The organism is Serratia sp. CY43202 (assembly GCF_052168755.1).
In the GTDB taxonomy this organism is placed as follows: Bacteria; Pseudomonadota; Gammaproteobacteria; order Enterobacterales; family Enterobacteriaceae; genus Serratia; species Serratia bockelmannii.
In genome coordinates this window covers 1-115,343 of record NZ_JBJNMB010000004.1, presented here as the reverse complement: position 1 = coordinate 115,343, position 115,343 = coordinate 1, and the positions used below count along the sequence as shown (strand labels likewise).

The 115,343-nt window shown below is 52.5% G+C and carries 105 protein-coding genes, 2 pseudogenes and 1 other annotated feature (1 of these 108 running past the window's edge); of the genes and pseudogenes, 34 read left to right on the top strand and 73 right to left on the bottom strand.

Annotated elements, in window-relative coordinates; translation table 11 throughout:
- Positions 1-680: the 3' portion of an arginine ABC transporter substrate-binding protein gene (gene artJ, locus ACJ8J5_RS09755; RefSeq protein WP_015377297.1), read on the top strand. Its footprint begins 55 nt before the window's first position; 680 of the gene's 735 nt are visible here — the last part of the coding sequence; its start codon lies off the left edge, out of view; it ends in the stop codon at positions 678-680.
- A gap of 32 nt (positions 681-712) precedes the next feature.
- Here the strand turns inward: artJ and rlmC are convergent, their stop codons facing one another.
- The 9 genes from rlmC to ACJ8J5_RS09710 form a co-directional block, all read right to left on the bottom strand.
- Entirely contained in the window at positions 713-1,843 is a 1,131-nt protein-coding gene (gene rlmC, locus ACJ8J5_RS09750; RefSeq protein WP_197811397.1) for a 23S rRNA (uracil(747)-C(5))-methyltransferase RlmC, read from the bottom strand.
- A gap of 69 nt (positions 1,844-1,912) precedes the next feature.
- The gene (locus ACJ8J5_RS09745; protein ID WP_042706209.1) at positions 1,913-2,392 is read right to left on the bottom strand and encodes a YbjO family protein; all 480 of its coding nucleotides are present in this window, start codon (positions 2,390-2,392) and stop codon (positions 1,913-1,915) included.
- A gap of 104 nt (positions 2,393-2,496) precedes the next feature.
- Positions 2,497-3,342 (bottom strand): putrescine ABC transporter permease PotI, encoded by an 846-nt coding sequence (gene potI / locus ACJ8J5_RS09740; protein ID WP_025302238.1) that lies wholly within the window; start codon positions 3,340-3,342, stop codon positions 2,497-2,499.
- Positions 3,339-4,301, bottom strand: a complete 963-nt coding sequence (gene potH, locus ACJ8J5_RS09735; protein ID WP_038629107.1) for a putrescine ABC transporter permease PotH — start codon at positions 4,299-4,301, stop codon at positions 3,339-3,341. The genes potI and potH overlap by 4 nt, the downstream gene beginning before the upstream one ends.
- Before the next feature lie 24 nt (positions 4,302-4,325).
- Positions 4,326-5,459: a putrescine ABC transporter ATP-binding subunit PotG gene (potG, locus tag ACJ8J5_RS09730; protein ID WP_043137773.1), complete on the bottom strand. Its 1,134-nt coding sequence runs from the start codon at positions 5,457-5,459 to the stop codon at positions 4,326-4,328.
- A 122-nt stretch (positions 5,460-5,581) separates the two neighbouring features.
- Positions 5,582-6,691 carry a spermidine/putrescine ABC transporter substrate-binding protein PotF gene (gene potF / locus ACJ8J5_RS09725; RefSeq protein ID WP_043137777.1) on the bottom strand — a complete coding sequence of 370 codons (1,110 nt, stop codon included), beginning with the start codon at positions 6,689-6,691 and terminating at the stop codon, positions 5,582-5,584.
- A gap of 406 nt (positions 6,692-7,097) precedes the next feature.
- Positions 7,098-7,577: a YbjN domain-containing protein gene (locus ACJ8J5_RS09720; RefSeq protein WP_004938666.1), complete on the bottom strand. Its 480-nt coding sequence runs from the start codon at positions 7,575-7,577 to the stop codon at positions 7,098-7,100.
- Positions 7,578-7,713: 136 nt separating this feature from the next.
- Positions 7,714-8,616, bottom strand: a complete 903-nt coding sequence (gene rimK / locus ACJ8J5_RS09715; RefSeq protein ID WP_334273931.1) for a 30S ribosomal protein S6--L-glutamate ligase — start codon at positions 8,614-8,616, stop codon at positions 7,714-7,716.
- A gap of 54 nt (positions 8,617-8,670) precedes the next feature.
- On the bottom strand, positions 8,671-8,985 hold the full coding sequence (locus ACJ8J5_RS09710; protein WP_025302233.1) for a YbjC family protein: 315 nt from the start codon (positions 8,983-8,985) through the stop codon (positions 8,671-8,673).
- Between the two features lie 230 nt (positions 8,986-9,215).
- Here ACJ8J5_RS09710 and ACJ8J5_RS09705 point away from each other — a divergent pair, with 230 nt between their 5' ends.
- Positions 9,216-9,479 (top strand): GrxA family glutaredoxin, encoded by a 264-nt coding sequence (locus tag ACJ8J5_RS09705; RefSeq protein ID WP_004938676.1) that lies wholly within the window; start codon positions 9,216-9,218, stop codon positions 9,477-9,479.
- A 39-nt stretch (positions 9,480-9,518) separates the two neighbouring features.
- Here the strand turns inward: ACJ8J5_RS09705 and ACJ8J5_RS09700 are convergent, their stop codons facing one another.
- Positions 9,519-9,908: an inner membrane protein YbjM gene (locus tag ACJ8J5_RS09700; RefSeq protein WP_025302232.1), complete on the bottom strand. Its 390-nt coding sequence runs from the start codon at positions 9,906-9,908 to the stop codon at positions 9,519-9,521.
- A 294-nt stretch (positions 9,909-10,202) separates the two neighbouring features.
- On the opposite strand from ACJ8J5_RS09700, the gene ACJ8J5_RS09695 reads away from it, so the two are divergent.
- From ACJ8J5_RS09695 to sigJ, 3 genes are all read left to right on the top strand, one after another.
- A complete protein-coding gene (locus ACJ8J5_RS09695; RefSeq protein ID WP_043137785.1) occupies positions 10,203-11,891 on the top strand; it encodes an aspartate:alanine antiporter in 1,689 nt (562 codons plus the stop codon).
- A 300-nt stretch (positions 11,892-12,191) separates the two neighbouring features.
- On the top strand, positions 12,192-12,632 hold the full coding sequence (locus tag ACJ8J5_RS09690) for a carboxymuconolactone decarboxylase family protein (protein WP_060432778.1): 441 nt from the start codon (positions 12,192-12,194) through the stop codon (positions 12,630-12,632).
- A gap of 1 nt (position 12,633) precedes the next feature.
- Entirely contained in the window at positions 12,634-13,530 is an 897-nt protein-coding gene (sigJ, locus tag ACJ8J5_RS09685) for an RNA polymerase sigma factor SigJ (protein WP_060447498.1), read from the top strand.
- Between the two features lie 49 nt (positions 13,531-13,579).
- Here sigJ and ACJ8J5_RS09680 read toward each other — a convergent pair whose 3' ends face one another.
- From ACJ8J5_RS09680 to eco, 6 genes are all read right to left on the bottom strand, one after another.
- A complete protein-coding gene (locus ACJ8J5_RS09680; protein ID WP_060447500.1) occupies positions 13,580-14,353 on the bottom strand; it encodes an ankyrin repeat domain-containing protein in 774 nt (257 codons plus the stop codon).
- A 56-nt stretch (positions 14,354-14,409) separates the two neighbouring features.
- Positions 14,410-15,153: an ankyrin repeat domain-containing protein gene (locus tag ACJ8J5_RS09675; protein ID WP_414104580.1), complete on the bottom strand. Its 744-nt coding sequence runs from the start codon at positions 15,151-15,153 to the stop codon at positions 14,410-14,412.
- Positions 15,154-15,205: 52 nt separating this feature from the next.
- Positions 15,206-15,949 (bottom strand): ankyrin repeat domain-containing protein, encoded by a 744-nt coding sequence (locus ACJ8J5_RS09670; RefSeq protein ID WP_414104579.1) that lies wholly within the window; start codon positions 15,947-15,949, stop codon positions 15,206-15,208.
- An 89-nt stretch (positions 15,950-16,038) separates the two neighbouring features.
- Positions 16,039-16,812, bottom strand: coding sequence for an ankyrin repeat domain-containing protein (locus tag ACJ8J5_RS09665; RefSeq protein ID WP_173889566.1), 774 nt, complete (start codon positions 16,810-16,812; stop codon positions 16,039-16,041).
- The gene (locus tag ACJ8J5_RS09660; protein WP_197835873.1) at positions 16,809-18,290 is read right to left on the bottom strand and encodes a phospholipase; all 1,482 of its coding nucleotides are present in this window, start codon (positions 18,288-18,290) and stop codon (positions 16,809-16,811) included. The genes ACJ8J5_RS09665 and ACJ8J5_RS09660 overlap by 4 nt, the downstream gene beginning before the upstream one ends.
- Positions 18,291-18,693: 403 nt before the next feature.
- Positions 18,694-19,206, bottom strand: coding sequence for a serine protease inhibitor ecotin (eco, locus tag ACJ8J5_RS09655; RefSeq protein ID WP_414104578.1), 513 nt, complete (start codon positions 19,204-19,206; stop codon positions 18,694-18,696).
- 292 nt (positions 19,207-19,498) lie between these two features.
- Between eco and ACJ8J5_RS09650 the strand changes: the two genes are divergently transcribed.
- Both ACJ8J5_RS09650 and ybjG read left to right on the top strand, forming a co-directional pair.
- Positions 19,499-20,233 (top strand): phosphatase PAP2 family protein, encoded by a 735-nt coding sequence (locus ACJ8J5_RS09650; protein ID WP_406903468.1) that lies wholly within the window; start codon positions 19,499-19,501, stop codon positions 20,231-20,233.
- Positions 20,234-20,238: 5 nt separating this feature from the next.
- On the top strand, positions 20,239-20,844 hold the full coding sequence (ybjG, locus tag ACJ8J5_RS09645; RefSeq protein ID WP_406903467.1) for an undecaprenyl-diphosphate phosphatase: 606 nt from the start codon (positions 20,239-20,241) through the stop codon (positions 20,842-20,844).
- A gap of 37 nt (positions 20,845-20,881) precedes the next feature.
- Here the strand turns inward: ybjG and ACJ8J5_RS09640 are convergent, their stop codons facing one another.
- Positions 20,882-21,718, bottom strand: a complete 837-nt coding sequence (locus ACJ8J5_RS09640) for a hypothetical protein (protein ID WP_414104577.1) — start codon at positions 21,716-21,718, stop codon at positions 20,882-20,884.
- A gap of 213 nt (positions 21,719-21,931) precedes the next feature.
- Here ACJ8J5_RS09640 and deoC point away from each other — a divergent pair, with 213 nt between their 5' ends.
- The 4 genes from deoC (at position 21,932) to ACJ8J5_RS09620 (ending at position 27,268) form a co-directional block, all read left to right on the top strand.
- Positions 21,932-22,612 carry a deoxyribose-phosphate aldolase gene (gene deoC / locus ACJ8J5_RS09635; protein ID WP_414104576.1) on the top strand — a complete coding sequence of 227 codons (681 nt, stop codon included), beginning with the start codon at positions 21,932-21,934 and terminating at the stop codon, positions 22,610-22,612.
- A gap of 152 nt (positions 22,613-22,764) precedes the next feature.
- Positions 22,765-23,529 carry a DNA-binding transcriptional repressor DeoR gene (gene deoR / locus ACJ8J5_RS09630; RefSeq protein WP_414104575.1) on the top strand — a complete coding sequence of 255 codons (765 nt, stop codon included), beginning with the start codon at positions 22,765-22,767 and terminating at the stop codon, positions 23,527-23,529.
- Positions 23,530-24,508: 979 nt separating this feature from the next.
- Positions 24,509-25,807, top strand: a complete 1,299-nt coding sequence (locus ACJ8J5_RS09625; RefSeq protein ID WP_004938697.1) for an HAAAP family serine/threonine permease — start codon at positions 24,509-24,511, stop codon at positions 25,805-25,807.
- Positions 25,808-25,900: 93 nt separating this feature from the next.
- Entirely contained in the window at positions 25,901-27,268 is a 1,368-nt protein-coding gene (locus tag ACJ8J5_RS09620) for an L-serine ammonia-lyase (protein ID WP_025302221.1), read from the top strand.
- Between the two features lie 54 nt (positions 27,269-27,322).
- On the opposite strand, the gene ACJ8J5_RS09615 is transcribed toward ACJ8J5_RS09620, so the two are convergent.
- The 9 genes and pseudogenes from ACJ8J5_RS09615 to ACJ8J5_RS09575 all read right to left on the bottom strand — a co-directional run bounded on the left by ACJ8J5_RS09615 (position 27,323) and on the right by ACJ8J5_RS09575 (position 35,683).
- Entirely contained in the window at positions 27,323-27,988 is a 666-nt protein-coding gene (locus tag ACJ8J5_RS09615) for a response regulator transcription factor (protein WP_414104574.1), read from the bottom strand.
- Positions 27,985-29,373 carry an FKBP-type peptidyl-prolyl cis-trans isomerase N-terminal domain-containing protein gene (locus ACJ8J5_RS09610; RefSeq protein WP_414104573.1) on the bottom strand — a complete coding sequence of 463 codons (1,389 nt, stop codon included), beginning with the start codon at positions 29,371-29,373 and terminating at the stop codon, positions 27,985-27,987. The genes ACJ8J5_RS09615 and ACJ8J5_RS09610 overlap by 4 nt, the downstream gene beginning before the upstream one ends.
- Positions 29,370-29,792 (bottom strand): hypothetical protein, encoded by a 423-nt coding sequence (locus ACJ8J5_RS09605; protein WP_197781468.1) that lies wholly within the window; start codon positions 29,790-29,792, stop codon positions 29,370-29,372. The genes ACJ8J5_RS09610 and ACJ8J5_RS09605 overlap by 4 nt, the downstream gene beginning before the upstream one ends.
- Positions 29,793-29,816: 24 nt before the next feature.
- Entirely contained in the window at positions 29,817-30,371 is a 555-nt protein-coding gene (locus ACJ8J5_RS09600; protein ID WP_049205924.1) for a fimbrial protein, read from the bottom strand.
- Between the two features lie 50 nt (positions 30,372-30,421).
- Positions 30,422-31,060 (bottom strand): fimbrial protein, encoded by a 639-nt coding sequence (locus ACJ8J5_RS09595; RefSeq protein WP_414104645.1) that lies wholly within the window; start codon positions 31,058-31,060, stop codon positions 30,422-30,424.
- A gap of 71 nt (positions 31,061-31,131) precedes the next feature.
- Positions 31,132-31,883, bottom strand: a pseudogene (locus tag ACJ8J5_RS09590) (fimbria/pilus periplasmic chaperone).
- 81 nt (positions 31,884-31,964) lie between these two features.
- The gene (locus ACJ8J5_RS09585; protein WP_075201352.1) at positions 31,965-34,499 is read right to left on the bottom strand and encodes an outer membrane usher protein; all 2,535 of its coding nucleotides are present in this window, start codon (positions 34,497-34,499) and stop codon (positions 31,965-31,967) included.
- A 47-nt stretch (positions 34,500-34,546) separates the two neighbouring features.
- Positions 34,547-35,083: a fimbrial protein gene (locus tag ACJ8J5_RS09580; protein WP_197836378.1), complete on the bottom strand. Its 537-nt coding sequence runs from the start codon at positions 35,081-35,083 to the stop codon at positions 34,547-34,549.
- A gap of 78 nt (positions 35,084-35,161) precedes the next feature.
- The gene (locus ACJ8J5_RS09575) at positions 35,162-35,683 is read right to left on the bottom strand and encodes a fimbrial protein (protein WP_025302212.1); all 522 of its coding nucleotides are present in this window, start codon (positions 35,681-35,683) and stop codon (positions 35,162-35,164) included.
- 664 nt (positions 35,684-36,347) lie between these two features.
- On the opposite strand from ACJ8J5_RS09575, the gene ACJ8J5_RS09570 reads away from it, so the two are divergent.
- The 3 genes from ACJ8J5_RS09570 to ACJ8J5_RS09560 all read left to right on the top strand — a co-directional run bounded on the left by ACJ8J5_RS09570 (position 36,348) and on the right by ACJ8J5_RS09560 (position 38,242).
- On the top strand, positions 36,348-36,680 hold the full coding sequence (locus ACJ8J5_RS09570) for a hypothetical protein (protein ID WP_025302211.1): 333 nt from the start codon (positions 36,348-36,350) through the stop codon (positions 36,678-36,680).
- Between the two features lie 232 nt (positions 36,681-36,912).
- Positions 36,913-37,731 carry a fimbrial protein gene (locus tag ACJ8J5_RS09565; protein WP_038630232.1) on the top strand — a complete coding sequence of 273 codons (819 nt, stop codon included), beginning with the start codon at positions 36,913-36,915 and terminating at the stop codon, positions 37,729-37,731.
- 19 nt (positions 37,732-37,750) lie between these two features.
- On the top strand, positions 37,751-38,242 hold the full coding sequence (locus ACJ8J5_RS09560; protein WP_225735588.1) for a fimbrial protein: 492 nt from the start codon (positions 37,751-37,753) through the stop codon (positions 38,240-38,242).
- Between the two features lie 97 nt (positions 38,243-38,339).
- Here ACJ8J5_RS09560 and ACJ8J5_RS09555 read toward each other — a convergent pair whose 3' ends face one another.
- Positions 38,340-39,545: a serine hydrolase gene (locus ACJ8J5_RS09555; protein WP_033633487.1), complete on the bottom strand. Its 1,206-nt coding sequence runs from the start codon at positions 39,543-39,545 to the stop codon at positions 38,340-38,342.
- A 466-nt stretch (positions 39,546-40,011) separates the two neighbouring features.
- Here ACJ8J5_RS09555 and ACJ8J5_RS09550 point away from each other — a divergent pair, with 466 nt between their 5' ends.
- Complete coding sequence (locus ACJ8J5_RS09550; RefSeq protein WP_197811210.1) at positions 40,012-41,379, top strand: pyridoxal-phosphate dependent enzyme; 1,368 nt, start codon at positions 40,012-40,014, stop codon at positions 41,377-41,379.
- A gap of 12 nt (positions 41,380-41,391) precedes the next feature.
- Positions 41,392-42,537 carry a trans-sulfuration enzyme family protein gene (locus ACJ8J5_RS09545; protein WP_414104572.1) on the top strand — a complete coding sequence of 382 codons (1,146 nt, stop codon included), beginning with the start codon at positions 41,392-41,394 and terminating at the stop codon, positions 42,535-42,537.
- Between the two features lie 58 nt (positions 42,538-42,595).
- Here the strand turns inward: ACJ8J5_RS09545 and ACJ8J5_RS09540 are convergent, their stop codons facing one another.
- Positions 42,596-43,618: an isopenicillin N synthase family dioxygenase gene (locus tag ACJ8J5_RS09540; protein ID WP_414104644.1), complete on the bottom strand. Its 1,023-nt coding sequence runs from the start codon at positions 43,616-43,618 to the stop codon at positions 42,596-42,598.
- Complete coding sequence (locus ACJ8J5_RS09535; protein WP_072008235.1) at positions 43,563-43,799, bottom strand: hypothetical protein; 237 nt, start codon at positions 43,797-43,799, stop codon at positions 43,563-43,565. Before ACJ8J5_RS09535 ends, ACJ8J5_RS09540 begins: the two co-directional genes overlap by 56 nt.
- Before the next feature lie 107 nt (positions 43,800-43,906).
- Here ACJ8J5_RS09535 and ACJ8J5_RS09530 point away from each other — a divergent pair, with 107 nt between their 5' ends.
- Together ACJ8J5_RS09530 and ACJ8J5_RS09525 are read left to right on the top strand one after the other, a co-directional pair.
- On the top strand, positions 43,907-44,563 hold the full coding sequence (locus ACJ8J5_RS09530) for an HAD family hydrolase (protein WP_025302204.1): 657 nt from the start codon (positions 43,907-43,909) through the stop codon (positions 44,561-44,563).
- A gap of 89 nt (positions 44,564-44,652) precedes the next feature.
- Positions 44,653-45,273 carry a glutathione S-transferase family protein gene (locus tag ACJ8J5_RS09525; protein ID WP_197781465.1) on the top strand — a complete coding sequence of 207 codons (621 nt, stop codon included), beginning with the start codon at positions 44,653-44,655 and terminating at the stop codon, positions 45,271-45,273.
- 13 nt (positions 45,274-45,286) lie between these two features.
- Here the strand turns inward: ACJ8J5_RS09525 and ACJ8J5_RS09520 are convergent, their stop codons facing one another.
- Positions 45,287-46,387, bottom strand: coding sequence for a PQQ-dependent sugar dehydrogenase (locus ACJ8J5_RS09520; protein ID WP_342093627.1), 1,101 nt, complete (start codon positions 46,385-46,387; stop codon positions 45,287-45,289).
- A gap of 130 nt (positions 46,388-46,517) precedes the next feature.
- Between ACJ8J5_RS09520 and ACJ8J5_RS09515 the strand changes: the two genes are divergently transcribed.
- Positions 46,518-46,937, top strand: a complete 420-nt coding sequence (locus ACJ8J5_RS09515) for a GNAT family N-acetyltransferase (protein ID WP_414104571.1) — start codon at positions 46,518-46,520, stop codon at positions 46,935-46,937.
- 11 nt (positions 46,938-46,948) lie between these two features.
- Positions 46,949-47,932: a magnesium and cobalt transport protein CorA gene (locus ACJ8J5_RS09510; RefSeq protein WP_043137840.1), complete on the top strand. Its 984-nt coding sequence runs from the start codon at positions 46,949-46,951 to the stop codon at positions 47,930-47,932.
- A gap of 74 nt (positions 47,933-48,006) precedes the next feature.
- Here ACJ8J5_RS09510 and ACJ8J5_RS09505 read toward each other — a convergent pair whose 3' ends face one another.
- From ACJ8J5_RS09505 to speB, 5 genes are all read right to left on the bottom strand, one after another.
- On the bottom strand, positions 48,007-48,819 hold the full coding sequence (locus ACJ8J5_RS09505; RefSeq protein ID WP_414104570.1) for a nitrilase-related carbon-nitrogen hydrolase: 813 nt from the start codon (positions 48,817-48,819) through the stop codon (positions 48,007-48,009).
- Complete coding sequence (locus ACJ8J5_RS09500; protein WP_414104569.1) at positions 48,816-49,328, bottom strand: cytosine permease; 513 nt, start codon at positions 49,326-49,328, stop codon at positions 48,816-48,818. The genes ACJ8J5_RS09505 and ACJ8J5_RS09500 overlap by 4 nt, the downstream gene beginning before the upstream one ends.
- The gene (locus ACJ8J5_RS09495; RefSeq protein WP_414104568.1) at positions 49,303-50,250 is read right to left on the bottom strand and encodes a purine-cytosine permease family protein; all 948 of its coding nucleotides are present in this window, start codon (positions 50,248-50,250) and stop codon (positions 49,303-49,305) included. The genes ACJ8J5_RS09500 and ACJ8J5_RS09495 overlap by 26 nt, the downstream gene beginning before the upstream one ends.
- A 16-nt stretch (positions 50,251-50,266) precedes the next feature.
- Positions 50,267-51,652: a sodium:solute symporter gene (locus tag ACJ8J5_RS09490; RefSeq protein ID WP_049205893.1), complete on the bottom strand. Its 1,386-nt coding sequence runs from the start codon at positions 51,650-51,652 to the stop codon at positions 50,267-50,269.
- Between the two features lie 77 nt (positions 51,653-51,729).
- Complete coding sequence (gene speB, locus ACJ8J5_RS09485; protein ID WP_043137848.1) at positions 51,730-52,662, bottom strand: agmatinase; 933 nt, start codon at positions 52,660-52,662, stop codon at positions 51,730-51,732.
- A 249-nt stretch (positions 52,663-52,911) separates the two neighbouring features.
- Between speB and ACJ8J5_RS09480 the strand changes: the two genes are divergently transcribed.
- A complete protein-coding gene (locus tag ACJ8J5_RS09480; protein WP_025302195.1) occupies positions 52,912-53,817 on the top strand; it encodes a LysR family transcriptional regulator in 906 nt (301 codons plus the stop codon).
- Here ACJ8J5_RS09480 and ACJ8J5_RS09475 read toward each other — a convergent pair.
- A complete protein-coding gene (locus ACJ8J5_RS09475) occupies positions 53,808-54,998 on the bottom strand; it encodes an MFS transporter (RefSeq protein ID WP_197770198.1) in 1,191 nt (396 codons plus the stop codon). The genes ACJ8J5_RS09480 and ACJ8J5_RS09475 overlap by 10 nt on opposite strands.
- Positions 54,999-55,135: 137 nt before the next feature.
- Between ACJ8J5_RS09475 and ACJ8J5_RS09470 the strand changes: the two genes are divergently transcribed.
- The gene (locus ACJ8J5_RS09470) at positions 55,136-56,020 is read left to right on the top strand and encodes a LysR family transcriptional regulator (protein ID WP_060432756.1); all 885 of its coding nucleotides are present in this window, start codon (positions 55,136-55,138) and stop codon (positions 56,018-56,020) included.
- 15 nt (positions 56,021-56,035) lie between these two features.
- Here ACJ8J5_RS09470 and ACJ8J5_RS09465 read toward each other — a convergent pair whose 3' ends face one another.
- Positions 56,036-56,860: an SDR family oxidoreductase gene (locus ACJ8J5_RS09465; protein WP_414104567.1), complete on the bottom strand. Its 825-nt coding sequence runs from the start codon at positions 56,858-56,860 to the stop codon at positions 56,036-56,038.
- 229 nt (positions 56,861-57,089) lie between these two features.
- On the opposite strand from ACJ8J5_RS09465, the gene hisL reads away from it, so the two are divergent.
- The 9 genes from hisL to hisIE all read left to right on the top strand — a co-directional run bounded on the left by hisL (position 57,090) and on the right by hisIE (position 64,376).
- The gene (gene hisL / locus ACJ8J5_RS09460; RefSeq protein ID WP_100396937.1) at positions 57,090-57,137 is read left to right on the top strand and encodes a his operon leader peptide; all 48 of its coding nucleotides are present in this window, start codon (positions 57,090-57,092) and stop codon (positions 57,135-57,137) included.
- Positions 57,113-57,239 (top strand) — a sequence feature (His leader region). It overlaps the preceding gene by 25 nt.
- A gap of 71 nt (positions 57,240-57,310) precedes the next feature.
- The gene (hisG, locus tag ACJ8J5_RS09455) at positions 57,311-58,210 is read left to right on the top strand and encodes an ATP phosphoribosyltransferase (RefSeq protein ID WP_015377256.1); all 900 of its coding nucleotides are present in this window, start codon (positions 57,311-57,313) and stop codon (positions 58,208-58,210) included.
- 4 nt (positions 58,211-58,214) lie between these two features.
- Positions 58,215-59,522 carry a histidinol dehydrogenase gene (gene hisD, locus ACJ8J5_RS09450; RefSeq protein ID WP_414104566.1) on the top strand — a complete coding sequence of 436 codons (1,308 nt, stop codon included), beginning with the start codon at positions 58,215-58,217 and terminating at the stop codon, positions 59,520-59,522.
- The gene (hisC, locus tag ACJ8J5_RS09445) at positions 59,519-60,607 is read left to right on the top strand and encodes a histidinol-phosphate transaminase (protein ID WP_060432755.1); all 1,089 of its coding nucleotides are present in this window, start codon (positions 59,519-59,521) and stop codon (positions 60,605-60,607) included. The genes hisD and hisC overlap by 4 nt, the downstream gene beginning before the upstream one ends.
- Positions 60,604-61,671 carry a bifunctional histidinol-phosphatase/imidazoleglycerol-phosphate dehydratase HisB gene (hisB, locus tag ACJ8J5_RS09440; RefSeq protein WP_060432754.1) on the top strand — a complete coding sequence of 356 codons (1,068 nt, stop codon included), beginning with the start codon at positions 60,604-60,606 and terminating at the stop codon, positions 61,669-61,671. The genes hisC and hisB overlap by 4 nt, the downstream gene beginning before the upstream one ends.
- Positions 61,671-62,261 (top strand): imidazole glycerol phosphate synthase subunit HisH, encoded by a 591-nt coding sequence (gene hisH, locus ACJ8J5_RS09435; RefSeq protein WP_060432753.1) that lies wholly within the window; start codon positions 61,671-61,673, stop codon positions 62,259-62,261. The genes hisB and hisH overlap by 1 nt, the downstream gene beginning before the upstream one ends.
- A gap of 5 nt (positions 62,262-62,266) precedes the next feature.
- Positions 62,267-63,004, top strand: a complete 738-nt coding sequence (hisA, locus tag ACJ8J5_RS09430; protein WP_025302188.1) for a 1-(5-phosphoribosyl)-5-[(5-phosphoribosylamino)methylideneamino]imidazole-4-carboxamide isomerase — start codon at positions 62,267-62,269, stop codon at positions 63,002-63,004.
- Positions 62,986-63,762: an imidazole glycerol phosphate synthase subunit HisF gene (hisF, locus tag ACJ8J5_RS09425; RefSeq protein ID WP_414104565.1), complete on the top strand. Its 777-nt coding sequence runs from the start codon at positions 62,986-62,988 to the stop codon at positions 63,760-63,762. The genes hisA and hisF overlap by 19 nt, the downstream gene beginning before the upstream one ends.
- On the top strand, positions 63,756-64,376 hold the full coding sequence (hisIE, locus tag ACJ8J5_RS09420; protein ID WP_342173847.1) for a bifunctional phosphoribosyl-AMP cyclohydrolase/phosphoribosyl-ATP diphosphatase HisIE: 621 nt from the start codon (positions 63,756-63,758) through the stop codon (positions 64,374-64,376). Before hisF ends, hisIE begins: the two co-directional genes overlap by 7 nt.
- A 73-nt stretch (positions 64,377-64,449) precedes the next feature.
- On the opposite strand, the gene gndA is transcribed toward hisIE, so the two are convergent.
- The 23 genes and pseudogenes from gndA to ACJ8J5_RS09305 form a co-directional block, all read right to left on the bottom strand.
- A complete protein-coding gene (gene gndA / locus ACJ8J5_RS09415) occupies positions 64,450-65,856 on the bottom strand; it encodes an NADP-dependent phosphogluconate dehydrogenase (protein WP_025302186.1) in 1,407 nt (468 codons plus the stop codon).
- Between the two features lie 166 nt (positions 65,857-66,022).
- Positions 66,023-66,865, bottom strand: coding sequence for a glycosyltransferase (locus ACJ8J5_RS09410; RefSeq protein WP_414104564.1), 843 nt, complete (start codon positions 66,863-66,865; stop codon positions 66,023-66,025).
- Positions 66,865-67,758 (bottom strand): glycosyltransferase family 2 protein, encoded by an 894-nt coding sequence (locus ACJ8J5_RS09405; RefSeq protein WP_173889609.1) that lies wholly within the window; start codon positions 67,756-67,758, stop codon positions 66,865-66,867. Before ACJ8J5_RS09405 ends, ACJ8J5_RS09410 begins: the two co-directional genes overlap by 1 nt.
- Positions 67,759-67,800: 42 nt before the next feature.
- The gene (locus tag ACJ8J5_RS09400) at positions 67,801-70,194 is read right to left on the bottom strand and encodes a glycosyltransferase (RefSeq protein WP_414104643.1); all 2,394 of its coding nucleotides are present in this window, start codon (positions 70,192-70,194) and stop codon (positions 67,801-67,803) included.
- A 765-nt stretch (positions 70,195-70,959) separates the two neighbouring features.
- Positions 70,960-71,370, bottom strand: a pseudogene (locus ACJ8J5_RS09395) (CmcI family methyltransferase); the annotation flags it as partial.
- Positions 71,367-72,704, bottom strand: coding sequence for an ABC transporter ATP-binding protein (locus ACJ8J5_RS09390; protein ID WP_414104563.1), 1,338 nt, complete (start codon positions 72,702-72,704; stop codon positions 71,367-71,369). The pseudogene ACJ8J5_RS09395 and the gene ACJ8J5_RS09390, both read right to left, overlap by 4 nt.
- Positions 72,694-73,512 carry an ABC transporter permease gene (locus tag ACJ8J5_RS09385; RefSeq protein WP_173889613.1) on the bottom strand — a complete coding sequence of 273 codons (819 nt, stop codon included), beginning with the start codon at positions 73,510-73,512 and terminating at the stop codon, positions 72,694-72,696. The genes ACJ8J5_RS09390 and ACJ8J5_RS09385 overlap by 11 nt, the downstream gene beginning before the upstream one ends.
- A complete protein-coding gene (gene rfbC, locus ACJ8J5_RS09380; protein ID WP_126179401.1) occupies positions 73,509-74,054 on the bottom strand; it encodes a dTDP-4-dehydrorhamnose 3,5-epimerase in 546 nt (181 codons plus the stop codon). The genes ACJ8J5_RS09385 and rfbC overlap by 4 nt, the downstream gene beginning before the upstream one ends.
- 281 nt (positions 74,055-74,335) lie before the next feature.
- Positions 74,336-75,223, bottom strand: coding sequence for a dTDP-4-dehydrorhamnose reductase (rfbD, locus tag ACJ8J5_RS09375; protein WP_173889615.1), 888 nt, complete (start codon positions 75,221-75,223; stop codon positions 74,336-74,338).
- Between the two features lie 983 nt (positions 75,224-76,206).
- A complete protein-coding gene (locus ACJ8J5_RS09370) occupies positions 76,207-76,503 on the bottom strand; it encodes a dTDP-4-dehydrorhamnose 3,5-epimerase family protein (protein WP_367651314.1) in 297 nt (98 codons plus the stop codon).
- A 50-nt stretch (positions 76,504-76,553) separates the two neighbouring features.
- Complete coding sequence (gene rfbA / locus ACJ8J5_RS09365; protein WP_049207895.1) at positions 76,554-77,423, bottom strand: glucose-1-phosphate thymidylyltransferase RfbA; 870 nt, start codon at positions 77,421-77,423, stop codon at positions 76,554-76,556.
- A 13-nt stretch (positions 77,424-77,436) separates the two neighbouring features.
- The gene (locus ACJ8J5_RS09360; protein ID WP_173889619.1) at positions 77,437-78,297 is read right to left on the bottom strand and encodes a glycosyl transferase; all 861 of its coding nucleotides are present in this window, start codon (positions 78,295-78,297) and stop codon (positions 77,437-77,439) included.
- A 322-nt stretch (positions 78,298-78,619) separates the two neighbouring features.
- Complete coding sequence (gene galE, locus ACJ8J5_RS09355) at positions 78,620-79,633, bottom strand: UDP-glucose 4-epimerase GalE (RefSeq protein ID WP_173889621.1); 1,014 nt, start codon at positions 79,631-79,633, stop codon at positions 78,620-78,622.
- A 95-nt stretch (positions 79,634-79,728) separates the two neighbouring features.
- Entirely contained in the window at positions 79,729-80,883 is a 1,155-nt protein-coding gene (locus ACJ8J5_RS09350; RefSeq protein WP_173889623.1) for a polysaccharide pyruvyl transferase family protein, read from the bottom strand.
- Positions 80,880-82,223, bottom strand: a complete 1,344-nt coding sequence (locus ACJ8J5_RS09345; RefSeq protein ID WP_126179407.1) for a Coenzyme F420 hydrogenase/dehydrogenase, beta subunit C-terminal domain — start codon at positions 82,221-82,223, stop codon at positions 80,880-80,882. Before ACJ8J5_RS09345 ends, ACJ8J5_RS09350 begins: the two co-directional genes overlap by 4 nt.
- Positions 82,220-83,734 (bottom strand): oligosaccharide flippase family protein, encoded by a 1,515-nt coding sequence (locus tag ACJ8J5_RS09340; protein WP_173889625.1) that lies wholly within the window; start codon positions 83,732-83,734, stop codon positions 82,220-82,222. The genes ACJ8J5_RS09345 and ACJ8J5_RS09340 overlap by 4 nt, the downstream gene beginning before the upstream one ends.
- A gap of 186 nt (positions 83,735-83,920) precedes the next feature.
- On the bottom strand, positions 83,921-84,904 hold the full coding sequence (locus tag ACJ8J5_RS09335; RefSeq protein ID WP_197781457.1) for a glycosyltransferase: 984 nt from the start codon (positions 84,902-84,904) through the stop codon (positions 83,921-83,923).
- A 59-nt stretch (positions 84,905-84,963) separates the two neighbouring features.
- Entirely contained in the window at positions 84,964-86,343 is a 1,380-nt protein-coding gene (gene cpsG, locus ACJ8J5_RS09330; protein ID WP_126179410.1) for a phosphomannomutase CpsG, read from the bottom strand.
- Positions 86,344-86,355: 12 nt separating this feature from the next.
- Positions 86,356-87,780 (bottom strand): mannose-1-phosphate guanylyltransferase/mannose-6-phosphate isomerase, encoded by a 1,425-nt coding sequence (locus tag ACJ8J5_RS09325; protein ID WP_126179411.1) that lies wholly within the window; start codon positions 87,778-87,780, stop codon positions 86,356-86,358.
- Positions 87,781-88,374: 594 nt separating this feature from the next.
- Positions 88,375-89,751, bottom strand: a complete 1,377-nt coding sequence (locus ACJ8J5_RS09320; RefSeq protein WP_173890502.1) for a TolC family outer membrane protein — start codon at positions 89,749-89,751, stop codon at positions 88,375-88,377.
- A 2-nt stretch (positions 89,752-89,753) separates the two neighbouring features.
- Positions 89,754-91,085 carry an HlyD family type I secretion periplasmic adaptor subunit gene (locus ACJ8J5_RS09315; RefSeq protein WP_038881050.1) on the bottom strand — a complete coding sequence of 444 codons (1,332 nt, stop codon included), beginning with the start codon at positions 91,083-91,085 and terminating at the stop codon, positions 89,754-89,756.
- Between the two features lie 54 nt (positions 91,086-91,139).
- Positions 91,140-92,906 (bottom strand): type I secretion system permease/ATPase, encoded by a 1,767-nt coding sequence (locus tag ACJ8J5_RS09310; protein WP_414104562.1) that lies wholly within the window; start codon positions 92,904-92,906, stop codon positions 91,140-91,142.
- A gap of 390 nt (positions 92,907-93,296) precedes the next feature.
- Complete coding sequence (locus ACJ8J5_RS09305) at positions 93,297-96,302, bottom strand: DUF4214 domain-containing protein (protein WP_414104561.1); 3,006 nt, start codon at positions 96,300-96,302, stop codon at positions 93,297-93,299.
- Positions 96,303-96,643: 341 nt separating this feature from the next.
- On the opposite strand from ACJ8J5_RS09305, the gene ACJ8J5_RS09300 reads away from it, so the two are divergent.
- Entirely contained in the window at positions 96,644-97,945 is a 1,302-nt protein-coding gene (locus ACJ8J5_RS09300) for a cellulase family glycosylhydrolase (protein WP_173890494.1), read from the top strand.
- A gap of 432 nt (positions 97,946-98,377) precedes the next feature.
- Here ACJ8J5_RS09300 and ACJ8J5_RS09295 read toward each other — a convergent pair whose 3' ends face one another.
- The 13 genes from ACJ8J5_RS09295 to galU all read right to left on the bottom strand — a co-directional run bounded on the left by ACJ8J5_RS09295 (position 98,378) and on the right by galU (position 113,010).
- Complete coding sequence (locus ACJ8J5_RS09295; RefSeq protein WP_126178843.1) at positions 98,378-98,980, bottom strand: HAD family hydrolase; 603 nt, start codon at positions 98,978-98,980, stop codon at positions 98,378-98,380.
- Entirely contained in the window at positions 98,977-99,561 is a 585-nt protein-coding gene (locus ACJ8J5_RS09290; RefSeq protein ID WP_173890492.1) for a phosphoribosyltransferase, read from the bottom strand. Before ACJ8J5_RS09290 ends, ACJ8J5_RS09295 begins: the two co-directional genes overlap by 4 nt.
- Position 99,562: 1 nt before the next feature.
- Positions 99,563-100,693, bottom strand: a complete 1,131-nt coding sequence (locus ACJ8J5_RS09285; RefSeq protein ID WP_173890490.1) for a glycosyltransferase family 4 protein — start codon at positions 100,691-100,693, stop codon at positions 99,563-99,565.
- 32 nt (positions 100,694-100,725) lie between these two features.
- Positions 100,726-102,159, bottom strand: coding sequence for an undecaprenyl-phosphate galactose phosphotransferase WbaP (wbaP, locus tag ACJ8J5_RS09280; RefSeq protein WP_173890488.1), 1,434 nt, complete (start codon positions 102,157-102,159; stop codon positions 100,726-100,728).
- A 107-nt stretch (positions 102,160-102,266) separates the two neighbouring features.
- Entirely contained in the window at positions 102,267-103,352 is a 1,086-nt protein-coding gene (locus ACJ8J5_RS09275; protein WP_173890530.1) for a glycosyltransferase, read from the bottom strand.
- Positions 103,352-104,413 carry a glycosyltransferase family 4 protein gene (locus tag ACJ8J5_RS09270; protein ID WP_126178849.1) on the bottom strand — a complete coding sequence of 354 codons (1,062 nt, stop codon included), beginning with the start codon at positions 104,411-104,413 and terminating at the stop codon, positions 103,352-103,354. The genes ACJ8J5_RS09275 and ACJ8J5_RS09270 overlap by 1 nt, the downstream gene beginning before the upstream one ends.
- A 26-nt stretch (positions 104,414-104,439) precedes the next feature.
- A complete protein-coding gene (locus tag ACJ8J5_RS09265; RefSeq protein ID WP_173890532.1) occupies positions 104,440-105,747 on the bottom strand; it encodes an O-antigen ligase family protein in 1,308 nt (435 codons plus the stop codon).
- A gap of 1 nt (position 105,748) precedes the next feature.
- On the bottom strand, positions 105,749-106,870 hold the full coding sequence (locus tag ACJ8J5_RS09260) for a glycosyltransferase family 4 protein (RefSeq protein ID WP_126178851.1): 1,122 nt from the start codon (positions 106,868-106,870) through the stop codon (positions 105,749-105,751).
- Between the two features lie 220 nt (positions 106,871-107,090).
- Positions 107,091-109,265 (bottom strand): tyrosine-protein kinase Wzc, encoded by a 2,175-nt coding sequence (gene wzc, locus ACJ8J5_RS09255; protein WP_173890534.1) that lies wholly within the window; start codon positions 109,263-109,265, stop codon positions 107,091-107,093.
- 12 nt (positions 109,266-109,277) lie between these two features.
- On the bottom strand, positions 109,278-109,712 hold the full coding sequence (locus ACJ8J5_RS09250) for an arsenate reductase/protein-tyrosine-phosphatase family protein (protein ID WP_126178853.1): 435 nt from the start codon (positions 109,710-109,712) through the stop codon (positions 109,278-109,280).
- 32 nt (positions 109,713-109,744) lie between these two features.
- Positions 109,745-110,881 (bottom strand): polysaccharide export protein, encoded by a 1,137-nt coding sequence (locus tag ACJ8J5_RS09245; protein ID WP_173890536.1) that lies wholly within the window; start codon positions 110,879-110,881, stop codon positions 109,745-109,747.
- A 294-nt stretch (positions 110,882-111,175) separates the two neighbouring features.
- Complete coding sequence (locus tag ACJ8J5_RS09240) at positions 111,176-112,069, bottom strand: sugar phosphate nucleotidyltransferase (protein ID WP_173890539.1); 894 nt, start codon at positions 112,067-112,069, stop codon at positions 111,176-111,178.
- Between the two features lie 41 nt (positions 112,070-112,110).
- The gene (gene galU, locus ACJ8J5_RS09235; protein WP_126178855.1) at positions 112,111-113,010 is read right to left on the bottom strand and encodes a UTP--glucose-1-phosphate uridylyltransferase GalU; all 900 of its coding nucleotides are present in this window, start codon (positions 113,008-113,010) and stop codon (positions 112,111-112,113) included.
- A gap of 67 nt (positions 113,011-113,077) precedes the next feature.
- Here galU and ACJ8J5_RS09230 point away from each other — a divergent pair, with 67 nt between their 5' ends.
- Positions 113,078-113,257, top strand: coding sequence for a hypothetical protein (locus ACJ8J5_RS09230; protein ID WP_173890541.1), 180 nt, complete (start codon positions 113,078-113,080; stop codon positions 113,255-113,257).
- Positions 113,258-113,644: 387 nt separating this feature from the next.
- Entirely contained in the window at positions 113,645-115,231 is a 1,587-nt protein-coding gene (locus tag ACJ8J5_RS09225) for a TerC family protein (RefSeq protein WP_173890543.1), read from the top strand.
- Positions 115,232-115,343: the final 112 nt, after the last annotated feature.

Below are 115,343 nucleotides of genomic sequence, written 5' to 3'. Positions count from 1 at the left end.
CCGCGGCCGAGACCATCCGCTTCGCCGCCTCCGCCACCTACCCGCCGTTCGAATCGCTGGACGCCAACAACCAGATCGTCGGCTTCGATATCGATCTGGCCAACGCGCTGTGCAAACAGATGCAGGCGCAGTGCACCTTCACCAACCAGGCGTTCGACAGCCTGATCGCCGCGCTGAAATTCAAGAAATACGATGCGGTGATTTCCGGTATGGACATCACGCCGGAACGCAGCAAACAGGTCGCTTTCACCCAGCCTTACTACGCCAACTCGGCGATCGTGATCGCGCAAAAAGGCAAGTTCAGCTCGCTGGCGGATCTGAAAGGCAAAAAGCTCGGCATGGAAAACGGCACCACCCACCAGAAATACATGCAGGACAAGCACCCGGAGATTAACACCGTCTCTTACGACAGCTACCAGAACGCCATTCTGGAGCTGAAAAACGGCCGTATCGACGGCGTGTTCGGCGACACCGCCGTGGTGAACGAGTGGCTGAAAACCAACCCGCAGCTGGCGCCGGTCGGCGAGCACATCACCGATGCACAATACTTCGGCACCGGCCTCGGCATCGCGGTGCGCCCCGACAACCAGGCGCTGCTGGCCAAGCTGAACGCCGCGCTGGACGCCATCAAGGCCGACGGCACCTACAAGGCCATCAACGACAAATGGTTCCCGCAATAAGCAATAAGGCCCGGATAACCGGGCCTTATGTTTTATAAACGCCGCACCAGCAGCGTCAACACTTCGTAGTGCGCGGTATGCGGGAACATGTCGAACAGCTGCACCCGTTCGATGCGGTACCCCGGCAACGTCTCGATATCTTTCGCCATGCTCTCGGCGTTGCAGCTGGAATAGAGAATATAGTCCGGCGCCATCCGGCTCAGGTAGTCGCACAGCGCCTGGCCAATGCCGCGCCGCGGCGGGTTAACCAGCACCAGTTGTGGCACCTGGCCTTCGGCGGTGGCGAAGCGGGTGGAGTCGAGCGCCTGAAAATCTACGTGCAACAACCCTAACCGCTGCGCCGACTGGCGCGCGCAGGCGATCGCTTCCGCGCTGATTTCGATGCCGGTCAGCCGCGTTTGCGGCTGCGCGCAGTGCAGGCCGAAACCGCCGACGCCGCAGAACAGATCCCACATGCTGTCGATACCCAGCGCGCGCACCCAGTCGCGGGCGGTGGCATACAGCTCGGCGGCCACCTGCGGGTTGGTTTGGAAGAAGCTTTGCGGGCGGATGAACAACGGCACCTGATTGAACTGTTCCTCGAGCGCCTGCTGTTCGGTCAGCGCGATCTCGCGCTCCCCTTCCATGATCGCCATGTGCACCGGCTGAATATTGGCGGAGATCACCTTGAGCTGCGGCAGCTGCTGCTGCAGCCACGGCAGCGCAGCGCGCAGCTGCGCCAGCTTGGTTTCCGAGCGCAGCACGAAACGCAGCATCACGCCGCCGTCGAGCGTGCTTTCGGTCAGCAGCAGGTATTTCAACTCGCCGCGTTTGCGCGCCACGTTATACGGCGTCAGGCCGGCGCGGGCGATGAAGCTTTTCAGCACCGCAAACATCGGCGCAAAGCCGGCGGGATACAGCGGGCAGTCGCTCAGATCGACCGGCGTGCCGTCGCGGTGCAGCATGCCGAGCAGCGGGCGCTCCACGCTGCCGCTGACCACCATCTTGGCTTTATTGCGAAATGCGCTCAGCTCCCCCGCCATCGGCTGCAGCCACTGCGCGACGTCGCGCCCGGCCAGCAGCGAGTGCAGGTGATGCTGTTTGTCGGCCAGTTGCTGCGGATAGGGCTTTTCCAGCCACTGACAGGAACGGCAGGTGCCCGCCGTATACAAAGCGCAATGCATGAAGATTACCGTGAAGTTCAGGATGACGAATTAAGGGCGCAGAGTTTACCACTCCGCGCGCCTAAAATCTCACTTGCGCGCGGTGAAGAAGCGGCGGCTGGCGGCAGGAACGAACAGCAACGCCAGGATCACCGCGTCGGGGATCTTTTGCAGGATCAGAACGTGCAGGATTTGGCCGCTGGTTTCGCCCTCCACGGTGAACACCTCGGGGAAGACGCTGCCGATGGTGGCCAACAGCAGATAAAGCACCACGATGCACTGGCAGACCACATAGCCCCAGCGCCCCCAGTTGCGGCCGCGCATCACCGCAAAGCCGCAGCTGATTTGCAGGCACAGCAGCATCAGGCCGGCCAGAAAGATAAAGGTAGAATCCCACGCCTGCGCGCTGGTGTTGACGAACTCCTGCGCGCCGTCGACGCCCAGCTCACCCAGCAGCAGCACCACACTGATACACTTGATCGCCACCATGGCGGTGCCCGCCACCATCACCGGCACCGGCGCATCCGAAGTCGATCTCATTCCCTGCCCGCTTTTCAGCATGTCTGACATATCCGTGTTCCGCTACGACGCGCCACCAATACAGATGGCGCATGTAAAGTCAGGTAGTTAGTTGCAATACTTATTGATTGCAAAAATAGCAGGTTTGTTACGATTCAGCTACGGGCCGCCCGCTGCAATTCACGCGATCGCTGTTTTTCCGAGCGCGCCATAAACCACCAGGCGATCAGGCCGAGAATGCCCACCACCAGCAGGATCAGGCTGGCCAGCGCATTGATTTCCGGATTCACCCCCATACGCACGCTGGAGAACACCAGCATCGGCAGCGTAGTGGCGCCCGGGCCGGAGACGAAGCTGGCAATCACCAGATCATCCAGCGACAGGGTAAACGCCAGCATCCAGCCAGAGATCAGCGCCGGCGCAATCATCGGCAAGGTGATAACGAAGAACACCTTCAGCGGCGGCGCCCCCAGATCCATTGCCGCCTCTTCAATCGAGCGATCCACCTCGCGCAGACGCGAGCTGATCACCACCGCCACATAAGCGGTACAGAAGGTGACATGCGCCAGCCAGATGGTGAACATGCCGCGCTCCGACGGCCAGCCGAAAGCGTGCCCCATCGCCACGAACAGCAGCAGCAGCGACAGGCCGGTGATCACGTCCGGCATCACCAGCGGCGCAGTCAGCATAAACGCAAAGCCGGTCGAACCGCGAAAGCGGCCGAACCGCACCATCACCACGGCGGCGATGGCGCCCAGCACCACCGCGGCGGTGGCGGAGGCGGCGGCGATGGTCAGGCTGAGCCCCACCGCGCTGATCATCGCCGAGTCGTGAAACAGTTCGGTATACCAGCGCGTGGACCAGCCGGCCCACACCGTCACCAGCTTGGAACTATTAAAGGAGTAGATCACCAACATCAGCATCGGCGCATACAGGAAGGTAAAGCCGACCGTCAGGATGGCGATGCGCCACGGTGAACGCACTACCGGCAAGTTGTTCATTCCTGCCCCCCCATTTCCTTGTTCTGGTGTTTGTGAAACCACAAAATTGGCACGATCAGCAACAGCAGCATGATGGTGGCGACCGCCGAAGCCACCGGCCAGTCGCGGTTATTGAAGAACTCCTGCCACAGCACGCGGCCGATCATGATGCTGTCTGGCCCACCGAGCAGCTCCGGGATCACGAACTCCCCTACCGCCGGAATGAATACCAGCATCGAACCGGCGATGATGCCGCCGCGCGTCAGCGGCACGATTACGCTGAAGAAGGTTTTCAGCGGCCGGGCGCCCAGATCCAGCGACGCCTCCACCAGCGAGTAATCCAGCCGGATCAGTGCCGTGTAGATCGGCAGCACCATAAACGGCAGGTAGGAATAAACGATGCCGATATACACCGCCAGGTTGGTGTGCAGGATCACCAACGGTTGGTCGATCACCCCCAGCCACATCAGAAAGTTATTCAGAATGCCGTTGTTTTTCAGGATCCCCATCCAGGCATAGACGCGGATCAGGAACGAGGTCCAGGAAGGCAGGATCACCAGCAGCAGCAGAATGTTGCGGGTCGACGCCTTGCTGTGGGCCACCGCCCAGGCCAGCGGATAACCGATGATCAGGCAGCACAGCGTCGAGACCGCCGCCACGCGCAGCGACTGCAGATAGGCGTCGATATACAGCGGATCGTCGGTCAGTTGCAGGTAGTTGGCGAAGTTGAGCGCGATGTTCAGCTTGCCGTCCACCCAGCTCATCAACTCGGTGTAAGGCGGCACCGCCAACGCCAGCTCCGCCAGGCTGATCTTGAACACGATCAGGAACGGCAGCATGAACAGCAGCGTCAGCCATAAATACGGCAATGCGATCACCAGCTTGCGGCCGTGAGCCATCAGCAGGCGGTGGAACAGCGCCTTGAGGGTGCCGGGCGTTTTGGCCGGCGGCTCCGGCGTGCGTTCAGAAAGCAGGGTCATATGGGTTACTCCTCAGCGGCTCCGCTACACCGTCAACACGACACAGCTGTCGGTTTCCCAGCACAGACGCACTTCATCGCCCCAGGTGGGCATCCCCTTGCGGAAACGGTGGCCGTTTTGCAGCTGGGCGCTGATAATCTGCCCGCTGTGCAGCTTCACGTGATAAATAGACAGATCGCCCAGGTAGGCAATGTGCGCCACTTCCCCTACCGCGAAGTTGCAGCCGTCTTCCGGCACCTGTTCGCACAGCAGGATCTTTTCCGGCCGCAGCGCGACCTGGATCGGCACGCCGTCCACCACCGAGGCGTCCGGATCTACTTTGATCGCATGGCGCAATCCTGGGCTTTGCAGGATCAGCGCATCGTCGTGGCGCTCCTGCAATACGCAGTCGAAGACGTTGACCGAACCGATAAATTCGGCGCTGAAGCGGCTATTCGGATGCTCGTAGATCTCTTCCGGCTCGCCGATCTGCACGAACTTGCCACGGTTCATGATGGCGATGCGCCCCGCCATGGTCATCGCCTCTTCCTGATCGTGCGTCACCATCACGCAGGTGACGCCGACGCGCTCGAGAATATCGGTCACTTCCAACTGCATGCGATCGCGCAGCTTCTTGTCCAGCGCGCCCATTGGCTCATCCAGCAGCAGCAGCTTGGGCCGCTTGGCCAGGCTGCGCGCCAGCGCCACCCGCTGCCGCTGGCCGCCGGAAAGCTGGTGCGGTTTGCGTTTGGCGTACTCCTGCATGTGCACCAGCGCCAGCATTTCCGCCACCCGCTCGGCGATTTCTGCCCGCGGCATTTTGTCCTGCTTCAGGCCGAAGGCGATGTTCTGCTCTACCGTCATGTGCGGGAACAGCGCGTAAGACTGAAACATCATGTTGATCGGCCGCTGGTACGGCGGCACGTGCGACATATCCTGCCCGTCGAGCACGATCTGCCCTTCCGTCGGCTGTTCAAAGCCGGCCAACATGCGCAGTAAGGTTGACTTGCCGCAGCCAGACGGCCCAAGCAGCGCAAAGATCTCGCCCTTGTAGATGGTGAGGCTGACGTCTTCGACCGCATTCTGCCCGTCGAAGGTTTTGGTGAGGTTACGGATTTCCAGCAGAGGGGTGAAGACCTTCTGCGACTTGGCTTGAGGACGAGGGATGGCGTCGTTCAATCGGGGTGCTCTCCGGCGTAAAGCGGCACAAAACCACGGCGAGTGCCGTGGCCCAAAACAGCAGTGCAGGCGGGGAGCGCCCGCCTGCCGGTTTACCGACGATCGGGGGTATCCCCCCATCATCACTTCCCGCTTTTAACTTTAGTCCATGCGCGGGTAATGACACGATCCAGCTTCGGCGACTGCACGTTGAGCGTGAACAGCTTGGCGCGCAGATCGGCCGGCGGATAGACGTTCGGGTTCTCGCGCACCTCGGCCTTCACCAGCGGCGTGGAATCTTTCACCGCATTGGCGTAATAGACATAGTTGCTGATGCCCGCCATCACGTCAGGTTTCATCAGGAAGTTCAGGAACTGGTACGCGGCGTCTTTGTTCTTGGCGTCCGCCGGCATGGCGAACATGTCGAAGTAGGTCAGCGCCCCTTCTTTCGGGATCGCATAGGCCACGTTCACGCCGTTCTTCGCCTCTTTGGCGCGGTTGGCCGCCTGCATCACGTCGCCGGACCAGCCGATCGCCACGCAGATATCGCCGTTAGCCAAATCGTTGATGTACTGTGAAGAGTGGAAGTAACGAATGCTCGGCCGCAGCTTCAGCAGCAGATCGTTGGCCGCGCCGGTATAGTCCGCCGCATTGGTGCTGTTGGGATCCTTGCCCAGGTAGTGCAGCACGGTGGCGTAAACCTCACTCGGCGCATCGAGGAAGGAGACGCCGCAGCTTTTCAGCTTCTCGAGGTTTTCCGGCTTGAGGATCAGATCCCAGCTGTCGACCGGCGCGTCTTTGCCTAATGCCGCCTTCACCTTGTCGACATTGTAGCCGATGCCGGTGGTCACCATCAGGTATGGGATGCCGTATTTGTTGTCTTTGTCATTATGTGCAACCAGCTTCAGCATCTCGGGATCGAGATTCTTGTAGTTGGGCATTTTGCTCTTGTCGAGCGGCTCGAAGATGCCGGCCTGCGACTGGCGCTCGAGGAAGTTGGATGAAGGAACCACCAGATCATAACCGGTGCTGCCCGCCATCAGTTTGCCTTCCAACACTTCGTTGGAGTCAAAGACGTCGTACACCACTTTGATGCCGGTTTCTTTCTGGAATTTGGCCAGGGTATCCGGCGCGATATAGTCGGACCAGTTATACACGTGCAGCGTTTTCTCTTCGGCTGACGCCGTGACGGACGCGGCCATCAACAGACCGGCAACCACACCCGATAACCACTTTTTACGTTGGGTGACCATCCGTAACTTCCTCCAAAACAGGGTAAATCATAGAATTGAACTTGTATCTGCAGCGATACAAAACCTTTCCTGATTGAGCGCAATCGTTGCAACCGCGAAATGAATGGCTATGCATATGATTGCATGCGCCTTTTTGCACTGCCCTGCTCGCGTGGTTACAAGGGAAATCGCAAGCCCTTTGCAGAATCAGCAGCATAGCCGCTGCCATCGCAACCCGCCAGCCCCCAGGGTAAAAAACGCCATTTATCGATTTTTTATGCAGTTTTTCTCTATGTGATACGCCATTAACGGCACAAAAGACGAGAAAGATCGGGCGGCAAAGGCCAAAGTGCAGAATATTTTATTGCGGAAGGGAATAACGGCAGCATGCCGCCGGAGCGACGGCATGCTTAAGGTACGGCGAGGATCAGTGCAGCATCGGCTGACGCACGGCGCCAGCGGGGATCTCTTCTTCGTCACCCATAAACAGCAGATCGTTCGCCCGCGCCTCGAGGATCACCATCGAGACCTGCTCTTCGCCCTGCTGCATGAAATGAGTGAACTGCTCGTAGGTGATGCCCACCGCCACGCTCAACGACTGGCAGACGATCAGCTTCGGCAGGTTGTCGTCCTGAATGTCGACAAAGGCCTTGATGGTCAGCGAACTGGCGTTGATCTGGCTCAGGTCCGCCACCAGCGGGATCAGCGCGGTCGGCTTCACCTCGGCCAGCGCGGAGAACAGGATGACGTTGTCCACCAGATCTATCTTGGCGTCGAACACGCCGTCGAAGTTCTGCATGTGCGGCAGGTGCAGCGCCTGGCAGGAATCGCACTCAAAGAAAGAAATGCCCGACTGATCCAGCCAGCGCCGCAACAGCGCCAAATCGGGGACAATGAGTGAATCCATAATAACCAGCCTCACAATATTCAAAACGCGAAAAGGCGCATAGCTTACGGAATATTCACCCGATACGCCACGATCAATGCGGCTTAATTCACTAATTAAGATATTGCTCGGCGGGAAAAGCGCAACGCGCGTACCGTCAGCCGCCCGATTTCAGGCGGAACCCCGGCCGGCCGCGCTGCTCGATGTATTCGATCATCATGCCGGCAATGTCCAACCCGGTGGTGGTCTCCACCCCTTCCAGCCCCGGCGACGCGTTGACCTCCATCACCAGCGGGCCGCGCTCGGCGCGCAGGATATCCACCCCGGCGACGTCCAGCCCCAGCGTGTTCGCCGCTTTGACCGCAATCGCCCGCTCCCTGGCGGTGATGGTCACTTTGCGGGCGGTGCCGCCGCGATGCAGGTTGGAGCGAAACTCGTCGGGCTTCGCCTGCCGCTCGATGGCGGCCACCACCCGGCCGCCCACCACCAGGCAGCGCACGTCGCGCCCCTGCGCCTCGCGCACGTATTCCTGCACCAGGATATGGGCATTCAACCCGCGAAAGGCGTCGATCACGCTTTCCGCCGCCTGGCGGGTTTCCGCCAGCACCACCCCGATACCCTGCGTGCCTTCCACCAGCTTGACCACCAGCGGCGCGCCGCCGACCAGCTCGATCAGGTCGCCAGTGTCGTCCGGCGAATGGGCAAAGCCGGTGATCGGCAGATCGATGCCCTGCCGCGCCAGCAGTTGCAGCGAACGCAGCTTATCGCGAGCTCGGGTAATGGCCACGGATTCGTTGAGCGGGTAGCTGCCAAGCAGCTCGAACTGGCGCAGCACCGCGGTGCCGTAAAAGGTGATGGCGGAGCCGATGCGCGGGATCACCGCGTCATAGCGTTCCAGCTGGCGGCCGCGATAGTGAATGGTCGGCGCCGCCGGGTTGATGTTCATATAACAGGAAAGCGGATCGATGATATCGATGCTGTGCCCGCGATCTTCCGCCGCTTCACGCAGCCGCTTGCATGAATAGAGCGTTCCGTCGCGAGAAAGAATGGCAATTTTCACTCGTCACCCCAAAAGCCAACGCCTGCCCGGCAGGCGGGTTAGCGGCCGCGGCACTCAGGCGCGCGGATCGCGGTCCTGATTATCTTTCGATGCATCCGCATCTCGCGGTTTGCGGCGATCGTTTTCCGGCGGCAACCCGCCGCGCATCAGCGGGCCAAAGCCCTGCACCACGCGCCACACCAGAAATGCCGCCGCCGGCACCATCAACGCCACGCCGAGGAAAATCATGCCGACCGCCGCCTGCTGCGATGCCAGCCAGCCAGGCAGCTGCAGGTGGCCGTGAATGCTGAGGTAGGCCAGCACCAACATCACGATACCCAGCCCTTCCAACACCAGCACCGGGCGTGGTAAGTCACCGAATGAACGCATATTTTTCTTCTCCAGAAGGTCTGCCCCCAGTGTAGTGAATTCCCGCCGACGGCGACAGCCCCGGCTGACTAATTGGTTACATGAATCAGATTAACAGGTAATTCCTGCTTTTTTTTCATGGCCTCAACGGGCATAGTAGGCGCCATCTGACGCAGGTAATGACTTTTTCGGTGACGGGATGTCGTTGCAATAGCGAACCATTTATTGAAAATCCAATTAAGGAGCGTTGCATGTTTGCAGTAATCTTCGGGCGTCCTGGCTGTCCTTATTGTGTCCGCGCTAAAGAACTGGCGGAAAAACTGACTGAAGAACGCGACGATTTCAACTTCCGTTACGTTGACATCCACGCGGAAGGCATCACCAAGGCCGATCTGGAAAAAACCGTCGGTAAACCGGTTGAAACCGTGCCGCAGATCTTCCTGGATGAGAAGCACATCGGCGGTTGCACCGATTTCGAAGCTTACGCCAAAGAACACCTGAACCTGTTCCAGTAAGTTTTTGAACGACAAAAAAGGCGCTTAACGCGCCTTTTTTTATTGCCGCTGCCGCCGGTGCAGCTGCTGCAGCGTCTGCAACAGGCCGAGGGCGAACAGCATCAGCATCGCGCCGAACACGCACCAGAACACCGCGCTGGTGGCATAAGCCAACTCCTGCCAGAACGAATAGGACGGCGTCAGCCAGAAGTGGCGGATCAGCAGGCACAGCGGCAGCGCATACAGCGCGCCAAGCAACGGGCAAAGCAGCCGCTTGCGGCTCGACAGATAGCTGGCGATCGCACCGGGGACCACGAACAGCAGCAGGCCGGTTTCCCCGTGGTGCTCATGATCCGTGCTGCCGAACAGGCCGGTTTGCTGGCCGAGAAACACCAGGCTGAACAACAGAAAACAGCTGAGAATGCCCAGCCAATATCGATAACTCGTCATGCGAATTCTCCCCCGCCCAATTACCGCATCAATAGAAATCGGTCCGGCCACCCGTGAGGTGACGCTGAACCGAATTTTTTCCTTGGTCAAAAGAGAGTTAAATGCGCACGGCGGCGCAGGAAATCAGCTTTCTGTGCTGGCTGTCATCGGTCATAGCGTCTAGAATGAACGCCGCCGAACGATGGTTCGCTTCGCTTTCTGCTGGTGGTGATTTATGACGTCGTTTTAAGGCTGAATTTATCTCTTATAGTTATCTATATCAAGCACTTACTGGTAAACAATAAGTTATCCTCCGTGAACATAAACGTCGCTAGTTTGTTAAACGGTAACTACATTCTGTTACTGTTCGTGGTACTCGCACTGGGGCTGTGCCTCGGTAAACTCCGTCTGGGCTCCGTCCAACTCGGTAATTCCATTGGCGTTTTGGTGGTTTCCCTGCTGCTCGGCCAGCAACACTTCGCCATTAACACCGAGGCGCTGAATCTCGGCTTCATGCTGTTTATTTTCTGCGTCGGCGTAGAAGCCGGGCCCAACTTTTTCTCGATTTTCTTCCGCGACGGCAAAAACTACCTGATGCTGGCGTTGGTGATGGTCGGCTCGGCGATGGTGCTCGCCGTCGGTCTCGGCAAGCTGTTCCACTGGGATATCGGCCTGACCGCCGGCATGTTGGCCGGCTCGATGACCTCCACGCCGGTGCTGGTGGGCGCCGGCGACACGCTACGCAACACCATCGTCAACGGCCCGGCGCTGCTGGCGGCGCAGGATCATCTGAGCCTGGGCTACGCCCTCACCTACCTGATCGGTCTGGTCAGCCTGATCTTCGGCGCGCGCTACCTGCCGAAGCTGCAACACCAGGACCTGTCCACCTCTGCCCAGCAGATCGCCCGCGAACGCGGCCTGGACACCGACAGCCAGCGCAAGGTCTACCTACCGGTGATCCGCGCCTACCGCGTCGGCCCCGAGCTGGTGGCCTGGGCCGACGGCAAGAACCTGCGCGAACTGGGCATCTACCGCCAGACCGGCTGTTACATCGAACGCATCCGCCGCAACGGCATTCTGGCCAACCCGGACGGTGACGCAGTGCTGCAGGTGGGTGACGAGATTTCGCTGGTCGGCTACCCGGACGCCCACGCGCGGCTGGACCCGAGCTTCCGCAACGGCAAGGAAGTGTTCGATCGCGATCTGCTCGACATGCGCATCGTCACCGAAGAGATCGTGGTGAAGAACAGCAACGCGGTGAACAAACGCCTGAGCCAGCTAAAGCTGACCGACCACGGCTGCTTCCTCAACCGCGTGATCCGCAGCCAGATCGAAATGCCGATCGACGACAGCATCGTGCTCAACAAAGGCGACGTGTTGCAGGTGAGCGGCGACGCGCGCCGGGTGAAGAGCGTGGCGGAGAAAATTGGCTTTATCTCGATTCACAGCCAGGTGACCGATCTGCTGGCGTTCTGCGCCTTCTTCATCATCGGCCTTTTGATCGGCCAGATCACCATACAGTTCAGCAACTTCTCGTTCGGCATCGGCAACGCCGCCGGCCTGCTGATGTCCGGCATCATGCTCGGCTTCCTGCGCGCCAACCACCCGACCTTCGGCTACATTCCGCAGGGCGCGCTGAACATGGTGAAAGAATTCGGCCTGATGGTGTTTATGGCGGGCGTGGGCCTGAGCGCCGGCGCCGGCATCGGCCACAGCCTGGGTGCGGTCGGCGGCCAGATGCTGATCGCCGGGCTGATCGTCAGCCTGGTGCCGGTGGTTATCTGCTTCCTGTTCGGCGCCTATGTGCTGCGCATGAACCGCGCCCTGCTGTTCGGCGCCATCATGGGCGCCCGCACCTGCGCGCCGGCGATGGAGATCATCAGCGATACCGCGCGCAGCAACATCCCGGCGCTGGGTTACGCCGGCACCTACGCCATCGCTAACGTGCTGTTAACGCTGGCGGGTTCACTCATCGTGGTGCTATGGCCGGGCATACTCGGCTGATCGATTAGCGGGAGAGATGGATCGGCGATAAAAATATTTTGATTTTTTTGTCGCCGGCCAGAACTTTCGTTGGGGGCCGCAGTCTGAATTAGTGCCACTGCTTTTCTTTGATGTCCCCATTTTGTGGAGCCCGATAATCCCGCCTTTTAGGTTCAAGATTATCGGGTTTTTTGTTGCCTGAAAAACGTATTACATCAACGGCCCACGGCCCCAAAATGCACATTTTTGCTGTGGTTCGGTCACACATCCCTCTTCTCATTCGTCATCTATATGTGTTAACCCGATAAATGAGGAGTTCTTATGACTACGTTAGTGAATACCGACCCTGTCAATCATGCGCAAACCATTGCCAACGTTTTTTCCGCGCTGCTGAAAGTGCATGGCGCTATCGATGCGCACAATCTGGAGCGCAAGATCTACCATCTCGTCCTCCTGCGCGCTTCGCAAATCAATGGCTGCGGTTACTGTGTCGAGATGCATACCAAAGAAGCGCGCGAGGACGGTGAAACCAACGCACGTCTGGACAGGCTGGTGGTATGGGAACACGTTGATGATTTCACGCCTCGCGAGCGCGCCGCATTTGCCTGGACAGAAGCGTTAACGCGGCTTGAACGCCATACCGAGTATGGCCCACTGCGTGCGGCATTGCGCGCGTACTATTCCGAGGAAGAAATCAGCGCGCTAACCGCAAATATCACTATGATAAATCTGTGGAATAGAATTCATATTTCCGGCCACTAATATGAAAAACGACAAGTATGCAGCACTGTTCGAATCGAGAAGATCGTTTCTGATCGGCCTCGCCTATCGTATTTTAGGTTCTCTGGCCGACGCGGAAGATGCCGTGCAAGATACCTATATCAAATGGTTACATGCGGATCGCCACAGCATTCTGAATCCTGCGGCCTGGCTGACCACCGTCTGCACTCGTCGTTGTCTTGACCTGCTGCGCGCCGCGCAGCAGGCTCGCGTCGATTATGTCGGTATTTGGCTGCCAGAACCCATTCAAACCGCCGTAGCCAAAACGCCCGAGCAGACGTTGGAACTCGCATCGTCGCTGTCGACGGCCTTTATGCTGTTGCTCGAAAGACTCACTCCCCGCGAGCGCGCAGCCTATTTGCTGCATGACATCTTTGACTTGCCCTACGCGGATCTCGCCACGACATTAGGTGGGGAAGAAACGGCGTGTCGTAAACTGGTGTCACGCGCGCGCGAAAAAGTTGGCCGCCCAGAGGAGCGTAAAACCCAGCCCACAGAGCGGCAGGAGGCGTTGCTGATCGCTTTCAAAACGGCGGTGGAAACGGCAGATATCGAACCGCTTTCGACCCTGTTGTCCGAAGACGTTAAGCTCAGTGCGGACGGCGGCGGCAAAGTGCCCGCCAACCTGGCTGAACTCGTCGGCAAACGTGACGTACTCGAGTTTATCGGCGGTAAATTGCCCGTATTTTGGCGAGCCTATCTCTGGCAACACGCGCTCATCAATGGCGTGCCGGGCGCCTTGCTATCCGAACAAGGCCGTATTACGGCGTCTGTCAGTCTCAGCTTGAATGCCGAAGGCCGACTGGCTCAGGTATTTATCGTGCGCAACCCAAGCAAACTTTCGCAACTCGACCGTCTGTGGACAATGCCTCTGCGGTAAGAACACCTTTACAACATGTGCCCAGTTTCCGGTAATACAGCGAGACGGCTTATTTACTGACGGGGAGAGGTGGCCATTTCCCACCACGCTTAATTAGCTCGTCTTTGATGCGCTCAAGAGACGCTTTCGCCTCACTGCCGTCCGTACTCCTATTAATCAGCCGTTGTAGTTGATTACCCATCGTCCAACCCGAGTTGCCTCTTATATCGCTATCGGCGCCTTTTTCTAATAAAAGAATGACGTGGTCATAGGAGTGATAGTCTAAAGCATCGATGAGCAGCGTATCACCCAGTGAATTTCTTATATTTATATCAGCACCATGCTCCAACATGACCTCTAATGTTTCTGTGTTTTTTGCAAAGATACTATTAAATATAATGGGTTGATTATGAACCTTATCCCTAGCATTTGGAGAAAGTCCGCCCTCTAACATAGCCTGTATCCAGATGCCTTTATCCGCTTTCATAACAAATTCAGCGGGGCTGCCTGGTGCGTTAGGCTGAGGTTGTAATGGCTCAGCCCCCGCCTTGACTAAATCTGTAATGATCTTGAGCCGCTCTGGCGTGTTCTTGTCAAAGATGGCGTTGTTTATCGCCCAGAATAGCAACGTCATCTCCGCCTTGGCCGGCCGATTTAACGTTTCTTTGCTTACCGTCGGTAATACCTTATCCAGCTTTTGCCTGTCACCCTCGTAGATGCTATTGGCGATGTCCAGCTGCTTCCCTTCAAAATAATCCTGTGGTTGTAAATCCCTACCTTGTTTGCATCCCTGCATCACAAAAATCGATAGCACCACGGTGATAATGAGAATAATGTGCCTCATGCCATACCCATCCCATCCACGTCAAACGCCAATTATTTCACCCACCTGAGAGCCAACTAATTCATAATGTTTATTTTCTCTTTAATTTTAATTAATTTCTTTATATAAGAATTATTTTTGTCTCCCTTGGCTATTTCCGCAGAAATCAAAGAAAGGAAGCTGTCATTAAAATCATCTTTGGCTAATGGGTTAGCGCCATGAGCCAAAAGAACCTCAATGTGTTCTGGGCAACTATTATACAACGCATTAATTAATGGCGTTCTGTTCATAGCACCTTTGATATCAACATCAACTTGGTATGCAATTAACATCTTTAATGTTTCTGTGTTCGCCGCATCAAAACTTTCAAATATAATGGGTTGATTATGAACCTTATCTCTGGCATTTGGAGAAAGGCCACCTTCCAGCATGGCCTGTATCCAGACGCCTTTGTCCGCCTTCATAACAAATTCAGCGGGGCTACCTGGCGTGTTAGGTTGAGGTTGTAATGGATCTGCCCCCGCCTTGACCAAATCCGTAATGATCTTGAGCCGCTCTGGCGTGTTCTTGTCAAAGATGGCGTTGTTTATCGCCCAGAATAGCAACGTCATCTCCGCCTTGGCCGGCCGATTTAACGTTTCTTTGCTTACCGTCGGTAAAACCTTATCCAGCTTTTGCCTGTCACCCTCGTAAATGATGGTGGCGATGTCCAGCTGCTTCCCTTTAAAGTAATCTTGTGGTTGTAGCTCCCTACCTTGCTCGCATCCCTGCATCACACAGATAGATAGCACCACGGTGATCATCAGAATAATGTGCTTCATGCTCATACCCACCCACGTCAAACCCCCGTCATTTCACCCAGCTAAGAGTCGACTAATTCACAATATTTATATTATCTTTAATTTTAATTAATTTTTTTATATAAGAATTATTTTTGTCTCCTTTGGCTATTTCCGCAGAAATCAAAGAAAGGAAGCTGTCATTAAAATCATCTTTGGCTAATGGGTTAGCGCCATGAGCCAAAAGAACCTCAATGTGTTCTGGGCAACTATTATACAACGCATTAATTAATGGCGTTCTGTTCATAGCACCTTTGATATTAACATCAACTTTGTAATCTATTAGAGTACTCAGCGTCTCTGTATTAACCGCTTGAAAGCTCTTGAAAATTATTGGTTGATTGTTTATTTCATCCCTTGCATTAGGCGATAGTCCGCCTTCAAGCATAGCCTGTATCCAGACGCCTTTATCCGCTTTCATAACATATTCAGCCGGGCTACTTCGCCCTTCCGGTCTTGGCTGCAGTGGATCTGCCCCCGCCTTAACCAGATCCGTAATGATCTTGAGCCGCTCTGGCGTATTCTTGTCAAAGATGGCGTTGTTTATCGCCCAGAATAGCAACGTCATCTCCGCCTTGGCCGGTCGATTTAACGTTTCTTTGCTTACCGTCGGTAAAACCTTATCCAGCTTTTGCCTGTCACCCTCGTAGATGATGTTGGCGATGTCCAGCTGCGTCCCTTCAAAATAATCCTGTGGTTGTAAATCCATACCTTGTTTGCACCCCTGCATGATGAGCATTGACAGCAACATGATAATGATAAGAGCGCTGTGCCTCATGCCATCTCCATTTTTAACATAACCACGGCCCAACTTTGCTTTATTACCGTATCAGTATCCCTCTACCCCCTTGGGATACTGAGAACGGCCTATTGACTGACAGGAGCAGGCGGCCATTTTCCGCCACGCTTAATTAGCTCGTCTCTGATGCGCTCAAGAGACTCTTTCGCCTCACTGCCGTCCTGACTCATATTAATCAGCCGTTGAAGTTGATTGCCCATCGTCCAACCCGAGTTGCCTCTTATATCGCTATCGGCGCCTTTTTCTAATAGAAGAATGACATGGTCATAGGAGTGATAGTCTAAAGCATCGATGAGCAGCGTATCACCCAGTGAATTTCTTACATTTATATCCGCACCATAATCCAGCATGACCTCTAATGTCTCTGTATTCTTGGCAAGAATACTTTTAAATATAATTGGCTTATTGTTGATTTTATCTTTTGCATTAGGAGAGAGTCCCCCATCTAACATGGATTTTATCCAGATTCCCTTATCTGCTTTCATAACAAATTCAGCGGGGCTACTTCTCCCTTCCGGCCTTGGCTGCAGTGGGTCTGCCCCCGCCTTGACCAGATCCGTAATGATCTTGAGCCGCTCTGGCGTGTTCTTGTCAAAGATAGCGTTATTTATCGCCCAGAATAGCAACGTCATCTCCGCCTTGGCCGGCCGATTTAACGTTTCTTTGCTTACCGTCGGTAAAACCTTATCCAGCTTTTGCCTGTCACCCTCGTAGATGATGTTGGCGATGTCCAGCTGCTTTCCTTCAAAGTAATCCTGCGGTTGTAAATCCATACCTTGTTTGCACCCCTGCATGATGAGCGTAGACACTACCATCGTGATAATGAGTATGATTTTTTTCATATTCTTCCCTTGATTGTGGCAATGTCATCGTCTTTTTCATTTTCAATGCATTGTATCGCCTGGCCTATACCGTGCTTGTCCAGCAGTGAGCCTGTTCCACCGGGAAGCGTGTGTTTTACTCCCACGGCGTCAGGCGCCAACATGGACAACCGTTCTTTCGCCATCACTGCGGGCGGATAAAATTTGAGGTCTTTGGCATCCTCCCACAAATCAACCTCCTGCAGCTTGGTCAACAGCTCCCCTTTCACGCGATACGCCTGAATATTATCGGCGTTGCCTATTATAGAGCCACCGTATTTTTCGACGGTTCCCGCATTCAGGCCTGCTGCATTAAACGTCCAAGCCGGTTTGCCGCTGGCTATGGAAGTCGCAGAGGCCATACCTCCTCCTAATGAATGACCCGCAATGTCAATATTTGATACTTTCGAAATTTTATCGCCAATTATAACGGCTTGTTTATAGTATTCAGAATTAAACCCCAACCCTTGAGCGCCGTTATTTGACCAGTCACTCAGGTTTTTAATGCCTGACAAATCGCCGTTCAGTAACGCTTTCTGGGCAGCCTTGCTTATTCCCTCCGGGAACTCGGGCGCACGCGATCCGCGGAACACCACCGTCGGATTCATCGCTTTACCAAAGACGTTTTCATCTGGCTGATAAACCCGAGCCAGAAAACCCGGTGTATCCTCATCGTCATAGAGCATATCTTTGCTTAAACCGAGTTTACCCAGCGCCCCATCATTGTTACTGATGTCCTTCCAGCCTTCAGGAATGTCTATCGTGTCCTTAAGCGGGTTAGTAGTCTTATAGACATTCTCAGCCAACTTCGCCTTTTCGACCGCGACGTTGTTCTCCGCCAGGCGCTGTGCCGCCATGCGCGCATCCGGGTAAATGCTGCGGTTGCCTCGTCCTATCAGGTACTGGCGTTCTTGCCAGCGTTCTGCCTTGGTCAGCGGACGGATGGCCTGCACCGTGGCGGCAACGGTTGCCACTGCGGTAGCGATGGCTTGTTGCAGAGGGGGATTCCGGGTCGTATTCTGCCTCGCCGGCAGCACCGTCGGTTTTGCCCGGTGGCCATAGCGGCTGACCATTTCTTCATAGCGGGCGATCACGCGCCCGGTAGGATAAAAGGCGGGAAGAGAGCTGCCTGGGTAGCGCTGTAATCGGCCTTCCGCGTCAACGTAAAAGGCATATTTCGTCGGCGTCCAGGTGCCCATTTCCTGATCAATCGCCAGCAAGCCGCCCCGGTTGATCTCATCGAGCACGCTGCGCTTCACAGCCACGTCCTCACGATAACCGGTGACGCCAATCCCGGATTGAGTATTGCGGGTAATCGGATACCGGCTGCTTATCGATATGCCGGCTGCGCCGCCGAACAGATAATGCCGTTCCAGCTCATACCGCGCTGCTGTAGGGTTAAGTATCCTGGAAAAGCTTTCCGGCGCCGTGTGTTCAGAGGAGAAATGAATCAGTTTCATGCGGTGCCTGCCCACTCGTAAGGTTCCGTGGTCGGCACAGGCGCACCATCATCAAGCAACTCGCCAGGTGTGCGGCTGTTACGGGTCTCGTCGAGCGTTAGCGAACGATAACGCATTGGATATCCTTATCTTCTGTGTCACGCCTAAATAGGGTATGGGCAAAATTATCACAATTCAGTAAAGATTTCTTTGCTCTATTTCTATACGCGCGCATCCTCTCCCATCCATGCAGCTGCGTGCTTCCTGTGCCCATGTGAAGAGCGTATTTCGTTGCCATGTTGCGGCTAAAAGCCACGTCCGAAAGCAATCAGTCGAGTGTCAAAGATGCGGGAATGATAAGGAGACAGGAAGGAGAAAGGCTCCGCCAACCTGGAATGGCCAGCGGAGCGGCGTCAGGCAGCGGTTACTTCTGCTCAGCCTGACTTACGGTATCTTCGGCTTTCCAGATGCGGTATTTCACTTCCGCGTCTTTCGGCGCATACACCACGATCGGCAGGCGGCTGTTGTAACGCTGCATCGCGGCGTCGCCTAGGTTGGCGGCGATGAATTTCTTGGTCTTGGTATTGTCCGGGCAGGCCATCATGGTCGAGGCCGGTTCAGACAGCTTCTCCAGCACCAGGTAGTCGTAACCCCAGCCGGACAGGGTTTTGGTCTCCAACGTGCCACCAATCATATGGCGGTTGCAGTCCACTACCAGCGTCTTACCGATCAGCAGCTCTACCTTGTAGTTCTCTTCGTGCTCTTGCTTCGGCAGGTAGATCACCTGGCGATTCATACCCTTCTCGGCCTTCGGGTAAGGCGCGATCTTTTCCAGCGGCTGCTTGCTCATGTCCGCGTCATCGCCAGAGGTCGCCGCCATAGCGCCGGCGGAAACGGCCATCAGCAGGCCGGAAAATACAACGGATGCCTTGTTCATGTTTTATCCCTACACGTTGTCAAATAATCCGCCTATAAACTAATACACTACCGCCAAGCTAGCCACGGGTTTAATCTTCTTTACAATAGGCTATCAGCAGTGACAATCGCCTAATATAAATCGTTAACTGGAGCAATTAGCCAGCACACCCTCAGGTTTAAGACGAGAAAAACAAGCGATTATCTTCGTACAAGCGAGTGTATCAGATAGGGTTTTCTTACCGGCGGACTAAGGTTTTCTTAAGACAGAATTATTACAGTAACGTCATTCAATCCTGTCACCGAGCCTGCGCGTGAATCCAGAATCATCATTAAATCAATCCTCAACGACACCGCAAATTAAGACAACTGCCCTTTACTCCCTGCCGGCATCCTTTTACCGTTGGCAAGTTTTTGGCCTGCTGATCAGCGGTTTGGTGTTCCTGTGGCTCTCCCGCAACGAACAGCTGGACTGGGCGATCAGCAATTATTGGTACGATGCCGCCAGCGGGCATTTCCCGTGGCAAAACAATTATTGGCTGGACCTGATCAACCACCGCCTGCTGAAGCAGATAGCGATCGTCGGGGCGGTGCTGACGCTGTTTTGGGGTATCTATCGCCGCAGCGCGCGTCTGATCGTAACCATGCTGCTGATTGGTATCGGCCCGCTGGTGGTGGGCATTCTCAAGGCCACCAGCGCGCACTCCTGCCCGTGGGATCTGATCGAGTACGGCGGCAAGGCGATGTCCTTCCCGCTGTTCGGCACGGTACCGGCGCTGCCGGGCCCCGGCCGCTGTTTCCCCGGCGGGCACGCCTCGAGCGGTTTCGCGATCATGGCGTTGTTTTTCCTGTTTTATCCGCAGCGTCCGCGCCTGGCCTGGTGGTGCTGGTGCGGCGGTATTGCGCTCGGCATGTTGATGGGCTTTGGTCAGATCATGCGTGGCGCACATTTTCTTACCCATAACCTGTGGGCAAGTTGGTGGGTTTGGTTAAGCCAGTTGGCTATTTATTGGACGGTTAGCGGCTATTGGCGCCGCAAGATGAGGTAACGGTTATGGAGCAGTTAAACCATGTTCTTTTCGCCTGGATCAATGCGACCCCGGCGTCTCCCGAATGGATGATCGATTTCGCCACCTTTTTGGCACGCGATCTGATCATCATCGTGCCGCTGCTGATCGTCGGCCTGTGGCTGTGGGGGCCGCAAAGCCAGCTGGTTTCGCAGCGCCAGGTGGTGGCGAAAACCACTATCGCGCTGCTGTTCGCCATGCTCGCCGCCGCTACCATCGGCGCACTGCTGCCGCATGAGCGCCCGTTCGTCGCCGGCGTCGGCTATACCTTCCTGGCACATGCACCGGACAGCTCGTTCCCGAGCGATCACGGCACCGCCATCTTTACCTTTGCGCTGGCGTTCCTGTTCTGGCACCGGGTCTGGTCCGGCGTACTGCTGATGATCGTCGCCGTCGGCATCGCCTGGTCACGCGTTTACCTCGGCGTACACTGGCCGCTGGATATGGTCGGCGGTTTCCTGCTCGGCCTGGTCGGCTGTCTGTTCGCCCAGCTGGTGTGGAATCTGTTCGGCGATGTCCTCGCCGACAAGCTGTCGCGCCTGTATCGTTTCCTGTTCGCCTTCGCCATTCGCCGTGGCTGGGTGAAAGAGTAACTGCACAACATGACCGGGGCGTTACCGCCCCGTTATTTCAGACCACGCCGGTGGTCACGCAAAACGCCCGCGTTTTTCCCGCCTCCAGCATCATTCCTGCCTCTTCCTCCGGCGCATTCGGGCGACAGTTCGCCGGCTGGATAAAAGCCAGCAACCGCCTGTTGCCCTGAACGGCGATGCGCCGCAGGCCATAGTTGAATTGCCCGGTGGCGAAGCGCGTCACATAGCGCCGGCCTTGCGGCGCCAGCATAAAGAACTCGGCCTGGTCCACATAGCGCGACAGATCGTCGGAGCACAGCAGTTCCTGCCCGAGCGCATCCCCCAACAGCGCCGGCGTCGGCAGGTTCTGACGGAACACCGCATCGGGAATGCAGTCGTAGTTGAGATGACACACATAGCGCAGCGGCTGCGGCCGCTCGGCCAGGTTGGTGACCGTCATCTCAATGGTGAACTGCGCGCTCTGCGCCGCCAGACGCAGCGCCGGGCCGATGCGCCAACGCCCACCCGCCCGCTCCCCCTCGCCGTGCAACGTCAGCTCATCGCCCGCCAGCTGGAGCCACACGCGTTGCATCTGCAGCGGCTCACCGTCCTGATGCGGCCAGGCGGGGCAGAATGCGGCGTCGTCAGCGCGCTTTCTTCCGGCGCCCTTTACGCTGCGGCGGCCCGACTTCAGCGAATAACCGTCAAACTCAGCGTCCCAGATCGTGAGGCCCTGATACGGCAAAACCGTCAGTGCGCCACGGTGATTCGCCAACGTCAGCATCGGCCCGCGTTCTGTGCAGCGATGCGTGCTCACCGCGAAATCCGCATTGCGGAACAGTTCCTGCCGATGCGCCCCGAAAGCTTCAGGAGCCAGATCGATGTTGATTTTCATCTTTTTTCCCTCGACGTTTCGCCCGCGCAGGACGCGAGCCCTAAAATGTTATTTAAATAACAAATGAAGCGTCTTTAAGTTATACCTATAACAGCCTGATAGCGACGATCGGATCGACATTTTTTAAACATCACTAGGTTTATCGGCATCTGAATGTTATTATTTTCACATTATCCATCCCGCTTACTGTCTTAACCTCACTAAGGAATCGCGATGACCACCGAAACCATCGATTACGCCAGCTACGTTGACCACACCCTGCTGGCGATGGACGCCACCGAACTGCAGATCGCCAAGCTGTGCGAAGAAGCGCAGCAGCACAACTTCTATGCGGTGTGCGTCAACTCTGGCTACGTGCCGCTGGCAGCCCAGCTGCTGCAGGAAAGCACCGTGAAAGTCTGCTCGGTGATCGGTTTCCCGCTGGGCGCCGGCCTGACCGTTGCCAAAGCCTTTGAAGCCAAAGCGGCGATCGCCGCCGGCGCGCAAGAGATCGATATGGTGATCAACGTCGGCTGGTTGAAAAGCGGCCTGCTGGACGAAGTGAAAGCCGACATCGCCGCCGTGCGCGAGGTTTGCGCGGCGATCCCGTTGAAGGTAATATTGGAAACCTGCCTGCTCAGCGATGCGCAGATCGTCCAGGTTTGTGAAATGTGTCGCGAACTCGATGCCGCCTTCGTGAAAACCTCCACCGGCTTCAGCACCGGCGGCGCTCGGGAAGAGCACGTCAAACTGATGCGTGAGACTGTGGGCAGCGAAATGGGCGTGAAAGCTTCCGGCGCCGTGCGCGATCGCGCCACCGCCGAGAAGATGATCAAAGCCGGCGCCACGCGCATCGGCACCAGCTCCGGCGTCGCCATCGTATCCGGCGCCCAGCCGGCGGCGGGCAGCTACTGATCGTCGGCTTGCGCTGACGGGCATGGCCATACACTCCGATGCGGGACAATACGGGCGGCTGATGCGGCCCGATATTGCCCCGCATTGTTGTGTTTAGCGCCGGAAATGCCGGCACACCCCTTTACCTCTACTACCTGTGGGAAGACGGATCTATGGAAACGCGGCGCGAAGAACGTATCAACCGGTTAGTTCAGGCGTTAAAACGCGCTGACAAGATCCACCTGAAAGAAGCCGCCACGCTGCTGGGGGTCTCGGAGATGACCATTCGCCGCGATCTGAGCGCCGAACCGGCGGCCGTGGTGCTGCTCGGCGGCTACGTGGTGACCGATCCGCGCAGCAACGGCGTGACCAACTACTTCGTTTCCGATCAAAAAGCCAAACAGGTCACGGAGAAACGGCGCATCGGCCTGCTGGCAGCGCCGCTGATCAATGAAAACGACACGGTGTTTTTTGACTGTGGCACCACCACCCCGGCGATCATCGACGCCATCGCCGACGAACTGACCTTCACCGCCGTGTGCCATTCGCTGAACACCTTCCTGGCGCTGCAGGACAAACCGAACTGCAAAGTGGTCCTGTGCGGCGGTGAGTTCAAGCCGAACAACTACATCTTTTCCAGCGTCAGCGGCCGTAACGAGCTCGATCATATCTGCCCGAATATCGCCTTTATCTCCGCCGCCGGCCTCAGTCTGCAGCACGGCGCCACCTGCTTCAACTTCGACGAATTGGAGATGAAGCATCGCGCGATGGCGATGGCGCAGCAAAAGATCCTGGTGGCAGACCACAGCAAATTCGGCAAAACCAAACCGGCCTGCATCGGCCCCCTGACACAATTCGATCGGGTGATCACCGACCGCCAACCGGCCGCCGACTTCCTGGCATTCTTCAACGACAACGCCATCGCTATCCGCTATTAATCCGCCTTCAGCGCCGTCATAACCGACGGCGCACCGCTTCGATATCCCTCTTTTCTCACCCAAAAATGAACAAATAATGCGCAATCAATTCGCGTTTTTCGCTTATCCGCACGCAACATCAGGTTAATAAAATGCAACAGCTCACCCGCGTGATTATTTTTTCGCAGGCTAAACACGCGGTCGGCTGGGTGAATTAACGGCTATTTATGGCTTTTATATGATAAATCGTACCAAAGGCCAGGAAGTTTAAATAAACGGCGGTTTACGCGATTGCAGCAAATCTCACCAATACCTGTTAGCTATCTGTTATTTATATGATGAATGGTTAAGCATTTTTATCCGCTAACCACGTAAGTAATTTCCCTTCGTTACTAGCGATGAATTTTAAATAAAAATCATTAAAAACAAAAACATAAATTCAATTTACCTTAAAAACATAATGTGATCCACATCACTAAAACTGCTTAATCCGGGTTTTTCGCTAGATCCAAAACCACGCATAAAATATATTGCTCGGCTTGCTGCTGAGCACAGCGCTTTATCCGGCTAATTATTGTACAAGCCGCATAATCGCAGAAAATTTTATGAGAGCGTTCTCAGCACAAAATCTTACACAAATGTGCAACAAATGCGCGAAAAATCGATAAAAAAGCATATAACTGCACATATTACGCATTTGAGAGCAGGATCACGGTTGTTTCTACTGTAAATCGTTATCTTGCCGCCAACAAAAATCGACAGGCAATGACCTGTCGGCAGCGGTAACGACTTTTATCCCCCGTGACGGTGGAAAGTCTTTAGTGAATTACCCGGCGCTGTGCCTTGGTAATGAACACAATAAACAACCAGGGGGACGCCAAAACATCCCCGCAAGCAACACCTGATTCTTACCGCAAGCGTTGCCTGAATAGGACGTTTGACGGTTTAACCTTAAGTTTTGCCTTTTAATTTTAAATTCGTGTTCACTTCGGAGATATTTATGGACACTACACAGACCGGCACAATTGCCTCTGCGGCCTCGGGCTCCAGCAGTACCTGGCGTAAAACGGATACCATGTGGATGTTGGGCCTGTACGGCACCGCCATCGGCGCAGGCGTCCTGTTCTTGCCCATCAACGCCGGCATCGGCGGTTTGATTCCTCTGATCATCATGGCCATCATCGCTTTCCCGATGACCTTCTTTGCCCACCGCGGCCTGTGCCGTTTCGTGCTGTCCGGCAAAAATCCCGGTGAAGACATCACCGCTGTAGTGGAAGAGCATTTCGGCATCACCGCCGGTAAACTGATTACCCTGCTGTACTTCTTCGCCATCTACCCGATTCTGTTGGTTTACAGCGTGGCGATCACCAATACCGTCGACAGCTTCATTACCCACCAGTTGGGCATGACGTCGCCGCCGCGCGCCATTCTGTCACTGATCCTGATCGTCGGTCTAATGACCATCGTGCGTTTCGGTGAGCAGGCCATCGTGAAAACCATGAGCATTCTGGTCTTCCCGTTCGTGGCGGTGCTGATGCTGCTGGCGGTATACCTGATCCCTAACTGGACCGGCGCCATCTTCGAAAACGTGTCGCTGTCCGGCAGCGGTACCGGCATGGGCCACGGCCTGATCATGACCCTGTGGCTGGCAATCCCGGTAATGGTGTTCTCCTTTAACCACTCGCCGATCATCTCCGCTTTCGCCGTCGCCAAACGCGAAGAGTACGGCGCAGACGCCGAGAAGAAATGCTCCCGCATTCTGGCTTATGCACACATCATGATGGTGCTGACCGTGATGTTCTTCGTGTTCAGCTGCGTGCTGAGCCTGACGCCGGAAAACCTGGCGGAAGCCAAGGCGCAGAACATCTCGATTCTGTCTTACCTGGCTAACCACTTTAACAACCCGATGATCGAGTACATCGCGCCGGTTATCGCCTTCGTCGCCATTACCAAATCGTTCCTGGGCCACTACCTCGGCGCTCGTGAAGGTTTCAACGGTCTGGTTGCCAAATCGATGAAGAGCCGTGGCAAAACCGTCAGCACCGCCAAGTTGAACCGCATGACCGCTATCTTCATGCTGGTGACCACCTGGATCGTCGCCACCCTGAACCCAAGCATCCTGGGCATGATCGAAACCCTGGGTGGCCCAATCATCGCCATGCTGCTGTTCCTGATGCCGATGTACGCCATTCGTAAAGTGCCTGCCATGCGCAAGTACAGCGGCCACATCAGCAACGTGTTCGTGGTTGTGATGGGTCTGATCGCCATCTCTGCTATCGTGTTCAGCCTGCTCGGCTAATCACGCCCGGCCGGCGCCGCTTGCGCGCCGGCCCTCCCGCACTCCCCCATTTCCCGTATTCACCGCCTGAAACCTGAAGAAGGAGGCGAGACCATGGTCAGCGTTTTCGATATTTTCAAAATTGGCATCGGCCCATCCAGTTCCCACACCGTTGGCCCGATGAAGGCCGGCAAACAGTTCGTCGACGATCTGATCGCCCACCAGCAGTTGCAGGACACCACCCGCGTGGTGGTCGACGTCTACGGTTCGCTGTCGTTGACCGGTAAAGGTCACCACACCGACATCGCCATCATCATGGGCCTGGCCGGCAACCTGCCGCACGACGTGGACATCGACAGCATCCCGGGCTTTATCCGCGACGTGGAACAGCGCGGCCGCCTGCCGCTGGCCAACGGCCACCACGAGGTGGATTTTCCGCTGCACGGCGGCATGAATTTCCACAGCGACAACCTGCCGCTGCACGAAAACGGCATGCGCATCCGTGCCTTCGCCGGTGAACGCCTGCTGCACAGCAAAACCTATTACTCGATCGGCGGCGGTTTCATCGTCGACGAAGAACACTTCGGCCAGTCCGCCGAGGGCGCCACGCCGGTGCCCTACCCGTTCAAATCGGCGCACGATCTGCAGCAGCATTGCAAAGACACCGGGCTGTCGTTGTCCGGCCTGGTGATGCAGAACGAGCTGGCGCTGCGCAGCAAAGCGGACATCGACGCGCATTTCGCCGACGTCTGGCAGGTGATGAGCGCCGGTATCGAGCGCGGCATCAACACCGAAGGCCTGCTGCCTGGCCCGATGAAAGTGCCGCGCCGCGCCGCCGCGCTGCGACGCATTCTGGTGACCGGCGACAAGAACAATATCGATCCGATGAACGTGGTCGATTGGATCAACATGTTCGCGCTGGCGGTCAACGAAGAGAACGCCGCCGGTGGCCGCGTGGTCACCGCGCCGACCAACGGCGCGTGTGGCATTATCCCTGCGGTACTGGCCTACTACGACAAGTTCATCCGTCCGGTAAACGCCAACTCCTACACACGCTACTTCCTGGCGTCCGGCGTGATTGGCGCGTTGTACAAGATGAACGCCTCGATCTCCGGCGCCGAAGTGGGTTGCCAGGGGGAAGTGGGCGTGGCCTGTTCGATGGCGGCGGCCGGGTTGACCGAGCTGCTCGGCGGCAGCCCGGCGCAGGTGTGCATCGCGGCGGAGATCGCCATGGAGCACCATTTGGGGCTGACCTGCGATCCGCTCGCCGGCCAGGTTCAGGTGCCCTGCATCGAACGCAACGCCATTTCCGCCGTTAAGGCGGTCAACGCCGCACGCATGGCGATGCGCCGGACCAGCGAACCGCGGGTTTGTCTGGATAAGGTGATCGAAACCATGTACGAGACCGGCAAAGACATGAACGCCAAATACCGCGAAACCTCCCAGGGCGGGCTGGCGATCAAGGTCGTGGCCTGCAATTGACCGCCACGGCGAATCACTAAAGGCGCCGGCCGTTCCGATCTGGCCGGCGCCGTTTCAATGCCGCTCTTTCCCTGCCGCAACGCCCGGCTGAATGCCGGCCCGAGCCCCCACGGCGCCGGGGCTGGCGCTGTGCCGCAGCCAGCCGTAAAGTTCGGCATTACGCCGGAATCCCATTTTGCGCATGACGCTCATCTTGTGATTGCTGACCGTCTTCACGCTAATGTCCAGCATCCGGGCGATTTGCGTGACTCCCATCTCCCGCGTCATGCAGCGCATGATCTCTTGTTCGCGCAGCGTCAGGCCCCGGTGTTGGCATACGCAGCTCCTGCCACAGCTCAGTCTGCCCGGCCATTTGCTGCGCCGCTCCAGCTCGGCGCTCACCTGATACAGCGCCGAAACCAACGGCATATCGTGGTAGATGACGCCAGTCTCCAGCGAGCAGCGGTTACCGACGGTGCGTTTATGCCGTCCCTCCGGCGTTCGCAACGAGAAATACAGCGTTTTACGCCCCGCGGGCTGCGCCTCAGAGAGGTGACAAAAACAGCTTTGCACGCCGGGAGGAAAATAGCAGAACACCAAATCGGCTTCGTGAACCTGCCGCGCATCCACTAACAGCGTGCGCTTGCCGTAAGTGCTGAAATGCAGCGCCAGGGCCTCTTGCCAACCGGCGCTGAAGTATCGATTCTCATCAAATAGCGCGATTTTTATCATCGTGTTCATCCCTGTTCTCCCGCCGTGTCGGCTTCCCGTTTAACCGCCTGGACGCCCTTCGCCGGCGCCTGGCTGTTGTCGATGCGCAATTCATAAACCATGGTGGCGTTGGGCGGCACCTTCGGCGGGTAGCCGGTTTCACCGTAGGCCAGCGCCGGCGGCACGACCATCGTCAACGAGCCGTGGTTGTGCAGATGACCTATCGCCTCCCGGAACAGCGGCGGATATTCGGACAGCGGTTGCGACAGCACCTTGCCGCTCAGATCCATATCCTGGATCACCGTGCCGTCGGTCAGCTTCTCTTTCACCACGACATCGACCACCGCCGTTGGCGCCAGCGCGCCCTCCCCGGCGTAATCCACCCGATACCAGAAGCCCATCGCCGACTGCTTTACGCCCTTTTGTTGACTGAACTGCGTCAGGTAATCGTCATCGCGCCGCCGCTGCTGGTTAACGCGTTTCTCACGCGCGGCCACGGCGGCGGCATCCGCCTGCGCCGTCAGCGTATTCAGTTCATCCGGCGGCAGCTGCAAACGCCCCGCCACGCTGTCGATAACGCCCGCCAACAGGCTGTCGCGGTCCACCGGTACCCCCCAGCTTTGACGCTCCGTCATCAACCCCTGAATATCCCGCCCCAGCGCACTGCCCGCCGCATAGGACAACCGTTTCCGTTCATCCTTCAACTGCTCCGGCGTCATCTCCCATAGCAGCCGCTTACGCAACGCCAGCAGGTCTTCGCGCGCCTGCTGAGTCGCCTTCTGCTCACCGGCCCGCTTCTGCTCGCTTTCTTCCAACGCGGCGCGCAGAGCGTGCAACGCCTCCTGGTGCTCGCGTTGGCGTTGTGCAAGCGTCTGTGCCGATGCCTGCGCGGCAGACTCAAGTTCGGTGACGCGCCGTTCGGCCTGCGCCGCCGTCGTTCTGCTTTTGGCGGTTTCCTGCGTCGCCTGACGCAACAGCGCCTCGGCGCGCTGCGCGTCGGGCGAACCTCGCCAGGCAGCGCCCAGCCCGGCAATCCACTGTTGAAGCGTCGACGAGTCCGGCAACGCTGCGACGGGTGGCGCCGCTTTCTCCGCCCGCAGCGCAGTAAGTTCCTGGCGCAACATCGTCAGTTCCATTCGCTGGCGTGCCAGCTGTTGGTCACGCGTCAATAATTCCTGGCTCAGCGTAAAAGCTTTGGCCGATGAAGCAGGCTGGTGGGTGTCCGGCGGACGCTTTGCCGGCTCACGCTTTTTTTGCCCCGCCTCGCGGTCGGCGGGCGCCGCGTTTTCGCTCTTCGGCGCGGTGTTCTGCCGTTGATACTGCTCGGCAAACTGCAGCAGCGCCGGCACGCCGTCGTCCGCCTGCGCGACGCCGGTGAACAGCAGAGCCGCACAGCCCAGCAGGCGCAGCCTCATTTAACCTGCTCCCCGCGATCCGCCAAGCCGGTCAACACCGCCTGATTCACCCCGGCGCACAGATAGTTGACCTTGTAGCGATACAGCGCATCCACCGTCTCCTGCGTGTCGCCGTTTACCCTGGCGCGCAGGTTGGCGTACTGCGAAGCGCCGCTCATCAGGCTGTCGAAGGCCTGTTTGTAGCGCTGATACTGTTTCTCGTCGATCGTGCGCAATGCACCCAGTTGCTGCTGGCACTGCCGCAGCTGCTCGGCCTCACGCTGCTTGCGCAAAGCCTCTTCTGACGGAGCTTGCACAGTCTGATTTTTGGTGTTCACGGCGGGCTTGCCCGACTCTTGGTTTTGACAGGCGGCGGCGCTCAACGCCAACAGGCACAGCAGGCCCATGCGCAGGGCGCGATTGAGGGGCTTTATCATCATTGCGTTTTTTGTCCTTGTAGACGCTTATTCGTATTCCAACGTAAAGGTGGCCACCGCGCTGAAGGTGCCGCGGCCGATGGACTTCGTTTGGATGGCCTCCGGCTCCCCCTGCACGTAGGCCTGCAGCGTGAGCGTGGTGTTGCCGGCATTCAGGCGGAATTTATCGCTGGCGCGATTGAGCGGCAGCGCCTTGCCGGTGCTGTCCTCCAGCCCGATGCCGATCCCCGAGGCCAGGCTGCCGGTATCCAGCGCCAACAGGCCGGGCAGTTTGGCGTTCTCGGTGCCGGTAAACGTAATGGCCACCGTATTGCCCAGGCTGAGATCGCATTCAGTCAGGTGCAACGCGAAGGTTTGGCTGTGGGTGCGGGTGTTCAGGTACAGGTATTTGTCGACGATGGTGCCGAAATCCAGTTGGATGTCCTCATCCCCCGGTTGTATGACACACGGCTCGGCCACCAGCGTACCGTGAAAGCGCATGTTTTCCGCCGCAGCCGCCGGCTGCGCCATCATGCCGGCCAGCATGACCATGCCGGCTCCCAGCAGCGCGCTTCGGCGCCGGTTCGTCTCTGTCGCGCGCATGACGCCACTCCCTTTGGTTATGCTTGCGCCTACCAGGCGCAAGCGGCGTATTAGTCGTAATAAAGACGGAAATCGATCGCCGCGCGGTAAGCGCCGGCGCTCAGCGTCGCCGGGGTGCGCACCGGCGTCACCGTATACGTCAGGGTTTTTTGCCCCGGCGTCAGCAAGATCGGTTTGTTGCGCGCGCCGAGGCGGACCGGCAGGCCGCTGGCATCCGCCAACTGCAACCCCAATCCGGTGACGCCGGCCACCCTGACCAGACCCGGCGCGTCGTCATCCGTCGGCGCGGAAAACGCGACGGACACCGCAGGCTGGCTGCCGCTCCAGGCCAGAACCCCAGTCCAGGCGTCGCGGTTGCTCGCCGGCGCCCGCAGGCAGTCTTTCAGCGTCAGCTCGAACGCCACCGGCGTGCCGCGATCGCCCGGACGCTGGAAGTGCGCCGTTCCCGTCTCGCCCAGCCATACCTCCTGACGAGCGGTGGTCATTTCCAGGCTGCAGGCGCTTTCCGTTAACGCGCCGTAGACGTGGAGCGTGCCATTCGCGCCCTCCACGTCCCAGTTGTCCACCGCGCGGGCCGGCGGCATCAGCATCAGCATCGTGCCTGCCGTCAGCGGTACCATCAGCGCGGCCAACACCGTCAGGCCGATAGTGCGTCGCTGATGACGTTCATAGGCCTTTCCCAACAGCATGGGGATCTTTCGTTGCATGATTCGTTCACTCCGCTGTGTTCACTCTGTCTTCCCTGCTTGCGCGCGGATCGTCATTTGGCGACCGGTACGACCTGGCAGGCATTGCCGCCGCAGCGGAAGTTCAACTGCGGCCGACCATGTACGCCAGCGACGGGCCGCTACCGAGGCTCGCGGCGGAGACGTTCAGCGGGGCGCTGGCCTTCGGCGCCACCATCAACGGTTCAAAGCCGGCGGCCCCTTTCCCGCCCTTGCCGGCGCTCGCCTCAACGATCGTCACGTAATAAGGGGTCGGGTTGTTCACCACGTACTTGTCGCCCTGCCGGGTCAGCGTCAGCTGCTCCTGCCACGGTGCGGCGTTCTTTTTCGGGGCGAGCGCCGCCGGGCGATAAAACATTTTGATGCGCGTCTGCAACGCTATCTGCAGCGTGTTCGGCTTATTGCTGCGCGGCGGGATCTCGCGCAGGTTGAAGTAATACAGCGTCTCCCTGTCCTGCGGCAGCTGACGTGCTGCCGGCAGCGACTGGATCTTCACCTGGCTCGGTTTGCCCGGCTCCACCCGCTGCACCGGCGGCAGCACGGTAAAAGGGTTTTGGATTTTGTTGCCGCGATCGTCTTCGATCCATCCCTGCGCCAGATAAGGCAACTGTTTGTTCTGGTTACTGATGTTGAGACTGACCGTTTTCAGGTCGCCGTCGAAAATCACACGCGTGCGATCCAGCGCAATGGCCGCATGAGCGGGCAGGCTGACCGCGCCGATCGTCAACGCGGCGGCGAGCGGGCTCACAAGGAAAACGGTCTTTCTGGTCATAGTCAGATTCATCATGTCTTCACGGTTCCAGTCGGCCGGAAGCGGGCGAGCCCGCCCCGGCGGTTTAGCGGCGGAGCGCACTCCGCCGGGTGTATGTCAGTTGGCGTTCTCCGCCGGCTTGTTACCGGTGAGAGGACGGCAAGGCAGCAGCAGCGTATTCATCAACATTTCGGCCGGCAGCGGCGCCGGCAGCTGGATTTCACACTGCGCCGCGCCGTTCCAGTGCACGCTCATGCGCTCGCCGGGGTTGAGGCCGGACAGGTAAACGCTGCCGCCGTCATTGATGATGCCGGTCTCCTGCTTACGGGCATTCAGCACCGTGGCGCCGAACGGCGGCTCGCTGCCGTCCGCCAGCTTGACGATCGCCATCGCCTTCTCGCCGGCAATCACTTCAAACTTGCGGTAGCCGATAGCCCCCTCGGTCAACGTGGCCTGCACCACCGAACGCGTCGCCTCGACGTTGTCGCTTAGGCTGTTGAGATCGATGCTGGCCTTATTGCGGTAGTAGCTGTTCACATCCGCCACCACCGCCTTGCCGTAACGGTTGGTCAGCACCGTACTGCCATAGCCTCGTACCGGTACACCGGCGACGCCTTCGGTATCGAGCAGCAAGCGCGTGCCGCCCGGCGTATTGACGCGGTGCAGCACCGCTCCTTCCGCCGCCATCGTCAGGCCGCCCTGCGCGCCGATGCCGACGGCGCTGTACCGGCCGGCCTGGTAGCTGGCGTTGGCATTGATCTGCGCCATATCGCCCTGATGGCTGTAATACCCGCTGGCCGTCGCCCCACTGCGCGCGGCGCCTGCGCTGATCTGATAGTTGTTGTGTTCATCAACCCGGTTGTAGTACCCGACCCGATGGGCGTTCTCTTCGCGATCGAGCGTCATGTTGTAACTGAGCGTCCCGGCGCTGCCCCAGGGCAGCGACAGCGACAGGTACATCCCGTCGTCGTTGCGCTCGTTGTAACGGTTGCGATAGGCCGACAGCGAAACGCTGACGTTCTTGAAATCGCCGATATCGAAGTAGCGCGATACCATCAGGTTGTAACGATCGTTCGGCGCCCGATCCCAGTAGGTTTGGTGGCTGTAGTTGAGATAGGTGCTGAGCCCCAGATCGCGGAACTGTTTGTTGAAGGTGATGGTGTACATCTCCTTGCTCTTGCCGCTGCGTCCCCCTTCGTAACGCGCATCGAGGTAATCCCCCATGCTCATGAAATCTTCCTGGGAGAAGCGGTAACCGGCAAAGGTGACCTGGCTGTCGTATTCATCGAAGTTCTTCGAATAGCTCAGCCGGTACGAACCGCCGGTCAGCGTGCCATCCTGCGGCAAACGCGCACGCGACTGCGTGGCATCGAACGACAGCGCCCCCAGCGCCATCAGATCGCGCCCGATCCCCAGCGACAGCGCGTTATAATCGCCGCCGGCGATGCCCCCACCGTACAACGACCAGCCGTTGCTGATCCCCCAGGAGAACTCGCCGGTGCCAAACATCGGCCCGCGCAGATGGTGCCCCCACTCCGACGGTTTGCCCGTCGCCAGCTTGTAACGCACCGTACCCGGGCGCGTCAGATAAGGAATGTTGGCGGTGTTCATCTTGAACTCCTGCACGCTGCCGTCCTGCTCTTCGACGCGCACGTCCAGCTCGCCGGAAACGGCGTCATTGATGTCCTGAATGCGGAACGGCCCCGCCGCCACCTGCGTTTCATACAGCACGCGCCCCTGCTGGCTGACCACCACCTTAGCGTTGGTTTTCGCCACGCCGGTCACTTCCGGCGCATAGCCGCGCAGGTTGGGCGGCAACATGCTGTCGTCGGATCGCAGACTGACACCGGTAAAGCGCAGACTGTCGAAAATGTCGGAGTTCAGGTAATCCTCACCCATCGTCAACCGCGAACGCAGCGCCGGGATCGCCCGGTAGGCGTAATAGCGGCTCCAGTCGAACTGTTTATCGGTAGGCTGAGAAGAACCGGTCTGATGGTTGAGGTTGGCCTGCCAGTCGGCGCGCAAACGCCAGGCGCCCAGGTTGGCGCCGCCGGTGCCGTTGCCGCTCAGGCTGTAACTGCTGCCGCCTTTCTGGTGTTTTTGCGTTTGGGCGTTAACGTTATAGTCAAACAGCAGCCCAGGAATACCGTCATCCCAGCGCGAAGGCGGGTCCCAGTTTTCCGAGCTGTATTCCAGATAGGCCTGAGGAATGTTGAGATACAACGAGGAGCTGGCAAGATCGCCGCGGGCTTCCATCCCCGCCAGACTCGAGGCGTCAAGGCAACGGCCGCCGTGCGTCCAGTTCAGCGTGCTTAACAGTTTTTCTTTCAGCCCCAGTTGGTTGACCAATTCCGGCGAAAGACAGGCTTCGCTGCCTTTAGGATCGTTCTCAGGTGCCAAAAACGTCACCGGCTGTTCCGGCAGGTCGTTCTTATTGACGTGCACCACCATGGTATAAACGCCCGGCATGATGTAGCCGCTGCGCGTAAATTGGCTCAGATCGATATTTTTACGATCGTTGATGTCTAATACGTCAGTATTGAATTGAATAACGTCGGCGGCATAGACCAACGCGATCGGATTTCCCAGAGAAAGGGCAACACAGAGCCCCAAAGCTTGAAGACGAAATAACTTCCCTGCCGGTGAAAGCATAATAAAAGTCCTTTCAATAACGAATTAACCGTCAGTACGAGAAAAAATCAAAAATAATCCAGCTTAAAACGCACTGTGGAAAAATACGCTCCCGCCTTCAACGGCTGATGATTCGGCATCAACGTCATGGAATAATTCAGCACTCTATTTCCCGGTATTATTCCTTCCATCGGTAAGGGTTTCCCTGGAATAACCGGCGTGCCGCTGCTGTCTTTTATCTTCAATGCGACGCCGCGCGCCTCGCCCTGTACGCCAAACAGAGCGCCTTCCGCATAACCATCAAACGTGACCTGAAAGAATTTCCAATCAGGTTTGTTTTCCGGCCGTTCCAAAATGCAGTTGACCAATTCAATACTGAAAGGTTTGGTCATCCCCTGGCCGTCACGAATGATCTGCCCGAGAGGAAGAGTGTCCATATCGATCGTCTGATCGCGGCTGCCGGCGGCAATGGCGCAGGCGGTGTCGATAATGGCGCCGTGCATGTTGACTTTGCCCCACCCTTGCGCGGCGGAAGTTGCATAGCCGGGCGCAAACGCCAACGACGCCAAAAGAACGGCACCCGCTCGATTCCTTGGTAAAAACATCGCGACATTCCTTTGACAGGGAGATTCACCAGGCATGTGGCGAGCCCCATGCCTGGTTGATTAAGCCTTCGGACTCACTTACTGATAAGCCAGGGTGAAATCGGCTACGGCGGTGAAGTCGCCCGGAACGATGGCGGCGGAAGCGCCTTCGCCCTGCAGGTAGGCGGCGAAATGCAGGGTGTTGTTGCCGGTGTTCAGAGTCTGCGCGGTAGTCGCTTCACCCAGTTTGATCGGCTGGCCGTTGTAAGAGATAGCTACGCCGGCGCCGCTGGCGGTGCCCGCGATGCCCAGCAGATCCTTATCGGTAGACGATGCTACGCCGCTAAAGGTGGTTTTAACGGTTTTCAGGGTGGTGATGTCGCACTGCTCCAGCTTGATTTCAAACGGACGCGGGTTGGATTTGCCGCCGTTTTTCAACGCCACGTTGGACACCTGGCCCAGATCTACGGTCTGATCGATCGACTCAGGCGCAATAGAGCATGGCGCATCAATAATAGAGCCCGTGAAGGTGACCTTACCGTGTCCCTGATCGGCTGCCTGTGCAAAAGAACTTGCGCCAAATGCAATCACTGCAGCCATCATGATTTTGTTAAGTTTCATAGAACCTATATTCCTTATAAGAAAAAATGCATATTACAATCAAGAAAAAGAGCCACAGGAAACCTGCTCGCGCTTATATGTGCGCAGCCCTAATTCTTTAGCATCTTGCTAGTTGGTTAACTGCCAAACCCCAAAGGCACCGACAATAAAAAAGTCGATAACGGCAAGTCTGCAGCGGCCCGCCCATTAATGAATTCGCCCTATAAAAATAAACGAAATCACAACAAGCAGGGGCCAATACTTTCTAATCCGCCCTTCTTGTTCGGCGATGAATATTCTGGCAAATGCCTCTCAGCAAAAAAAGGCTTTTTTTGATCAAGGCGAACATTCGCAATTTATTTCCTAATTGAAGTTAATTTACTGTTATTTTTAGGCTCATAGATCGTAAAAAATACTTTTATAGAGCAATATCCTGTTTTTGCGAGATTCACAAGTAATCAGATCGCAAAGTGGCGCTTTGTGAATATAATAAACCAAAATTTTAGGTTTCTGCGTGACGCCCCCCCTGCCTGAACATAGGTAAAAACGGGGCGGGCAACGCCTTTTTTTCAATCCTGATAAATAGATAGGAATTTTCTTTGTTCGCGTTTTACCTCGTTGTTGGTAGGCGGCGAATGTTTGTTTTTTCTTAGGAATACGGCAATCGGAATACAGAGGAAGTGCTATGGAAGCGTTATCTCCGAAACAAAAGGAAATACGGCAATTGCAGCACGATCTGCTGCAAACATTATTCGCGCAATCGCCCCGTCAATGTCCCGTCGCCGGGCCGCCGCCACAGCAGCAGTGGCTCTCGACGCGGCAACTGGCCAATGCCGTCAACGTCGGTGTTTACCGGGCTCGACGGCTGTTATTGGATCTTGTCGCCCGACAAGAAGTGATTGTGACGGACGGCTCCATCAACAACTCGTTGAGGTGGTATCCCACCGCGTTGCTGGACGGTGGTGATAACAACGGCATACCCAACAAAGATGCATCTCACTCTCCTTTAACGGAATAAATAGGGCCAGCCGGCCTGATTGGCAATATTTCATTGCGGAGTAACGCCGCACACCATTTATATATATCGGGATATTATCGTGAGAAAAACAGCCCTGCTATTTTTACGTTGCTGCCTGGCACTCTCTTTCTTCCTGCTGCTTGGCAACGCCAACGCATTTACCTGCCGCACGTCCGATGGCGGACTGATTCCACCCGGGGGCTCGACCACGCCGGTTGACGTCCGGGTTCGCATCGGGCCGCAGCTTTCTTATGGCAAAAACGAAATCGTCAACGTCAGCCAGGTCACCTGTAAAAACGACGTCGCGAGCTGGTATGACTATCTCAAAACCGACAGTCCGGCGCTGTCGATGAACAGTGCGATTTTTGGCGCCATCGGCAGCGGTACCACCATCAACGGCAGCGACTATAACTCCCCGGTGCCTGCCGGCATCAGCGTACTCAGCCTCACCGGCTTGCAGACCCAGTCTGTCGCCATCCGGGTCTATATCGTGTTGAACCGTTTCCCAACGCCGGACATCAAGGTGAACAAGGGCGACGTCATCGGCCAAATCAACTTTATTCAGACCAACGATCAGCCGGGTTGTCCGCAGTGCGGCGTTTATCGCTGGCGCCTGATCGCCGACAACGACGCCTACTTCGTCACCACCAGTTGCACCATTAACAACGGCCAGCAGATTAATGTCGATTTTGGTCAGATCCGCCAGGACTTTCTGACTCAAAGCGCCAGCGATGCCCAGATCAAACAGGACAAAGCGCTCAGCTACCAGTGCGACGATCAGAGTGCGACGCAGGATATTCTGATCCGCATGGTCAGCGACGCCAGCGGCTTCTCCAGCGATTTTATCAAGACCACCAATCCTAACGTCGGCGTGGCGATGGTGTATAACGGCGCGGTGGTGAAACCCAACAATGCCTTCAGAACACGCATCGTCAACGGTCTGGGTAACGATACCGTGACCTTTGTGCCGGTGAAGAACAATGTCCCTTACACCAGCATCGCCACCGGTCCGCTGTCGGGCTCGGCCACGCTGATCTTCAGCGCACCTTGAGACGGGAGCCAGAATGAACATGACGATAAAAACGGGCTGCGCCCTGCTGTTGGCGCTGGAATTGATTAGCTCGGCCGCTCAGGCCGCCGATCAGGGCACCAAAGTCAACATCACCGCCACCGTAGTGGCGCCTCCGCCTTGCGTGATCAACGACGGGCGCACCATCGATATCGACTTCGGCAAGGTCGGCATCAAGCGCATCGACGGCAACCGCTATATGCAACGCATCGATTACAGCATCAAATGCGAGTTTCTGGATAACAGCCGCCAGCTGAAAATGAAGATCATGGGCGGCGCGGCGGCCTTCGACGGCAGCGTGTTAACCAGCAGCGTCAATGGATTGGGCATCAAGCTGTTGGCCAACGGTAAGGCCTTCGCCATCAATACGCCGCTGGACATCGACTACGCCAATCCGCCGACGCTTGATGCGGTGCCGGTAAAAAACAGCGCCGTCACCCTGGCGGAAGGCGATTTCACCAGCGGCGCCACCATGCTGGTGGACTACTTTTAATCACCGCGCCGCAGAAACTCGCGAAAAAAAGCCGCAACGTCTCCGTTGCGGCTTGGTCGAGGATGGTGCGCCCGGGGCGCTCCTTACATCAGGCTATTCAGCCGAAGATCCCGCCGAACCACTGGCTCAGCTTCATCATCACCATATCCCAGATGCGGCTGAAGAAGTTGCCCTCTTTCACCTCTTGCATCACCACCAGCGGGTGCTGTTCGATGGTTTTGCCGTCCAGCTGGAAATCGATGGTGCCGACCACCTGGTTTTTCGCCAGCGGCGCTTCCAGCGTCGGTTGGGTCAGCTTGTAGCTGGCCTTCAGATTTTTCATCTGCCCTTTCGGAATGGTGACCGAGGCGTCTTTCGCCACGCCAAGCGGCACTTCGCTGACGTCGCCGAACCACACTTTCTGGGTGACGAACGGTTTATCGGCCTTGATTGGCGTCGCGGTTTCATAGAAGCGGAAGCCCCAGGTCAGCAGCTTTTCGCTTTCGCTAAAGCGCACGCGATCGCTCGGCGCGCCTAAAACCACCGAGATCAGACGCATCGGTCCGTCGGTAGCGGACGCCACCAGGTTGTGGCCGGCGCCGCTGGTGTAACCTGTCTTGATACCGTCGACGTTCAGGTTGCTGCTCCACAGCAGACGGTTGCGGTTAATCTGGCGGATCTTGTTGAAGGTGAACTCTTTCTCTTTATGCAGCGCGTATTCGTCCGGCACGTCGCGGATCAGCGCCTGACTCAACAGCGCCATGTCGCGCGCGGTGCTGTACTGCCCTTCCGCATCCAGGCCGTGCACCGTCAGGAAGTGGGTATTCTGCAGGCCCAGGGATTTGGCGTAGTTGTTCATCAGGCCGACGAACGAATCCTGGCTGCCCGCCACGTAGTCCGCCAGCGCGATGCTGGCGTCGTTGCCGGACTGGATCACGATGCCCTTATTCAGTTCCAGCACCGGCACCTGATCGCCCGGCTTGATGAACATCAGCGAAGAGCCGCGCAGCGCCGGGTTACCGGGCGCCCAGGCGTCTTTGCCGACGGTGACCATGTCTTCCGGCTTGATCTTGCCGGCCTTGATCGCCTGGCCGATCACGTAGCTGGACATGATCTTGGTCAGGCTGGCGGGATCGAGACGGGTGTCGGCATTGCCTTCGGTCAGCACCTTGCCGCTGTTGTAGTCCATCAGAATGAAGGCCTTGGCGTCTACCTGCGGCGGCGCCGGCGGCTCAGCCGCGTGCACGGCCGGGGCAGCCAGCAACAGGATGCCTACGCTGAAGGTCAGTTTTTTCAGGGAAGTGGATAAGTTTTTTTTCATCATGACGTCGCCAGAGTGTCCATTCAAACCATTGAAATAGCGTTAACTTTCAAACATGTTCACGTTTTAAGCCAACCAGCGAGAGTGGCCCGGTGCGCGCATGCCGGCCGCAACCCCCTGCGGCGCCCATAGCGGGTAACACAACGCACCGAAAATGCCCTTGCTGTGAGTTTATGTGATTTATCTTATTTTTGCAGGGTTTAGCGTGAATTTTCAGCATTTTTACATAACTGTACGCAGCCCCCCGCTTATCGTTCAAAAAAGCATCGAGACGCGCATTTTTGCACCCACCCACGGCTACACGGCCAAGCATCTGCACCGCTAAACATCTGCGCTTCCATACGTCCAAAAAAGATTAATATATTCCATAATGGCATATAGAACCGTTATTTGTTCTTTTTAAAGCGCTTATCCTCAGCGCTATCATCCGCACAACGACTTTTATACCGAATAATCCTGGAGATGAGTCATGGCGATCCCCCATTCCGTCATCGAGATGATTGGCAATACCCCGATGCTGGAACTGACCCAGTTCGATACCGGCCCATGCCGGCTGTTCGTCAAGCTGGAGAACCAAAACCCCGGCGGTTCGATCAAAGACCGCGTCGCGCTGTCGATGATCGAACAGGCCGAGCGCGACGGCAAACTGCAGCCGGGCGGCACCATCATCGAAGCCACCGCCGGCAATACCGGCCTGGGGTTGGCGCTGGTAGCGGCGCTGAAAGGCTATAAGCTGCTGCTGGTGGTGCCGGACAAGATGAGCCGCGAAAAGATCTTCCACCTGCGCGCACTGGGCGTGGAAGTGCTGCTGACCCGTTCGGACGTCGGCAAAGGGCACCCGGCTTACTATCAGGATTACGCCAAACGCCTCGCTGGAGAGATCCCCGGCGCCTTTTATATCGATCAGTTCAACAACCCGGCCAATCCGGCGGCCCATACGACCACTACCGCGCCCGAACTGTGGCAGCAGATGGAGCATGACGTGGACGCTATCGTCGTCGGTGTCGGCTCCGGCGGCACGCTGGGCGGGCTGAGCCGCTATTTCGCCGACGTTTCGCCGCAGACGGAATTTGTACTCGCCGACCCTGCCGGCTCTATCCTGGCGGACTATCTCGACAACGGTCACATCGGCGAAGCGGGCAGTTGGTTAGTCGAGGGCATCGGCGAAGACTTTGTCCCGCCGCTCAGCGACTTTGACCAGGTCCGCAACGCTTACCGCATCGGCGACGCGGAGGCCTTCACTACCGCGCGCGATCTGCTGCGCAAGGAAGGCGTGCTGGCGGGATCGTCCACCGGCACCCTGCTGGCCGCCGCATTGCGTTACTGCCGCGCACAGACCGAACCCAAGCGAGTGGTGACCTTCGTCTGCGACAGCGGCAACAAATACCTGTCTAAAATGTATAACGACCACTGGATGCTGGAACAGGGCCTGCTGAGCAAGCCGCAGCACGGCGATCTGCGCGATCTGATCGCCTACCGCCACGACGAAGGTGCGGCCGTTTCTGCCGCGCCGGACGACACGCTGGCGATCGTGCACGCCCGCATGCGGCTGTACGACATCTCGCAGCTGCCGGTGCTGGAAGGCGATCGGGTGGTCGGTTTGATCGATGAGTGGGATCTGCTGAACGCCGTCCAGGCCGACGCCGCCCACTTCAGCCTGCCGGCCGGCAGCGCGATGACCAAGCAAGTCCATACGCTGCAAAAAGAAGCCGGCTACGACGAATTACAGGCCACCTTCAACCATGGCCACGTCGCGGTAGTGCTCGACGGCGAGCGCTTCCTCGGCCTGATTACCCGCACAGACGTACTTAACGCCTGGCGCCAAAAATTACGTTAATAAGGACCCATTATGGCCAAGTTTGATACGTTGACCGTTCACGCCGGTTACACCCCGGACGCGACCGGCGCAGTGATGCCGGCGATTTACGCCACCTCCACCTACGCCCAATCGGCACCGGGCGAGCATACCGGCTACGAATACTCCCGCAGCGCCAACCCGACGCGCACCGCGCTGGAAAGCGCCATCGCCGAACTGGAAGGCGGCAGCCGCGGCTACGCCTTCGCCTCTGGTCTGGCGGCCTGCTCCACGGTGCTGGAGCTGCTCGATAAAGACAGCCACCTGATCGCGGTAGACGACCTGTACGGCGGCACCTATCGCCTGCTGGAAAAGGTGCGCAGCCGCACCGCCGGCCTGCGCGTCACCTACGTGTCACCGGCGGATCTCGCCGGGCTGGAACAGGCGATCGAGCCGGATACCAAAATGATCTGGGTGGAAACCCCGACCAACCCATTGCTGAAACTGGCGGATCTGAGCGCCATCGCCGCGATCGCCAAAAAGCATCAGCTTATCAGCGTGGCGGACAATACCTTCGCTTCGCCGTATCTGCAGCGTCCGCTGGATCTGGGCTTTGACGTGGTGGTGCACTCCGCCACCAAATACCTCAACGGTCACTCCGACGTGGTGGCCGGCGTCGCTGCGGTGGGGGATAACCCGGCGCTGGCGGAGCAGCTCGGTTTCCTGCAAAACGCGGTCGGCGGCATTCTCGATCCGTTCAGCAGCTTCCTGACGCTGCGCGGCATTCGCACCCTGGCCCTGCGCATGCAGCGCCACAGCGACAGCGCGCTGCGCATCGCCCAGTGGCTGGAGAGCCAGCCGCAGGTGGAAAACGTCTATTATCCTGGCCTGCCGAGCCACCCGCAGCATGAACTGGCGGCGCGCCAGATGACGCGCTTCGGCGGCATGATCTCGGTGCGGCTGAAAGGCGACGACGCCTATGCGCGCCGGGTCATCCAGCGCTCGCACCTGTTCACCCTGGCGGAAAGCCTGGGCGGCGTGGAAAGCCTGATCAGCCAACCGTTCAGCATGACGCACGCCTCCATTCCGCTGGAACAGCGCCTGGCAACCGGCATCACACCGCAGCTGGTGCGCCTGTCGGTGGGGATTGAGGATGTGGAAGATCTGATCGCCGATCTGCAGCAGGCGCTGGCGGAATAATCGCCGAATCAATCGCCATCAGCCCGGCCGGCGTGCCGGGCTTTTTTGTGCCTGATGTTCAGACGCCGATGACGTCCCGATAAAAGCGCTGTGCCACATCGGGGTGGGAACGGATGCGGCCTTTCAGGTAGTTATACCCCACGTCGCGCAGCAGCGGGTTGAGCGGATCGCTGGCCGGGCCGCGCGCCTGCGCCGCCAGCGGCGGCGGCAGTTGATACAACGGCACCACCGCGTCCAAGCGCGCGCCGAGGAAGAAGGCGATCGACAGCCTGTCGCGCCCCGCCGGCGGCGTTTCCACCCGGTGCACCGTGGCGCGCAGATAGCCGTTGGTCGCCAGCTCCAGCAGCTCGCCGATGTTCACCACGAAGGTGTCTTCATGCGGCTGCGCGTCTATCCATTGCCCTTCGCTTACCTCCACCTGCAGCCCTTTTTGCGCGTCCTGCAGCAGGAAGCTGAGAAAACCGGAGTCCTTGTGCGCACCGACGCCCTGTGCACTGTCGGTAGCGTCCCGCCCCGGGTAGCGGATCAGTTTGATGTGCTCGTTGGGCTTCTCGCCGTACAAGCGATCGAACGCCTGCTCCGGCAGCGACAGCGCCAAAGCGAAAGCGCGCAGCAGCCGCAGCGACATGGCGGTCATCGCCTGTTGCCACTGCAGCAGCAGCGGTTTCAGCGTCGGTAGCGCTGCCGGCCACTGGTTTGGCCCCTGCAGGCGCGCCCAGCGTGGCGTGTCGTCAGACAACGTCAGCGCCGGGCGTTCGGCGCCGATATCGAACTGCTCGCGCCAGTCAGGCTGCCCGCGCGTGAGCTCCGCCGCCGCCCGGTTGTAACCGCGAAAGTGCGGCGAATGCACCATCTGCACCGCCAGCTTGTCGGCTTCCGGCAGGGCGAAAAATTGCCGCGCGGCGTGCTGCAGTCGCGCATTCAACGCGCCGTCTACGCCGTGCCCACGCAGATAGAAAAAACCGACATCGCGGGCCGCCGCGCGCAAATCGTCGAGAAAGGCGCGCCGCTGGCGCGCATCACCGTCAAGCTGCGAAAGATCCAGCAGCGGCAGCGTCTTCAGCGTCGTCAGATGCGTCATCATGCGGTTCCTCTTCTTCCCCGATCACGATCGGGCTGCCATACAGACGAATAATCAACATTGTCACTCCCCAGCGGGTAGCTGCATTTGCCCCATAGTTATCACCGCGCTCGCCGGAGCGGCCAATATTGTTGCGTTCTAAGTTATGCAAACGTTCAACAAACTGTCGCAAAACCGTCATCAATGTTTCTTATGCTCTGCGCAATTTCGCCGACGCCGCTGGCTGGCGATGGGCGCTATCCGCTATCCTGTAAACGACCTCATACCCTGCCTGCCGGAGAAATACTGATGGATTTAGCCTTATTCGACCTGGATGAAACCCTGATTGACGATGACAGCGCCAGCCTGTGGATCCGCTGGCTGGTCGGCCAGGGCTTCGCGCCGGCGGAGCTGGAACTGCAGGAGCAGCAGCTGATGCAGCTCTATTATCAGGGCAAGCTGTCGATGGAGGACTACATGCAGGCCACGCTGGCGCCGCTGACCGGCCTGAGCGTGCAAACCGTGGCCGGCTGGGTGCAACGCTACATTCGCCGCGATATCCTGCCGCGCGTCTATCCCGCCGCCCGTGAGCGCCTGCAGTGGCACCGCGAACGCGGCGACTGCATCCTGGTGATCTCCGCCACCGGCGAGCACCTGGTGGCGCCGATCGCCGAACAGCTCGGCGCCGACGATGCGCTGGCGATCGGCGTGGAAATCAGCGACGGTCGCTTCACCGGCCACACCTACGGCACCATGACCTACCAACAGGGCAAGGTGATCCGCCTGCAGCACTGGCTTGCGCAGCATCCGCACCTGAAGTTCGAGCACAGCCACGGCTACAGTGACTCCCTCAACGACAAGGCGATGCTGCAATTCGTCGACAGCGCCACGGTGATCAACCCCGACAGCGAGTTGAGCGCGCTAGCGGCGGAGCACGGCTGGGAAGTGTGCCGCTGGGAGCGTTGATCGGCAGACAAAAAATGCCCTGCGGTGTGACAAAAAGCGCATTGTGGCGTAGGTATTAAGGGTCTTTAATCCGCTAACGGAGTTATCCCATGCTGACCATTTGGGGTCGTGAGAATTCGAACAACGTCAGGAAGGTGCTGTGGTGCGCCGCCGAACTGGGGCTGAGCTATACCCACATCAACGCCGGCGGCGCGTTCGGCAAGGTCAACGAAGAGAGTTACCGCGCGCTGAACCCGAACGGCCTGGTGCCGCTGCTGCAGGACGATGACTTCGTGCTGTGGGAGTCCAACACCATCGTGCGCTACCTGGCGGCGAAATTCGGCGACGCGACGTTCTATCCGCAAGATCTGCAGGCGCGCGCCGCCGCCGAGAAATGGATGGACTGGACCACCTCAACCATCGTTCCGGCCTTCACCATCGTCTTTTGGGGCCTGATCCGCACCGCGCCGGAGCTGCGCGACATGGCGAAAATCGAAGCGGCGATCGCCACGCTGGAAAAACACTTCGATATCATTGAACAGACGTTGGCGCACCAGCCTTACTTCTCCGGCGACGCGTTCGGCTTCGGCGATATCCCGCTCGGCAGCTTCGCCTACGGCTGGTTCGAGATGCCGATCGCCCGCCGCCCACGGCCGAACATGGAGCGCTGGTATCAGCAACTGCGCGCTCGCCCGGCCTATCAGCGCGGCGTGATGAGCGAGCTCACCTGATGCGTGCGGGGCGTTACGACGCCCCGACCTTCAGCAGCTTGCCGTCCCGTTCGTCCGTCAACAGATACAGGTAGCCATCCGGCCCGCTGCGCACCTCGCGAATGCGTTCGCCGCGATCGCCCAGCAGCCGCTCTTCCGCCACCACTTTGTCACCCTCCAGCGTCAGGCGAATCAGTTCCTTTTGCGCCAACGCGCCGATGAACAGCGAGTGACGCCAGGCAGGGAAGCGCTGCCCGTCATAGAATGCCATGCCGCTGAGGCCGGGCGAGACTCGCCAATAGTGCTGCGGTTGTTCGGTGCCGGGCACCCGCTCTCCTTTCGCCTCCGGGATCGGCTGGCCGGAATAGTTGATGCCGTAGGTGGCCAGCGGCCAGCCGTAGTTTTTACCCGGCAGCGGGATGTTGAGCTCATCGCCGCCGCGCGGGCCGTGTTCGTGTTCCCAGATCGCGCCGCTCCACGGGTTCAATGCCAGCCCTTGCGGATTGCGGTGGCCGTAAGACCAGACCTCCGGGCGTTTACCTGCCTGGCCGACCCAGGGATTATCTGGTGGTATCGCGCCCTCGGCGGTCAGCCGCACCAGCTTGCCCTGCAGTTTGTCGGTTTCCTGCGCCGTCGGCCGCTGGTTGTTTTCACCCAGCGCGATAAACAGGTAGCCTTGCCTGTCGAACGCCAGCTTGCCGCCGAAGTGATTGCCGACCGACAGCTTGGGCTGCTGACGGAAGATCACCTTAAAGTTCTCCAGCCGCGCGCCATCGTCGCTCAGGCGGCCATAGCCGACCGCCGTGCCGGCTTTGCCGCCCTCGCCCGGTTCGGCGAAGCTGAGGTATACCCGGCGGCTGGCGGCGAAGTCGGGGGCCGGCAACACCTCCAGCAGGCCGCCCTGCCCCTCGGCGTAGACCTGCGGCACGCCGGCGATCGGTGCCGACAGGCCTTTGCCCGGCTGCCATAGCCGCAGCCGGCCGGGCCGTTCGGTGATAAGCAGGCCTTGATCCGCCGGCAAGAAGGCCAGCGACCAGGGGTGTTCCAGGCCGTCCTGCAGTTGGCTGACCGTCGGCGCGGCGTGCAGCAGGCCGCTGCACAGCAGCAAACCGGCCAGCAGAGTCAATCGGGGCATGGTGTCCTCCTGGGGTGAAATGACCCGTTTAGTGTAGCCCACTCAGCGGATGTGGTCGTTTGCATTACATTTCAATAGGTTGCCTTTTGGCCGTAGTGTGCTTAAGTTAACGCATCACCCAGGAGGAAAAATGGACATTACCGTTACCGACGCGATTGACGAACAAACCCTCGATGCGATCAGGCAAGGGCTGCGCGCTTACAACCTGCCGCATATCGACGCCAGCCACCGCAAGCCGCTCAGCGTCTATGCGCGCGACGAAGCCGGTACGGTGATCGGCGGCCTGACCGCCGAAACCTGGGGCAACTGGCTGAGCGTCGAGTGGCTGTGGGTGGCGGATACCCAGCGCGGCAGCGGCCTCGGTGGCCGGTTGATGCGCGCCGCCGAACGCGAGGCGCAGGCGCGCGGCTGCCGCTACGCCCGCCTCGACACCTTCAGCTTTCAGGCGCGGCCGTTCTACGAAAAGCTCGGCTACCGGCTGCAAATGACGCTGAAAGCGTATCCGGTGGAACATGAGTGCTATTTTCTCACCAAAACCCTGACTGATTAATGGATGGACGGATGGACAGCAAAAGCATGGTGGTGAACTGTGTGGCGTACAAAGCCGGCCAACGGCTGGGCGAAGTGACCATCGACGATATCAGCGAGGTGGTCAAACAGCCGGACACCTTCGTCTGGCTGGGGCTGCGGCAGCCGGAGCCGGCGTTTATGCGCAAGGTGCAGGAGGAGTTTGGCCTGCACGATCTGGCGATCGAAGACGCGCTGTGCGCGCATCAGCGGCCGAAGCTGGAAACCTACGGCGACTCGCTGTTCATCGTGGTGAAAACCGCGCAGTGGGGCGAACACGACGAAATCGAATACGGCGAAACCCACTTCTTCGTCGGCAAAAACTTTCTGGTGACGGTGCGCCACGGCGCCTCGCCCAGCTACGCGCCGATCCGCGCCAAGGCGGAAGAGAACCACAAGCAGATGTGCCACGGGCCGGGCTTTGCCCTCTATTCGGTGTTGGACTTCGTGGTGGATAACTACCGCAGCGTGGTGACGCGCTTCGAGAGCACCATCGAGAACATCGAAGCCAACATGTTCCAGTCGGAGTTCGATCAGGCGGCGATCGAGAACGTCTATACCCTGCGCCGCCACCTGTTGGCGCTGCGCAACGCCGCGCTGCCGATGGATGAAATCTGCAATCAGCTGATCCGCCTGCACGAAGAGGTGATCCCGAAGGAGCTGCGCGCCTACGTGCGCGACGTGCAGGATCACGCGCATCAGGTGGTCAGCAACATCGACGACATGCGCGAAATGCTGACCAACGCCATGCACGTCAACCTGGCGCTGGTGACGGTCAAACAGAACGAAGTGGTGAAACGGCTGGCGGGCTGGGGGGCGATTTTGGCCATCCCGACGGTGGTCTTCAGCCTGTATGGCATGAACTTCGCCGACATGCCGGAACTGAAATTCCCGTGGGCCTATCACGCCACGCTGGGAGTGACCGCCGTCGGCTGCATTTTCCTGTATCAGAAGCTGAAGAAATCGGGCTGGCTGTAGCGCCCAAACGGCGGCTTTTCCCGCCGGCAAAGACGCTCTGCGGGGCAGCCGGGTCCACCGACCGCCCCGCCGCTTTAATACAGCATCGGCCGCCGATCGCGATGCACGTGATTGTGGCGGCCAATGTGCTTGTCATCGGCTACGCCGATATCCATCGATGCCAGCACCATGCCTTCGCCCTCCAGGCTCTGCGTCAACGGATAACCATCGGCGTCGACGATCACCGATCCGCCGATCCACGCAACGCCGCGCTCCGTTTCGCAGCGATCGCACACCGCGATGAACAGCCGATTGACGGCGGCGTTGGCCTGCGCCTTCACCATCTCCGCCGGCCGTTCGCCCTGCGGGCGCGGCGCCAGCGGCCAGTTGACCGGCGCGCACAGCAGTTGAGCACCGGCCAGCGCCGGCAGCCGCACCCACTCAGGGAATTCGAGATCGTAACAGATCATCACCGCCAACCGGCCGAAGCGGGTCTCGACGACCGGCGGCGGTCGATCGCCGGCGGTAAAAATGGTGCTCTCTTCATGCCACAGGTGCGCTTTGCGATAAATCGCCCTCACCCCCTGCGCATCGATCAATGCCGCGCTGTTGGCCACCTCGCCATCAGGCAGGCGTTCGCAAAAACCGGCGACGATCGCCACATCCAACTCGCGCGCCAGGCCCCGCCACAGGCTGAGGCTAGGCCCGTCTTCGGCCTCGGCCAACGCCCGCGCCTCTGCCTTGTCACGCAGCACGTAGCCGCTGTTCACCAACTCCGGCAACACGATGACGTTGGCGCCGCGCTGCGCCGCCCGGCGGATAGCCTGGGCGGACAGCGCCCGATTGTGCTCCGCTTCCCCTACCCGCAACGCTAACTGGCAGCATGCGACGCTGATTTTTTCCTTCACTCCCGTTCTCCTTCCAATAAACCCTCGCAGCGCAACGCCACCCGCCGTTCGGCTTCGAGATCGAGCTTTCGGCACATTACGATATAAACGCTCCCGGCCACCAGCAGGCCGACCAGAAAAGCGATATCCGCACCGCCCAGTAAAACAGCAAAGGGGCCGGTGTAAAAGCCTAACGTCATGAACGGCACCATCGCCAGCAGACCGACCGCGTAAGCCGTCAGACCGGAGCCGCCCCAGCGGCCGTAGATCCCCGACGGGTTGAAGATTTCACCTATCGCGTAATGCCCGCCGCGCACCACGTAAAAGTCCATCAGGTTCACCGCCGTCCAGGGCACCAGGAAATACAGCATCAGCAGCACGAAGGTATTGAAGCTGGCGAGGTAGCTCGCCGGGATGGCCATCGCCACCGCAAACACCGTCAGGGCGACGACGCCAATGCCGATCATGCGTAATCTCAACGTCGGCGTCACTTTGCAAAACGCGTCAATCGCGCTGAGGCTGGTCAGCATTGCGCCATACGCCATAACAGTTGACCGCCATGATGCCGACCAGCGAGGGTACGGCGATCAGCACGGCCAGCGTGCCAAACCCCGGATAAACGGCATTACCCACCGCCTGTACGCTGCCGATCGCATCGGGGGCCGGTATGGCTGAAGCCAGAAACGCGCCCAGCGACATCAGCCAAAGCGCCGATCCTGCCGCCCCCAGGTAAGTCCAAAAGATCACGTTGGCAGACGGCGTTTCCTGCGGCAGATAGCGCGAGTAGTCGGAAACGTACACAGCGTAGCTGATCTGGTAGCCGGCGGCGGCCGACAGCTGAATCAAAAAGGCCGCCCACGAGAAATGTCCGGCGCCGGCGGCAGCATCCATCCGCAACGACAACACGGCGCCGACCGTCAGCACGCCGAACACCGCCATCATCACATAGGTCAGCCAGCGCTGCACCGCATGCAGCATGTCGTGGCCGACGATCGCCAACAGCACGGCCACCGCAATCAGCAACGCATACCAGGGCAGACGGTGGCCCGGCAACACCGTGTTGATCGCATCGGTCGCGAGAATAACGTTGAACACGTTGAAACCGATGTAAACAAACACCACGGCGGTAAAGGGAACGATGGCGCCACGCAGGCCGAATTGGGCCCGCGACTGGATCATCTGCGGCAGCCCCATGCGCGGCCCCTGATTAGCATGACACGCCATGAAGAACGTGCCGAACCCTACGCCGACGGCAATGGCCAGCATCGAATAAAGCGCGCCCAACCCCAACGCCGGGCCGGTGAAACCGACCACCATCGTCGTCAAAACGAAATTGCCGGTGAACCAAAACGGCGCCTGATGCCAAACCTTGCCATGCCGCTCGTGACGGGGCACATAGTCTATCGAGCGCACTTCAATTTTTGGGCGTGACGCCACATTGCGATTGTTCATGTCCCACCTCGTCGTTTCAACGCTCGGTTTGCGGCTGCAGCTGCGCTGCCGGGCGGCTCAACAGGCTGCCCAACACGAAGGCGACGCCGCCGCCCAGCAGACCGCCGTAGATCGGGCTGTTGGCATCGATGCCGTGCCAGATCATCAGCCCCACCACACACAGGCTGCCGGTCAGCATGCTGGCAATCGCGCCGGCGCTGGTGGCGCGCGGCCAGAAGATCGCCCCCACCAACGGGATCAACATGCCCCCCACCAACAGGTTGTAAGCCAGCGTCAGCGCCGCCAGCACGTCGCGCACCACAAACGCCAGCCCCAGCATGACCACGCCCATGAAAAGCGTGGTGAAGCGCCCGGCGGCCAGCCCGCCGGAAGGTTTGCGGCGGATGGCCGGCAATACGTCCTCCAGCGCGATGGTGGAAGACGCCAGCAGGCAGGCGCTGGCGGTAGACATCAGCGCCGCCAACGCCGCGGCGGCCACCAGCCCGCTGACGCCGACCGGCAACACCGCCTGCGCGATAGCGGCGAAGGCGCCGTCGGTGTTGCTGAGCGACGGCAGCACGATCTTGCCGGCCATGCCGATCAGCGCGCCGGTCACACCGTACAGCACGCAATAGACGCCCGCGCCCAGCCCGGCGAAGCGCGCCACGTTGGCGCTGCGGGCGGTGAACACCCGCTGCCAGATGTCCTGGCCGATCAGAATGCCGAAGAAGTAGATCAGGAAGAACACCAGAATGGTGTCCAGCCCGATCGACGACAGCTGGTAGTAACCGGCGGGCAGCAGGCTGGTGAACGCCTCCCAGCCTCCAGCCTTGACGATGCTCATCGGCATCAGCACCAGCATCATGCCGACGGTCATGATGATGAACTGAATGATGTCGGTCAGCGTCAGCGACCACATGCCCCCCAGCGTTGAATACAGCACCACCAGCCCGCCGCCAAGCAGGATAGACGCGCTGAACGACAGGCCGAACATCACCTGCATCACGCTGCCGATGGCGATGATCGAGGTCACCGCCACCATCAGGTCATACGCCAGCATGATCGCGCCGCTGGTGACCCGCGCGGCCGGGTGATAACGCCGCGACAGCACCTGGCTGACGGTATACAGCTTCAGTTTGAGCAGCGGCTTGGCCAGCGCCAGGCTCAACACCACGATGCCCAGCCCGAGCGCGCCGCACAGCCAGACGCCGGAGATGCCGTAGGTGTAGCCGAGCTTGACGCTGCCGATGGTCGACGCACCGCCGAGCACCACCGCCGACAGCGTGCCCAGATACAGCCCCGGCCCCAGGTTGCGCCCGGCCACCAGATACGCCTCTTTGGAATTGGCGCGGTGAATGCCCATCCATCCCACCGCGCCTATCACCAGAAAGTAAATCACCACAACCAGCAGATCGAGATTCATGGGTACCTCCACTCCGTTGTTATTGTTATCAGGGGGCCCGACGCAACCGCTCCGCCGGTAGGGTCAGTACGCCGGCCTCAGCGGGCCGGCAGCACGCACAACATTTCAAACAGCAGGTTGGCGGCCAGCAGCGCCGTGTTGCCGGAGCGATCGTAAGGCGGCGACACTTCCACCACATCGCCGCCCACCAGGTTCAGCCCGCGGCAACCGCGTACGATCTCCAGCCCCTGCCAAACCGACAGCCCGCCGACCTCCGGCGTGCCGGTACCCGGCGCAAAGGCCGGATCCAACCCGTCAATATCGAAGCTGAGGTAAACCGGCGCATCGCCCATCTGCTCGCGGATCTCCGCCATCAGCGGCGTCAGCGACCGGTGCCAGCAGGCCTCGGCCGGCACCACGCGGAAGCCCTGGCGCCGTGACCAATCGAAGTCATCCGCCGCATAGCCGCTGCCGCGCAGGCCAATCTGCACCACCTTTTCGGGCGCCAGCAGCCCCTCCTCAAACGCGCGGCGGAAGGTAGTGCCGTGCGCCAGCTGTTCGCCGAACATCTCCTCATTGGTATCGGAATGCGCATCGACGTGGATCAGCCCGACCGGGCCATGTCGGCGGGCGACGGCGCGCAGCACCGGCAGCGTCAGGGTGTGATCGCCGCCGAGCGTCAACGGCATGCAGCCGTGTGCCAGGATCTCGTGATAAGCCGCCTCGATGCGCTGCACGCTGTCCGCCAGGCTGTAAGGGTTGATGGCGACATCCCCCAGATCGGCCACCTGCAGCCGTTCGAACGGGGCGGAACCGGTGCCCATGTTGTAGGGGCGGATCATCACCGATTCCTGGCGGATCTGGCGCGGGCCATAGCGGGTGCCGCTGCGGTTGGAGGTGCCGATATCCAGCGGAATGCCGACAAAGGCGGCGTCCAGACCGTGCGCCTGTTCGGCGGCGGGCAGGCGCATCATGGTGGGAATACCGGCAAAGCGCGGCATGTCGTTGCCGCTTTGGGGTTGGTTCAGCATGGCGTTTCCTTGTCTTGATCTGCGATGAATTGAAACATTTGAGCAACATTCGCAGACTACCCCGTTGGCCGCCTCGGCTACCATTCCCGCTTTTGCATGTAAACATCGGAAAACGCGATGCAACTAACCTATTGAAGTATTGATTTTTATTTCAAATTCATGCCATAAGGAAGACCATATCTTCAGCGCCGCCCCTATTTCTTTGATGTTAAAAATGGGTTAACCGGCCGACGTTCTGCGGAGGGGGCGATGCTCACCAACCTAAGCGATATCGATCTGAAACTGCTGCGGGTGTTCGTCGCGGTGGCGGAAGCCCAGGGCGTCAGCGCCGCACAGGAAGCGCTGTTGATGAACCAATCCACCATCAGCACCCACCTGGCCTCGCTGGAAACCCGGCTGGGTTTTCGCCTGTGTCAACGCGGCCGCTCCGGCTTCCGGCTGACGCCCAAGGGCGAACGCATGCTGATCGCCTGCCGCTCGCTGTTCAACGCCGCCCGCGACTTCACCCGGGTCAGCCAGTCGCTGAACGGCCTGCTGACCGGCGATCTGCAGATCGGTCTGGTGGATAATCTGGTTTCGCTGCCGGGCAATCCGTTCAGTCAGGCCATCCAACACTTCCAACGCCGACATCAGGACGTGCAATTGCAGTGCCGCATCTGTTCGCCGAACGAGATTGAACAAGGGTTGCTGCACCGGCAGCTCGATCTGGGCATCGGCTACTTCGGCCAGCAGCTGGAGGCGTTGCGTTATCAGCCGTGGCTGGAGGAGACGCAGGCGATCTACTGCAGTAGGGATCACCCGCTGTTCGCGGTAGAAGAACCGGGGCGCGAGCAGATTGAAAACGCGCGCTGGGTCAAGCGCGGCTACCTGCTGGCACAGCAGCTGTGCCCGATCGCGCCGCCGCATCTGGCCGCGGTGGCCCACCATATGGAAAGCGTCGCCCATCTGGTGCTGAGCGGCACCTGTCTCGGCTATTTGCCCACCCACTACGCGGCGCGTTGGGTGGAACAGGGGCTGCTTCGGCAGTTGGGCGGTACGGCGCTCTCATACCGCGCCACGCTCAGCCTGGTCAGCCGCCCCGTCCAGCCCGACGAGGCGCTGAACGCGCTGCTGGAGGATTTGGCGCGCGCCGCACGCCCATCACCTCATCGCTGAGAGGCCAGCGCCCGATTCATGGCAAACAGCGTGCCGGTTAAAGACAGGACGAGTAATCCGATGATGGCCCAGGCGAAAGAGGGCGCCCCGCCCTTGTCGAGCAACATGCCGCCGACCGCGCCACCGGCTGCCACGGCGGTATTCCAGCCCGTCGTATACATGGACTGCGCCACGTCGGCCGCGCGGCCGGAAAGGCGTGACAATGCCGTCTGCGTGAGGGTGGCGAAACCGCCGAAAGCCACGCCCCACAATGCGACGGAGAGATAGACCATCGGGATCATCCGTCCCCCACTCCCCAGCAGCACGGCAGCGAGAGCAAAGATGACGATACTCATCACCGTAAGAGATTGGACTCGCCGATCGACCAGCATCCCGGCGACGCCCAATCCGGCAATCGCGCCCAGCCCGAAGATAAACAGAACGATATCGACCCGCTCGGACAACCCCGATGGCTTGAGGAAAGGCTCCAGGTAGATATACAGAATGTTATGGGCAACGATGAAGGTGAACACCACAAACAGCACGGCGCGGATCCCCCGTTGCAAGAATACGCCGCTCAGAGACGGCCGATGCGCCTTAGCCTGGCCGGGGAAATCCGGCACGATGGCGATGATCCACACCACGAGCACCAGCGCCATCAACGTCATCAGACCAAAGGCGCCCTGCCAGCCGATGGCTCGGCCAAGCAACGTGCCGAGCGGTACGCCAAGCACCAACGCCAAAGTGGCGCCGGCGCCGGAGATCGCAATAGCGCGGCCGCCAAGGTGGGCCGGTGACATACGCACCGCATAACCAGCCAGCAAAGACCAAACGATGCCGCCGAAAACGCCGGCGAAGAAACGCGTCGCCAATGAGACGTGATAATCGTTCGACAGCGCCGTGACGAGGTTAACGATGGCAAAACCGCCGATCGCGCTCAACAGCAAGGGGCGGCGCCGCATGCCTTGCGTCAATGCGGTCAGCGGAATAGCGGCGGCCAACGCGCCCACCGCATAGGCGGTGATGAACTGCCCCGCCAGGCTTTCAGATACGTTCAAATCGCCCGCGATCGAAGACAGCACGCCCGCCGGCATGATCTCGGTCAGCAGCGTGATAAAAGCGGCCATCGCCAACGCCAGCAGGCCGCCCAGCGGCAACCGATCGATGCCCTCGGCAGGCGCAGATATCGTCGTTTGATTCATTAATCACTCCCCATTCAAAGATGTTTCCGCCCATCGCGGATGACGTTTGCATCATGCTGCCCACTCGCTGATAAAAGAAAAACAGGCTAAAGTGAACAACACTCATGACATAAAGTTCATCAATAGAATGGAAGCCTATGGAAAGTCTGGGTTCTCTCGACGTTTTCGTGCGGGTCAGTGAAAGCCGAAGTTTCACGGCGGCCGGGCAACAGCTGGGGATCTCCGCCTCAGCGGTCAGCAAGACCATCGCCCGGCTGGAGGAACGGCTCAGCGTGCGCCTGTTTCACCGCTCTACCCGCACGGTCAACCTGACACCGGAAGGGGCCTTGTTTCTGGAAAGGTGCCGACGCATTTTGAGTGAGGTGAAAGAGGCGGAAGCCGAACTGTTGCAAACGCGGGGAACACCTCAGGGCAAGCTGCGCATCAGTCTCCCGTCGCTGGGCACGCTTTTCATGCCAAAACTGGGGGACTTCAAGCGCCGCTATCCTGAGATCGAGCTGGATATTGATTATTCGGATCGGCTGGTTGACGTGATTGAGGAAGGTTTCGATGCCGTTATCCGCAGCGGAACCCCGAGTGACTCACGGCTGGTTGCCCGCCGGCTGGGTACCTGCCGCAAGGTTTTCGTTGGCGCACCGGGTTATTTCAGCAAAGTGGGTATGCCGCGCAAGCCCGAGGATCTGACAAGCCATGCCCGTTTGCATTATCGCTTTCCCAGCACCGGCAAACTGGATGTTTGGCCGCTGGGAGACAAGACGGAGATAATCCCCGAACGGCCGGCCAGCATGGTGACAAATACCCTCGATCCGCAGGTATGCTTCGCCGAACAAGGGCTGGGCATCGCTTATTTGCCGGAGATCGCCGTGCGCAGACAGCTGGAACAGGGCAGCCTGGTGACGGTTTTGGATGACTACGACCGCGAGAACATGGTTTTTCATGTCCTCTGGCCGTCGGGCCGCCACCTGTCAGTCAAAATCAGGCTGTTCGTCGACTTTGTGACGAGCCACCTTTTCCCGCTTTAAACAACGTATGCCGCCTTAACTGACCGGCATACGCGCCGGATCGGGATACTGGTACTCAAAACCCAGCTCGTTGCAGATGCGGTTGCCGTCCACCAGCCGCTCATCCTGATCCGCTTCGTCGGCGAACTGCGGCGGCGCCAGGTGCAGCTGTTCGGCCAGCGCAGGATAAAATTCGCGTTTGGCCGGATGATACGGCGCGCACAGGTTGTACACGTGACCGCCCTTCGGCAGCTTCAGCAGCAGTTGGATGGCGGCGATGACGTCGTCCTGGTGCACCAGATTCACCCCCTGCGACCCGCCCTTCACGTCGAGTTTGCCCGCCAGGAAGCGGCCGGGGTGACGATCGGCGCCCACCAGCCCCGCCAGCCGCAGAATGTCCACCGAGGTGTTCGGCAATTCATGCAGCCAGCGCTCCAGCTCGGCCAACACCCGGCCCGACGGCGAGACCGGCCGCAGCGGCGACTCTTCGCGCAGCGTGCCGGCAGTTTCGCCGTACACCGAGGTGGAACTGGTAAAGATCACCCGCGGCACGCCAAAGGCCATCGCGCTGTCCACCAGCATGCGCACCGCATTGAAATAGTTCTCGCTGCCTTCGACGGTACGGCGAGCGGGCAGCGTCACCACCAGCGCATCCACACGCAGCAGCGATTCCAGATCGTCCGGATCGCACACCAGCTCCGGCGTCAGCTCCAGTTGATAGCATTCAATGCCGCTCATGCGCGCGGCCTCGACGCCGTCCGGCGTGGTTTTGCTGCCGACCACATCATACCCGCGTCCCATCAGCGATAACGCCAACGGCATGCCCAGCCAACCTAAACCAATAATGGCTACCTTTTTCATCCTCTTCCTCTCCTGAAGATCGCAGCGCCCTGCCCCTAAGGCTACGCCACTGTACACGGCGATACAATCTGCCCGGCTTAAGGTTAGGTAAAGCCGTGTGTGGCTAATAACTCAACCTGTTTCAATAAATTAAATTTATGACGTTAAAAAAGGGTTGCACGGTGGACAGCGGATAGTTTAGCTTAATTGGCATACGGTTTTTACCGGCTTTTGATTAGAGAAAAACACCATGACACGCGTTCAGTTCAACCACCATCATCACCATCACCCTGACTAGTCTTTCAGGCGATGTGTGCTGGAAGACGGTTTGTTAATCTTCCAGTGGCGCGCAGAACGCAAGAGAGAGCCCTCGGAAGATTTCTTCCGAGGGTTTTTTTTTGGCTCCGGACAGACAGAAAAGAATATTTTTTACAATAAATTCATAAAATTACAGATTAAACAGAGGTTACCATGCTGGACAAGACACGTTTACGGATCGCAATGCAGAAGTCGGGCCGCCTGAGCGATGAATCCCAGGAACTGCTGGCACGCTGCGGCATCAAGATCAACCTGCAGCAGCAGCGTCTGATCGCCTTCGCCGAAAACATGCCGATCGATATCCTGCGCGTGCGCGACGACGACATCCCGGGCCTGGTGATGGACGGCGTGGTCGATCTCGGCATCATCGGCGAGAACGTGCTGGAAGAAGAGCTGCTCAGCCGCCGCGCCCAGGGTGAAGACCCGCGTTACTTCACCCTGCGCCGCCTCGATTTCGGCGGCTGCCGCCTGTCGCTGGCCACCCCACTCGACGCCGAATACGCCGGCCCGCAAAGCCTGCAGGACGCCCGCATCGCCACCTCTTATCCGCACCTGCTGAAGCAATACCTCGACAAACAAGGCGTGCGCTTCAAATCTTGCCTGCTGAACGGCTCGGTGGAAGTCGCGCCGCGCGCCGGCCTGGCCGACGCCATCTGCGATCTGGTCTCTACCGGCGCCACGCTGGAGGCCAACGGCCTGCGCGAAGTGGAAGTGATCTACCGCTCCAAAGCTTGCCTGATCCAACGCGACGGCGAAATGCCTGAAGCCAAACAGCAGCTGATTGACCGCCTGATGACCCGCATTCAGGGCGTGATCCAGGCGCGCGAATCCAAATACATCATGCTGCACGCGCCGAGCGAGAAGCTGGACGAGATCGTCGCGCTGCTGCCGGGCGCCGAACGCCCGACCATTCTGCCGCTGGCCGGCGCGCAGAATCGCGTGGCGATGCACATGGTCAGCAGCGAAACCCTGTTCTGGGAAACCATGGAAAAACTGAAAGCGCTCGGCGCCAGCTCGATTCTGGTGCTGCCGATTGAAAAGATGATGGAGTAACGCCATGTCGACCTTCAACACGCCGATCGATTGGGCAACGTGCAGCGCCGAACGCCAGGCCGAGCTGCTGATGCGCCCGGCGATTGCCGCCTCCGACAGCATCACCCGCACGGTGAGTGAGATCCTCGACAACGTGAAGGCCAATGGCGATCGGGCGCTGCGCGACTACAGCGCCCGTTTCGACAAGGCGGAAGTCTCGGCGCTGCGCGTCAGCGCCGAGCAGATCGCCGCCGCCGCCGCGCGGTTGGGTGATGACATCAAACAGGCGATGGCGGTGGCCGTCGCCAACGTGGAAACCTTCCACAACGCGCAGCGACTGCCGCCGGTGGACGTCGAAACGCAGCCAGGCGTGCGCTGCCAGCAGGTGACCCGCCCAATCGACTCGGTGGGCCTGTATATTCCCGGCGGATCGGCGCCGCTGTTCTCTACCGTGCTGATGCTGGCGACGCCGGCGCGCATCGCCGGTTGCCGCCGGGTGGTGCTGTGCTCGCCGCCGCCGATCGCCGATGAGATCCTGTATGCGGCGCAGCTGTGCGGCGTGCAGGAAGTGTTTCAGGTCGGGGGCGCGCAGGCGATCGCCGCCCTGGCGTTCGGCACCGAAAGCGTGCCGCGCGTGGCGAAGCTCTTCGGGCCGGGCAACGCCTTCGTGACCGAAGCTAAGCGGCAGGTCAGCCAGCGCCTCGACGGCGCGGCCATCGACATGCCGGCCGGCCCTTCTGAAGTGCTGGTGATCGCCGACGCCGGCGCCACCCCGGCGTTCGTCGCTTCCGATCTGCTGTCGCAGGCCGAACACGGCCCGGATTCGCAGGTGATCCTGCTGACGCCGGACGCGGCGATGGCGCAGGCGGTGGCCGAAGCGGTGGAAAGCCAGCTGGCCGAGCTGCCGCGCGCCGACACCGCACGCCAGGCGCTGGCGAGCAGCCGCCTGATCGTAGCGCGCGATCTGACTGAGTGCGTGGCGATCAGCAACCGTTACGGCCCGGAGCACCTGATTATTCAGACCCGTAATGCGCGCGAACTGGTGGACGGCATCACCAGCGCCGGTTCGGTGTTCCTCGGCGACTGGTCGCCGGAGTCCGCCGGCGATTACGCCTCCGGCACCAACCACGTGCTGCCGACCTACGGCTACACCGCCACCTGCTCCAGCCTGGGGCTGGCCGATTTTCAAAAACGCATGACGGTGCAGGAGCTGACGCCGCAGGGCTTCAGCAACCTGGCCGCCACCATCGAGACGCTGGCTGCCGCCGAGCAGCTGATCGCCCACAAGAACGCCGTGACCCTGCGCGTCGCCGCCCTGAAGGAGCAAGCATGAGCATCGAAAAACTGGCGCGCGCCAACGTTCGCGAGCTGACCCCTTATCAATCGGCGCGCCGCCTCGGCGGTAAGGGCGACGTGTGGCTGAACGCCAACGAATACCCGATCGCACCGGAATTCCAGCTGACCGCGCAAACCTTCAACCGCTATCCGGAGTGCCAGCCGGCGCAGGTGATCGAACGCTACGCCGCCTACGCCGGGGTCAAGAAAGAGCAGGTGCTGGTCAGCCGCGGCGCCGATGAAGGCATCGAGCTGCTGATCCGCGCCTTTTGCGAGCCGGGCAAAGACGCCATTCTGTTCTGCCCGCCGACCTACGGCATGTACGCCGTCAGCGCCGAAACCTTCGGCGTGGAGCGCCGCACCGTGGCCGCCAAAGAAGACTGGCAGCTGGATCTGCCGGCCATCGCGGACAGCCTGGACAACGTAAAGCTGATCTACGTCTGCAGCCCGAACAACCCAACCGGCAACCTGATCGACCCTGACTCTCTGCGCAGCCTGCTAGAGCTGGCCAAAGGCAAGGCGATCGTCGCGGTGGACGAAGCCTATATCGAGTTTTGCCCGCAGGCCACGGTGGCCGGCTGGCTGAGCGACTATCCGCACCTGGCCATCCTGCGCACGCTGTCGAAGGCCTTTGCGCTGGCCGGCCTGCGCTGCGGCTTTACGCTCGCCAATGAAGATCTGATTGCCCTGCTGCTGAAGGTGATCGCGCCTTACCCGCTTTCGACGCCGGTGGCGGATATCGCCGCGCAGGCGCTGAGCGAAGAAGGCATCCGCACCATGCGCCAGCGCGTCACCGATATCGCCGCCACCCGCAGCTGGCTGCAGCAACAGCTGGAGAAATGCGCCTGCGTCGAGCAGGTTTTCGCCAGCGACAGCAATTACCTGCTGGCCCGCTTCACCGCCGCAAGTAATGTGTTTAAAAGCTTGTGGGATCAGGGCATTATCTTACGAGACCAAAACAAACAGCCCGGATTGTCCGGCTGCCTGCGCATCACCATAGGCACCCGCGACGAATGTCAACGCGTGGTGGACGCCTTGTCCGCCCTGCCCGGCGCCAACCAGACTCGCCAGGAGCCAATGTGAGCCAAAAAATCCTCTTTATCGATCGTGACGGCACGCTGATCGCCGAGCCACCGGAAGATTTCCAGGTCGATCGCCTGGACAAGCTGGCGCTCGAGCCGGACGTGATCCCTTCCCTGCTGGCGCTGCAACAGGCGGGGTATCAGCTGGTGATGATCACCAATCAGGATGGGCTCGGCACCGCCAGTTTCCCGCAGGAAACCTTCGATCCGCCGCACAACCTGATGATGCAGATCCTCAGCTCGCAGGGCATTCAGTTCGCCGATGTGTTGATCTGCCCGCACCTGCCGGCGGACAACTGCGACTGCCGCAAGCCGAAGACCGCGCTGGTGAAGGGTTACCTCGAACCCGGCGTGCTCGATACCGCCCACAGCTACGTGATCGGCGATCGGCCGACCGACGTGCAGCTGGCAGAAAACATGGGCATTCAGGGGCTGCGCTACCAGCGCGGCGTGCTGGGCTGGAAAGAGATCGTGCGCCAGCTGACCCTGCGCGACCGTCATGCGCGGGTTAACCGCGTGACCAAAGAGACGCAGATCGATGTCAACGTCTGGCTGGATCGCGAAGGCGGCAGCAAAATCAAAACCGGCGTCGGCTTCTTCGACCACATGCTGGATCAGATCGCCACCCACGGCGGCTTCCGCATGGAGATCGACGTCAAAGGCGACCTGTATATCGACGATCACCACACCGTAGAGGACACCGGCCTGGCGCTGGGCGAAGCGTTGAACAAGGCACTGGGCGACAAGCGCGGTATTGCCCGCTTCGGCTTCGTGTTACCGATGGACGAATGCCTGGCGCGCTGCGCGCTGGATATCTCCGGCCGCCCGCACCTGGAGTACAAGGCCGAGTTCAACTATCAGCGCGTCGGCGATCTCAGCACTGAAATGGTCGAGCACTTCTTCCGCTCGCTCTCCTACACCATGGGCTGCACGCTGCACCTGAAGACCAAAGGCAAAAACGACCACCACCGGGTCGAGAGCCTGTTCAAAGCGTTTGGCCGCACGCTGCGCCAGGCGATCCGCGTCGAAGGCAATACCCTGCCGAGCTCGAAAGGAGTGCTGTGATGAACGTGGTGATTTTGGATACCGGCTGCGCCAACCTGGCCTCCGTCACCTACGCGGTGCGGCGCCTGGGCTATCAGCCGGAAGTGAGCCGCGATCCGGAGATCGTGCTGCGCGCCGACAAGCTGTTCCTGCCGGGCGTCGGCACCGCGCAGGCGGCGATGGATCAGCTGCGCGAACGCGATCTGCTCGAACTGATCAGGGCCTGCACTCAGCCGGTGCTGGGCATCTGCCTCGGCATGCAGCTGCTGGCGGCCAGCAGCGAAGAGAACGGCGGCATAACGACGCTCGGCCTCATCGATACGCCAGTAAAGCAGATGACCGACTTCGGCCTACCACTGCCGCACATGGGTTGGAACCAGGTGTCCGCGCAAGCGGGCCACCATCTGTTCCGCGGCATCGATGACGGCGCCTACTTCTATTTCGTACACAGCTATGCGATGCCGATATGCCCCAGCACCATCGCTCAGGCGAACTACGGCGAGCCCTTCACCGCCGCCGTGCAAAAAGACAACTTCTTCGGCGTGCAGTTTCATCCAGAACGATCTGGAGCGGCCGGCGCGCAACTGTTGAAAAACTTTCTGGAGATGTAGGCAGCATGATTATTCCGGCTTTGGATTTGATCGACGGCAACGTGGTGCGCTTGCATCAGGGCGATTACGGCCAGCAGCGCGACTACGGCAACGATCCGCTGCTGCGTCTGCAAGACTATCAACAACAGGGCGCGCAGGTACTGCACCTGGTCGATTTGACCGGCGCCAAGGATCCGGCCGCACGCCAGATCCCGCTGCTACGCAAGCTGTTGGCGGGGGTTAACGTGCCGGTGCAGGTCGGCGGCGGCATCCGCAACGAGCAAGACGTCAGCGCCCTGCTGGAGGCCGGCGCCACACGCGTGGTGATCGGCTCTACCGCGGTGAAACAACCGCAGTTGGTGCAGAGCTGGTTCGAGCGCTACGGCGCCGACGCGCTGGTGCTGGCGCTGGACGTGCGTATCGACCCGCAGGGCGTGAAACGCGTGGCCATCAGCGGCTGGCAGGAAGATTCCGACGCCACGCTGGAACAGGTGGTGGAGCAGTTCCTGCCCTACGGGCTCAAGCACGTGCTGTGCACCGATATTTCGCGCGACGGTACGCTGGCCGGTTCCAACGTGGCGCTGTATCAGGCGATCAGCCGCCGCTATCCGCAGGTGGCCTTCCAGGCCTCGGGCGGCATCGGCAATCTGGACGACATCGCCCAGCTGCGTGGCAGCGGCGTTGCCGGCGTGATCGTAGGGCGCGCCCTGCTGGAAGGTAAATTTAGCGTTGAGGAGGCGATCGCATGCTGGCAAAACGGATAATCCCGTGCCTGGATGTTAAAGACGGGCAAGTGGTAAAAGGCGTGCAGTTCCGCAACCACGAAATCATCGGCGACATCGTGCCGCTGGCGCAGCGCTATGCGCAAGAAGGTGCGGACGAGCTGGTGTTTTACGATATCACCGCCTCGAGCGACGGCCGGGTGGTGGACAAAAGCTGGGTATCGCGCGTGGCGGAGGTGATTGATATTCCGTTCTGCGTCGCCGGCGGTATTAAAAGCGCCGAGGACGCCAGCCAGATCCTGTCTTTCGGCGCCGACAAGATTTCGATCAACTCACCGGCGTTGGCCGATCCTGAGCTGATTAGCCGCCTGGCGGAACGCTTCGGCGTGCAGTGCATCGTGGTAGGCATCGACACCTGGTTCGACAGTGAAACCGGCAAGTATCACGTCAACCAATATACCGGCGATGAGAGCCGCACCCGCATCACCCAGTGGGAAACCCTCGACTGGGTACAGGAAGTGCAGCGCCGCGGCGCCGGTGAGATCGTGCTGAACATGATGAACCAGGACGGCGTGCGCAACGGTTACGATCTGCAACAGCTGCGCCGGGTGCGCGAGGCCTGCAAGGTACCGCTGATCGCCTCCGGCGGCGCGGGCACCATGGAGCATTTCCTGGAAGCGTTCCGCGATGCGGACGTCGACGGCGCGCTGGCGGCATCGGTGTTCCACAAACAAATCATCAATATCGGCGAACTGAAAAGGTTCCTGGTCGAACAAAGCGTGGAGATTCGCGTGTGCTGACAGAACAACAGAGAAACCAGCTGGACTGGGAAAAAACCGACGGCCTGATGCCGGCCATCGTGCAGCACGCCGTTTCCGGCGAAGTGCTGATGCTGGGTTACATGACGCCGGAAGCGCTGGCGACCACCGAGCAGAGCGGTAACGTCACCTTCTTCTCACGCACCAAGCAACGCCTGTGGACCAAAGGCGAAAGTTCCGGCCACTTCCTCAAGGTGGTCAGCATCACGCCGGACTGCGATAACGACACGCTGCTGGTATTGGCCAACCCGATCGGCCCGACCTGCCACCTCGGCAACAGCAGCTGCTTCCACCCGGCCGCCAGCGACTGGACGTTCCTCTATCAGCTGGAGCAGCTGTTGGCGGAGCGCAAGCACACCAGCCCGGACAGCTCGTACACCGCCAGCCTGTACGCCAGCGGCACCAAGCGCATCGCGCAGAAGGTCGGGGAAGAAGGTGTGGAAACCGCGCTGGCCGCCACGGTCAACGATCGCGAAGAGCTGACCAACGAAGCCTCGGACCTGATCTATCACCTGCTGGTGCTGCTGCAGGACCAGGATTTGGATCTGAGCGCGGTGATCGGCCGGCTGCGCGAAAGGCATCAGAAAAAAGCGTGACGTTAAATCACGCGCAATAAAAAGCCGCCGGGCGTTAACCTCGGCGGCTTTTTTTATCGTTCAACGAGCGGGCTTATTCCATCCATTCGGTATGGAACACGCCTTCCTTATCGATACGTTTGTAGGTGTGCGCACCGAAGTAGTCGCGCTGCGCCTGGATCAGGTTCGCCGGCAGTACCGCAGAACGGTAGCTGTCGTAGTAGGCGATCGCGGCGGAGAAGGTTGGCGTAGGGATACCGTTCTGCACGGCGTAAGCCACCACGTCACGCAGCGCCTGCTGGTACTCGTCAGCGATTTGCTTGAAGTATGGCGCCAGCAGCAGGTTGGCGATATCGGCATCCGCCGCGTAAGCGTCGGTGATCTTCTGCAGGAACTGGGCGCGGATGATGCAGCCGGCGCGGAAGATCTTGGCGATTTCGCCGTAGTGCAGATCCCAGTTATTTTCTTTAGAAGCGGCTTTCAGCTGTGAGAAGCCCTGTGCGTAGGACACAATCTTACCCAGATACAGCGCGCGACGCACTTTCTCGATGAATTCGGCTTTGTCGCCGCTGAACGGCGCCACTTTCGGGCCAGTCAGCACTTTAGACGCGGCAACGCGCTGGTCCTTCAGCGAGGACAGGTAGCGTGCGAACACCGACTCGGTGATCAGCGACAGCGGTTCGCCCAGATCCAGCGAGCTCTGGCTGGTCCACTTGCCGGTGCCTTTGTTGGCGGCTTCGTCCAGGATCACATCGACCAGGTATTTACCCTCTTCGTCTTTCTTGGTGAAGATGTCTTTGGTGATGTCGATCAGGTAGCTGTTCAGTTCGCCCTTGTTCCATTCGGCGAAGGTTTCGGCCAGCTGCTCGTTGCTCAGGTTCAGCGCCTGCTTCAGCAGGGAATAGGCTTCGGCAATCAGCTGCATGTCGCCGTATTCGATGCCGTTGTGCACCATCTTCACATAGTGGCCGGCACCGTCAGCGCCGATATAAGTCACGCAAGGCTCGCCTTCCGCGACCGCAGCGATTTTCTCCAGGATCGGTGCCACCAGCTCGTAAGCTTCTTTCTGGCCGCCAGGCATGATGGAAGGCCCTTTCAGCGCGCCCTCTTCACCGCCGGAAACGCCGGTGCCGATGAAATTAAAGCCCTGGTCGGACAGTTCGCGGTTACGACGGATGGTGTCCTGATAGTAGGTGTTGCCGCCATCGATCAGGATATCGCCCTTGTCCAGGTGCGGAGTCAACGAGGCAATGGTTTTATCCGTCGCTTCGCCCGCTTTCACCATCAGCAGGATGCGGCGCGGTTTTTCCAGCGATTCGACAAACTCTTCTACGGTGTAATACGGCGCCAGATTCTTGCCCGGGTTCTCAGCGATCACTTCGTCAGTTTTGTCGCCAGAACGGTTGAAAATGGAAACGGTGTAACCACGGCTCTCGATGTTCAGCGCGAGGTTGCGGCCCATTACCGCCATGCCGACAACGCCGATTTGTTGCTTGGACATTTAGGAACTCCTGTCTTTGAATGACACAGACCTGAAGCGTCTGTTGTTTATCTACTGTTAGAGGATAGTAACCGAAGTTTTGGCATGTAGGGTAGCAATAGGTGTGATAGGCATGAAAAATCAATTACCGATTACAATACAATCAAAAACAACGCTTTTATTATAGTCAGCGCATTTTCCAGCCGTACTTATTAAAAAATTTAACCATAGAATGACAGAAGAATAGAATATGTTTAAGTCCTTTTTTCGATACATTTCCGCCATGATGGATAATTTTCACACTAGGCACATAGGCAACTTGGGTAACGCCACTGGCTCGAAAGCTGAGGTCTGTATCCTCAAAATACAAGAAAAATTGAGGATCAAATCCTGCGAGCTGCTGCAGAACATCAGTGCGGAATAGCATGAAACAACCACTAACAATTTGAGGATTCCAGTAGTCATCTGTCTCATTGATAACGTCCACCATATTATAGTGGTCGAGTCTGAACTTAAAAAGCTTCTTTACTATCGCAGGAGCAAACGCCCGCAACAACAAAGTGAAGACAGATGGATAACGTTTGCACAAAAACTGTCGCTCACCGTTTCGCCACCTGGCCAACGGCGTCAACAATCCGCACTGAGGGTTATCGTTCATAAACCGCATAGCCACGGCCAACGTATCTTCGTACAGAATAATATCGGGATTCAAAATAAGATGGTAATCATGCTCATGGCTTAATGTAAGATTATGCGCACGACCATAACCGATATTTTCACCTGACACGACCACTCGGCAGCAGGGATATTGCTCTTCAAGAAAACGGTGGAGATCTGTTTTCTGTTTGAAACCATTCTCGACGACAGTCACGTCCACTTGAATATTTGGACAGGCCCGTTGAGCTTTCACGATAGAGTCCATTAAAATAAAGATATCATCATTAATGTAAAAGGACACAACTGAAATTAGCAAACGGACTTCGGCACACTGTCCTGAAATTATATCATAATCAATATGGGTATGATTCATTATAATGGACACTTACCTGATTTACTCGTAACACCATGAATAATCCCTTGCACAATTGCTTTTAAGTTCTGCAACCGCTGACCAGAAAACAGTAACAAAAAAGTCAATTTCAAGACAAGCTTATACGCGTCAACCAATTTCCAACTCAAAGGAATATAATCTTTCTTATACAAAAGTATGGCATTCCTAACGAGATAATAATGACGAAGGGGGCTGTGTATTGCAATGTGCCTTCCAGCAAACTCAATGCGTCCGTCTCCCAGGCTATGATGCATTTGTGCGGAAAAAACACCATATGACAACAACCCTTTTGCCCGAGCACGCAGTGCCCACTCTATGTCGACATAATCGATAAAGAGGGATTCATCCATTAGCCCCACCCGTTCGAAAACAGCAACGGGAATCAACGACCCGGATGCAATAAGATGATCAACCTCAACGATATTATCGCAGGAACTGGATGACATTTTGATAATACGAATCCCTTCAACGCGAATAAACCGAGCCCTGACGCTTTGATCTGCGTCAATAAAACAGGGACCAACGGCGGCTAATGCATTCTTGTGCTTAGCCGCCGTCAAAAGTTCTTCAACCATATTATCTGCCGGGAGACTATCCTGATCCATCAACAATACATAGTCGAACCCTTGCTCTTTTGCCATTCGGATACCGCGATTCTGAGCTGCAGCTATCCCTTCATTTTCGGCCAAACACATTAACTTTAATTGCCCAGAAAACTCGGCCAAGGCAATTTTCAGCTGTTCACAATTGATTGAATTATTGTCAACAACAACTACAGCAACCTGGCTTGCCAACAGCACCTTAATTTGTCGTTTAAGGCTGAGAATATTAGGATTATAGCTTACCGTAATTGCAATTATTTTCCTATTCACACTTATTTTCCCTAAGAAAAAAAGGGCCTCTCGGCCCTTTTCTTAGTGAGTAGAAAGGTAGATCTCTGCCAGCTCTTCATACTGCTCATCAAAAGAGCGAATATGAGAGTGAGGTATGACAGGCAAACGTCCATCTGGCATTTGGCGGAAATGTTGTATCGTTGTCTCAATAGCAGCCAGCAGCTTCATGGCATCGTTATCAAATGGAATAACAATACCATTTCCTCCATCAATAATATCTTCAGGAGCCCCCCCTGCATCAGAGGTAATCACCCAAACATTGCGGATTAAGGCTTCGCGAACCGTCAAGCCAAAGCTTTCTTTAGCTTGCGTCGGATAAAGCAGAACATCGATACCGCCATAAAACTCATCCATATTTTGCTGAGTAAATGCGGGAACAACTTCATAATTATTCAACCCGTCCAGGTCACTGTCATGAAAAGTTCTAAAACCAAGACTCAACGTATTATCAACGATCACAACCTTGGCATCTTCAGCAGCAATATTTCTGAAAGCTTCCTTGATTAAATGATATCCCTTAATGTTGGTGTTTCCACCAACATAACCAAAGGTTATCAACTTTGGAACCTGTCTATCTTTAGTCACCCGTGGATAATTGACGCCATTTTTATTCAAATGAACATTATTGAAACCTTCAGTAGCATAAAGTTCATAGTTAAATGCACTTGGCGCAAGAATCTTACTCGCCAACATCAGCGCCTTACGTTTCTTCAGGACATAGTAACTAAGCGCTTCTTTATCCTTCATTTTTTCTGATTCGTGGCCCTCGAAAACGCCGCGTAACTTGTGCTTATCGTCAAAACTGAGAATAAACTGATGGTCATATAGCCACCAGCAATCATGCGCCGTGACAATTATTGGGATATCTCTCTTAGCACAGATATCCAACATAGAAATGCCTAAGCCTTGAATAGAGTGAAAATGAACACAGTCTGGTTTGACAATATCGAGAATCTGCTCAAATGCAGGATCAATATTGTGATTTAGTATTTGTTCTTCTTCACGCAAGAAGTGAGGCAACCCAATGCCATAACAATCATGACCAAAAGTACCATAACGCCGTACATGATATGGCATTACATAATCTTCAGAGAGGGATGTCACAACATGAATATTAATATTTTCATTGGCATCGAAGCGTTTATTCAGCTCCTCTGCAACGACGGTCGCACCACCAAATGAACGAGGATTGTAATAACAATTAACCGAGAGTATATTCTTCTGCTTAGCTGTTTTATTACGTCTAATAAATTTATCAGCAATAACAGAAACTTGCTCTTTAGCTATATTATCCGGTGAATAATGATGCAGCACCGTCGTCTGAGCATTTGATCCTATTTCGTTTCTTAATTCAGCAGATTGAACCAACTGGAGCAGCGTCGCCTCCCACTCCGCAGGAGTTTTACATAGGTAACCATTCACACCATGCTCTATAACTCGACTAAAGGTCGGCAGTGGTGAGCAAAGGCTTGGTATACCAAGAATAGAGGCCTCAATGAACTTGATGTTGCTTTTGGAATAATTAAATACGTAATCTTCCAGCGGAGCCAAACTGATGTCACACTCAGCCAAGACCTTAAGATAGTCTTTATAAGGGCAAAGTTCAACGCGTTCAATCTGCGATTTCACCGCATCGAACGATGGCGGAAGTTCTAAAACCCCAATTAAACGAAAACGTACATTTCCATTATTTTTCAATACATTAAGAATAGCACTGGCTGCTTCCTGAAAATCAACGTTATGTGTACTGGTTCCAGAGCCATAAACAATTCGAACAATCCCATCAGTTTCACTCGTGCGCGAAACTGGCAGGTTTTGAGCCGTAATAATAGTTTCAGGATCCAGAGCATTCTCTATCACGTAGGCATATTTCGCGCCCGCATCGATCATTGCCTCAGCCAGATGTTGCGTGGAAGCAATCGTCCCCCGACATTTTAGCATTGCTCGCTTATAAAGGCTGGCACCTTCGAGAAGCCCATTAAATGTATTTTTATCTAGTTCATTCAAGGTCTTGCTATTGGCCAGAACTTCCCGATCAAAAATGAGGTCGTCAACTTCCCAGAGGGTGGTCAGATTCAAACGTTCACATTCATCGAAAATACGATCCATACTTTCAAAAGCGGGAACGCGATAAAAGATAACTATTGAATGCGTTTGCAACGCTTCCATACACTCATTTTGCTGAGTCCAGCTTAATGTAGTGGTTTCAATCCCAATTTTTTTGAAAAGCTCTACCTTTTGGTCAACACGATATTTACGGCATTGAGGAATAGACATTTCAGCAATAATCAGCACTTTAGGCATCAAAACCGCTTCGGCCACAACGCCAACAGTGGCCAATTCCTTGCGTTCTATAACGTGTGAGGCAACATGCTGTTGATTTATCAAACGTAGCCTGTCAATAACACCACGCATACCAAACTGCTTATACAATGCCATAGCCTTTTTCAGGCTATATTGAAGACCGTGTATTTTGATAACGTTCTTAGAAACGACTACGCCGCGTTTTAATTTACGCAGATTCGCTACACCCGTTCGCATTGGCTGTGTGACTTTCCAACTTGTCGATGTTAATAGCGCATGGTTGTCGTGTGACAAAGAGTGCACCAACCGATCTTTCTCGGCCATGCTTTGTCGGTTTACATCAACCTCTTGGCGAAGAACCTCTTCGACACTCTTGTAATAGATAATATCGCGGTTCAGCTTCTCTATTTTCGCCAGTGCTTGTTTTTTTTCCTCGAGTTGACTTTTGTTATTATCAGTTAAGCTTTGCCATTCCATCTCAGGGAACGTCGGTAGATCGCCCCAAGGATTTTTATCCTGCGCGGGGGCAACATTCAAACTACCATCAACCTTTAGGTTCCCTTTAACTACCGCTTCTTCGTCTCCGATAATAACTCGAGGACCAAGGATATTTTCTTGGGGTAATTTCTTCTTGATAATGCAGAGCGAGTTGATAAATTGAACAGAATGAATATGGTTATAGTCAACCGAATCTAATGCTTCGCAACTGTAATGCTGATAAAAAGGCTTCAGGTAATCGCGCTCAGATTTTTCAACCCCCCAATGTTCATGGTTGGGAATATCCGCAAGTTTTTTAAGGAATGACATTGAAGAATATGGATCATATAAACCACCTTCAAAAGCCTGCCAATAGCTACAGTGCAAATCTTCAATAATATAGTAGCCACCATCTTCCACTAGCGGAAAGTAGAGAAGGAAGGATTTAATAATATCAGAGGAGTCATGTGAACCATCGTCAATAGCGATAGTGATTGTAGGTGTTATAGACTCTATTTTTTCTTTTACTTCTACAGTCGAAGAGTTTCCGATGACAACCTGTATTTTTTTCTCTTCATACTTCAGCTGAGCGCAATTAGCATCAATGTCACAGCCAATAATATTTTTTGCATTTGGAAAATATTTATTCCAGACCTCTAATGAGCCTCCATTTTGAACGCCTATCTCCATAAAGTTAACCGGGTTAAACCTCAGATGAGACAATACTTCATGGTAAGAGGAAAGATATATAGACCATTTATCAGAAGATTTTCCATGATGCTCTTCATAGAGTTCTACTAATGTTTTCATTTAATTTCCAGCTTCACTTCATCAAATTTAATACCAACGAGCCCCCAACGGACCTCACTAGATGAAACGTTAATGATGACAGCATCATGCATCCAATGGTGCTGAACATGGTTATTTATATCGCCATTTGCCAACGATACCATCATTGCGTATTCTCCATTTGGCAGCATCGGCAATGTGAACACATAATGCGCGGAGAAAAGCTCTCCTGCACTAATTTTTTTTGGCTCACTCTGTGTAAATGGCAGAGTGTTTTCTCCAAATAATACCTGCCCCAACCGGTCTTTTACCAAAAAACCGATTATAGGTGCATCAAAAGACTCATGTGCAACAGCTTCAATAGTCAGCTTGACTTTTTCTCCGCCTTTAAAGACATGTAGCGCATTGCCACCTGTCAATTCTGAAAATGAAACAGAAAGGATTTCGCCGGCCCCTGTTTTCCAACCTTCAGCCTCGGACAAATTTTCTCCCATGCCATACTGAGAGTTGTAATTAATGATAGATTTATCAGCAGTAACTTCTACCGGTTGAGGTTTGTCATCGACATCCCCAATTGTTTCTTTTTTAAGGCTATCCAACTTCGTTTCATCGCCATAAACTTCCTGGAGAGTATACTGCAAATACTTTTCAGCTATATTCTTTGCTTTACCTGAAGTGACCATTTCTCCTTGATGAAGCCAGACAGCTTTATCACAAAGATTAATAACGGAGTTGGTATCATGGCTAACGAAAAGCAGTGTCCCATTCTCTTTAAACTTACGGATGAAACGCATGCATTTTTGCGTAAAGACAGCATCGCCAACCGCTAAGGCTTCATCCACTACAAGAATATCAGCATCAACATGAGCAATTACAGCGAAAGCAAGACGGACATACATACCACTGGAGTATGTTTTTACAGGCTGATCAATATGTTCGCCAATGTCGGCAAAGGCCAGAATACTTTCATAACGCTCGCGGATCTGCTCATTGCTCAAACCATACAGTGATGCCGCCATAAAGATATTTTCATGCCCGGTGAACTCAGGGTTGAACCCGGCCCCCAGCTCCAGTAAAGCAGCTATTTTTCCGTTAACTTTAACCGTACCATCTGTCGGCGTCAGAGTGCCGCAAATCATTTGAAGTAGCGTTGATTTACCTGAACCATTACGACCAATGATGCCTACTGTTTCACCTTTTTTTAAGCTAAATGAGACATTCTTCAACGCCCAAAACTCACGAAATAGTTTTTTTCCCCCACGAAAAAACATCTGCAGCAAGCGATCCTTCGGTGAGTCATAAATCTGGTAACATTTACTGAGACCTTCTACTTCAATAATATTATCAGATGACATCAGCAAACCCCTTTCGTGTTCTTTGGAACCAGAAAAAACCAAACCATGCAATTAAAGAGCCCGAAACCAACGCCTTTACCCACGAATAAAAATCAGGGATGCGGCCCCAATACATAACATCTCGCGCTTGCTCAATAAAAACTGCCAATGGATTGAGCGAAAGAAGCGGTTTTATTTCAGCAGGCAATGCTGAAATAGGGAAAAAGATTGGAGACAGGAACATTAACACCATGGTAATTATACCAACTAGTTGACCCACATCTCGCAAATACACGCCTAATGAAGATAAAATCCAGCTAAGCCCCATAACCATCAAAACCAATGGTAAGAGAATGAATGGCAGTAACAGGATCGTGGCATGTGGAATACCCACTTCAAAAGTATAGAAAACCAGCCAAACAGAACAACTAATAAAGAAGTGAAATAACGCAGCCCCCATATTCACCCATGGTAATATCTCTAACGGAAATATAACTTTTTTTACATAATTAGAATTAGCAAGAATTGTAGTCGGTGCGCGGTTAACACACTCTGAGAAAAGATTAAATATGATAAGACCAGAGAATAGCACTAATGCAAAAGCCGATTTAGACGTTTGTCCCTCACTCCACTTAGCCTGAAAGACAACACTAAATACAAAAGTATAAACAACTAGCATTAAAATAGGCGTAAAAAACGACCACAATAGACCAAAGACAGAACCACGGTATCGGCTGATGACTTCCCGTTTAGTTAGCGTATAGATTAAGCGTTTATTTCTAAAGGTTGAGCCGAAAAGGTCTAACGTCGTTCTTACTATTGTTTTCATTCAAAAACCTCTGCATCAATAAATCGTGAGGCAGATAAATCTTTATCAGAAAGTAGGCAATTATTGGTTTCCCAACCAATATTGATATCTTTATCATTCCAAAGAATACTTCTCTCGCTTTCTTTAGCATAATAATTAGTAGTTTTATAAACGAATTCTGCAGTGTCACTCAACGTCAAGAAACCATGAGCAAAACCTTCTGGTATCCAAAGCTGACGTTTATTCTCAGCGCTTAACTTAACACCTATCCATTGCCCGAAGGTCTTAGAATGACGCCTAATATCAACCGCGACATCGAAAACCTCACCTTCCACGCAGCGTACCAGTTTTGCTTGAGCATGAGGATTCAGTTGATAATGTAGGCCGCGTAAAACCCCTTTCGTCGATTTTGAGTGGTTATCTTGTACAAAATCGACATGACGCCCAACCGCCTCATCAAAAACTCTTTGACTGAAACTCTCAAAAAAGAACCCTCGCGGATCACCGAAAACTGTCGGCTCAAAAATCAAAACATCTGGCAGCGCTGTAGCAATCACTTTCATTACACTTTCCTTCCGTTTACATCAACAGAAATTTAACAAAACCAGAAAACATAGGCACTTCATATAGGAACAATGGAGTGCCACTTATCCAGGCCTTCACTGACGATAACCACTACTACGGATGAAAACATATACCGATATATTTTCATAAGCATGCATTAAGGTATGAAATTATTAATGAGCTATCGTTTAATATTAAGCCGACGGCTGAGATTTAGACATCGATAATCTTTCAGAACAACTTTCTGACAAGGCCTCATATGATAAATATTGCCTTTGTCCTATCGCAATATTTCGTCAAGCATCCGCTTCACACCAAGCTCCCAATGCGGCAATGTCAGGCCAAATGTTTGTTGGAATTTTTCTGTACACAAACGAGAATTTAATGGACGTGCAGCTGGTGTCGGGAAGGCAGTTGTCGGTACTGCAGTAATATTGGAAACCTTAAACTCAACACCCTTTGTTCTGGCATAATCTATGACCAGCGAAGCATATGCATGCCAGGTTGTTTCGCCAGAAGCTATCAGATGATACACCCCACTCACTTCAGGGTGAAGCATGGCGGTTTTAATCGCATGTGCAGTGCAGTCTGCCAGCAACTCTGCTCCTGTTGGAGCCCCAAATTGATCGTTGATCACCGAAAGAGAATCACGTTCTTGCGCCAAACGAATCATCGTACGCGCAAAGTTATTCCCTTTTGCAGCATAGACCCAGCTGGTGCGGAAAATCAGGTAACGTGACGCATATTTCTGAATCGCCTGTTCCCCACTCAACTTTGTTTGCCCATAAATATTCAGCGGCGCTGTTGGGTCGTTTTCCGTCCAAGCCGATTCGCCACAGCCGTTGAATACATAGTCAGTAGAATAATGAACCAGCAGCGCTCCTACTTCTTCTGCAGCTTTAGCTAAAGCTGCGACTGATGTCGAATTAATGAGCTCTGCCAACTCCGTTTCATTTTCAGCCTTATCCACCGCGGTATGAGCGGCGGCATTAACAATCACATCCGGCTTTACACGCCGAACCGTTTCGGCGATCCCTTTCGGATTAGTGAAGTCACCGCAATATTCTGTAGTATTGTAGTCAAGCACCATCACCTGTCCCAATGGCGCCAAGGCACGCTGTAATTCCCAACCAACTTGCCCATTTTTACCAAATAATAAAATATTCATTTGCGCGATATCTCATCGTTGTTTAGCGCAGGAGCTGCACTAAACATTTCAAAAATTAACATTACTCACTATCCGTCAACACTGTGACATCCAGCCGCATAACTGCCCCTACTTACAGCAGTTAAGAAGAGTCATTTTTCGCCAAAAAATGTACATTCAAAGGTCAAAAAAGCTCATTTAGCTACTGATTTATCGTACAGCCGGGAGCAGAATGTGCTGATGATTAGTCGGTATATCAAAAAATAAATTTCCGCGGCATTCGTCTAGTGCCTAGGAGGACAAACAATAGCAAATTTTGCTTATGTTTTTACTTTACCTAGCTATCATCCTGCCAAACGCTTACGGAACGAGGGGGGATCTCTTACCCCCTAAAAAAGCACGCTACCGCCCCTAGGTTTTAGCTCCCAGAGTGCTACGTGCCCGTTTATCTTCATCATTCAGCGTTCCCGCCTTCACCTTTCGCTGATTAAAGAAAAACAAAAAAACTCTTTTTAAACATAATGTTAATCACCTCACCATCCCTGGAAACGCGATTTTCTATGGTAAATTGTACCATTTGGGCCTTTCAAACACGAACTAAATACCTACAAAAAGCCTTCGTGAGCTCAAATATTAACCACCCAATGACATTTGGCATTAGCGCTGAGAAATCGCAAAAAAAGCAATCAGAATTCGATGAAAGCAAAGCGACTTCTTATCGAAACTACTGGTCCCTTAAGATGAAAAGAAGAATAATTCACTACAAGTCGAAACCAATCGCCCCCCTTTGTCGCGATCACAGAGAGGTGGAGGTAAGCTCGTAGGAGAGATAAAAAGGTCATGCTAGGCTCTCTGAGATGTTCCAGGCAGTGCCTTTGCCTTTGCCAACCGACCATTTATTGACATGGAAGGGAGCATCGAAGCTAGTCTCTCAGTGGTGGGTTGCAGAAGTCAGTATATTTGTATGCGAAATAAGCGAGATCCGAGAATGCGGCAGAGCCATGCTACCAGACTTGGCGGGCTCCTGAATTGAGCCTTGTTCTTGTCGAAAAGCACGATTCCCTCCCATGCACCATCGCCCGGCGAGTCTTCACAAAACCAACAACGACATGAAATACTTCACCACGAATAACGCAAACCAGTTGCCCTTGACTGCTTGCCGCTTGAAAAGGCGGACCGCGTAGCTTTTTTGAGGAAAACAAATAATTATCCTGAACAAAATCCAGTTCTGAGCCCAGTCCCCGATGATCACCTTCCTTTTCGAACATTATCAAGCAGGAACTACGCGCATCGCCAAGCACTTTTGACGGCGATCTTCACGCCATGAATTCACGTATCACTCACTTGCATCTTATTTCTCCACCAGCAATTGCGCTAAATATTGACCATATTGGGTTTTACTCAATAACTTCGCCTCTTCCGCCACCTGCTCTTTGCTGAGCCAGCCTTTTCTATAGGCGATCTCTTCCAGACAGGCGACTTTAAAACCCTGTCGGTGTTCGATAGTGTGGATAAACTGCGATGCTTCAATCAGGCTGTCATGCGTGCCGGTATCCAGCCAGGCAAAGCCGCGGCCAAGAATCTCAACGTTCAATGCTCCGCGCTCCAGATACATCTGGTTCAGCGTGGTGATCTCCAGCTCGCCGCGTGCAGATGGTTTTACCTGTTTGGCGAGTTCAACCACATGATGGTCATAGAAATAAAGCCCGGTAACTGCCCAGTTAGACTTTGGCACCACTGGTTTTTCTTCCAACGATAGCGCCTTGAAGTTTTCGTCAAACTCCACCACACCGAAGCGCTCAGGGTCCATCACTTGGTAGCCGAATACAGTTGCGCCTTCCAGCTGCCCGGCAACGCTTTCCAACTTCTTGCCGAAACTCTGACCAAAGTAAATATTATCGCCCAGGACCAACGCACAGCGCTCACCATTAATGAACTCTTCCCCAATCAAAAAAGCCTGCGCCAACCCATCCGGACTTGGCTGCACTGCATAGTTTAGTGTGATACCAAAACGCTGCCCATCACCTAACAAGCGCCGGAATGAAGGGAGATCCTCTGGCGTAGAGATGATCAAGATATCGCGGATCCCAGCAAGCATCAGCACCGAGATCGGGTAATAAATCATCGGTTTGTCATAAATAGGCAGCAACTGTTTTGATACGCCTCGGGTGATAGGGTAAAGACGCGTACCTGAGCCCCCCGCAAGAACAATGCCTTTCATAAACACTCCTAGATTATTGTTGACGCGAGCCCATAGTTTTACAACGAGGATGCATCCCAGTGAGATAAGCTTTGACTATTGAAGCCGCATTATTACCATTAAGTTTTATGACATTAATTATGAATTTTTTCATCAAATGAATATGCAAACGCACCGTAGGATATCTTCTTGTTGTTATAGCTGTATCGATAAGTCGCTCTCTTATACGAAAAGGACTTTCTTTTCCTTCCGCACGAGAAAGAGAATGGTAGATGTAAGAAGAACTCTTTATTTTAAAATCCTCCCCTTTATCTATAAGTTGATAAATTCTGCGAAAAACGCTTACATCAACCCCATATAGAGCATAGTTCTCATCAAATAAATCTACGTTATGTTTTTTAAATTTTTTAACCAAAGAATTATTGATGACCATACCAGAACCGATAGAATAGGACGTTTTATGGTCCAGATAACGCTCGGTTGTGACAACTTTTTTCGCTTCAATAGGGTAATACGTCACACCATCAACCCTAGAAATAATACGAGGAAGCTCCATATCATCCTCGTTACAATTCACTGCTCTAGCAAACGCTTCAGTGATCGTCGAATCATCGTCCAATATGATAAATTGCCCGGCCTTTTCATTATTTTTAATAAAATCGTTATATAGCATACTGAGTGGCAAGTTGTTTAGACTATTTATCAATTCAACACATTTAAACTTTGCCTCTATTTTTTCTGCCAATTTCCCTTTCAGAGTAATACTCTCTGGCCCATTATTATGGATAACTAGTTTACTGTTAAAAAAGTCATGCTCAACAAGTGTATTGAGAGTGGCTGAATCCTCAATTTTTTTATTGTAGACAACGACCACTATCGCATTATTATATCTCATTATAAACCCACCGTATGCACGAACCTATAGAGTTAACCCCATGCTGCAAAGTACCGATAAACATTCCAGGATAAAAACCCTCAATAAAAAAGGCATGTCTCATATTATTTTATTGGAACTCAGGTTGAGGGATGATGAGTCGACGAGAACACTTCATGTGTATAATAATAAAAACTCCAGGTAGAGTATGAGAGCTATTCCAAGCCCTTATAAAAACTATGTGTATGGGGGCTAGAAATTCCACCTGCCCCCATCGTTTTTCGTTCTATATTTAATTAGTCGATCATATCTATTTATCACTATCAAGACTTATCAATAAAGATTAGCGATAGCCATGTGGATTTTTGCTTTGCCAGTTCCAAGTATCACGCATCATATCATCGATACTGCGACGAACCTTCCATCCCAATTCCTGATAGGCCAGATCGGCGTTCGCCCAGAAAGCAGGCAGGTCGCCGTCGCGGCGAGACAATATCTGGTAAGGGATCGTTACGCCGGACGCTTTTTCAAATGCTTGAACCATCGCCAGCACCGAATGTCCTACACCGGCCCCCAGGTTATAAGCCTTGAAGCCGTTGATCTTCGCCAGATGATCCATCGCTTTCAGATGCCCCTCAGCCAGATCCATGACGTGGATGTAATCACGCTCGCCCGTGCCGTCTTTCGTTGGGTAGTCGCCGCCGAAAATGCCCAGCCTCTCCAGCTTGCCGATCGCCACCTGAGATATGTACGGCAATAGGTTATTGGGAATACCGTTGGGGTCTTCACCAATCAAACCTGATTCATGGGCACCAACCGGGTTAAAATAGCGTAAAGCGATAATCGAGAACTGTGGCTCCGCTTTAGCGAAATCTTGCAAGATCTGCTCTACCATCAGCTTAGATGTGCCATATGGGCTGGTTGTCCCACCGATGGGCGTCGTCTCTACATAAGGTACCGGCGAATTGGCACCATAAACGGTGGCGGACGAACTAAAGATGAAAGAATGTACGCCAGCACGACGCATCGTATCCAACAACACCAGCGTGCCTGTAACGTTATTCTGATAGTATTCCAGCGGTCTACTCGTAGATTCCCCCACCGCCTTAAGACCGGCGAAGTGGATCACGCTCGTAATCGAGTGCGCTTCAAAGATGCGATGCAGGCATTCAGCATCCTGAACATCGCCTTGGTAAAACACGGCGGCTTTTCCCGTCAGTTTCTCCACCCGCTGCAATGACTCCGCAGATGAGTTAGACAAATTGTCTAACACCACTACGTCTTCGCCGCGCTCTAGCAAAGATAAAACGGTGTGAGACCCGATGTAACCAGCACCGCCGGTGACTAGAATTGCCATATCATATCCTCATGTAATTGCGGATGATTATTATTAAATAAAATCATCAACTATTAGCTAAATCATTCCACAGCTATTATAGCTCAGCATTAATTTTAATTAACCCTACCCTTTTGAGAAAGAGAGTTTTTAATGAATTCAATGGAATTGGCGCGGAAAGACGCTAAAATCTCATTTACATGACGGTAGTCAATGGAAGCATTAAGGAGGCTAACATTGACTTCAGCCAAATCACTTACCAATCGATTTTCAAGACCAAAAATCTTTAACAAAGATAAAAATCTTGCTGACCCCCTAGCCTTGTTAGAAATAGCAACAAAAGGTTTATTGAAAATAATTGAAAAAACTGTCCCATGAAATGAATCCGTTACAACAAAATCGGCATCATGAAATGACTTAAGCCATGCTTCAACCGGCGGATATTGGTAGTTATCCATATCATGAATATCAAAAGAATCTTTTTTTGTTTTCTTTGGATATGTCGTAAACAACTCTTTTCCCAAGGACTCGGATATGCCTTTCATAAAGTTAACTTTATCATCATTCGAGTCTAGAATATAATTAAATATTTTTCCAGAATTATCAGGAAGGCCGCTATTTTTAAAAACATCGATATAATCGTTTCTCATCAGTAGGAGTGTTGGATCAAGGACATGCTCTGCGAAGACATCAAAATGCTCACGGCACATTTCGACCCCCAAAGACTCACGTACGGATATTGCATCAAAACGCTTAACTAGGGTCTTACATAACTTCAACTCTTCGTTTGAATATTCCCACACATCAGAGCCAAAAGAAGCAGCATATGCTATTTTAATTATGTCATCATCTTCTTTCAGAAAACTAAAAAAGAACGGGCCAATCTTTGGTGTGTATTTAGGGCGCCAAACTTGGTCACTACCCACAATTACAGCATCAAAATTTTCTTTATCGAAAAAATGCTTTACTTCCTCTTCACTGTAATAGTCAGAAGATATATTAATATTTTTTCGTATAAATTCAGCATGATTAAACTCAATTACTTTAATCTCATCCTCTGTAATGGGATAAGTAGATAGGGTGCGGTCAGCTAAAAGAATTCTTTTGATCTTGGATACCGTTTTTCTCAGTAGACCACGTCGATGACCTTTTTTATAGTTGACAGTAACCGGAGTATGCCCCATTTTTTTTAATATCATTTGCAACGCAAAATTCTGAACATTTCCGCCGTAATTATGATTTAGCGGAACAGTTAAAATAGCTACCTTCATTTATTACCCCCAAAAAAATTTTTAAACCTATCTTTAATACGAATATATTTATGATTTATCGATGTTTTCTGGTTAAGTCGCACCAGATAGGGCTGAAGCCTTTCATTAAAAGAAACAATTTCTTTTGTTTCTTTCCAGAACTGAATGCTTTTCGCCCTGGTAATAAGTCGTTCTTTTTGTACCAAATCAAAGAATATGCTCTGTTTAACCAAAAAACGCTGTCTTCTTTTAGGAAAAGAGAGATTATTTTTTCTGGCATGGTTAACTCGATATAACAATCCTTTATGCCGATGATTAAAACTTCCTTGCTGTGATGCTTTAACTCGATCAATATCGAGGGCATCCAATTTCAAATCACCGTTATCGATACCTTTAGCTATGATCTGAGCAGCCAATTCACTTCTAGCGATAACTATACTATTACCTAACCCATCCAGACTATAAGGCTTTATCCAAGCATCTCCCAACGATATATCGGCAAGTTCAGTGGTAACATCGTCGCAAAAATCACATGCATTAGATTTGAATAATCCAGTTCCCCACATATCGCCTAAACGCTGCATCTCCACAACATGTATACGATTACTATATTTCCCTTCACACGAGAACTTATAATCTGATGCATAGCTCTCTCTGTTCTTTACCCTGTATTCAGGGTGTGAGTATTCAGATTCACATCCAGCGGACTGTGCAAGAAAATCAGTGTAATACTTGCTTTTTAAACCACCGCAAATTATCCCAACTAAAAATGGAATTTTCTCTCTTAACTCAGGATGGAGTTTTTGTTTTAATCTAATTGCTTTAATAAAACACGCAACGCCAGAAACAGCAACACGACCATCAATCTTTTCTATTTCTGTAAAAAGCGACTCTAAAGTCACTGGATAATATCTGGTTTTTGATATGGTTTTTATATCTTCAATGGAACTGAAAAGTTGATAGCCATAGCGCCCATTAATTTCTTTAACAACGAAAAGAAAGTCCACAGAATTAGAGCAGAGCAGTTTTTCAAAAACATAAGTTGCGATACCTCCAGATGATGATGTTTCTCTATATCTTGATGAGTAGCCAACATATAGCGAATTATACACCCCCAACGAACTATCACTATGTCTATACCCTTTTATAAACTCTTTTGCTAAAAAGTCCTCATCATATTTATTTTCTAAATTAAATGGACAAACCCGTTCCATATCACCCACGTGAGATTGAGCAGTAACTTTCGGCGTTAAAAAACCATCATCATTCCACTCCATATAGGAAGACCCACTTTTATCTTCCGATATACATATCCCGCAACCAGTACACAAGTTATTTTTGATTATTTTTTCTATAGTCATTTTAACTTCCTTAACACATAATCAAACAAATAGGTTCTTTCTTTTGAAGATACTACGACTATAAAGAAAACAAAGAAAGAGAGAAGAGAGTGCACACCAAGCATTAGAATCGTCTTTATCACTCCACCATAAACAACATAGCTTTTCAAAAGTAAATTTATTGCCAAGGATAATAGTGCCGCACAGATACAAGGGATAATGACACTACGATAATATACAGAAGCGGCAAAGTTTGAGTTCTTACATAGGAAATAAACCCTAAGATTTAAATTAATTAAAGATGTCAAAATTAATGGCAGAAATGCGCTGTAAGCAGGATATCCTAAAGAATATATCAAATATGTCAGCGGGAGACTGATAAAAACAAAAAAGCCCACGACCATTTGGTATACCTTTATATTTCCTGAAGCTTGTATGCCCGCAATTATACTAGATGAGAAACTATCAATAAGAGCCACAACCAGAACAAACCTAATAAATGTTGCTGTAAATTCAGGCGTACTTGAAAGCCACAAAGCAAGCACTTTATCTGTGCAGAGGAGTATTGGCATGCTTAATACAAACAATAACGTAAACGTATATTTTGAACCAATCATTATTAGACCGCTATGTCTTTCTATACTTCCATCTGCATATGTTTTAAAAATTTGCGGCCTAATGGACATTACAAGTGATTGTGTCAACGATGACAGAGCATTCAATACAGAGCTAGAAAGTGCATATGCAGCATTTACTGTCGTGGAGAAAAATAAATTCATGGTGATATTGATACCTTGCGTTCTACAGATGAATGCAAAATTACCAAAAACGTTCCAGAATGAAAAAATAGAAATTGACTTCATTATTGCAAGAGAGACTCTCCCTCCCACGAGGGAATATTTAAACTTACTAATGCAATAGGATAAATATATAACAAAAACCAACAATGACGACATTAACAGTAAGGTTGCATAAATTGATAATTTATTTTGTGATACTATTGAAATCAAAAAAGATATTATCAATTTAGAGATTACATCAAAAATTGACATGTATGCATAAAATGACATTTTCTCATGAGCTATAACCAGCGCATTTAACGGCGTTTGCATTATTGATAAAAATATAGCCAACACTGCGAGAAAATATAATTCCTTTGCTACCTCTACTGAACCAGGTGGAATATTTAGGAAATTACTCACCACATAGTCTCTTGCCATCATAAGAGCAGCAAGAAAGACAGCACCAAGAATTAAATATGAAAGAAAACTATTAATAACTATGTTTTTTAACTCTTGAACATCATTTTTACCAATACTGATAGAAATGAACCGCTGAACTGATTCATTCATTGCAGACGATAAAAAAACAGTAAAACCAACAATACCATAAACTACGCTATATAGGCCATAGTCCGATGCACCCAACTGTTGAAGGACCACCCTGGTGGTATAGAACGAAATAATTACGGCTAATACTGTACGAATTGCAAGAAAAAGACTATTTTTCACAATGATTTTATTTTTCGACATTCGCTTTAATCTTCACATATCATGCCATTCATCTTAAAATCTTACGACCTTATAAATCGCATAATGGCCAGAATAAAAAACAACCATCAAAATACGCTTCCTTGAATATTGTTCAGCGTATTTAGACAGCCTCCGTATAATGCCCAGAATGTCACATAAAAAAATCAAGCACACTTAACCTCGTAATTATCTAAGGTATTTTTTTATCATCCTGTAAAGCTTGACACAAATCACATATGCATTGAGTTTTGATAAAATTATGAAAATAAATTCACGGAAAGAACTTACGGGATATATTCTCTCCTCGAAAAATTCATGCTCTTTCTTATAGAAGGAAAATAAATCACCATCTGAATATTGAGATAGCAAGCGAACATTTTTTAAAATATGCTTTTTGATTTCCGACCTTACACTACCCTTATGCGTCATCAAAAAACTGATTGTATCCCGCTCTGCCTGCAATCTGTTATCAAATATTTTTTTGTTAAATGTTGATGACAGCGTACCGTTAGCGTACACATAGTATTTATACAGCAACTCATTCGATACAATCACCTTTCTTATTCTTTTAAATACATTGAGGTTAAAGTTAAAATCCTCGGAGCAAATCATTCCTTCGTTAAACAACACATCTAAAATAGGTTCCCTTTTATATATTTTGTCCCATAAAGTGCCATCTGATGCCGGATGCCAATAGTCATTACTTAAACTATTATGTTTCACTAAAAAGCTAATGCCACTTAAGACCTCATTGCTTCTGATGTTTTGCTTTAGGATTCCATTTTGAGTATAGTAAGTTTCGTATGAAAAAATAAAGGCATCAGCATCCGGGTTGTTTTCTATAACAGAAAACACATTGCTTAAATTATCTAAGATAACATCATCAGGATCACAAAACCAAATATATTTCGATGTAGACGCCAGTAGCCCAGCATTTCTCGCCGACGAAACGCCACCATTAGATTTATTTATTAAAAAAAAGTTAGTTTTATCTTCGGAGGAAATAAATTCCAATACTTTAGATTCCGTACCATCCGTAGAACCATCATTGACTAATATTATATTAACTTTTTCCTTATCTATCTTTGAAGCCGAAAATAAGAAATTTTCAATCACATTTATCTGATTGTACACGGGAACAATAATGTCAATCGTTTTCTTACTTACCATCCTCATTCACCATTCACCATAAAAAACCTCTAATATGCAAGACTTCAGAACTCTGATTTCTACTTTTCTTTATCTGACAGCAATAGACTTAGGATTTCGTCAGCCTTTTCTCGCATCAACGTAACGTTAGCACGAGACTCTACGTTCAGTCGAACAACCGGCTCAGTATTCGAAGCTCGCAGGTTGAAACGCCAGTTTGCAAACGCCATGCTGATGCCATCGGTATAGTCCACTTCGTCTGCCTGCAACATATAGTGTTGCTTAACGCTTTCGATAGACACGGCTGGCTGAGCCAGTTTGATATTGATCTCACCAGAAGAGGGGTAGGCGGCAATGCGATCCTGTACCAGCTGTCCCAGAGTTTGTCCCTTCACACTGACCAGTTCAGCGACCAGCAGCCACGGGATCATCCCACTGTCGCAATAAGCAAAATCACGGAAATAGTGGTGAGCGCTCATCTCTCCGCCATAAATGGCATCTTCCGCACGCATGCGTTCCTTAATGAAAGCATGGCCGGTTTTCGACATCACGGGCACGCCCCCGGCACCGGTGACGACATCGACGGTGTTCCAACTCAGACGTGGATCGTGGATGATCTTCGCGCCCGGCTGTTTCTGCAAGAAGGCCTCCGCCAGCAGGCCGACGATATAATAGCCCTCAATGAAATCGCCTTTTTCATCAAACAGGAAGCAGCGATCGAAATCGCCGTCGAACGCAATGCCCATATCAGCGCCATGCTCACGCACCGCATCGGCGGTATCCGCACGACACTCAGGCAGCAATGGGTTAGGAATACCGTTAGGGAAAGTGCCGTCCGGCTGGTGATGCACCTTGATAAACTCTAGCGGTACGCCCCGCGCCTTCAGTTGCACTTCAATAGCATCGATCACATGTCCCGCCGCGCCGTTGCCCGAGTTGATCACCAGCTTCAACGGTTTGAAATTTTTCACGTCGACGTAGGACAGAATATGTTCTACATAAGCCCCTAATACGTCCTGGCGAACATAGTTACCGCGCGTTGCCGTTGGCATCTGAAATTGGTTTTTCTCCGCCAGTTCTTGGATTGCCCGTAACCCGGTATCGCCGCTAATCGGGCGAGAGCCTTCACGCACCAACTTCATGCCGTTGTAATCGATAGGGTTATGGCTGGCGGTGACTTCCACGCCACCATCAGTTTTTAAATAGGTTGTGGCGAAATAGATTTCTTCGGTACCGGTTAAGCCGATGTCTATCACATCAGTGCCCGCATCCTGTAAGCCTTTCGCCAGCGCCAGCTTCAAACTTTCACTGGTTAACCGCACATCGCTGCCCAACACGATATTTTTGGGCTTCAAAAACTCGCCGTAGGCTCGCCCGATACGGTACGCAATGTCCTCATTCAGCTCTTCGCCCAGCTTTCCCCGAATGTCATAAGCTTTAAAACACGTCAATTTTTGCATTACCGAACCCTATTAAACTCTGCCATAGCGATCTTGCAAACGCTCAATATCATCTTCTTCCAGATAGCGCCCCGACCTGACCTCAATCATTTCCAAATCGATTTTTCCCGGGTTTTCTAGCGTATGGACACTGCCCGCAGGAATGAAGGTAGACTGATTCTCCGACAAAAAGAACTCTTGACCATCAACGTTAACTCTTGCAGTCCCACTCACGACGACCCAATGTTCGGCACGGTGGAGATGGCGTTGTACCGACAGCCCCTCCCCTGGTCGCACAATGATTTTCTTCACCTGGAAGTGCGTGCCGCTGTCGATGTCGCAAATTTTGCCCCAGGGACGATAAGCGGTGGAATGCTGGCGAAAATGATGAAGATTGCGCTTTTTCAACTCCTCAACGATCTTCTTCACCTCTTGGACTTTATCTTTAGTAGCAATAAGCACGGCATCACTGGTTGTAACGACAACCATATCATTCACCCCAATCGTTGCTACCAATGCTGAATCAGAGGAAATGTAATTGTTATTTGAGTCAATAGAGATAACTTCACCAACACTTACATTGCCTAAATTGTCTTTTGCAGACACCCCCCACAGTGACGACCAGGAGCCTACATCACTCCATCCTGCATCTATTGGGATCACAACGGCATCCTGGGTTTTTTCCATAACGGCATAATCAATGGAGTCACTCGGACAGCGTTGAAAAACTTCCTGCTCTACACGAATGAAATTCATATCGCGTTGACTTTCAATAACTGATTCCTTAGCCGACTGATAAATGTCAGGGCTGAATTTTTCCAGCTCGCTGAGGAACTTATCAGTTTTGAACATAAACATGCCGCTATTCCAGCTATACTCACCGGAAGCCACATATTCTTTTGCCTTCTCCAGGCACGGCTTCTCAACAAAAGAATCAACTTCAAAGCACTCCTTCGAGAGACTGCTTCCACGTTTGATATACCCATATCCTGTCTCCGGGTGTTCAGGTATGATACCAAACGTTACCAAACGATCTTGTGCGGCAAACTGTGCAGCTACATTGATTGCCTCATGAAATCTATCAACTTTGGTAATCAAATGATCGGCAGCCAACACCAACAACACGCTGTCAGGTGCTTCTTCTGCAGCCAAATTCGCCGCTAAGGCCACAGCCGGTGCAGTATTCCGACCAATAGGTTCCAAAATAATATTTGAACCAAGTTGACCTATTTCTCGCAACTGCTCAGCGACCAAAAAGCGGTGCTCTTCATTACAAATCACTAATGGGGATGCCACTTCCAGATTAGAGCTATTTTCCAACCGCACTAAAGTTTGTTGCAGCAAACTTAATCCACTATCGTCAATTGATAGGAATTGTTTAGGAAAAGATTCTCTTGACAACGGCCAGAGTCGACTGCCTGTCCCACCGGCCATAATTACCGGAATTATTTTAGACATAATTAGCCCCTTCACCATCCTGTTATTTTAAATAGATCTGAAATTATTTCTAGCCAAAAGAAAAGCAGTCGGAATTTATAACACTACCTTTATTGCCGAGCTAAATATAATTTCACATAAAACTATAAATAAGCGGAAATACACAAAACCATCAACTAGAGACACCGTAATTATAAATATTATGTAATGATAAGCTCATTATCCTACCAGGCAGTGTTAGTCCTACTTTCCACAACTCTTGTTGGCACCACAGAGAACCCAAATAAAATCAATAAGTTAATTTGCTAAATTTCATAATACAACGCTACCGCCCTTGGCTTCCAGTTACCAATCACTGATCCATGCCTCAGTTTGTCATCATTATTGTTCATGACTACACCTTGCTTTCAGTAAACATGCAGGGTAAGTGATGAAAATGAGATGGTGTACTACATCCCTTAACGCCATTACGCTTATAAAAAGACTGGCAGGACATATCTATCTCGCCTAATCATTAAAGCGTTAACATAACGTATAAACACAAAAAAGAGCAGCATTGAGCTGCTCTTTCAGATTTATACTTAGGGTAGGCAGAACTGTTCGCTGAAATATTGGTCAATGGCCTGAGGAAAAATACTGCGCCACGCGCAGCACATCCTTCTCGTCCAACGTGCCGGAGTCGCTCAGCAGGGTAATCCAGGACTTGATGTAGGTGTACTTGGCAGAAGCCAGATCCCGCTGGGCGCTATAGAGCTGCTGTTCGGCGTTGAGCACATCGACGTTGACGCGCTGCCCCGCCAAGACGCTTTGCCGGGTCGCCGTCACCTGCGTGGTCGCCGACTTCACCGCCAGTTCGTAGGCCGCCAGCTTGGCGCGGCTGCTGATGCACAGATTGAACTGTTTGCGCAGATCGTTCAGCGTCGAGCCAACCTGCGTGTCCATCTCGGCCATCGCCTGGCCGTAACGTGCCGCTGCCTGCCGCGTTGAGGCCGCCACGCCGCCGCCTGAGTAAATCGGCAAACTCACCTGCACCCCGATACTGTCGGTTCGGTATTTCTGGTTAACCGTGTTGTCGCTGCTGGAATCGTTCTCCGAATGCGAAGCATAGAGTTGCACGTTCGGCATAAAGCCGGCGCGGTTTCTCTCTACCTCGTATTTTGCCGCATCGACGCCATGGCGCGAGGCCGCCAGCACCGGGTTATTCTCCAGGGCGATCTTTTGCCACTCTTCGAACTTCGACGGGATCAGCGGCGCCACCTGGAACTTGCCCGGCCGTAAGACCTGCAGTTCATCCAGTTGATTCAACGGCACGCCGATGATCACCTCCAGCTCGCGCTGTGCGGCATCCAGCGCGTCGCGCGCCTCGATCACCTGCGCCTCGGCCAGGCTGTAGCGCGCCTGCGTTTCGGAAACGTCGGTCAACGTTCCCTCACCCGCGCTCATCAACCGATCGTTCAACGCCAGCTGCTCTTTATAGGCTGTTTTTTGCGCCTCGGCCAGGGCGATTTGATCTTTGGAATAGGCCACTTCGACATAGGCGCTGATCACCCTCACCGCCAGGTCGAGCAGTTTGCCGCGATAGCGTTCATCCGACATCATCGTTTGCGCCACGCCGCCTTTGTAGCGCGCATAGGCTTCATAATCGAACAGCGGCTGCGTCAACGTCACCGAGCTGGAGTAGCTGCGGTACTGCTGACGCCGCGTCGCTTCCGTAATGTTGCCAAAGAAATCGCTTTGCGGGTATTTCTGCGTTTGCCAGTTGCGCGGCGAATTCTGGTAGTTCAGCGATACCTTCGGCAGCAGCCCCGCCCTGCCGATATTTTCGTTCTCATCTCCCGCTTCTTTTTCTTTTATAGCCGCCCGGAAGGTCGGGTCCTTTTCTAATGCCAGCGAATATGCGTCTAAAATCCCTATCGAATAAACCGGCGCAGACATCGCAAACAAAAGGGTGCCGATAACCAGACCGGCAGCCTGTCGTTTTGAATGAATCAAAATTATTCCTCGGTTAATGAAGTATGAGCGCGATCCAAAATAGGTTTAAACAGATAGCTCAGCAGCGAGCGTGACCCCGTTTTCACGAACACCTCCACCGGCATCCCCGGCTTGATGTCCTCGCCACTGAGCATTTTCATGCCCTCCGGCGAGACCGTGACCTGCATCTGGTAGTAAGGTTCGCCATTGGTTTTGTCGACCAGACGATCGGCGGAAACCAGCGTGACCGTTCCCGGAATTTTCGGGGTTTTGTTTTGGTTGAAGGCGGTAAACATCAGATCCACCGGCAACCCGTTGTACACCTTATCGATCAGGTCAACTTTGAGGCGAGAATCCACCACCAATGTCGCCTGGCTGGGTACCACGTCCATCAGGTGGTCACCCGCTCCCACGACGCCCCCCTGAGTGAAGATATTCAATCCGACCACGGTGCCGTCCACCGGTGAGGTGATGGCGGTGTTGCCCAGATCGAAATCGGCCATTTGCAGCTTATTGCGGAACTCGCTGGCGTCCATTTGGGTTTGTGCCAGCTGCGTTCTGACCTCGCGCTGATAGTCGGCGAAGCGCTGATCGATGCGTTGCTGAGATTCCTGCAGCTGCTTTTGCAGTTGGCCAATCCGCCCGACGGTTTCATCGATACTGCTGTTCACCTCGGCGAACTGGCGCTGAATTTCCAGATAGCGGTTGCGCGGCAGGTAACCGTCCGCCGCCAGCTGTTTCATGCTGTTCATCTGCTCACGCAGGCTGGAGAGCTGGATCTGTTTGTTGGCGCGAGAGTCCTGCAGGCCTTTCAATTGGAAACGGATCCCGTCCATCGACTGCTTATAACCGTCAATTTCACTTTGCAGCCCTTGGCGACGGGAGGCGAACAGCTGCGTCTGCAGCGCAATGATCTCCGCGACGCGCGGCTGATCTTTAACCTGAGCGAAAACAGGGGAAAAAGTGACCTTGCTCAGACCGTCCCGTTCAGCCAGCAAGCGCCCTTCGGTCGCCAGCGTGGTGTAATACTGATCGCGCAGCGAATCGACCTGCGCCTGTGCCTGCACCTGGCTCAACTGCACCAGGACTTCGCCGGCTTTCACCTTGTCGCCGTCTTTCACCACGATATTTTTGATGATGCCGCTGGCCGGTGCCTGCACCGTTTTACGGTTGCCGGAAACGGTTACCGATCCCGGCGACGCGACCCCTTTGTCCAAAGGTGCAAACGCCGCCCAGGCCAAGAAACCGAACACGCCCACACCCAGCGCCAACCACCCGAGACGGGTATAACGGCGCTCATCCAGCGGGATCTGTTCTGAGTACGAGTCATTCGGCTCGCCAATATGCGTAGACATACCAACTCCTTTGACTGCCGGCGGCGCAACGGCGCCGCCAGGCCAGTTCACGGCTTAATTAATTTGAGTTTTAGGAATATCGCCTTCATCCGGCTCGGAGTTCACCGCACGCACCGCCTGCGTAGGCACCTGCGCTTTTTGCGCATTCGCCAAGGCCTGCAGCACCTGCTGCGTTGGGCCAAACGCATTGACGTTCCCGTTAACCAGCAGCAACAGCTTGTTGGTCATCGCCAGCAGATTGGTGCGGTGCGTAATCAGGATCACCGTCTTATTCCGCTGTTTAAGGAACGTAATGGCCTGGTTCAACGCCCGCTCGCCGGCATCGTCCAGATTGGAGTTGGGTTCATCCAGCACGATAAGAGAGGGATCGCCATACAGCGCACGCGCCAAACCGATACGCTGTTTCTGACCGCCGGAAAGCCCGGCGCCTCCGCTGCCAATAACCGAATCATAGCCATTGGGGAAGCGCAGAATCAGCTCATGCACACCGGCCAACTTAGCGGCTTCAATGACCTTCTCTGAGTCGATCTCGTTAAAGCGAGCGATATTCTCGGCGATAGTCCCGGCAAACAGCTCAATGTCCTGCGGCAGATAGCCGATATACGGCCCCAACTCATCCTTGTTCCACTGATAGATGTCAGCATTATCCAACCGAACAATCCCTTCACTGACCGGCCAAATGCCGACCAGCAAACGAGCCAGCGTCGATTTCCCCGACGCGCTCGGGCCAATGATCCCCAGCACGTCACCAGGCTGAATGGCAAAACTCACGTTATGCAATACCGCATCGCCTTTGGATCCCGGCGGCGTAGCGGTGACGCCTTCTACGGCAAGCACCCCTTCCGGACGCGGCAAGGACATACCGGTACCACGTTGCGGGTGCGTTTCCAGCAGCTTGACCAACCGGCCATAAGAAAGCTTCGCCGCGCTGTAGCTCTTCCAGACGTTAATAACCTGCTCAATCGGCGCCAGCGTTCGCCCCATCAGAATGGAGCCGGCAATCATCATACCGGGCGTGATGTGCCCATCGATAGCCAGCCACCCCCCCAGCCCCAACACCAGTGATTGCAGCGACATGCGCACAAACTTGGTGATCGACGTGACCCGCGATGCGCGTTCGCTGGCGATGCGTTGGCTGTTCAAGAATCGCTGGTGCAGACCGAACCACCGGCGTTTCAGGTTAGGCAACATCCCTAAAGCCTCGATCACTTCGGCATTTCGCAGATTGGTGCTGGCCAACGTACCGGACATAATCGACAGCTTGCTGGCTTCCGCCAGCGGCTTTTTCGACACCATTTCGTTGATCACCGCCAATGCGATCAACAACAGTGCACCGACCAGGGCGAACAGCCCCAACCAAGGGTTAAAGAGGAATATCACCAACAGATAGATCGGAAACCACGGTGCATCAAAGAAGGCGAACAGCGCGCTGCCGGTGAGGAATTGGCGCAGATTGGTCAAGTCGCTCAGCATCTGGCCGGCGTCAGAAGAACCGTTTTTCAGATTCGCCTCGTAGGCCGCAGTGTAGACTCGCGTGTTGAGACGCATATCCAGCTGACTGCCGATACGGATCACCACCATGCTGCGCACGTATTCCAACAGCGACATCATGCCGAACATGCCCAGCATGATCAGCGTCAGCATCAACAGCGTGATTTCATTACGCGAAGGAAGCACCCGGTCGTAAACCTGGAGCATATAGATAGAAGGAACTAGCATTAATAAATTAATAAATGCGGTAAATATGCCAACGGTCCAAAAAACCTTACTGCGAGTCCGTATAACATCCGCAATTTCATTGCGCGGTATAAATTGATTCACTTTCTGCCCTTACATCATGTGCACTGTCAGTCAAAATCCGCATTGGACTCTTATAAGGAAAATCCTAAAAAGGGAAAAATAAAATAAATCCTAAAGAACCCCCACCCCAGACATGCTCGAGACTGCAGATACTTTTTCTAACTATAGGTAGAGAAAGTGGATATCAGCAAGGCCGTAAGCAAAAAAAATCGCCTCACGAACTACAGAAAAAAACAAATGAAAACAGTGAGGTAAATAGTAGACAGGGCAACGCGAGTTTAGTACGAAAGGGAATAAATTAGAGATAATGACGTAGTTCACAATTTTCAAAGAATACGGGGTGTTTACACACCCCGTATTATTGATTGACTAACAGTTTCAATGGGCATTATAACCCACTGGAATTCATCCTTACGCGTAGTGCAGAGTATCCACCAATTGCTGGTGGTTTTGCCCTGTCAGGTATACCACGGTATCGTTGAGGTCCAGCGTGTGGTTATCGTTGTTGTCGATAATTACATACGAGCTTGCAGTGTTGCCGCCACCGCTGAATACAACGGATGCCACACCCACTTTCGCCGTCAGCGAGTTGCTGCTATCCAGACCCAAGATACCACCCAACAGGCCGATAACGCCGTTGGTCAAACCGCCCACCAGTGTCCCCAACAACGCATCCAACGTGTCGGCAGAGCGCGTACCGTAGTTCGCTACCGCAGTGCCGCTGGCGTCATCGGAAATAGTCAGGCCGCCATGGTTCACGTCGACAATCGAGTCCTTGAGGCTATTAAAGTCCTTGATGGTCACACCCGCCTGCGTGTTACTCGCCTTGATGTCATAGGTGTTGGCACCTGCGCCACCGGTCAGCGTGGTGTTGCCAATCACGCCCAGGGTATCGGCAGCACTGGAGCCTTCTACGGTCATCTGGTAACCGTTCAGGCCCAACGCCGTCAACACCGGCGCCAACAGGTTGGTGGTAATGACGCTCAGCGGCAGAATGTTCAGCAATTGAACGATGATACCGTCACCGGTACCGCCATGGCTGGAGTCGAGATTCAGACCCCCGGTGTTGGTGGACGCATTGATATCACGCACGTTGCTGAAACCGCTGCCCAACGTCAGATCCAGCGCGTGATCACCGGTCACGTTGATGGTCTGAACCTGCGCATTGGTGCCGGCCAGTGACAGAATGTTGTCAAAGCTGCCGGTACCGCCTGAGGCCACGTTCACCGTGGTCAGAGCGGTGCCCAACAAGGCGCTGCTGCTGCTGTTAAGGGTAATGGCGCCGGCATTCACATTGGAAGAACTCACCGCATCAAAGTTGATATTGAAATGATCGGTGGCGTTCTGCACGAAGGTGAAGTTCAGCGTACTGGCGGAAGTCGCGTCCCCTTTCACTTCCAACTGCGCGGCGTTGCCACCGGCGGCGTTAATGACGTTGACGTTAGCCAGACCGGAGATCACAAAACCTTGTGAGCCCAGGTTGGTGGCCGCCGCGTTCTGCGTAACCGTGCCGCCCGTGGTGCCTTCCACCGTAGATGTGCCGTTGGTCAGGCCAAAGTCAAAGGTATTGGTTGGCGTAGTGACGCTAGTGGTGGTCGGTGAACCAATCAGCGGTGTCGTAATCAGCGTACCAACAGACTTACCGATATAGCCAGTCAGGTCGATCTTCTCGAAGTTCGAGAAGTTGTTGGCGTTGCTGGTCACGGTGCTGGTACGAACGCCCAAGGCGTTCTGGTTGGTCACGACGGTTTTGGTGATGAAGTTGGCAGAGATGGAATCCGTGCCGGTGCCGCCGTCAGCCTTGACGGTATTGGCAACGGTGTTCGCACCGCCGGAAACCGCGTTACCCGCCCAGTGCAGGCTGTCGTTGCCGGCGCCGAGATTAAACTGCGCGGTACCGGTCGCGATGTTAGCCGTCGAAGTCACGACCACGTTGTCTGAACCGGAGCTGGCGTTCAGAATGACGTTGCCGTTGTTGACAGTCACCGCCACGCCAGGGTTGACGCCGTTATCAGACAGGTTAACCGTTGCAGCGCTGGTGCCGTTGATGGTCAGGTTAGCCAGGTGATCGGCGAACTTCAGGTTGACCAGGCTGGCGGCGTTGGCGTTCAGTTGAACATTCGTCAGTACAGCAGTTTCGGCGTTGCTGATTTGGTGAGATGCGCCGGTGTTGACGGTGCCCGTCGCGTTGCCGCCGGCGGCCGTTGCCGTCAGAGACGCAGCGGTTTTGTACAACAGGCTGGTACCGATGTCATATTCGAAAGCATGCTGTTGGGTTACGGTAATATTATCTGTAGCCGTTGAGTTCCGCAGGTCGTTAATAATAGCCTGAGTAATCAATGCCTTAGATGAAAGCCCACTATAAAGTGCAAGCTGTGCAGCCGTAGCAGCAGCACCATGAACTGCGGTATATACATGCTGGATAAAATCATCGCCAGATAATTGCGCACCTTTGCGCTGGAATTCGCTAGAAGCTAATGCGCTGGTAATAAAATTGGTGTATGTCGCACCAGATGCTAAATGCTTACTCCAGCTATCCAACCCAACCGCATCAATACCTCGCTCCGGTATCGCCCAAAATACAGCAGATGCCTGCTCTTGGAATTTAAGGTCAGGCAATTCCCCAGCAGCATAGACCTTTGTCGCCACAGAAAATGCTTCTTTTGCGGCAGCATCTGAACTACTAACGGTTCCACGCAGCGAATTTATGAAATTAACAATGACTTCGCCTCGAGTTGCGCCACCCTGCAATTCAGCCAAGTAAGTGTTTAACTCCGAACTATCTGGTGGACGCTTAAAGCCTTGCTCAAAAAGCCTAGTAATAAAATCCTGATTATTTAACGTGTTAATATAACTACGTTCATTGACAAAACTCTGAGCGGCGAAAGCGAAAGTTCTCGAGCCATCGTTAATTGCTGCCCCCCAATAGTTCACCCCGGCAGCTGATTGTACAGAGCCGAGAACATAATAAATTGCCAAAGCATCAGCGGCCCCACTCCCGGCTATAGCGGCAGGATTTGCTGATGGGTATAACACCGCGTCGATTTTATTATCAAACGCATTTTGCTGGGAAAGGATTGTTGCATCAAACCCATTATAATGTAATAAACCATCAACTAATCCCCCCACAATGCTTGCGACGGGTTGTCCTCCGGCGAGTAACCCCGCTAAAACACCAGCATCAGGTGCGGCACCATAGACATTAGTATATACCGCACTAACGATATCGCTGATACTTTTCCCATTATACAGAGCCTTACCTGCGCTGGAAGAGAGAAGTTGAGCTACATACTGTGCTGAGGTTGCTCCATTTTCGATAAACTGCCCGGCACTATCGTACGTTGCCGAGGATGCTGCTTTTCCTAATACTGCATAATAAAGTGCAGCACTAGCCTGCTGTGAGACAAGAGATGACATATGTATTCTCCTAGAGAAGCCATTCAAAAACGTTACAGACAGCAATTTGCTGCTGAATAACAAACAACAAAAAGAAATAAAAAAGAAAAAAATCAATTGGTTGCAAAGTTTTACATTCCTACAGTCCTCCTGCAGTCAAAGAAGTAGATACCTACAAAGAAAGTATCTAAACTCAATGATGTCAAGGGAGAACATGTTTATCCTGTTATGTTATGTCCCGAAACCTTTTCAGTTCAGGAGATGAAAACCAAAAAATAGGAATAGTCTCATTTACTTTTGAAAATCACAATAAATTGTAAAATCAGAAAATTAGTTAACAAAAACCTAGAAGGACAAGGCAAATGCTGTTACGACAAAGAAAAGCAACCCTCATAAAAGTAGCACTAACTGTAATGTTTTCGACTATATCTATTCAAAACAGTTACGCCTTCGAGATGGGTATTAATACGCACTTGCGCTGGTACCCTGAAGAACAAGATCACTATCTAGAGTTGATTAATAACTATGGTTTCAATTCATTTCGTGATGATTATCTCTGGGCACTAATTGAGCAGCAAAAAGGCGTTTATCAAACAATTTCAAAAATCAATCGAGTAGACACGTCTTTTTTAATATCAAAAGAAAACTATGGAATGAACCCCATCGCAGTTTTAGCCTACGGTAATGATTTATACGATAAAGGTGGGTATGCGAGTAATGATGAAGCTATCGCCGCTTACGCAAACTATGCATATTGGACTGCAAAGAGATTTAAAGGAAAAGTCAAGTATTACGAGATCTGGAATGAATGGATGTCGGGAACAGGCACTCATAATAAATCACCAACCCCCCCTCCTGTTCAGATATATTTCAAGCTGATACAACAAGCATCCATAGCAATAAAGAGAGCCAATCCTGACGCTATTGTTATTGCCGGTTCATTTAATCCCTTAGTAAGCTATGGACAAAAATGGTCGAATGACTTGATAAAACTTGGCATGCTGAATTATATAGATGGCATATCAATACACCCATATAGCTTTAAATCTACTGATAAATCGCTCAATACTCCGGACGGAAATATTGAGAAGATAGATGAATACCAAGCAGAATTGAAGAGACTCGCAGGCAAGGAAGTCCCTATTTACATTACAGAAATTGGAGTGCCAACCAGTACAGGAAAATTCGGATACAGCGAAGACTATGTCGCCCAATACATAGTTAAATATACACTCCTTGCAAAATCCAGGGGGTATATAAAAGGAGTGTGGTGGTATGATTTAAGCGATGATGGCGATAACAGCAAAAATATAGAGCACAGATTTGGATTGCTCAATAAGAATGAGAGTAAGAAGCCTGCTATGGAATCTTATGGGAAAATTGCCGACTTGATAAAAAACTATACGATTAAAAATTATAATGTAACAAGCGATGGCAAAGTGAATTTAATCTTCAGTAATGGAAAGAGAGAGGCTCGAGTCACTTGGAAAAGAAATTATAATCAGGAAGGGGGAAATTCAACGATGAGCAAAATTATGCCACTAATGACCAGCGACAATCAATCGCCTCAGAAAATCACTGCACTTGTCATTGAAGATGCGGCACAGAAAAATCCACCATCAGTTAGCGCAGACACGCCCATAATAACATTTAGCAATCAGTAAATTTGAATTCTACTTCTATATAGATGGGCGTAGTTCTGATATAGGTTGGCACTTTTCAGTGCCTATAACGCCCGATGAACCTCGTCGGGCGTTTTTATTATAGCAACAGATATGGTCGCCGTATGTTATAGATACTCGTCGACTTCCCGACTATTTTCCCTACTTGCACAATGCCTTCATGTCTGCCAAGCAAGTATCTCCGTTTTAAGTACCGTATCTATCCATTCCGCCAGCGCAATATCCATCCGTCATCGGGCAAGGGCTACCCTATCTCTAATGTAGCACCTGCTATTCCTGTGAAAAGTACGGGACACACTGATCCTAGTTATTTACCAAGGTAATACAGTATGTCTACAAACCAGAACCATTAAATGAAAAAAGCGAGGCTATATATAGCCTCGCTTTTTTCATTTAATACATAGCAATGTATTTTTATATAATTGCATAGCATTCTACATCAAGAGCCTCTGAAAATAGTCGTTCAGATATTTTTGATGGAGAAACAATATAGGTGAATTTAGCGACCATAGCCAGCGGAATGTCATCATAATGATCTGTAAAAAAAAGATCAGGCTGACCTGAGAATTGCTCACGAACAAATTTTAATTTAATCTCATTTAATGTCTCAATAAACTCACCAGAGTGGGTAAAGTGGGCACAGATCGTGACATCAAAGCGATTAACCTCCAGGGAGAAAGGAGAGGCATAAATATCAGGTGCCGCAGTCGCTAAACATTTGATAGTATTATCCCCGAGAGCGAGCAAATCCTGACGAAGATAATGCCGAGCCAACACCTTTCCATATATTTTACCAACATAAGGCCAAAATTTTGTACGACTCTGAATTTTTAATAAAGCCACCTTAAATCCGAGGCGGTTCATTCTCCCAGTCATTCTATATACCGCAAATTTAACAACAGAAGTTAAAAAAAACCATCTAAGAAAAAAAATAGAAGTAACAAAAGAAAGAATAACCCATACTTTAAATGTGTTGAATGACACAAGAGTTCCATCAAGATCATATACAGACTTCAACTTTTCCTCCTAACATCGCTAGCCCAAGGATAACGAATAAGATACCCCTTATAGAGATAGAAATCAGGAATAAAAGCAGGTTCATCAAATGTAACATTTAACGCTGCAGTTTTAACAACCGAGTTCTCTGAAAGAAATGGCTGCAAAAAATTAATGCAATCAATAAAAGTACCACCACTGTCAACGGCATCATCAACAATTAGAATTCTCTTCCCACCTCGTAAGTGCTCCAAGTCCCCAGAGATATGGACTACAGAACCAACTGATAATATCCGCCCTGACTTACTGAATTTTCGTTCGTTGAATTTTATTTCAGCTATTCTCAACAGATCATTGACAGATCTTGGCAAGAAAGGTAAAAGTGAATCCAATCTGAGTTTAGACTTTTTCTTTGTTAAATTTCGTTGCCTCTTTATTATAACGAGTGGCACATTAATATTCTTCTCAATTCTTTCGGCGACATAACGTCCGCCAGTGGCAACACCAATAATAACATCAGGGGAAAATTCTTTAATTATTTCTTTAGACAACCGATCGCATAGCGAGTCAAAGTCGTTGCCGATAGCCGTGATAACTTTCATGTCAAAATTTTCCTATGATATTTTCATAAACAGAATAAGTATCTGCTGCGCAGCGCTGCCAACTGAAAGTATCAGCTCTTTTTAACCCTTTCTCTGACAATGAATTTCGTAGCTGAATATCACGAAAAATACTTTCCATTGCTACAACCAACTGAGATAAATCATTTGGGTCAACCAATAATGCTGCGTCACCAGCTATTTCTGGGCAAGAGCCTTCTGTTGATGTGATGACAGGAGCACCGCAAGACATCGCTTCCAGAATCGGTAGACCAAACCCTTCGGCAAAGCTAGGAAATACAAGGCAGAGTGTATTATTATATAAATGCACCAACTCTTCATTTGATATGCCCTGAAGAATTTTTATTCTATCTGGGTTATTGAATATTTTGTTTTCTAAGGGCTTGTTCGGGAATGCAGGATCAAACCCTCCAACTAAAACCAACTGCACTTCAGAATCTGCAAGTCTCTCAAATGCAGCAATAACATTATCAATATTTTTTATCGCAGCAAATCGTCCGACAAAAAGAAAATAAGGTTTAGTCACACCAAGAGCAGTAATTACATCGTGAGACTTCGTTTTATCCTTTATATGAAACTGCTCACTTGCAGCTTCATGAACAACCGTAATTTTTTCTTCATTGACTCCGAAATTATTTATTATCTCATCTCTCGTATAATGAGAAACTGCAATAATATGGTCTGCCTTTTTCAAACTGGCAGGAGTGAAAATTTCCAATCCCTTAGTCAACTTAGGATTGAAATACTGTTTATGTGTACGAAACATAACATCATGCACTGTCACAATATGCTTCGTTTTTTTGGTTGTAATCAACGGTGATAAATAATTTGTATGCAAGACGTCGAGTTTGTTACGCCATTCAGCAAGTGCAAAACCACCAAGCAGGTTCATTGGCGTCCAACCCGACACCAACTTCTTTATTTCCACTCGGTAGTCCTTTAAGAAAGGTTGCCCGGTTTGCTTGGTTAAAACAACTGCTGGATCGTCTGCCAAAAGCAATAGTCTATCATCTCGATTCATGCAAGAAACTAAATTATTAGCTAATTCTATTGTATATGTTCCAGTACCCTGGCTAACCTTTTGCATAAATCGACTATCTAGTGCGACTCTCATTGTCCATTCCCATAAAATAAACTACTACGAAGTTAGTATGCTCCATCACGCTTTAACACGACACCTATAGTTTTAAATAGAATCGCAATATCATTCCAAAGCGCCCAATTTTTAACATACCACGCATCAAAATACACACGCGTATCATAATCAATATCATTGCGACCACTAACCTGCCACAACCCTGTCATTCCGGGTTTTGCCATCAAGTAGTAGTCGACATCACCTGCATAACGTTCCAATTCTTTTTCAACAACAGGTCTTGGACCAACCAAACTCATTTCCCCACGCAGCACGTTCCATAATTGCGGCAACTCATCAAGGCTCGTTTTTCTAATAAAGGCGCCAATCTTTGTAATACGCGGATCGTTCTTCAATTTAAAGTCTTTATTCCACTCATCCCTTGCTTCGGGATCTCGTGCTAATAACTCGGCAAGCACTTCCTGCGAATTTATAACCATAGACCTGAATTTCAAACACTTAAATTTCTTTCCATTGTGCCCCACTCGTTCATGTCCATAGATAGGGCGCCCCCCATCTCTTGAAACTTTGTAAGCTAAAAAACCAAGCACAGGAGAAAGTGCGATCAAAATAAGAGCAGAACCAATAATGTCGAATGTGCGTTTAATGAAACGAGAAGAACGCTTTGCTAAATTATTGCTCACTCGAAGAATCATTACTTCATGACTGAAAATAAACGACATATCAGTACCATAAAGAGGAACACCACGGAGAGTTGGAATAACAGAAACCGACCGACAGTTATGCTTAGCCAGATTCTTAAGCCACCAGTCACGTTGCATGTGCTGTTCAAATTCAAGTGCGACGATAAATTGAGTACTATCAACATTGACATAATGCCAAAGTTCTTCTTCCGAATTAATAACTGGGATACCAAAATAATTATCTTCGCAAGGCTGATCCGTACAAACAAAGGCCACAACCTCAAAGCCCAGGACCTCTTCGCTTTGCAATGCCGCATAGGCTTCAAAGGCATTTTTTCCCGAACCAATAATAATTGTTTGTTTTTTCCACAAATTCATTTTGTTAAGGATTTTTTTGGTTAATGCTCTCCCTAGTGGCACTAAGATAATTATCAACAACCAAGAAGATAACCAAACTGAACGTGAGAAGTTCCACTTAGAAAAAGCCACAAGAGCCAAATCAAGAACAGCAAAAATCACTAGCGTTCTGATGACCTCCTTGAGCTCAAACCAGAATGGTTTTCTATATGTATAGTGTCTGAGCCTTGTCCAGAACCAAAGAACACATACTACCGATATAACAAACTGAGCAATAGAGCGAATAGAAAACTCATCTTGAGGTATGTAATTATCTAACCCGTCAAATAACCTGTAAAGAATAAAATAAGAAAGGTATACTGACACATTAAAGAAGAAAATATCTGAAAATGCTAGCATTATTTTCGTTGTAAAATCACCAAAAAAAACATTTGTTTTTTTCATTATGCATCCCGAATACTATTTTATAAAATTTAACACACTATAGAGGTAGGAGTTAGCCACAGAGAATAAAGTCAAAATAATTTTATATAACTTAGTCGGTTAGATATTTAGCTTCTAACTGCGCGATAGAGTGCACTTACTTTTTGGGTCATAAAACAACTCATGAAGTTTTCTCGGTAATTATTATAACTTCTTGCACTCATCGTTTTCCAAAACCCCAAATCCTTATCGCAAATAACACTGGCAAATCCTTTTATATCCCCATATTCGACTAAAAAACCTGTAACCTCATTTATAATTATTTCAGGCAGTGAACCTTGTTCAAAGGCCAGAACAGGTAAGCCATAACTTTGAGCTTCTGCAGCAACAAGTCCAAAAGCTTCCCAACGGCTTGGCATCAGTAAAACTGTTGCATACAAGAAATAAGGTGCAATATCTTCATACCTTAACCATCCTATATATGTTATTTTGTCACCATAGAGCGGAAGGCTTTTATACTCTATAACATAGTCACCTATAACTGTTACATGTACATCTTCATTTTGAGAAAGTAAATTAGTCACATTTAAAACATGGTCAAAACCCTTTTGGTAATCCGTTCGCCCGACAAAAAGAATATTCTTCTTATTGGCGTATATGTAAGGGTTATCTTTTGTTATCACCAACGGATTCTGAACACCATTATAAATAATGACCAAACACTCAGGAGTAAGCCCTCTCTTTATAGCTTCCCTGTACTCATACACACTGACACAAATTATCTTATCTGTTACTCTTTCTAACAGGCGCTCTATGCATGCATAAAATCTTTTCTTATAATCAGGAATATCCATTAAAAAAGAAAAACCATGTGGACAGTAAATAACTTTCGGATGATAAGAAATAGATATAATTGGCAAGACCGCACGGCATAAAAAACCAGCAAAACTGCTGTGTAAATGAATAATGTCTGGTTTATTAGTTAAGACGGTTCTTAGAAAACAAAATAGAAGCGAAAATAATGACGTTATATTTCGCCCACTTCTCTTAAATGGATAAAGCACATTTTCTTTGACACCAGCCAATTCTGATATCTGCTGTTTCGGAACAATACAAAACACTTCATCTTCAGTATTTTGCTGTTCTATAACTAATTGCCGCATAATTGTCGCAACACCACCCTTTATTGTTTCGGCGACATGCAATATTTTCACTAATCACTCCAGGACTTATCTTTAATATAGTCTTCAAGTATATTATTAATTTTAATTGCCGAATCCATCCAATTAAATCGCTTGACGTTTTCAAAACCTCGTTTAATCAATGAAACTCTCAAACCATCATCATAGTATAATTTTTCTATCTGCGAAATTAGGCTTTCTGAACAGGTTGGTGAAAAATAAAGAGCGCTGTCTTTCAGCACTTCCGGCATCGAAGCTGCATCTGAAGCCAAGACAGGGCAACCACAAGATTGCGCTTCGAGCAAAGGAATCCCGAAACCTTCATATAGAGATGGAAAAACAAAAGCAAAAGCCCCTGAATAAAGTGCTGCTAACTCATCATCAGTAACTCGACCATGGTATTTTATAAATGAACTCTTACTTACTGAAGAATGGATTACGGTTGAGAAGTTTCCATTCGACGCACCGACAATCCTTAATTCCAACCCTAAATTAACATTTATCTTTAAGAAGTTATCAATAATTAGTTTGAAATTTTTATGAACACTTGGGGATGATACACATAAAATATATGGATTGTTTTTTTTAACATTTTTGCGGGGAAAAAAAATGTCAGCAACTGCGTTATTAACAACAGCAACATTCTCAATTCTGTAGATTCTCTCTATTTCACCTCGAGAAAAATCACTCACCGTAATTATTTTCTTTCCTTTTTTTAAAATCCAGGGGGACAATATCCTATAGAAGAAACGAAAACCTACAGAGTAACTCTTCGGATAAACTCGATAAGTTATATCATGATGAACAATGATGTTGTTAAAGAAAAATACTGGCGCCGTATTACAAAAGTTCAAGAGAATATTTCCGCTTTTGGCCATAAAGAAGAACAGTTCCGTTTGTTCCCACAAATGTCCAGATAGCCACCCAATTCTCTTGATATTAAAAACTCTTGTGCTTTCGTTATCTGGCGTAGACCGCGGACAGAGTACAACGATATCATCTCTAACCTTAATTAAGTTAAGCAAGGTTTGAATAGCAAAACGTTGAACACCTGTCACCTCTTGCGTTAAGAAACGACCATTAACATAGATCACAATGTTTAACTCACTTTTGCATGCATTCAGTTAGCGGCATACTCACCGCGGAAGTGCTCTTCCGGCTTAAAGGATACTAAAAGTGCCGTTATTATTATCGGGAATATATAGCCTGGATAGTTAGTGAATGGATTATTATAAGCAAAGTTTGTCAGCAGTGATATCAGCCAGTACAAATAAACGCCATGAGGCAATGTTGTAAAGGTCTTTTTATATAATCCTGTTAATAATAACAGAGCACCGAAAACAAAACCCAGAACACCAACAAACCCATAGTTAGAGAGAAGATAAATATATAAACTGTCTAAGGGTATTGCGCCCGTTTTATCATCGCCCACAACCATGCCACTACCATTGACTGCATAACCAGAACCAAAATAGACAGAATAGGCGGAGTCTAATACTTTTTCAATATAAAATATCCTCAAGAAAATGCTGTTCTCTGCATATGAATTCTCTTTTGAAGAAAATACCTCATATATAAATGTATTAGTAACGGAAAGAAAGAAAATAATCGATATGACGACTGTCGTCCAAGTGATAAATCTCAAAGCGCGTCGACTCGATATAACCCTATTGATGATAATATAAATAACATATATTATCATCATCACAAAAGCTGTCTTTGATGTCGAGCAGAGAATGCCTGCAATCATAAGGAATGTAAATAATGTTCTTCTTTTGACTGATACAAATGAGGCCAAAGCAAGCCCAAAGAAAAGGTATTCACTGAGACTAAAAGGTGTAGTTAATAACCCTAGAGCTCTTAAATAACCATCCGTTGTTCGTAAAACAAGACCGTTATCTCTCCCAAATGCGGTCAGCATCGGACCTGGGTTAAACCCCAAAACTTGAAAAATAAGCCCCGCGGAGAAAAACTCAGCAATCGTGGCCAAAGCATTAATCGAACAAAAAATGATATAAAACTTGATAATGGTAGATATTATTTTTTTCTTCTCTTCATTATTAAACATGCTAGCCAATGCGGCAATAAATATAGCGGAAATAGCGAAAAATTCCACGCGAAACTGTATTGTTATTCTTGCCAGATCGAATTTAGAAAAAAGTAATGTTGCCAAAACATAAGACAATATAAAAAAGCAAATTGCGAGTAGCGTTAGCATCAATGTAGTGAATTGCCTACCAGCCTTATATCCATTTGCAACAAAAAAGAAAATCATCAACAGTGGGAATACTATCGAGAAAAAATCCTTATAGAGCAGAATAAGACGAGTTGTGTTATAAGCGAAAATTGTAACTAATCCATTTAACGAGGCTAATGCCAGATACGTCAGAATGAAAAATATAAATATCCTTGAGGTCGATGTGTTCATTTTATTTATTGTAAACCTCTACATATTGTTTCACAATGTAGTCAATATCGAAGCTATCTTGGGCATTATTCTCTTTATTTGCATGTGCATCTTCAACTCTGAAAGAACTCAGTGGTTTAACATTACTATTCATAGTGGCTATTTCTGATATCCCCCCCATGAAATTAGTATACACAACCTTACCAGAAAGCGCACACTCAGCAACTGAACGCCCAAATGGCTCATTCCATTTTGTCGGCAATATAACGGCATCAACATTTGCCATAAACTCTTCTATCGCAATAAAGCCAAGTAACTCAACATTCGATTTTTCTGCCAATGCTTTCATGGAATCAGCTTCATTGCCATTAAATCTACCTGCTGCATAAAACTTAACATCTGACCTATTTTTATACTTATCAGCGAGAAGACAATATTCATCAAACCCTTTATCGGTAGTCAGCCGCCCGATAAACCCAACCCTAAGCGTTGAACTCTTTTTATCCTCAAAACGAAGAGGCTCTATGGGATTGTATATAAAAGAACTCCTATTTCCGTCGAAAAATCCATTTTTTATGTGTAGCTCGGAAATATAGCGGCTAATGCCAACGAAGTCAGAAACAGCTTTACTCTTCCACTTCTTAAAAAATGAGAAGAATTTCACACTGATTTCTGACGGGTTCATCACCTTGCCATTTTTAAACAACGTGGAATTTGGATGAAAAAGATAATAATCTCTTGCGGTATGAACCAGTTTCACCTTACACTCTTTTACTGCATCCCAAGCTGAAATAGAAAAACCGCCCAAGTTATTTGTATGAACAACATCCGGGTGGAAGTCTTTTATTTCCTCTTTAACAGCACGCTTCATTGTAATGTTGTACTGATCTCTTGCATGCCATATTATTTTTTTTAATGGCGAAGCGTTGTCTCCATTATATGGCCAATAGACATTCTTAAGAGGTAAATAAGTAACCATAACGTTATTGATCGTTTTTTGCTCTCGCTCACGCTTATTATGCAATGTGATAACCTTTACTATATGGCCTATATTAGCGAGTTTTTCAGCCAACAACTGCACAGACACTTCTGCGCCCCCTATCTTATAGGGATGGTAAAGTGTATTGATCATCATTATCTTCATTTTTATACACCTTAAAATATTCTATACAGACATTCACAACTGTCGAACCGAAATGTGCAACTTACTCAGAATAAAAATATTTCAAATAGACTTGACCGAATATTTTCATAAGTTCATATATTTACCGATTACCCAATCAGATTTTTACTATTATAAACAGAAAATATATGAACATATGCCATGCCGGGCTTCCGGCATGGCATTATTGAATGGCTACCAACTACGTTTTATCGGTTGAACGATACTCATATTGATAGTAGCCATAATCACCATAGTAACTACTAGCTCGCTTCTCAACAGCATTAAGAATGACGCCTTTAACATCTATGCCATTTTGATTAAAGCGGCGAATACTCACCTCTATTTCTTTGACCGTATTGGATGCAAAGCGTGCGATCATCAGGCTAGTACCGGCCCGGTGTCCAATAATAGCAGCATCAGTAACTGCCAGGATAGGTGGTGTATCGATCATAACAATATCATAGTTCTTACTCGCCCAGTCAATCAGGTCATTAAAACGAGCACCCATGAGTAACTCTGACGGATTTGGCGGTATCTGCCCACGCGGAATGAAGTCCAAATTTTCAATTTCTGTCTTGCGAACACTATTAATCATCGTGGTCTGAGCAGATAAAATATCAGACAATCCATTATGCCAATCGGTATTCAATAATGAGTGTGAATATCCCTTACGCATATCAGCATCGATAACCAAAACACGTTGTCCAGCCTGGGCTATGACAGCGGCCAAGTTTATGCTAACGAAAGTTTTACCGATATTTGGGCTTGCACCACAAACCATCAGAACATTGTTTTTAGCCTCGAGCATAGCAAAATGCAAGCTGGTCCTTAAACTTCTGACTGCCTCGATCGCCAAGTCTGCTGGATTCCCAACTGCCAACAACGTTTTTGAACGTGTGTTTGTTTTTTTATTACCACGCATTGACAATTCTATATCTTTCTTCTGTTGCCATTCAGACAACGGAATACTTGCATAAACGTTGATGCCTTGATCTTCAAGTTGTTCTGGACTTTCGATTCCGCGATGCAAAATACTTTTCAGCAGTACCACAGCAACGGAAGCAATTCCGCCAAGAAGTGTAAAGACGATAACAATTAATGTCTTCTTGGGTTTAACAGGTTTCGGTTGAGTAACTGCGGTGTCAATGATCCTGACATTACCTACGGTGCTTGCTTTCGTAATCGAAAGTTCTTGCTGACGGTTGAGCAACTGCATGTAAATTTCTTTACCAGCATCAACATCGCGAGTTAAACGCAAGATCTCCTGCTGCGTTTGTGGCATCTTACTAACACGTTGGTTTAATTTATCTTTTTCCTTTTGTAACGTGGCTCTTTTTTCCAAAAGAGCACGATAAGCAGGGTGCTCTTTTGTATATAGCTTAGAGATTTCTGACTCTTTGAAAGTCAGCTCATTAAGCTGAGCTTCGACCCCAACAATAGTATCAAGAACAGATTTTGCTTCCAAAGAAAGATCGACAGAGTCGTTCGCTTGGCGGAAGCTGTTTAATTTGTCTTCAGCTGTATTTAAAGAGTCACGAACCTGCGGTAATTGTTCCTTTAAAAATGCAAGGCTTTTGGCGGCTTCTTCTGATTTACGTTCAACATTTTGGATCAAGTAATTATTGCTGATACTTTCAATAATTTTTTTGATTAAGACAGGATCATCACCCATCAGAGTTAGTGAAAGAACGCCGGTATCCTTACCTTTATCTTCTACTGTAAGATCATCAAGAAGTTGCACCGTTGCTGCCAATGTTGTTAGCTTTTTGACATTAAACGCAGTTCCTGGCTTCGCTGAGATTTCACTAACCAGCATAGAAACGCCGCCTGCACTCTCCAATTGGCCAACTTTACCTTGAAATATCTTATTTTTATCCACGGTAACAATATAGTTTTTATCATCAATAACTTCGAGCTCGATAGCACTCTCGAGTAGAGGCTCAGCTACAGTGAGTCTGGATAAGGCCACCTGACCCGGTTTATCCCCCATGAGCCTTGCCCAACCACGGCCAAAAATTGGAAAATACTTCTGCGTGACGACTGTATCTAAATGAAGATCTTCGACAGTTTTCCCCACAATCATACGAGATGAAATCAGCTCAATCTCTGTAGATGATGCAGGCAGGGAATTTGGTAGCATTTGGGAAAGATTACTTACCAACATGTTACCTTCATTTTGCTCAACCTGAACAGTCGCATCAGCTTGGTATATAGGTGTCGCAAAAAGACTATATATAATGCCGATTACGGCAAATAATGATGTTATACCAACAATTAACCATCTATGATCGACTAATGTTCCTAATAGTCGGCCAAAATCGATCTCATCATTTTCCTTACTTGCCAAGGAACTCGTTCGGTTTTTATCAATCATTGTAATCTCTGTTTAGCGATTTAATGCCAGCGCCCATTTCTGAGCACCTTCAGCAAGTAAGCTATAGACAAATTCAAAAGCCTCAGCACTTTTGCGATAAGGATCTGGAATATCTTGTTGACCAAGCCAATGGGCAAATAACATCGTTTTACCTCTGACTTCTGGAGCGAGTCTGCAAACGGCATCAACATGCGCTTTTTCCATGACTAATATCAGATCGTATTCACGACACAATGAAGCGGTCAGTTGTTGCGCTTGATGATTTTCCAATGACAAATTATGCTTTCTCGCTACTTCTGCAGCTTGGGTATCAGCAGGTTTGCCAACCAAAGCAGAAAGCCCGGCAGAGGCAATTTTCTTATGAGGCAGCTTTTCCTTCAACAACCGCTCGCCCGTAGGAGAACGGCAGATGTTACCCACACATACAACCAAAACAGAATTAAACATATATGATTACCCCTTCCCGCTTTTCTCAACAACTACGGCCAATTACGAACGCGTAATGAACCTTCGGTCAGGTTGTTAAATCCGACAATAGTTGGCAATAATTGATTAATCACGCGATTCCAGCGGGCTACTGGTGCAGTGGTCACATAAACAATGTCGTAGGGTTGTAAATGGAACTCTGTTCCCATGACCATTGCCGTCGCATCTGATGCATTCAGTTGATATATGCTAGCCAGCTTTTTACCTTCCGTTCCACGAAGAGGCCTGATAACAAATACACCTGTTGCATCAGATACCGCCTGGTCCATGCCTTCTGCATTACCAAGTGCCTCAGTTAAGGTCATACCGCTACGGTCCATTTTCAGCGTGGCTTGCTTTTTCACCTCTCCCATAACGAAAACTTTTAGATCGTCGTTACGTGGCACGTAGAGGATATCACCAGGATAAAGTAAACGGTTTTGCGTCAAATCACCGCGCTGCATCAGCGCCTGTAACGAGATACGTTGCTCCTGCCCATTATGGGTCAACACCACATTGCGCCAATCTGCATTCTCAGCTAGTCCACCGGCGGCATTAATAGCATCCATGACGGTCAAGGGTACGTTAGTGATCGCCTGCTTACCTGACGTTGCCACTTCACCTGTTACATACACTTTCTGCGAACGGAAGGCTGCGATACTGACATCTACTTGTGGGCTTTCGATGTATTGTGCAAGTCGCCCGGCAATATCATTGCGGACCTGACTCATAGTCTTACCGGCGACTTTTACTTTACCAATGTACGGATAGAAAATGGTGCCATCGGAATTTACCCAGTTGCCCGTGTCGCTAGCGCTACGATATTGGCCGGCCGGCGTAGTCAGCTCAGGATGATCCCAAACGGTTACCATCAAGACATCACCGATACCGATACGGTATTCATAGTTCTGCAGTTCGCGTTCTAAAGAAGAGTTAGATTGTGCAACCACAGGTTTAGGCCGCATTTTCTCAACCAAACCAGGGGTGAGTGGATAGATATTAACCAGCTTATCGATGTCAAAATCATTATCTTGTTGTTTGACGACATCTTTTCCACTGGTAGAAAGATGAGAGCCCGGCACGATAGTACAGCCGCTAGCCACACTGATAGATACCAGAAGCGGTATCAGTTTCCATTGTTTTTTTGCCATCGAGTTATCATCACTTTCAAAGTAAAAAAATGCATGTAATGCCAAGCTCCATGCCAACCATGGCACCTACAGCGGCACTTGGCGAAATGAGTTGTCAACGCTTGTGCAAACGCACCTTAAAATGCACTTTCATTGAGCAAGCGTTGAATTCAAATTTGTTAGGCTTAAACTCTCGGAACATTATTGCATAGTTCATAAAAAAAAGAGCAGCGTAAGCCGCATAGTTTTGTCCGAGACCTAGCCGCAATTGCTGGAATAATGCCTCGTCTCAGCCATAGCAGCATAGGGTGAGCCTTACAAAGAAAGTCGCTCAGCCCACTCACGGAAAGCCTGACCCTGCGTGGGGTGACGTAGGCCATAAGTCACGAATGCGCGCAAGTAACCCAGCTTCTCACCGCAGTTAAATGACTCACCAACTAATTCTGTGGCTTCTACCGTCTGCTGTTTCAGCAATCCGGCAATCGCGTCCGTCAACTGAATGCGCCCCCAGGCGCCTGGCTCGGTTTTTTCCAAAATGGGCCAGATAGCGGCTGAAAGCACATAGCGTCCAACGGCTGAATAGTTGGATTGCAGCTGAACACCGCTGTCCGGCTTTTCGATGATGGCGGTAATGGGTGAGGATTCACCTTGCCGCAACGCCTTGTTCTGGCACTCCACAACAGAATAGTCGCGCAAAACATGCTCATCCACGGGTTGGATCAGCACCTGACTCAACCCCGTCTCTTCGAAACGGGAAATGAGGTGAGCCAGGTTATCTTTTTTTAGATCGGCTTTAGCATCGTCAAGCAACACATCCGGCAACAGCACCACGAAAGGAGCGTCTCCGATCAGCGGTTTGGCGCAAAGTACCGCATGACCAAGCCCTTTAGGCTGCCCTTGCCTAATATGCATCAACGTTACGCCTTTCGGCGTTATCGATTGGACTTCATCCAACAACTGGCGCTTAACGCGTGCCTCGAGCATCGCTTCCAATTCAAAGGACGTATCGAAATGGTTTTCTATTGCATTTTTAGATGAATGCGTAACCAAAATGATCTCTTTGATACCCGCCGCTACGCACTCATTAACAATGTATTGGATCAAAGGCTTATCGACGATCGGCAACATCTCTTTAGGAATCGCTTTGGTCGCCGGTAGCATGTGCATACCCAGGCCAGCGACAGGAATGACAGCTTTTAACTTCGTCATACTCGTCCTCTTCAATCTTGTGAACGCACTCAGCCACAATGTTACTCGTTATTCAAATTCAGCTTCAACCATCGAGCGAAATCTTCACCTTCAGTGGTATGACGCAGACCATATTGCACAAAGGCTTTCATGTATCCCAATTTATCACCACAGTCATGAGACTTACCGCTCATATGGAAAGCCTCCACCGTTTGCTCATCCATCAGCATGGCGATCGCATCAGTCAACTGGATCTCATCGCCGGCACCAGGCGGCGTCTTCTCCAGCAGCGGCCAAATCGCGCCTGAAAGCACGTATCGCCCAACGACAGCCAGGTTGGAAGGCGCTTCCTCACGAGAGGGTTTTTCTACTACCGCCGACATCGGCGCGCTTTCACCGGCGGCTAGCACCACACCTGCGCAGTCCACTACACCATATTTGGACACATCCTGCTCTGGTACCGGCTCAACCATAATTTGGCTACGCCCTGTGTCCTCAAAGCGTTGGATCATCTTAGCCAGATTTTCTTTACGCAGATCCGCAGTGGCGTCATCCAACAGCACATCAGGCAGCAATACAACGAAGGGCGAGTCTCCCACCATCGGCTTCGCACACAACACCGCATGCCCAAGCCCTTTCGCTTGCCCTTGGCGCACCTGCATCACGGTCACATCCGGTGGGCAGATGTTTTGTACTTCAGCCAGCAGCTGGCGTTTTACACGCGCTTCCAACACCGCTTCCAACTCGAAGGAAGTATCAAAATGGTTTTCAATCGCATTTTTGGACGAATGAGTGACCAATACGATGTCTTTAATACCGGCGGCAACACATTCGCTGACGATGTATTGGATAAGTGGCTTATCGACCACTGGCAACATTTCTTTAGGAATCGCCTTGGTTGCCGGCAACATGCGGGTTCCCAAACCCGCTACAGGGATGACAGCTTTTAGTCTTTTCTGCATTTCCACTTCCACAAGCAAATAACTGATTTATTTGGCATATACCCCACCTATCAGGCAAGGTATTGTAATGAAAAAAGTCGCTCAGGCACGCTACCGCCCTTGGCTTGTAGCTGCCAAAGTGCTATTGATTCAGTATTTGTTGGTGATTATCTGGGATTATCATCACGCCTCTACGCACAGCAGGGTCTGCGTACCAACACAAATGCTTTGTGACTCACAAAACGGCAAAAAAGTCTGTGCCTTATAACTAAACAATGCTAGTTGTTGCCACTTATGAGGCTAAGATTCTTATACTATTGACCTATTGATACAAGCCTTAGATACCCGGCGTTGGGTGTTTTCAGAATAAGACTACTAACGTGTTGAGTCCATGCGAATATTAGCATAACCCAGCCAGCTCAATATGTTGATTTAGTTAGCTTTTAAGGCATGTCTTTTTTCTGAACAAGCGCGTCCACGATTTGTACAGTACTTTCCTCGCTGCTCTGAATTACGCGATGAAGGTTAATGATTTATACATTACTATTTTTCTGTTTTATCCTATACAGCCCGGATTAAAGTTGAATTTTGCCGCCTCAGCGCCCATCATTCCCGTGCGGCATAAGCCGTAGAACTTACAGGTGAAATTGGGCGTATGGAATGGATCGCTGATCCAACAATTTGGGCCGGCCTGGCCACTTTGGTCGTGCTGGAAATCGTGCTGGGTATAGACAACCTTGTCTTCATCGCCATTCTGGCGGACAAACTACCGAAACAACAACGAGATAAGGCCCGTGTCGTCGGTCTGTTGCTGGCGCTGGTCATGCGTCTGGCGCTGCTCGCCTCCATCTCGTGGCTGGCGACGCTGACCAAACCGATGTTCATCGTCGCGGAGCACCCCTTCAGCGGCCGCGATCTGATCATGCTGGTCGGCGGGATATTCCTGCTGTTCAAAGCCACCATGGAGCTCAATGAGCGGCTGGAAGGCAAGGATGAAGAGCAGCATGGCGCGCGCAAAGGCGCACGTTTCTGGCCGGTCGTGGCGCAGATCGTGGTGCTGGACGCCGTCTTCTCGCTCGACTCGGTGATCACCGCGGTCGGCATGGTCGATCATCTGGCGGTGATGATGATCGCGGTCTGCATCGCCATCGGCCTGATGCTGCTGGCCAGCAAGCCGTTGACGCGCTTCGTCAACGCTCACCCGACTATCGTTATCCTGTGCCTGAGCTTCCTGCTGATGATTGGCTTTAGCCTGGTGGCGGAGGGCTTCGGCTATCATATTCCGAAAGGCTACCTCTACGCAGCGATCGGCTTCTCGGTAATGATCGAGGCGCTCAACCAGCTGGCGCAGTTCAACCGCCGTCGCTTCCTGTCAAAGGTGCGGCCACTGCGCGAACGCACCGCCGAGGCGGTGTTGCGTATGCTGAGCGGCAAACATGAAGAAGCAGAGGTCGACAGCCACTCCGCCAACCTGCTGGCCGATAGCGACAGCGAAAGCGGCGAGATCTTCAATCAGCAGGAACGGCGCATGATCGAACGCGTACTCGGCATGGCGCAGCGCACGGTCAGCAGCATCATGACCTCGCGTCACGACGTCGAATACCTTGAACTGAACGATCCGCAGGAGAAGCTGACGCAGTTGCTGGAACGTAATCAGCACACGCGCATCGTGGTGGTGGAAAGCAGCGCCAGCGACGAACCGCTGGGCGTTATCCATACTATCGACGTCCTCAAACAGCAATTGGCGCAGGCGCCGCTGGATCTGCGTGCGCTGATACGTCAACCGCTGATCTTCCCGGAGCAGCTCACGCTGTTAAGCGCCCTGGAACAATTCCGTCAGGCGCAGACGCACTTTGCCTTTGTGGTTGATGAGTTCGGCTCCGTCGAAGGCATCGTCACCCTGACGGACGTGATGGAAACCATCGCCGGTAACCTGCCGGAGGCCGGCGAAGAGGTGGACGCACGCCACGATATTCAGCAAAACGAGGACGGCAGCTGGATCGCCAACGGCTATATGCCGCTGGAAGATCTGGTGCTGTACCTGCCGATGCCGCTGGAAGAAAAGCGCGAATACCACACGCTGGCGGGGCTGCTGATGGAGCACAGCCAGCGTGTGCCGCAAGAAGGCGAGCAAATCAGAATCGGTGACTACCTGTTCGAACCGTTGGAGGTCAACAGCCACCGTATCCTGAAGGTGAAGATCACCCCGCCGCCTCCACCGGAGGACTACGAGGTTGACTAGTCCTGATATAGGTTGACACTTTTCAGCCTGATAGCGCCCGATGAACCTCATCGGGCGTTTTGTATTTCAGCGACAAGTGCGGCCGCCGCGTGTTGTAGAGGTTCACCGACTC

Excerpts from the sequence above, each read along its gene's own strand:
- rlmC (WP_197811397.1), bottom strand. The coding sequence starts at position 1,843 with ATGCATTGCGCTTTGTATACGGCGGGCACCTGCCGTTCCTGTCAGTGG.
- ACJ8J5_RS09745 (WP_042706209.1), bottom strand. The coding sequence starts at position 2,392 with ATGTCAGACATGCTGAAAAGCGGGCAGGGAATGAGATCGACTTCGGAT.
- potI (WP_025302238.1), bottom strand. The coding sequence starts at position 3,342 with ATGAACAACTTGCCGGTAGTGCGTTCACCGTGGCGCATCGCCATCCTG.
- potH (WP_038629107.1), bottom strand. The coding sequence starts at position 4,301 with ATGACCCTGCTTTCTGAACGCACGCCGGAGCCGCCGGCCAAAACGCCC.
- potF (WP_043137777.1), bottom strand. The coding sequence starts at position 6,691 with ATGGTCACCCAACGTAAAAAGTGGTTATCGGGTGTGGTTGCCGGTCTG.
- ACJ8J5_RS09720 (WP_004938666.1), bottom strand. The coding sequence starts at position 7,577 with ATGGATTCACTCATTGTCCCCGATTTGGCGCTGTTGCGGCGCTGGCTG.
- ACJ8J5_RS09710 (WP_025302233.1), bottom strand. The coding sequence starts at position 8,985 with ATGCGTTCATTCGGTGACTTACCACGCCCGGTGCTGGTGTTGGAAGGG.
- ACJ8J5_RS09705 (WP_004938676.1), top strand. The coding sequence starts at position 9,216 with ATGTTTGCAGTAATCTTCGGGCGTCCTGGCTGTCCTTATTGTGTCCGC.
- ACJ8J5_RS09700 (WP_025302232.1), bottom strand. The coding sequence starts at position 9,908 with ATGACGAGTTATCGATATTGGCTGGGCATTCTCAGCTGTTTTCTGTTG.
- ACJ8J5_RS09690 (WP_060432778.1), top strand. The coding sequence starts at position 12,192 with ATGACTACGTTAGTGAATACCGACCCTGTCAATCATGCGCAAACCATT.
- sigJ (WP_060447498.1), top strand. The coding sequence starts at position 12,634 with ATGAAAAACGACAAGTATGCAGCACTGTTCGAATCGAGAAGATCGTTT.
- ACJ8J5_RS09680 (WP_060447500.1), bottom strand. The coding sequence starts at position 14,353 with ATGAGGCACATTATTCTCATTATCACCGTGGTGCTATCGATTTTTGTG.
- ACJ8J5_RS09675 (WP_414104580.1), bottom strand. The coding sequence starts at position 15,153 with ATGAAGCACATTATTCTGATGATCACCGTGGTGCTATCTATCTGTGTG.
- ACJ8J5_RS09670 (WP_414104579.1), bottom strand. The coding sequence starts at position 15,949 with ATGAGGCACAGCGCTCTTATCATTATCATGTTGCTGTCAATGCTCATC.
- ACJ8J5_RS09665 (WP_173889566.1), bottom strand. The coding sequence starts at position 16,812 with ATGAAAAAAATCATACTCATTATCACGATGGTAGTGTCTACGCTCATC.
- ACJ8J5_RS09660 (WP_197835873.1), bottom strand. The coding sequence starts at position 18,290 with ATGAAACTGATTCATTTCTCCTCTGAACACACGGCGCCGGAAAGCTTT.
- eco (WP_414104578.1), bottom strand. The coding sequence starts at position 19,206 with ATGAACAAGGCATCCGTTGTATTTTCCGGCCTGCTGATGGCCGTTTCC.
- ybjG (WP_406903467.1), top strand. The coding sequence starts at position 20,239 with ATGGAGCAGTTAAACCATGTTCTTTTCGCCTGGATCAATGCGACCCCG.
- ACJ8J5_RS09640 (WP_414104577.1), bottom strand. The coding sequence starts at position 21,718 with ATGAAAATCAACATCGATCTGGCTCCTGAAGCTTTCGGGGCGCATCGG.
- deoC (WP_414104576.1), top strand. The coding sequence starts at position 21,932 with ATGACCACCGAAACCATCGATTACGCCAGCTACGTTGACCACACCCTG.
- deoR (WP_414104575.1), top strand. The coding sequence starts at position 22,765 with ATGGAAACGCGGCGCGAAGAACGTATCAACCGGTTAGTTCAGGCGTTA.
- ACJ8J5_RS09625 (WP_004938697.1), top strand. The coding sequence starts at position 24,509 with ATGGACACTACACAGACCGGCACAATTGCCTCTGCGGCCTCGGGCTCC.
- ACJ8J5_RS09620 (WP_025302221.1), top strand. The coding sequence starts at position 25,901 with ATGGTCAGCGTTTTCGATATTTTCAAAATTGGCATCGGCCCATCCAGT.
- ACJ8J5_RS09615 (WP_414104574.1), bottom strand. The coding sequence starts at position 27,988 with ATGAACACGATGATAAAAATCGCGCTATTTGATGAGAATCGATACTTC.
- ACJ8J5_RS09610 (WP_414104573.1), bottom strand. The coding sequence starts at position 29,373 with ATGAGGCTGCGCCTGCTGGGCTGTGCGGCTCTGCTGTTCACCGGCGTC.
- ACJ8J5_RS09605 (WP_197781468.1), bottom strand. The coding sequence starts at position 29,792 with ATGATGATAAAGCCCCTCAATCGCGCCCTGCGCATGGGCCTGCTGTGC.
- ACJ8J5_RS09600 (WP_049205924.1), bottom strand. The coding sequence starts at position 30,371 with ATGCGCGCGACAGAGACGAACCGGCGCCGAAGCGCGCTGCTGGGAGCC.
- ACJ8J5_RS09595 (WP_414104645.1), bottom strand. The coding sequence starts at position 31,060 with ATGCTGTTGGGAAAGGCCTATGAACGTCATCAGCGACGCACTATCGGC.
- ACJ8J5_RS09585 (WP_075201352.1), bottom strand. The coding sequence starts at position 34,499 with ATGCTTTCACCGGCAGGGAAGTTATTTCGTCTTCAAGCTTTGGGGCTC.
- ACJ8J5_RS09580 (WP_197836378.1), bottom strand. The coding sequence starts at position 35,083 with ATGTTTTTACCAAGGAATCGAGCGGGTGCCGTTCTTTTGGCGTCGTTG.
- ACJ8J5_RS09575 (WP_025302212.1), bottom strand. The coding sequence starts at position 35,683 with ATGAAACTTAACAAAATCATGATGGCTGCAGTGATTGCATTTGGCGCA.
- ACJ8J5_RS09570 (WP_025302211.1), top strand. The coding sequence starts at position 36,348 with ATGGAAGCGTTATCTCCGAAACAAAAGGAAATACGGCAATTGCAGCAC.
- ACJ8J5_RS09560 (WP_225735588.1), top strand. The coding sequence starts at position 37,751 with ATGACGATAAAAACGGGCTGCGCCCTGCTGTTGGCGCTGGAATTGATT.
- ACJ8J5_RS09555 (WP_033633487.1), bottom strand. The coding sequence starts at position 39,545 with ATGATGAAAAAAAACTTATCCACTTCCCTGAAAAAACTGACCTTCAGC.
- ACJ8J5_RS09550 (WP_197811210.1), top strand. The coding sequence starts at position 40,012 with ATGGCGATCCCCCATTCCGTCATCGAGATGATTGGCAATACCCCGATG.
- ACJ8J5_RS09545 (WP_414104572.1), top strand. The coding sequence starts at position 41,392 with ATGGCCAAGTTTGATACGTTGACCGTTCACGCCGGTTACACCCCGGAC.
- ACJ8J5_RS09540 (WP_414104644.1), bottom strand. The coding sequence starts at position 43,618 with ATGACGCATCTGACGACGCTGAAGACGCTGCCGCTGCTGGATCTTTCG.
- ACJ8J5_RS09535 (WP_072008235.1), bottom strand. The coding sequence starts at position 43,799 with ATGACGGTTTTGCGACAGTTTGTTGAACGTTTGCATAACTTAGAACGC.
- ACJ8J5_RS09530 (WP_025302204.1), top strand. The coding sequence starts at position 43,907 with ATGGATTTAGCCTTATTCGACCTGGATGAAACCCTGATTGACGATGAC.
- ACJ8J5_RS09525 (WP_197781465.1), top strand. The coding sequence starts at position 44,653 with ATGCTGACCATTTGGGGTCGTGAGAATTCGAACAACGTCAGGAAGGTG.
- ACJ8J5_RS09520 (WP_342093627.1), bottom strand. The coding sequence starts at position 46,387 with ATGCCCCGATTGACTCTGCTGGCCGGTTTGCTGCTGTGCAGCGGCCTG.
- ACJ8J5_RS09515 (WP_414104571.1), top strand. The coding sequence starts at position 46,518 with ATGGACATTACCGTTACCGACGCGATTGACGAACAAACCCTCGATGCG.
- ACJ8J5_RS09510 (WP_043137840.1), top strand. The coding sequence starts at position 46,949 with ATGGACAGCAAAAGCATGGTGGTGAACTGTGTGGCGTACAAAGCCGGC.
- ACJ8J5_RS09500 (WP_414104569.1), bottom strand. The coding sequence starts at position 49,328 with ATGCTGACCAGCCTCAGCGCGATTGACGCGTTTTGCAAAGTGACGCCG.
- ACJ8J5_RS09495 (WP_414104568.1), bottom strand. The coding sequence starts at position 50,250 with ATGAACAATCGCAATGTGGCGTCACGCCCAAAAATTGAAGTGCGCTCG.
- ACJ8J5_RS09490 (WP_049205893.1), bottom strand. The coding sequence starts at position 51,652 with ATGAATCTCGATCTGCTGGTTGTGGTGATTTACTTTCTGGTGATAGGC.
- speB (WP_043137848.1), bottom strand. The coding sequence starts at position 52,662 with ATGCTGAACCAACCCCAAAGCGGCAACGACATGCCGCGCTTTGCCGGT.
- ACJ8J5_RS09480 (WP_025302195.1), top strand. The coding sequence starts at position 52,912 with ATGCTCACCAACCTAAGCGATATCGATCTGAAACTGCTGCGGGTGTTC.
- ACJ8J5_RS09475 (WP_197770198.1), bottom strand. The coding sequence starts at position 54,998 with ATGAATCAAACGACGATATCTGCGCCTGCCGAGGGCATCGATCGGTTG.
- ACJ8J5_RS09470 (WP_060432756.1), top strand. The coding sequence starts at position 55,136 with ATGGAAAGTCTGGGTTCTCTCGACGTTTTCGTGCGGGTCAGTGAAAGC.
- ACJ8J5_RS09465 (WP_414104567.1), bottom strand. The coding sequence starts at position 56,860 with ATGAAAAAGGTAGCCATTATTGGTTTAGGTTGGCTGGGCATGCCGTTG.
- hisG (WP_015377256.1), top strand. The coding sequence starts at position 57,311 with ATGCTGGACAAGACACGTTTACGGATCGCAATGCAGAAGTCGGGCCGC.
- hisD (WP_414104566.1), top strand. The coding sequence starts at position 58,215 with ATGTCGACCTTCAACACGCCGATCGATTGGGCAACGTGCAGCGCCGAA.
- hisC (WP_060432755.1), top strand. The coding sequence starts at position 59,519 with ATGAGCATCGAAAAACTGGCGCGCGCCAACGTTCGCGAGCTGACCCCT.
- hisH (WP_060432753.1), top strand. The coding sequence starts at position 61,671 with ATGAACGTGGTGATTTTGGATACCGGCTGCGCCAACCTGGCCTCCGTC.
- hisA (WP_025302188.1), top strand. The coding sequence starts at position 62,267 with ATGATTATTCCGGCTTTGGATTTGATCGACGGCAACGTGGTGCGCTTG.
- hisF (WP_414104565.1), top strand. The coding sequence starts at position 62,986 with ATGCTGGCAAAACGGATAATCCCGTGCCTGGATGTTAAAGACGGGCAA.
- gndA (WP_025302186.1), bottom strand. The coding sequence starts at position 65,856 with ATGTCCAAGCAACAAATCGGCGTTGTCGGCATGGCGGTAATGGGCCGC.
- ACJ8J5_RS09410 (WP_414104564.1), bottom strand. The coding sequence starts at position 66,865 with ATGAATCATACCCATATTGATTATGATATAATTTCAGGACAGTGTGCC.
- ACJ8J5_RS09400 (WP_414104643.1), bottom strand. The coding sequence starts at position 70,194 with ATGCGTGGTGTTATTGACAGGCTACGTTTGATAAATCAACAGCATGTT.
- ACJ8J5_RS09390 (WP_414104563.1), bottom strand. The coding sequence starts at position 72,704 with ATGTCATCTGATAATATTATTGAAGTAGAAGGTCTCAGTAAATGTTAC.
- ACJ8J5_RS09385 (WP_173889613.1), bottom strand. The coding sequence starts at position 73,512 with ATGAAAACAATAGTAAGAACGACGTTAGACCTTTTCGGCTCAACCTTT.
- rfbC (WP_126179401.1), bottom strand. The coding sequence starts at position 74,054 with ATGAAAGTGATTGCTACAGCGCTGCCAGATGTTTTGATTTTTGAGCCG.
- rfbD (WP_173889615.1), bottom strand. The coding sequence starts at position 75,223 with ATGAATATTTTATTATTTGGTAAAAATGGGCAAGTTGGTTGGGAATTA.
- rfbA (WP_049207895.1), bottom strand. The coding sequence starts at position 77,423 with ATGAAAGGCATTGTTCTTGCGGGGGGCTCAGGTACGCGTCTTTACCCT.
- ACJ8J5_RS09360 (WP_173889619.1), bottom strand. The coding sequence starts at position 78,297 with ATGAGATATAATAATGCGATAGTGGTCGTTGTCTACAATAAAAAAATT.
- galE (WP_173889621.1), bottom strand. The coding sequence starts at position 79,633 with ATGGCAATTCTAGTCACCGGCGGTGCTGGTTACATCGGGTCTCACACC.
- ACJ8J5_RS09350 (WP_173889623.1), bottom strand. The coding sequence starts at position 80,883 with ATGAAGGTAGCTATTTTAACTGTTCCGCTAAATCATAATTACGGCGGA.
- ACJ8J5_RS09345 (WP_126179407.1), bottom strand. The coding sequence starts at position 82,223 with ATGACTATAGAAAAAATAATCAAAAATAACTTGTGTACTGGTTGCGGG.
- ACJ8J5_RS09340 (WP_173889625.1), bottom strand. The coding sequence starts at position 83,734 with ATGTCGAAAAATAAAATCATTGTGAAAAATAGTCTTTTTCTTGCAATT.
- ACJ8J5_RS09335 (WP_197781457.1), bottom strand. The coding sequence starts at position 84,904 with ATGGTAAGTAAGAAAACGATTGACATTATTGTTCCCGTGTACAATCAG.
- cpsG (WP_126179410.1), bottom strand. The coding sequence starts at position 86,343 with ATGCAAAAATTGACGTGTTTTAAAGCTTATGACATTCGGGGAAAGCTG.
- ACJ8J5_RS09325 (WP_126179411.1), bottom strand. The coding sequence starts at position 87,780 with ATGTCTAAAATAATTCCGGTAATTATGGCCGGTGGGACAGGCAGTCGA.
- ACJ8J5_RS09315 (WP_038881050.1), bottom strand. The coding sequence starts at position 91,085 with ATGTCTACGCATATTGGCGAGCCGAATGACTCGTACTCAGAACAGATC.
- ACJ8J5_RS09305 (WP_414104561.1), bottom strand. The coding sequence starts at position 96,302 with ATGTCATCTCTTGTCTCACAGCAGGCTAGTGCTGCACTTTATTATGCA.
- ACJ8J5_RS09300 (WP_173890494.1), top strand. The coding sequence starts at position 96,644 with ATGCTGTTACGACAAAGAAAAGCAACCCTCATAAAAGTAGCACTAACT.
- ACJ8J5_RS09290 (WP_173890492.1), bottom strand. The coding sequence starts at position 99,561 with ATGAAAGTTATCACGGCTATCGGCAACGACTTTGACTCGCTATGCGAT.
- ACJ8J5_RS09285 (WP_173890490.1), bottom strand. The coding sequence starts at position 100,693 with ATGAGAGTCGCACTAGATAGTCGATTTATGCAAAAGGTTAGCCAGGGT.
- wbaP (WP_173890488.1), bottom strand. The coding sequence starts at position 102,159 with ATGAAAAAAACAAATGTTTTTTTTGGTGATTTTACAACGAAAATAATG.
- ACJ8J5_RS09265 (WP_173890532.1), bottom strand. The coding sequence starts at position 105,747 with ATGAACACATCGACCTCAAGGATATTTATATTTTTCATTCTGACGTAT.
- ACJ8J5_RS09260 (WP_126178851.1), bottom strand. The coding sequence starts at position 106,870 with ATGAAGATAATGATGATCAATACACTTTACCATCCCTATAAGATAGGG.
- wzc (WP_173890534.1), bottom strand. The coding sequence starts at position 109,265 with ATGATTGATAAAAACCGAACGAGTTCCTTGGCAAGTAAGGAAAATGAT.
- ACJ8J5_RS09250 (WP_126178853.1), bottom strand. The coding sequence starts at position 109,712 with ATGTTTAATTCTGTTTTGGTTGTATGTGTGGGTAACATCTGCCGTTCT.
- ACJ8J5_RS09245 (WP_173890536.1), bottom strand. The coding sequence starts at position 110,881 with ATGGCAAAAAAACAATGGAAACTGATACCGCTTCTGGTATCTATCAGT.
- ACJ8J5_RS09240 (WP_173890539.1), bottom strand. The coding sequence starts at position 112,069 with ATGACGAAGTTAAAAGCTGTCATTCCTGTCGCTGGCCTGGGTATGCAC.
- galU (WP_126178855.1), bottom strand. The coding sequence starts at position 113,010 with ATGCAGAAAAGACTAAAAGCTGTCATCCCTGTAGCGGGTTTGGGAACC.
- ACJ8J5_RS09230 (WP_173890541.1), top strand. The coding sequence starts at position 113,078 with ATGAAAAAAGTCGCTCAGGCACGCTACCGCCCTTGGCTTGTAGCTGCC.
- ACJ8J5_RS09225 (WP_173890543.1), top strand. The coding sequence starts at position 113,645 with ATGGAATGGATCGCTGATCCAACAATTTGGGCCGGCCTGGCCACTTTG.